This window comes from Pseudomonas sp. 65/3-MNA-CIBAN-0223 (genome assembly GCF_040310425.1).
Taxonomy (GTDB): domain Bacteria; phylum Pseudomonadota; class Gammaproteobacteria; order Pseudomonadales; family Pseudomonadaceae; genus Aquipseudomonas; species Aquipseudomonas gregormendelii.
In genome coordinates this window covers 112,134-227,476 of the sequence record NZ_JBEOPV010000005.1, presented here as the reverse complement: position 1 = coordinate 227,476, position 115,343 = coordinate 112,134, and the positions used below count along the sequence as shown (strand labels likewise).

At 60.3% G+C, this 115,343-nt stretch carries 97 protein-coding genes, 2 pseudogenes and 1 riboswitch (2 of these 100 cut by a window edge); of the genes and pseudogenes, 52 read left to right on the top strand and 47 right to left on the bottom strand.

Annotation, left to right across the window (positions count from 1 at the left end; genetic code table 11):
* Positions 1–1,892 carry the 3' portion of a malate synthase G gene (locus tag AAEZ09_RS07725; RefSeq protein WP_045059927.1) on the top strand. It extends 286 nt beyond the left edge of the window, so 1,892 of the gene's 2,178 nt are visible here — the last part of the coding sequence; the start codon falls outside the window, past its left edge; it ends in the stop codon at positions 1,890–1,892.
* 86 nt (positions 1,893–1,978) lie between these two features.
* Here AAEZ09_RS07725 and AAEZ09_RS07720 read toward each other — a convergent pair whose 3' ends face one another.
* Positions 1,979–2,425: a response regulator gene (locus AAEZ09_RS07720; protein WP_045059926.1), complete on the bottom strand. Its 447-nt coding sequence runs from the start codon at positions 2,423–2,425 to the stop codon at positions 1,979–1,981.
* A gap of 249 nt (positions 2,426–2,674) precedes the next feature.
* Between AAEZ09_RS07720 and AAEZ09_RS07715 the strand changes: the two genes are divergently transcribed.
* The 8 genes from AAEZ09_RS07715 (at position 2,675) to AAEZ09_RS07680 (ending at position 11,874) form a co-directional block, all read left to right on the top strand.
* Entirely contained in the window at positions 2,675–4,615 is a 1,941-nt protein-coding gene (locus tag AAEZ09_RS07715) for a putative nucleotidyltransferase substrate binding domain-containing protein (protein ID WP_045059925.1), read from the top strand.
* Positions 4,612–5,319 (top strand): 3'-5' exonuclease, encoded by a 708-nt coding sequence (locus AAEZ09_RS07710; RefSeq protein ID WP_045059924.1) that lies wholly within the window; start codon positions 4,612–4,614, stop codon positions 5,317–5,319. The genes AAEZ09_RS07715 and AAEZ09_RS07710 overlap by 4 nt, the downstream gene beginning before the upstream one ends.
* Before the next feature lie 112 nt (positions 5,320–5,431).
* A complete protein-coding gene (locus tag AAEZ09_RS07705) occupies positions 5,432–5,950 on the top strand; it encodes an RNA polymerase sigma factor (protein WP_350598901.1) in 519 nt (172 codons plus the stop codon).
* Positions 5,947–6,924, top strand: coding sequence for a FecR domain-containing protein (locus tag AAEZ09_RS07700; RefSeq protein WP_350598897.1), 978 nt, complete (start codon positions 5,947–5,949; stop codon positions 6,922–6,924). Before AAEZ09_RS07705 ends, AAEZ09_RS07700 begins: the two co-directional genes overlap by 4 nt.
* 269 nt (positions 6,925–7,193) lie before the next feature.
* The gene (locus tag AAEZ09_RS07695) at positions 7,194–9,623 is read left to right on the top strand and encodes a TonB-dependent siderophore receptor (RefSeq protein ID WP_350598895.1); all 2,430 of its coding nucleotides are present in this window, start codon (positions 7,194–7,196) and stop codon (positions 9,621–9,623) included.
* A 71-nt stretch (positions 9,624–9,694) separates the two neighbouring features.
* Positions 9,695–10,825 carry a PepSY-associated TM helix domain-containing protein gene (locus AAEZ09_RS07690; protein WP_350598893.1) on the top strand — a complete coding sequence of 377 codons (1,131 nt, stop codon included), beginning with the start codon at positions 9,695–9,697 and terminating at the stop codon, positions 10,823–10,825.
* Positions 10,822–11,001 (top strand): hypothetical protein, encoded by a 180-nt coding sequence (locus AAEZ09_RS07685; RefSeq protein ID WP_045059919.1) that lies wholly within the window; start codon positions 10,822–10,824, stop codon positions 10,999–11,001. Before AAEZ09_RS07690 ends, AAEZ09_RS07685 begins: the two co-directional genes overlap by 4 nt.
* A 243-nt stretch (positions 11,002–11,244) precedes the next feature.
* Entirely contained in the window at positions 11,245–11,874 is a 630-nt protein-coding gene (locus tag AAEZ09_RS07680) for a glutathione S-transferase (protein WP_045060010.1), read from the top strand.
* A gap of 83 nt (positions 11,875–11,957) precedes the next feature.
* Here AAEZ09_RS07680 and AAEZ09_RS07675 read toward each other — a convergent pair.
* Together AAEZ09_RS07675 and rloA2 are read right to left on the bottom strand one after the other, a co-directional pair.
* A pseudogene (locus AAEZ09_RS07675) lies at positions 11,958–12,088 on the bottom strand (two-component system response regulator CreB); the annotation flags it as partial.
* Positions 12,089–12,162: 74 nt separating this feature from the next.
* Positions 12,163–12,669 (bottom strand): retropepsin-like aspartic peptidase RloA2, encoded by a 507-nt coding sequence (gene rloA2 / locus AAEZ09_RS07670; RefSeq protein WP_045059918.1) that lies wholly within the window; start codon positions 12,667–12,669, stop codon positions 12,163–12,165.
* Between the two features lie 310 nt (positions 12,670–12,979).
* Between rloA2 and yihG the strand changes: the two genes are divergently transcribed.
* Entirely contained in the window at positions 12,980–13,867 is an 888-nt protein-coding gene (gene yihG, locus AAEZ09_RS07665; protein WP_045059917.1) for a 1-acylglycerol-3-phosphate O-acyltransferase, YihG family, read from the top strand.
* A gap of 1 nt (position 13,868) precedes the next feature.
* Here the strand turns inward: yihG and AAEZ09_RS07660 are convergent, their stop codons facing one another.
* The gene (locus AAEZ09_RS07660) at positions 13,869–14,426 is read right to left on the bottom strand and encodes a DUF2780 domain-containing protein (protein WP_350598889.1); all 558 of its coding nucleotides are present in this window, start codon (positions 14,424–14,426) and stop codon (positions 13,869–13,871) included.
* 328 nt (positions 14,427–14,754) lie between these two features.
* Here AAEZ09_RS07660 and AAEZ09_RS07655 point away from each other — a divergent pair, with 328 nt between their 5' ends.
* The 3 genes from AAEZ09_RS07655 to AAEZ09_RS07645 are packed head-to-tail and all read left to right on the top strand — an operon-like array spanning position 14,755 to position 16,720.
* Positions 14,755–15,348, top strand: a complete 594-nt coding sequence (locus tag AAEZ09_RS07655; protein ID WP_082069185.1) for a fasciclin domain-containing protein — start codon at positions 14,755–14,757, stop codon at positions 15,346–15,348.
* 56 nt (positions 15,349–15,404) lie between these two features.
* Positions 15,405–16,049, top strand: a complete 645-nt coding sequence (locus AAEZ09_RS07650) for a sigma-70 family RNA polymerase sigma factor (protein WP_350598885.1) — start codon at positions 15,405–15,407, stop codon at positions 16,047–16,049.
* Positions 16,046–16,720, top strand: coding sequence for an anti-sigma factor (locus AAEZ09_RS07645; protein ID WP_350598883.1), 675 nt, complete (start codon positions 16,046–16,048; stop codon positions 16,718–16,720). Before AAEZ09_RS07650 ends, AAEZ09_RS07645 begins: the two co-directional genes overlap by 4 nt.
* Positions 16,721–16,859: 139 nt before the next feature.
* Here AAEZ09_RS07645 and fdhA read toward each other — a convergent pair whose 3' ends face one another.
* The 8 genes from fdhA to AAEZ09_RS07605 form a co-directional block, all read right to left on the bottom strand.
* Positions 16,860–18,059: a formaldehyde dehydrogenase, glutathione-independent gene (gene fdhA, locus AAEZ09_RS07640; protein WP_045059914.1), complete on the bottom strand. Its 1,200-nt coding sequence runs from the start codon at positions 18,057–18,059 to the stop codon at positions 16,860–16,862.
* A gap of 209 nt (positions 18,060–18,268) precedes the next feature.
* The gene (purU, locus tag AAEZ09_RS07635; protein ID WP_122841212.1) at positions 18,269–19,126 is read right to left on the bottom strand and encodes a formyltetrahydrofolate deformylase; all 858 of its coding nucleotides are present in this window, start codon (positions 19,124–19,126) and stop codon (positions 18,269–18,271) included.
* A gap of 156 nt (positions 19,127–19,282) precedes the next feature.
* Entirely contained in the window at positions 19,283–19,915 is a 633-nt protein-coding gene (locus AAEZ09_RS07630; RefSeq protein ID WP_045059912.1) for a sarcosine oxidase subunit gamma, read from the bottom strand.
* Between the two features lie 145 nt (positions 19,916–20,060).
* The gene (locus AAEZ09_RS07625; RefSeq protein ID WP_045059911.1) at positions 20,061–23,078 is read right to left on the bottom strand and encodes a sarcosine oxidase subunit alpha; all 3,018 of its coding nucleotides are present in this window, start codon (positions 23,076–23,078) and stop codon (positions 20,061–20,063) included.
* On the bottom strand, positions 23,075–23,404 hold the full coding sequence (locus tag AAEZ09_RS07620; protein WP_045059910.1) for a sarcosine oxidase subunit delta: 330 nt from the start codon (positions 23,402–23,404) through the stop codon (positions 23,075–23,077). Before AAEZ09_RS07620 ends, AAEZ09_RS07625 begins: the two co-directional genes overlap by 4 nt.
* A gap of 14 nt (positions 23,405–23,418) precedes the next feature.
* Positions 23,419–24,669: a sarcosine oxidase subunit beta gene (locus AAEZ09_RS07615; RefSeq protein ID WP_007947735.1), complete on the bottom strand. Its 1,251-nt coding sequence runs from the start codon at positions 24,667–24,669 to the stop codon at positions 23,419–23,421.
* 23 nt (positions 24,670–24,692) lie between these two features.
* The gene (glyA, locus tag AAEZ09_RS07610; RefSeq protein ID WP_045059909.1) at positions 24,693–25,946 is read right to left on the bottom strand and encodes a serine hydroxymethyltransferase; all 1,254 of its coding nucleotides are present in this window, start codon (positions 25,944–25,946) and stop codon (positions 24,693–24,695) included.
* Between the two features lie 282 nt (positions 25,947–26,228).
* Positions 26,229–26,945: a TraX family protein gene (locus AAEZ09_RS07605; protein WP_045059908.1), complete on the bottom strand. Its 717-nt coding sequence runs from the start codon at positions 26,943–26,945 to the stop codon at positions 26,229–26,231.
* A 132-nt stretch (positions 26,946–27,077) separates the two neighbouring features.
* On the opposite strand from AAEZ09_RS07605, the gene AAEZ09_RS07600 reads away from it, so the two are divergent.
* Complete coding sequence (locus AAEZ09_RS07600; RefSeq protein WP_045059907.1) at positions 27,078–28,118, top strand: threonine aldolase family protein; 1,041 nt, start codon at positions 27,078–27,080, stop codon at positions 28,116–28,118.
* 220 nt (positions 28,119–28,338) lie between these two features.
* Here the strand turns inward: AAEZ09_RS07600 and gbcB are convergent, their stop codons facing one another.
* The gene (gbcB, locus tag AAEZ09_RS07595; protein WP_045059906.1) at positions 28,339–29,439 is read right to left on the bottom strand and encodes a glycine betaine monooxygenase reductase subunit; all 1,101 of its coding nucleotides are present in this window, start codon (positions 29,437–29,439) and stop codon (positions 28,339–28,341) included.
* Positions 29,440–29,734: 295 nt separating this feature from the next.
* On the opposite strand from gbcB, the gene gbca reads away from it, so the two are divergent.
* Positions 29,735–31,030, top strand: a complete 1,296-nt coding sequence (gbca, locus tag AAEZ09_RS07590) for a glycine betaine monooxygenase oxygenase subunit (protein WP_045059905.1) — start codon at positions 29,735–29,737, stop codon at positions 31,028–31,030.
* 695 nt (positions 31,031–31,725) lie between these two features.
* Here the strand turns inward: gbca and etfB are convergent.
* From etfB to AAEZ09_RS07560, 6 genes are all read right to left on the bottom strand, one after another.
* On the bottom strand, positions 31,726–32,496 hold the full coding sequence (gene etfB / locus AAEZ09_RS07585) for an electron transfer flavoprotein subunit beta (RefSeq protein ID WP_205892079.1): 771 nt from the start codon (positions 32,494–32,496) through the stop codon (positions 31,726–31,728).
* Between the two features lie 15 nt (positions 32,497–32,511).
* Positions 32,512–33,732, bottom strand: a complete 1,221-nt coding sequence (gene etfA / locus AAEZ09_RS07580; protein ID WP_350598876.1) for an electron transfer flavoprotein subunit alpha — start codon at positions 33,730–33,732, stop codon at positions 32,512–32,514.
* Complete coding sequence (gene dgcB / locus AAEZ09_RS07575; RefSeq protein WP_350598874.1) at positions 33,732–35,684, bottom strand: dimethylglycine demethylation protein DgcB; 1,953 nt, start codon at positions 35,682–35,684, stop codon at positions 33,732–33,734. The genes etfA and dgcB overlap by 1 nt, the downstream gene beginning before the upstream one ends.
* Positions 35,685–35,826: 142 nt before the next feature.
* Entirely contained in the window at positions 35,827–37,887 is a 2,061-nt protein-coding gene (gene dgcA / locus AAEZ09_RS07570) for a dimethylglycine demethylation protein DgcA (RefSeq protein ID WP_350598872.1), read from the bottom strand.
* Positions 37,888–37,902: 15 nt separating this feature from the next.
* Positions 37,903–38,433, bottom strand: a complete 531-nt coding sequence (locus tag AAEZ09_RS07565; RefSeq protein WP_350598870.1) for a DUF5943 domain-containing protein — start codon at positions 38,431–38,433, stop codon at positions 37,903–37,905.
* Between the two features lie 78 nt (positions 38,434–38,511).
* Positions 38,512–39,489, bottom strand: a complete 978-nt coding sequence (locus AAEZ09_RS07560) for a dipeptidase (RefSeq protein ID WP_008033250.1) — start codon at positions 39,487–39,489, stop codon at positions 38,512–38,514.
* A 247-nt stretch (positions 39,490–39,736) separates the two neighbouring features.
* Between AAEZ09_RS07560 and AAEZ09_RS07555 the strand changes: the two genes are divergently transcribed.
* From AAEZ09_RS07555 to AAEZ09_RS07545, 3 genes are all read left to right on the top strand, one after another.
* Positions 39,737–40,138: a lysozyme inhibitor LprI family protein gene (locus AAEZ09_RS07555; RefSeq protein WP_045059900.1), complete on the top strand. Its 402-nt coding sequence runs from the start codon at positions 39,737–39,739 to the stop codon at positions 40,136–40,138.
* Between the two features lie 99 nt (positions 40,139–40,237).
* Positions 40,238–40,492, top strand: a complete 255-nt coding sequence (locus tag AAEZ09_RS07550) for a type II toxin-antitoxin system RelE family toxin (protein WP_045059899.1) — start codon at positions 40,238–40,240, stop codon at positions 40,490–40,492.
* Positions 40,476–40,799 carry a helix-turn-helix domain-containing protein gene (locus AAEZ09_RS07545; RefSeq protein ID WP_045059898.1) on the top strand — a complete coding sequence of 108 codons (324 nt, stop codon included), beginning with the start codon at positions 40,476–40,478 and terminating at the stop codon, positions 40,797–40,799. Before AAEZ09_RS07550 ends, AAEZ09_RS07545 begins: the two co-directional genes overlap by 17 nt.
* 151 nt (positions 40,800–40,950) lie before the next feature.
* Here AAEZ09_RS07545 and AAEZ09_RS07540 read toward each other — a convergent pair whose 3' ends face one another.
* Both AAEZ09_RS07540 and AAEZ09_RS07535 read right to left on the bottom strand, forming a co-directional pair.
* Complete coding sequence (locus AAEZ09_RS07540; RefSeq protein WP_045059897.1) at positions 40,951–41,460, bottom strand: nucleoside deaminase; 510 nt, start codon at positions 41,458–41,460, stop codon at positions 40,951–40,953.
* 62 nt (positions 41,461–41,522) lie between these two features.
* Positions 41,523–42,857, bottom strand: coding sequence for a nucleobase:cation symporter-2 family protein (locus tag AAEZ09_RS07535; RefSeq protein WP_045059896.1), 1,335 nt, complete (start codon positions 42,855–42,857; stop codon positions 41,523–41,525).
* Positions 42,858–43,039: 182 nt separating this feature from the next.
* Between AAEZ09_RS07535 and AAEZ09_RS07530 the strand changes: the two genes are divergently transcribed.
* Together AAEZ09_RS07530 and AAEZ09_RS07525 are read left to right on the top strand one after the other, a co-directional pair.
* A complete protein-coding gene (locus AAEZ09_RS07530; RefSeq protein WP_350598867.1) occupies positions 43,040–43,954 on the top strand; it encodes a LysR family transcriptional regulator in 915 nt (304 codons plus the stop codon).
* A gap of 68 nt (positions 43,955–44,022) precedes the next feature.
* Complete coding sequence (locus AAEZ09_RS07525; protein WP_045059894.1) at positions 44,023–44,439, top strand: DUF3010 family protein; 417 nt, start codon at positions 44,023–44,025, stop codon at positions 44,437–44,439.
* Between the two features lie 30 nt (positions 44,440–44,469).
* On the opposite strand, the gene AAEZ09_RS07520 is transcribed toward AAEZ09_RS07525, so the two are convergent.
* The gene (locus AAEZ09_RS07520) at positions 44,470–45,414 is read right to left on the bottom strand and encodes a GlxA family transcriptional regulator (protein WP_205892074.1); all 945 of its coding nucleotides are present in this window, start codon (positions 45,412–45,414) and stop codon (positions 44,470–44,472) included.
* Positions 45,415–45,621: 207 nt separating this feature from the next.
* Between AAEZ09_RS07520 and choX the strand changes: the two genes are divergently transcribed.
* From choX to AAEZ09_RS07495, 5 genes are all read left to right on the top strand, one after another.
* A complete protein-coding gene (gene choX, locus AAEZ09_RS07515) occupies positions 45,622–46,566 on the top strand; it encodes a choline ABC transporter substrate-binding protein (RefSeq protein ID WP_045059892.1) in 945 nt (314 codons plus the stop codon).
* A 90-nt stretch (positions 46,567–46,656) separates the two neighbouring features.
* Positions 46,657–47,544 carry a 3-dehydrocarnitine:acetyl-CoA trimethylamine transferase CdhC gene (gene cdhC, locus AAEZ09_RS07510; RefSeq protein WP_205892073.1) on the top strand — a complete coding sequence of 296 codons (888 nt, stop codon included), beginning with the start codon at positions 46,657–46,659 and terminating at the stop codon, positions 47,542–47,544.
* A 140-nt stretch (positions 47,545–47,684) separates the two neighbouring features.
* Positions 47,685–48,650 (top strand): L-carnitine dehydrogenase, encoded by a 966-nt coding sequence (locus tag AAEZ09_RS07505; RefSeq protein ID WP_122841195.1) that lies wholly within the window; start codon positions 47,685–47,687, stop codon positions 48,648–48,650.
* A 147-nt stretch (positions 48,651–48,797) separates the two neighbouring features.
* Positions 48,798–49,292 carry a thioesterase family protein gene (locus AAEZ09_RS07500; RefSeq protein ID WP_350598863.1) on the top strand — a complete coding sequence of 165 codons (495 nt, stop codon included), beginning with the start codon at positions 48,798–48,800 and terminating at the stop codon, positions 49,290–49,292.
* A 448-nt stretch (positions 49,293–49,740) separates the two neighbouring features.
* Positions 49,741–50,004 carry a hypothetical protein gene (locus tag AAEZ09_RS07495; protein WP_045059888.1) on the top strand — a complete coding sequence of 88 codons (264 nt, stop codon included), beginning with the start codon at positions 49,741–49,743 and terminating at the stop codon, positions 50,002–50,004.
* A gap of 89 nt (positions 50,005–50,093) precedes the next feature.
* Here AAEZ09_RS07495 and gbdR read toward each other — a convergent pair whose 3' ends face one another.
* Entirely contained in the window at positions 50,094–51,197 is a 1,104-nt protein-coding gene (gene gbdR, locus AAEZ09_RS07490) for a choline metabolism transcriptional regulator GbdR (RefSeq protein WP_045059887.1), read from the bottom strand.
* Positions 51,198–51,737: 540 nt separating this feature from the next.
* Positions 51,738–53,114 (bottom strand): L-serine ammonia-lyase, encoded by a 1,377-nt coding sequence (locus AAEZ09_RS07485; RefSeq protein WP_045059886.1) that lies wholly within the window; start codon positions 53,112–53,114, stop codon positions 51,738–51,740.
* 435 nt (positions 53,115–53,549) lie between these two features.
* On the opposite strand from AAEZ09_RS07485, the gene AAEZ09_RS07480 reads away from it, so the two are divergent.
* The 3 genes from AAEZ09_RS07480 (at position 53,550) to choV (ending at position 56,597) form a co-directional block, all read left to right on the top strand.
* Entirely contained in the window at positions 53,550–54,500 is a 951-nt protein-coding gene (locus AAEZ09_RS07480) for a choline ABC transporter substrate-binding protein (protein WP_045059885.1), read from the top strand.
* Positions 54,501–54,576: 76 nt separating this feature from the next.
* A complete protein-coding gene (gene choW, locus AAEZ09_RS07475) occupies positions 54,577–55,422 on the top strand; it encodes a choline ABC transporter permease subunit (protein WP_045060006.1) in 846 nt (281 codons plus the stop codon).
* Positions 55,419–56,597, top strand: coding sequence for a choline ABC transporter ATP-binding protein (gene choV, locus AAEZ09_RS07470; RefSeq protein ID WP_122841189.1), 1,179 nt, complete (start codon positions 55,419–55,421; stop codon positions 56,595–56,597). Before choW ends, choV begins: the two co-directional genes overlap by 4 nt.
* 198 nt (positions 56,598–56,795) lie before the next feature.
* Here the strand turns inward: choV and AAEZ09_RS29390 are convergent, their stop codons facing one another.
* Both AAEZ09_RS29390 and AAEZ09_RS07465 read right to left on the bottom strand, forming a co-directional pair.
* Positions 56,796–57,155, bottom strand: a complete 360-nt coding sequence (locus AAEZ09_RS29390) for a hypothetical protein (RefSeq protein ID WP_205940125.1) — start codon at positions 57,153–57,155, stop codon at positions 56,796–56,798.
* Positions 57,156–57,199: 44 nt separating this feature from the next.
* A pseudogene (locus AAEZ09_RS07465) lies at positions 57,200–58,745 on the bottom strand (BCCT family transporter).
* 380 nt (positions 58,746–59,125) lie between these two features.
* Between AAEZ09_RS07465 and betI the strand changes: the two are divergent.
* From betI to yccS, 9 genes are all read left to right on the top strand, one after another.
* The gene (betI, locus tag AAEZ09_RS07460) at positions 59,126–59,719 is read left to right on the top strand and encodes a transcriptional regulator BetI (RefSeq protein ID WP_045059882.1); all 594 of its coding nucleotides are present in this window, start codon (positions 59,126–59,128) and stop codon (positions 59,717–59,719) included.
* Between the two features lie 118 nt (positions 59,720–59,837).
* Positions 59,838–61,310 carry a betaine-aldehyde dehydrogenase gene (gene betB / locus AAEZ09_RS07455; protein WP_045059881.1) on the top strand — a complete coding sequence of 491 codons (1,473 nt, stop codon included), beginning with the start codon at positions 59,838–59,840 and terminating at the stop codon, positions 61,308–61,310.
* 151 nt (positions 61,311–61,461) lie between these two features.
* Positions 61,462–63,165 carry a choline dehydrogenase gene (betA, locus tag AAEZ09_RS07450; protein WP_045059880.1) on the top strand — a complete coding sequence of 568 codons (1,704 nt, stop codon included), beginning with the start codon at positions 61,462–61,464 and terminating at the stop codon, positions 63,163–63,165.
* Positions 63,166–63,479: 314 nt separating this feature from the next.
* Positions 63,480–64,922: a TldD/PmbA family protein gene (locus AAEZ09_RS07445; protein WP_350598859.1), complete on the top strand. Its 1,443-nt coding sequence runs from the start codon at positions 63,480–63,482 to the stop codon at positions 64,920–64,922.
* Positions 64,922–66,259 carry a TldD/PmbA family protein gene (locus AAEZ09_RS07440; RefSeq protein WP_205892069.1) on the top strand — a complete coding sequence of 446 codons (1,338 nt, stop codon included), beginning with the start codon at positions 64,922–64,924 and terminating at the stop codon, positions 66,257–66,259. Before AAEZ09_RS07445 ends, AAEZ09_RS07440 begins: the two co-directional genes overlap by 1 nt.
* Before the next feature lie 143 nt (positions 66,260–66,402).
* The gene (mdtD, locus tag AAEZ09_RS07435; RefSeq protein WP_045059877.1) at positions 66,403–67,830 is read left to right on the top strand and encodes a multidrug transporter subunit MdtD; all 1,428 of its coding nucleotides are present in this window, start codon (positions 66,403–66,405) and stop codon (positions 67,828–67,830) included.
* Between the two features lie 156 nt (positions 67,831–67,986).
* Positions 67,987–69,324, top strand: a complete 1,338-nt coding sequence (dbpA, locus tag AAEZ09_RS07430) for an ATP-dependent RNA helicase DbpA (RefSeq protein WP_236695861.1) — start codon at positions 67,987–67,989, stop codon at positions 69,322–69,324.
* A 153-nt stretch (positions 69,325–69,477) separates the two neighbouring features.
* Positions 69,478–70,656 (top strand): BaiN/RdsA family NAD(P)/FAD-dependent oxidoreductase, encoded by a 1,179-nt coding sequence (locus AAEZ09_RS07425; RefSeq protein WP_122841183.1) that lies wholly within the window; start codon positions 69,478–69,480, stop codon positions 70,654–70,656.
* Between the two features lie 229 nt (positions 70,657–70,885).
* Positions 70,886–73,069, top strand: a complete 2,184-nt coding sequence (yccS, locus tag AAEZ09_RS07420; RefSeq protein ID WP_045059874.1) for a YccS family putative transporter — start codon at positions 70,886–70,888, stop codon at positions 73,067–73,069.
* A 21-nt stretch (positions 73,070–73,090) separates the two neighbouring features.
* Here yccS and AAEZ09_RS07415 read toward each other — a convergent pair whose 3' ends face one another.
* Positions 73,091–73,828: a substrate-binding periplasmic protein gene (locus AAEZ09_RS07415; RefSeq protein ID WP_045059873.1), complete on the bottom strand. Its 738-nt coding sequence runs from the start codon at positions 73,826–73,828 to the stop codon at positions 73,091–73,093.
* 168 nt (positions 73,829–73,996) lie between these two features.
* Between AAEZ09_RS07415 and AAEZ09_RS07410 the strand changes: the two genes are divergently transcribed.
* Positions 73,997–74,449 carry a GNAT family N-acetyltransferase gene (locus AAEZ09_RS07410; protein ID WP_045059872.1) on the top strand — a complete coding sequence of 151 codons (453 nt, stop codon included), beginning with the start codon at positions 73,997–73,999 and terminating at the stop codon, positions 74,447–74,449.
* Positions 74,450–74,568: 119 nt separating this feature from the next.
* Here the strand turns inward: AAEZ09_RS07410 and AAEZ09_RS07405 are convergent, their stop codons facing one another.
* Genes AAEZ09_RS07405 through AAEZ09_RS07395 form a run of 3 tightly spaced genes read right to left on the bottom strand, consistent with a single transcriptional unit; the run spans position 74,569 to position 77,570 of the window.
* Positions 74,569–74,859, bottom strand: coding sequence for a winged helix-turn-helix domain-containing protein (locus AAEZ09_RS07405; protein ID WP_045059871.1), 291 nt, complete (start codon positions 74,857–74,859; stop codon positions 74,569–74,571).
* A gap of 50 nt (positions 74,860–74,909) precedes the next feature.
* The gene (locus AAEZ09_RS07400) at positions 74,910–75,401 is read right to left on the bottom strand and encodes a M48 metallopeptidase family protein (RefSeq protein ID WP_045059870.1); all 492 of its coding nucleotides are present in this window, start codon (positions 75,399–75,401) and stop codon (positions 74,910–74,912) included.
* Positions 75,402–75,446: 45 nt separating this feature from the next.
* Positions 75,447–77,570, bottom strand: coding sequence for a putative bifunctional diguanylate cyclase/phosphodiesterase (locus AAEZ09_RS07395; RefSeq protein ID WP_045059869.1), 2,124 nt, complete (start codon positions 77,568–77,570; stop codon positions 75,447–75,449).
* Positions 77,571–77,891: 321 nt separating this feature from the next.
* On the opposite strand from AAEZ09_RS07395, the gene AAEZ09_RS07390 reads away from it, so the two are divergent.
* Positions 77,892–78,560 carry a polysaccharide lyase family 7 protein gene (locus AAEZ09_RS07390; RefSeq protein WP_205892064.1) on the top strand — a complete coding sequence of 223 codons (669 nt, stop codon included), beginning with the start codon at positions 77,892–77,894 and terminating at the stop codon, positions 78,558–78,560.
* A 129-nt stretch (positions 78,561–78,689) separates the two neighbouring features.
* Here AAEZ09_RS07390 and fba read toward each other — a convergent pair whose 3' ends face one another.
* The 6 genes from fba to tkt all read right to left on the bottom strand — a co-directional run bounded on the left by fba (position 78,690) and on the right by tkt (position 85,013).
* A complete protein-coding gene (gene fba, locus AAEZ09_RS07385; RefSeq protein ID WP_008151974.1) occupies positions 78,690–79,754 on the bottom strand; it encodes a class II fructose-bisphosphate aldolase in 1,065 nt (354 codons plus the stop codon).
* Between the two features lie 218 nt (positions 79,755–79,972).
* Complete coding sequence (locus tag AAEZ09_RS07380; RefSeq protein WP_045059867.1) at positions 79,973–80,302, bottom strand: MliC family protein; 330 nt, start codon at positions 80,300–80,302, stop codon at positions 79,973–79,975.
* Positions 80,303–80,358: 56 nt separating this feature from the next.
* Entirely contained in the window at positions 80,359–80,580 is a 222-nt protein-coding gene (locus AAEZ09_RS07375; RefSeq protein WP_045059866.1) for a lipoprotein, read from the bottom strand.
* 35 nt (positions 80,581–80,615) lie between these two features.
* Complete coding sequence (locus AAEZ09_RS07370; protein ID WP_045059865.1) at positions 80,616–81,779, bottom strand: phosphoglycerate kinase; 1,164 nt, start codon at positions 81,777–81,779, stop codon at positions 80,616–80,618.
* Positions 81,780–81,796: 17 nt separating this feature from the next.
* Positions 81,797–82,861: an erythrose-4-phosphate dehydrogenase gene (epd, locus tag AAEZ09_RS07365; protein WP_045059864.1), complete on the bottom strand. Its 1,065-nt coding sequence runs from the start codon at positions 82,859–82,861 to the stop codon at positions 81,797–81,799.
* Between the two features lie 154 nt (positions 82,862–83,015).
* Positions 83,016–85,013 carry a transketolase gene (gene tkt / locus AAEZ09_RS07360; protein ID WP_045059863.1) on the bottom strand — a complete coding sequence of 666 codons (1,998 nt, stop codon included), beginning with the start codon at positions 85,011–85,013 and terminating at the stop codon, positions 83,016–83,018.
* Positions 85,014–85,286: 273 nt separating this feature from the next.
* On the opposite strand from tkt, the gene AAEZ09_RS07355 reads away from it, so the two are divergent.
* The 4 genes from AAEZ09_RS07355 (at position 85,287) to AAEZ09_RS07340 (ending at position 89,862) form a co-directional block, all read left to right on the top strand.
* Entirely contained in the window at positions 85,287–86,282 is a 996-nt protein-coding gene (locus AAEZ09_RS07355; RefSeq protein WP_045059862.1) for an ArsR/SmtB family transcription factor, read from the top strand.
* A gap of 18 nt (positions 86,283–86,300) precedes the next feature.
* On the top strand, positions 86,301–87,491 hold the full coding sequence (gene metK / locus AAEZ09_RS07350; protein WP_045059861.1) for a methionine adenosyltransferase: 1,191 nt from the start codon (positions 86,301–86,303) through the stop codon (positions 87,489–87,491).
* Positions 87,492–87,699: 208 nt separating this feature from the next.
* Positions 87,700–89,367, top strand: coding sequence for an NAD-dependent DNA ligase LigB (ligB, locus tag AAEZ09_RS07345; RefSeq protein ID WP_350598851.1), 1,668 nt, complete (start codon positions 87,700–87,702; stop codon positions 89,365–89,367).
* Between the two features lie 99 nt (positions 89,368–89,466).
* Positions 89,467–89,862 carry a DUF1090 domain-containing protein gene (locus tag AAEZ09_RS07340; protein WP_045059859.1) on the top strand — a complete coding sequence of 132 codons (396 nt, stop codon included), beginning with the start codon at positions 89,467–89,469 and terminating at the stop codon, positions 89,860–89,862.
* 82 nt (positions 89,863–89,944) lie between these two features.
* Here AAEZ09_RS07340 and AAEZ09_RS07335 read toward each other — a convergent pair whose 3' ends face one another.
* Positions 89,945–90,394: a c-type cytochrome gene (locus AAEZ09_RS07335; RefSeq protein WP_205892063.1), complete on the bottom strand. Its 450-nt coding sequence runs from the start codon at positions 90,392–90,394 to the stop codon at positions 89,945–89,947.
* A gap of 127 nt (positions 90,395–90,521) precedes the next feature.
* Between AAEZ09_RS07335 and mltA the strand changes: the two genes are divergently transcribed.
* Positions 90,522–91,694, top strand: a complete 1,173-nt coding sequence (gene mltA / locus AAEZ09_RS07330) for a murein transglycosylase A (protein WP_350598849.1) — start codon at positions 90,522–90,524, stop codon at positions 91,692–91,694.
* Between the two features lie 126 nt (positions 91,695–91,820).
* On the opposite strand, the gene AAEZ09_RS07325 is transcribed toward mltA, so the two are convergent.
* Positions 91,821–92,204, bottom strand: a complete 384-nt coding sequence (locus tag AAEZ09_RS07325) for an MAPEG family protein (RefSeq protein ID WP_045059856.1) — start codon at positions 92,202–92,204, stop codon at positions 91,821–91,823.
* A 39-nt stretch (positions 92,205–92,243) separates the two neighbouring features.
* On the bottom strand, positions 92,244–93,077 hold the full coding sequence (locus AAEZ09_RS07320; protein WP_350598845.1) for an EamA family transporter: 834 nt from the start codon (positions 93,075–93,077) through the stop codon (positions 92,244–92,246).
* Positions 93,078–93,385: 308 nt separating this feature from the next.
* Between AAEZ09_RS07320 and AAEZ09_RS07315 the strand changes: the two genes are divergently transcribed.
* On the top strand, positions 93,386–94,555 hold the full coding sequence (locus tag AAEZ09_RS07315; RefSeq protein ID WP_045059854.1) for an MFS transporter: 1,170 nt from the start codon (positions 93,386–93,388) through the stop codon (positions 94,553–94,555).
* 106 nt (positions 94,556–94,661) lie between these two features.
* Entirely contained in the window at positions 94,662–95,927 is a 1,266-nt protein-coding gene (locus AAEZ09_RS07310; RefSeq protein ID WP_350598843.1) for a cation:proton antiporter, read from the top strand.
* Here AAEZ09_RS07310 and AAEZ09_RS07305 read toward each other — a convergent pair whose 3' ends face one another.
* Together AAEZ09_RS07305 and AAEZ09_RS07300 are read right to left on the bottom strand one after the other, a co-directional pair.
* Positions 95,928–96,809: a formate/nitrite transporter family protein gene (locus tag AAEZ09_RS07305; RefSeq protein ID WP_350598839.1), complete on the bottom strand. Its 882-nt coding sequence runs from the start codon at positions 96,807–96,809 to the stop codon at positions 95,928–95,930.
* Positions 96,810–97,070: 261 nt separating this feature from the next.
* Positions 97,071–97,463 carry an acyl-CoA thioesterase gene (locus AAEZ09_RS07300; protein ID WP_045059851.1) on the bottom strand — a complete coding sequence of 131 codons (393 nt, stop codon included), beginning with the start codon at positions 97,461–97,463 and terminating at the stop codon, positions 97,071–97,073.
* 198 nt (positions 97,464–97,661) lie between these two features.
* A riboswitch (S-adenosyl-L-homocysteine riboswitch) is annotated at positions 97,662–97,763 on the top strand.
* Between the two features lie 23 nt (positions 97,764–97,786).
* Here AAEZ09_RS07300 and ahcY point away from each other — a divergent pair.
* The 4 genes from ahcY (at position 97,787) to rhlE2 (ending at position 103,333) form a co-directional block, all read left to right on the top strand.
* Positions 97,787–99,196, top strand: coding sequence for an adenosylhomocysteinase (gene ahcY, locus AAEZ09_RS07295; protein ID WP_045059850.1), 1,410 nt, complete (start codon positions 97,787–97,789; stop codon positions 99,194–99,196).
* A gap of 179 nt (positions 99,197–99,375) precedes the next feature.
* On the top strand, positions 99,376–100,221 hold the full coding sequence (gene metF, locus AAEZ09_RS07290; protein ID WP_045059849.1) for a methylenetetrahydrofolate reductase [NAD(P)H]: 846 nt from the start codon (positions 99,376–99,378) through the stop codon (positions 100,219–100,221).
* Between the two features lie 189 nt (positions 100,222–100,410).
* The gene (locus AAEZ09_RS07285; RefSeq protein ID WP_045059848.1) at positions 100,411–101,226 is read left to right on the top strand and encodes a substrate-binding periplasmic protein; all 816 of its coding nucleotides are present in this window, start codon (positions 100,411–100,413) and stop codon (positions 101,224–101,226) included.
* Positions 101,227–101,449: 223 nt separating this feature from the next.
* A complete protein-coding gene (rhlE2, locus tag AAEZ09_RS07280) occupies positions 101,450–103,333 on the top strand; it encodes an RNA helicase RhlE2 (protein ID WP_350598836.1) in 1,884 nt (627 codons plus the stop codon).
* 249 nt (positions 103,334–103,582) lie between these two features.
* Here rhlE2 and AAEZ09_RS07275 read toward each other — a convergent pair whose 3' ends face one another.
* The 3 genes from AAEZ09_RS07275 to AAEZ09_RS07265 all read right to left on the bottom strand — a co-directional run bounded on the left by AAEZ09_RS07275 (position 103,583) and on the right by AAEZ09_RS07265 (position 106,855).
* Positions 103,583–104,176 (bottom strand): YceI family protein, encoded by a 594-nt coding sequence (locus AAEZ09_RS07275; protein ID WP_045059846.1) that lies wholly within the window; start codon positions 104,174–104,176, stop codon positions 103,583–103,585.
* Positions 104,177–104,208: 32 nt separating this feature from the next.
* Positions 104,209–104,760: a cytochrome b gene (locus tag AAEZ09_RS07270; RefSeq protein WP_350598834.1), complete on the bottom strand. Its 552-nt coding sequence runs from the start codon at positions 104,758–104,760 to the stop codon at positions 104,209–104,211.
* Between the two features lie 343 nt (positions 104,761–105,103).
* On the bottom strand, positions 105,104–106,855 hold the full coding sequence (locus AAEZ09_RS07265) for a flavin monoamine oxidase family protein (RefSeq protein WP_350598832.1): 1,752 nt from the start codon (positions 106,853–106,855) through the stop codon (positions 105,104–105,106).
* A 222-nt stretch (positions 106,856–107,077) separates the two neighbouring features.
* Between AAEZ09_RS07265 and AAEZ09_RS07260 the strand changes: the two genes are divergently transcribed.
* Positions 107,078–108,484, top strand: a complete 1,407-nt coding sequence (locus AAEZ09_RS07260; protein ID WP_045059843.1) for an adenosylmethionine--8-amino-7-oxononanoate transaminase — start codon at positions 107,078–107,080, stop codon at positions 108,482–108,484.
* Positions 108,485–108,639: 155 nt separating this feature from the next.
* A complete protein-coding gene (locus AAEZ09_RS07255; protein WP_045059842.1) occupies positions 108,640–109,359 on the top strand; it encodes a 16S rRNA (uracil(1498)-N(3))-methyltransferase in 720 nt (239 codons plus the stop codon).
* 138 nt (positions 109,360–109,497) lie between these two features.
* Here the strand turns inward: AAEZ09_RS07255 and trhA are convergent, their stop codons facing one another.
* The 3 genes from trhA to AAEZ09_RS07240 form a co-directional block, all read right to left on the bottom strand.
* The gene (trhA, locus tag AAEZ09_RS07250) at positions 109,498–110,115 is read right to left on the bottom strand and encodes a PAQR family membrane homeostasis protein TrhA (RefSeq protein ID WP_045059841.1); all 618 of its coding nucleotides are present in this window, start codon (positions 110,113–110,115) and stop codon (positions 109,498–109,500) included.
* 177 nt (positions 110,116–110,292) lie between these two features.
* Positions 110,293–110,748: a chemotaxis protein CheW gene (locus tag AAEZ09_RS07245; RefSeq protein ID WP_350598830.1), complete on the bottom strand. Its 456-nt coding sequence runs from the start codon at positions 110,746–110,748 to the stop codon at positions 110,293–110,295.
* Positions 110,741–115,343: the 3' portion of an Hpt domain-containing protein gene (locus AAEZ09_RS07240; RefSeq protein WP_045059839.1), read on the bottom strand. It continues 1,289 nt past the right edge of the window; 4,603 of the gene's 5,892 nt are visible here — the last part of the coding sequence; its start codon lies off the right edge, out of view — the gene reads right to left on this strand; it ends in the stop codon at positions 110,741–110,743. The genes AAEZ09_RS07245 and AAEZ09_RS07240 overlap by 8 nt, the downstream gene beginning before the upstream one ends.

Below are 115,343 nucleotides of genomic sequence, written 5' to 3'. Positions count from 1 at the left end.
CCGATTTCCAGGCAACGACGCAAAACGTCGATGACGAAATCGCCCGCATGGCCGGCCCGCAACTCGTGGTGCCGGTGATGAACGCGCGCTTCGCGCTCAACGCCTCCAATGCCCGCTGGGGTTCGCTGTACGACGCGCTTTACGGCACTGATGCCATCAGCGAAGCCGACGGTGCGGAAAAAGGCCAAGGCTACAACAAGGTCCGCGGCGACAAGGTCATTGCCTTCGCCCGCGCCTTCCTCGACGAAGCGGCCCCCCTGGCTGCCGGCTCGCACGTAGACTCCACCAGCTACAAGATTGTTGACGGCAAACTGGTGGTCGCCCTCAAAGGCGGCAGTAATTCCGGACTGCGCGACGACGCTCAGCTGATCGGCTTCCATGGCGATGCCGGGGCACCCACCGCGATCCTGCTGAAGAACAACGGCCTGCATTTCGAAATCCAGGTCGATGCCCGCACCCCCGTCGGCCAGACGGACGCGGCCGGCGTCAAAGACATCCTGATGGAAGCCGCGTTGACGACCATCATGGACTGCGAAGACTCCGTAGCGGCTGTCGATGCTGACGACAAGGTGGTGATCTACCGCAACTGGCTCGGCCTGATGAAGGGCGACCTGGCGGAAGAAGTTGCCAAAGGCGGCAAGACTTTCACCCGCACCATGAACGCCGACCGCACCTACACCGGCGTCGACGGCAAGGAACTGAGCCTGCATGGCCGCTCCCTGTTGTTCGTGCGTAACGTGGGTCACCTGATGACCATCGACGCCATCCTCGACAAGGACGGCAACGAAGTGCCGGAAGGCATTCTCGACGGCCTGGTAACGTGCCTGGCCGCGATTCACAGCCTCAACGGCAACAATTCGCGCAAGAACAGCCGCACGGGCTCGGTCTATATCGTGAAGCCGAAGATGCACGGCCCGGAAGAAGCCGCGTTCACCAACGAGCTGTTCGGTCGCATCGAAGACGTGCTGGACCTGCCGCGCAACACCCTCAAGGTCGGGATCATGGACGAGGAGCGCCGCACCACGGTCAACCTCAAGGCATGCATCCAGGCAGCCGCCGAGCGCGTGGTGTTCATCAACACCGGCTTCCTCGACCGCACTGGCGACGAAATCCACACCTCCATGGAAGCCGGCCCGATGGTGCGCAAGGCCGACATGAAGGCTGAAAAATGGATCGGCGCCTACGAGAACTGGAACGTCGATATTGGCTTGAGCACCGGCCTGCAAGGTCGTGCGCAAATCGGTAAAGGCATGTGGGCAATGCCCGACCTGATGGCGGCGATGCTTGAACAGAAAGTCGCTCACCCTCTGGCCGGTGCAAACACCGCCTGGGTACCGTCACCAACCGCAGCGGCGTTGCACGCATTGCACTACCACAAGGTCGACGTGTTCGCTCGTCAGGCCGAACTGGCCAAGCGTGCCCGCGCTTCGGTGGACGACATCCTGACCATTCCGCTTGCCGTGAACCCGAGCTGGACTGCGGAGCAGATCAGGAACGAACTGGACAACAACGCCCAGGGCATTCTCGGCTACGTGGTGCGCTGGATCGATCAGGGCGTAGGTTGCTCCAAGGTGCCGGACATCAATGACGTCGGCCTGATGGAAGACCGTGCGACCCTGCGTATCTCCAGCCAGCACATCGCCAACTGGCTGCGTCACGGCATCGTCACCGAAGAACAAGTGATGGAAAGCCTCAAGCGCATGGCGCCGGTGGTTGACCGTCAGAACGCCAACGACCCGCTGTACCGCCCACTGGCTCCGGACTTCGACAGCAACATCGCCTTCCAGGCGGCGGTCGAACTGGTGGTGGAAGGTACGAAGCAGCCGAACGGCTACACCGAGCCGGTCCTGCACCGTCGTCGCCGTGAGTTCAAGGCTGCCAATGGCCTCTGAGTAAACGCTAGCGGCGAACAAAAAAAGGCCCTGATCTTCGGATCAGGGCCTTTTTGCATATGAATGAGATAGTTTTTGGGAGTTGACTATGGCTCCAATCCCAACTCGTGCTTCACCAAACCCAGCAGCTTCACGGTATCAATGGGCTTGAGCAGAAAGTCCACCACGCTCAGGTGCATCGCTGCGATGGCGTCTTTCACATCGGCATCGCCGGACACAATGATGATCGGCATCGCCGCCCGCACCGATTCACGAACCTGGCGGATCAGGTCCAGGCCATCGACATGCCCCATCCGCAAATCGGTGATCACCAGGCCAATCGAGGGTTTCTCGTCCAGCATCTTCAGTGCGGTTTCACCGCTGGCTGCGGTCAGGCAGCGAATACCATCCAGCGCCAGGATCTCCGACAATAATTCACGTGCATCTTTGTCATCATCGACGATCAACACACGCTGGGGCGGTAGATCGGGTTCGAGCATGACCGCACTTAGCGCCTCGCGCTCGGCGTCACTCAGGATATCTTGGTCGGACATGGCTTTCTCAAAGGTTACAAATCGTTCCTGGCCCACTCGTGAGACATCGCCAGCCAGCGGTTCAATGTGCACTTCGTCGGATTTATTTCCAATAGGTGGGGAGTGAGATTTTTCCCAACGTTACGTCGGACTCTTCCGATAGTTAATCCGGTCGTTGCCTACCTAGACTTACGTCCAATGGGCACCCTGCGCCCATGGGCCGACCATGTTGAAGTCATCCGACAACAATAATTCCAAACGACTGCGGTAATGGTTATGAGTAAAGCGGACGCCTTCACCCAGGCAGGGAAAACTGCGGTGTTGCAAAACATCCAGGGCACTTTGCAGTTCCTTCAGCGCTTCCCGCCGTTCAATCACATGGAACACGCTCACCTGGCGTACCTGGTCGAGCAATGTCAGCTGCGCTTTTACGGACCCGGCGAGAGCATCATCAAGCCTGACGATGGCCCTGTTGAACACTTCTACATCGTCAAACAAGGCCGCGTCGTGGGTGAGCGCCCGCACACCGCCAAAGGCGGCACCGAAACCACCTTCGAAATCACCACCGGCGAGTGCTTTCCTCTCGCAGCGTTGCTGGGTGAGCGGGCCACTCGTACCGAGCACCTGGCGGCTGAAGACACCTTCTGCCTGCAACTGAACAAGCTGGCGTTCATCAAACTGTTCGCGCTTTCCCACACCTTTCGCGATTTCGCCCTGCGTGGCGTCAGCAGCCTGCTGGATCAGGTCAACCAGCAAGTCCAGCAAAAAGCCGTGGAAACCCTGGGCACCCAATACTCGCTCAATACCCGCCTGGGCGAGTTGGCCATGCGTCATCCAGTGACCTGCAGCCCGGTCACGCCACTGCGCGAAGCCGTGACCCTGATGCATGAACAACAGGTCGGCAGCATTGTGGTGGTCGATGGCGATAAGGCGCCGCTGGGGATTTTCACCCTGCGCGACTTGCGGCACGTGGTGGCAGGCGGCACCAACGACTTCAATGAAGCCATAGAAAGGCACATGACCCGCGCACCATTCTTTTTAACCCCGGACCACAGTGCATTTGATGCAGCGATCGCCATGACCGAGCGGCACATTGCCCACGTCTGCCTGGTCAAGGACCACCGCCTGTGCGGTGTGGTGTCGGAACGTGACCTGTTTTCCCTGCAGCGGGTCGATCTGGTGCACCTGGCGCGGACTATCCGCAGTGCCCAGCGCGTGGAAAGCCTGGTGGCGCTGCGCGGCGAGATCGGCCAACTGGTGGAGCGCATGCTGGCCCACGGCGCGTCTTCCACCCAGATCACCCATATCATCACCCTGCTTAACGATCACACGGTGTGCAGGGTGATCGAACTGACACTGGCGGAGAAAGGCGACCCGGGCGTGCCATTCAGCTGGCTATGTTTCGGCAGCGAAGGCCGTCGCGAGCAGACGCTGCACACCGACCAGGACAACGGCATTCTGTTCGAGGCGAGGGACGCCGCCCATGCGGCAGAAATTCGCGGCAAATTGCTACCCATCGCCCAACAGATCAACCAGAGCCTGGCGCTGTGCGGTTTTACCCTGTGCAAGGGCAACATCATGGCCGGCAACCCCGAGCTGTGTTTGTCCCGGGCTGAATGGGCGCGACGTTTCTCGGCGTTCATCCGCGAGGCCACGCCGGAAAACCTGCTGGGCTCGAGTATCTATTTCGACCTGCGCGTGGTCTGGGGCGATGAGCAAGGCTGTGAACAATTGCGCAGGGGCATTCTCGACCAGGTCGCCGACAATCGTTTGTTCCAGCGCATGATGGCCGACAATGCCCTGCGCAACCGCCCACCTGTAGGACGCTTCCGCGAATTCGTGCTGGCACGCAAACATGGCGAGAAAGCCACGATGGATTTGAAAGTCCAGGGCCTAACGCCCTTCGTCGACGGCGCCCGGTTGCTGGCGCTGGCCAACGGAATCGAGACCAACAACACCTTGGAACGCTTTCGCCAACTGGTTGATAAAGAGGTCATCGACCGGCTGGACGGCGCGGCCTACGAAGAGGCCTATCATTTCATCCAGCAAACCCGCATGCAGCAGCATCAGCTACAGACCCGGGAGAACCTGCCCTACTCCAACCGGGTCGACCCCGACAGCCTCAATCAGCTGGATCGGCGAATCCTGCGTGAATCCCTGCGCCAGGCCCAGCGTCTGCAAAGCAGCCTCACAGTGAGGTATCAGTTGTGAGCCTGTTTTCCTGGTTGCGCCCCGCCGGCCCCGCGCTGTCTGGCGAAATATTGCAACGTCTGGGTCGCTTGCCGCCGGCGATCGGGCTGAGCGAATGCAGCCTTCGCGAACAACGCTGGGTGGTGTTGGACCTGGAAACCACGGGGCTTAACCTGAACAAGGATCGGGTGTTGTCGATTGGTGCGGTAGTGATCGAGGACGGGGCCATCGACTTCAGTCAGCAGTTCGAACGAACCCTGCAATGCGCCGACATGAAACTGGCCCCCAGTGTGCTGATCCATGGCCTTGGCCCAAGCGCCATTGCGGCGGGCAGCGATCCGGCGCAGGCGTTGCTGGAGTTCATGGAGTTCCTGGGGGACAGCCCGGTGCTGGCTTTTCATGCCCCCTTCGATCAGCACATGCTCGGCCGGGCACTGAAGGATCATCTGGGGTACAAGTTGCAGAATACCTTTCTCGATGTGGCAGACATCGCCCCGCTATTGTGCCCCCAGGCGCCTATCCGCGAGGCCGGACTGGACGAGTGGATAGACTGGTTCAAACTCGAAGTGTTCGAGCGCCATAACGCCAGTGCCGACGCACTGGCCACCGCCGAACTGGCACTGATCCTGTTCAGCCGGGCACGGCAGCAGCAGATTCACAGCCCGTTGAATCTGCAGCAGCGGCTGAGTCAGTGGAAGCGGCGGCAGCAGTCTCCCTCCTTCTGATAGACGGCGCCTGACTAAACCACCCGACCAGCGCCAATTGCTTACCTCCCCCGCCTCTGCCACAATCGCGAACAATTCTCGTTAGTTAACTCTTCCCAATCGGTGATGCTGCGTGCCGTCAGTCCAAAGCCCCCACAGTGAGATCGTCGGTGCGCTATATCGCGACCACCGCAGCTGGCTATTGGCTTGGCTGCGCCGCAACGTTGCCTGCCCGCAACGGGCCGAAGACCTCAGTCAGGACACGTTCGTACGACTGCTGGGGCGTGGCGAACTGCACGAGCCCCGCGAACCCCGGGCGTTTCTGGTGGCAATCGCCAAGGGTCTGCTGTTCGACTACTTCCGCCGCGCCGCCCTGGAGCAAGCCTACCTGACCGAGCTGATGCTCATTCCCGAGGGCGAACACCCCTCGGTGGAAGAGCAGCAACTCATTCTCGAAGACCTGAAAAACATCGATCGCCTGCTCGGCAAACTGTCGAGCAAGGCGCGTGCGGCGTTTCTGTATAACCGTCTCGACGGCCTCAGCCACGCAGAAATCGCCCAGCGTCTCGGGGTGTCGGTACCCCGGGTCAGGCAATACCTGGCCCAAGGCATTCGCCAGTGCTACATCGCGCTGTACGGTGAGCCAGCATGAGCCCCGTGAGCTCCAAACCGGTCTCGGCCCAGGTACTGGACGCGGCGATTGCCTGGCAGCTGTCACTGGATTGCGCCAACCCGGTGGAGCGCGAAGAGTTCGCCAAATGGCACGCCGCCCACGAAGAGCACGCGCGCGCCTGGCGTCAGTTGGGCATGCTTGACCAGCGTTTCAGTGTCGCCAGTGGCCCGGCCCGCGCCGCGTTGCTGCAATCGCGTGAGGGCATCCGCCGACGCGTGCGCAAGCTGGGCAGCGGCCTGGCCAGCATCGTGGCGGTGATTGGCCTGGCATTGTTTGCGGGAGAGCGTTACTTGCCGCTCGACTATTGGCTGGCCGATCAGCGCACGGCCACTGGCGAGCAGCGCACCTTGCGCCTGAGCGACGGCACCGTGATCAACCTGAACACCCATAGCGCCGTGGACGTGCGGTTTGACGAGACGCAGCGTCGGGTGATTCTTCAGGACGGCGAAATCCTCGTTGAAACCGGCCACGGCGATGCCCGGCCGTTTATCGTCGAAACCCGCGAAGGCAGCCTGCGCGCACTGGGAACGCGGTTCCTGGTCAAGCGCGAAGAGGATGGCACACGCCTTAGCGTGTTGAAATCCGCAGTGGCCGCCCACCCGCAGGCGATTCGCGACGAACAGATTCTGCGCGAAGGCCAGCAGGTGCTGATGCGCAACAACGGCCTGGGCCCGGTCGTCGCGCTCAAGCCCGGCGCCGACGCCTGGACTCGCGGCATGCTGGTGGTGGACAACGCGCGCCTGGAAGAGCTGGTGCATGAACTGAGTCGTTACCGGCCGGGTTATCTGGGCGTAGCGCCCGAAATTGCAGACCTGCGGATCACCGGCAGTTTCCCGTTGAAGGATACCGACAAGGCCTTGCGCGCATTGCTGCCAACACTGCCAGTGCAGATTGAGCAGCACACGCAGTGGTGGGTGACGGTGGCGAAGGCTGAGGCTGAGGCCGAGCCTTGAAACCTTTGCTGGCTGGCAGGCCGCCATCGCGGGCACGCCTTGCTCCCACAGGATGTCTGGAGTCCACAGGGTCTCTGTACCCCATAGGATCCGGGTCGTTCGCTGAGTCGGGATGTACTCAAAACCTGTGGGAGCAAGGCTTGCCCGCGATGAGGCCAGTCGATTCACCGCAAACCTGAATCAACATTATTTTCACCTGGCTCTATCACTTTTGGATTCTCGTTCGGCACCTAGGCAATTGAGAAGTATTCCCTTTCAGGAGCCGCTTTATGTCCCGTACGCTAGACACCTTGTTGCGCCCCAGCCTGTTGGCCGTGGCCATTGCCCTCAGCGCCCCGCTGGCCAACGGCCCGCTATTGGCCGCCGAGCAGGCCTCCAGCGTGCGCGCCTACAACTTGCCCGCGGCTCCCCTGGCCAGCACCTTGAACCAGATCGCCAGCCAGGCGGGCCTTGCGCTGTCACTGAACCCCTCGCTTGCCGCCGGTAAAACCTCGGCACCCGTCCAGGGCCAGTTCGACGCCACCGGCGCGTTGCGCGAAGCGTTGCGTGGCACCGGCTTGCAACTGGAGCAAAGCAGCGCGGGCACGTTCAGCCTGGTGGCCGTGCCTGAGGGCGTGATGGCCCTGCCGACGACCAATGTGACAGGAGTGGAAAACACCGAGAGCGCCTGGGGCCCGGTTGACGGCTACCTCGCCACTCGCACTGCTGCCGGCACCAAGACCGACACTGCCCTGGTGGAAGCACCGCGCTCGATCTCGGTCGCCACTCGCCAGCAGATGGACGACCGCAACGTACAGAACATTGATGACGCCGTGCGCTACATGCCCGGCATCGTCGCCAGCAGCTACGGCAGCGACACCCGTGCCGACTGGTTGCGTGTACGCGGCTTCGAACCGACCCAGTTCCTCGACGGCCTGCCGCTGCCAAAAGGCGTATACGCCAACCCGAAACAGGAAACCTGGAACCTCGATCGACTCGCCCTGCTGCGCGGTCCGGCCTCCTCCGTGTATGGCCAGACCCCACCGGGCGGCATGCTGGACATGGTCAGCCGCCGCCCCAGCGCCGAGTCGAGCAGTGAAATCCAGGTGGAATATGGCAGTGACAATCATCGCCAGATCAACTTTGCCAGCACCGGCAAGATCGACGAAGACGGTCGGTTCCTCTACGGCCTAAGCGCAGTGGTCCGCGACAGTGGCACGCAGATCGACCACGTCGATAACAAGCGCTACAACATTGCGCCCAGCCTGACCTGGAACATCGACGATGACACCAAATTCACCCTGCTGACGCAGTTCACCCGCGACGATACCGGCATCACCAGCCAGTTCCTGCCGATTCAGGGCACCAAAATCCACTCGCCACTGGGTGACATTTCCCATCACAAGAACCTCGGTGATCCAGACTGGGAATACTACGACCGCACCTACTACGCCTTGGGTTATGCCTTCGAGCATCGCCTGAACGATGTCTGGCAGTTCAAGCAGAACCTGCGCTACACCAAATCGGACCTGTCGTTCCAGGCGCTCACCCCCGGCGCCTACCCGTTCACCCAGGTGGACGCCCAAGGCAACGTCGGCCGTTCGAGCACCAGCGTCGACGAGGACATCAGCCAGTTCGCCGTGGACAACAACTTCCAGGCCGATTTCGCCACGGGTGATGTAGGTCACACCTTGTTGATCGGCCTCGATCACCAGCGCACCAACACCAACTACACCTCGATTTTCGGTGATGGCCTGACCACCAACGTCAACAATCCCGTCTATGGACTGCCCATCGTGCGCCCGCCGCGTTCCGATGCGTTCTACGACTACGATCAGAAGACCTACCAGACCGGCCTGTATGTGCAGGACCAGATGTACATCGATCAATGGCGACTGACGCTGGGCGGTCGTGAAGACTGGGTGCACACCGGTACCAATTTTTTCAACAAAGGTGATGCCACCAACACCGAGCGCGACAAGAAATTCAGCGCCAATGCGGCCATCAGCTACGTGTTCGACAACGGCATCGTGCCCTACCTGTCCTACGCCGAATCGTTCCAGCCAACCAGCAACGCCACGGCCTCGCCCACCGATTCGTTCAAGCCTACCGAAGGCGAGCAATGGGAGTTGGGTATCAAGTATCAACCGCCTGGGAGCAACACCCTGCTGACCGCTGCGGTGTATACCCTGACGCAGAAGAACGTCTCCGTCACCACCACCAACTCCAATAATGTCTCGATCACCAGCCAGACCGGCGAAGTGAAAGTCAAAGGGCTGGAACTGGAAGCCGTCTCCGACGTGACCGAAAACCTCAAGGTCATCGCGGCCTACACCCTGGCCAAATCCGAGGTACAGGACGGCGCGTTCAAGGGCAATCGCCTGCAACTGATGCCCAACCAGCAGGCTTCGCTGTGGACCGACTACACCTGGCACACCGGTGTGCTCGACGGCTTTGGCGTAGGCGGCGGCGTTCGCTACACCGGTAATACCTATGGCGACCAGGCCAACACCGAGCTGGGCAAGGCGGACGCTTTCACCGTGTTCGACGCCGCTGTCCACTACGATCTCGGCCGCCTGGACAACAGCCTCAAAGGCGCGTCCCTGGCACTGAACGCCACCAACTTGTTCGACAAGGATTACATCTCCACCTGTGACAGTTTCTATTGCTACTACGGCGACCAGCGCAGTGTCGTCGCCAGTGCGACCTACAAGTGGTAAACGCTTGACCTGACACACCCAACACCGGGCCGTCCTTCGAGGACGGCTTTGGTATTTCTGAAGGGCTGCAAATGAAGAGTAAAACGATCCGCCGCTGGTCCTTCGTCCATACCTGGACCAGCCTGATTTGCACCGTGTTCCTGCTGATGCTGGCGGTAACCGGCTTGCCATTGATTTTTCACCACGAGATCGACCATCTCCTGGGCGATGCACCCGAGCTCAAGGAAATGCCCGCCGGCACTTCGCGGCTGAACTTGCAGCAACTGGTGCTGGCGGCGGAAAAACATCGGCCGGGCGAAGTCATGCAGTACTTCGGTTTCGACGAAGAAGACCCCAATGCCGCGTTCGCGATCATGGCGGCCACTGCCGGAACCGAGCCGAATTCGTCCCATACCTTCATGCTCGACGCCCGCACCGGTGAAGCACTGGAAATGCCTTCGGCGAACGGCGGTTTCATGATGATCATGCTGCGACTGCACGTGGACATGTTCGCCGGCCTGCCGGGCAAGCTGTTGCTGGCGTTCATGGGCATTCTGTTCGTGGTAGCCATCGTGTCCGGGACAGTGCTGTACCTGCCGTTCATGCGCCGGTTGAAATTCGCCACCGTGCGCCAGGATAAATCCACACGCCTGCGCTGGCTCGACCTGCATAACCTGATCGGCGTCGTGGCCCTGACCTGGATGCTGGTGGTCGGTGTCACCGGAGTGATCAGCGCCTGTGCCGACCTGCTGATCGCGGCATGGCGCAATGAGGCCTTGGGCGCGATGATCGCGCCCTATGCCGACGCACCCGTGCTGACGCAGCTCGCGCCACCGACTCGCCTGCTGGACATCGCCAGCGAGGTCGCACCGGACATGCAACCCGACTTCATCGCCTTCCCCGGCACGCGGTTCTCCAGCGAGCATCATTACGCCGTATTCATGAAAGGCAACACGCACCTGACCTCCCACCTGCTGACGCCAGTGCTGATTGACGCCAGCACCCTGCAAGTCACTGCCGTGGCGGAGCGGCCGTGGTACATGGACGTCATGGGCATGTCGCAGCCGTTGCACTTTGGTGATTACGGCGGCATGCCGATGAAAATCCTGTGGGCGACCCTGGATGTGCTGACCATCATCGTGCTCGGCAGCGGGGTGTACCTGTGGGTCGTGCGGCGCAAAGCGGCAAAGCCTGTGCTTGAAACTGCGGAGGCTCAAGCATGAGGCCGCGCCAGTCGAATTTCTGGAAAGTCTTTGCCATTCCCACGGTCATCGGCCTGTTCACCGCCGCCGGGTTGTTCGCGGCGTTGCTGGGCGATGGCGTGTGGGATGCTTTGAGCTGGCTGGGCCTGGGCATTCCCGCCGCCTTCGCCCTGCGAGGCCTCCTGCAACGCCGGTAACGCGACGTCCCCGGTAGGAGCAGCCTGCGGCAGCTCCTACGGTCCCCTCGTTGCCCGCCACCTGAAAATGCAAAACCTGTGGGAGCGGACTTGCTCGCGAAAGCGGTATATCAGTCGACATCTGTGTCGGCTGATATACCGATGGCGGTGCGTCAGTTACATCAATTTCAGATGTGCTACCGTCATCGCGGGCAAGCCTTGCTCCCACCGCTGCCTGCCACCACCACTGACCGAGACGCCGCCATGTCCACCCCGACCATGACCCTCTACCACAACTCCCTCTCGCCTTTCGTACGCAAAGTCATGGTGCTGCTGCACGAAACCGGTCAACAGGACCGAGTCGCCCTGCAAAACTGCGTGCTCTCCCCAGTCGACCCAGACCCGAGCCTGATCAACGACAACCCCCTGAGCAAAATCCCCGCCCTGCGCCTGGCCGACGGCAACGTCATCCACGACAGCCGGGTGATCCTCGATTACCTCGATCACCAGCACGTTGGCAATCCGCTGATCCCCCGCGAAGGCTCGGCCCGCTGGCGCCGCCTGACGCTCGCCTCCATGGCCGACGGCATCATGGACGCCGCCGTGCTCACACGTTACGAAGTGGCCCTGCGCGCCCCGGAAAAACACTGGGATGCCTGGCTTGACGGCCAGCGCGACAAAATCCGCCGCGCGCTCGCATTGCTTGAAGCAGAGGCCATCGCCGAGCTGACCAGTCATTTTGATGTGGCGGCGATCAGTGTGGCTTGTGCCCTTGGTTATCTGGATCTGCGCCATCCGGACCTGGCTTGGCGCGAGCCTAATCCGCAGCTGGCAGCGTGGTATTTCGAGGTGAGCCAGCGGCCTTCGATGTTGGCCACAATGCCCAAGGTTTGAATTTCAGTTCAAAGTAATGGCCTCAAAAGATGGTCCGATTGGGGGCTGAACGGTTTGACTACGTAATCGTCGGCACCGATTTACAGCCCTACCACGCGATCGATTTCCGCATCGCGGGCGCTGAGGAAAATCAGATAAAGCCCTCGCCCTGCAAGGCGAATATCAGGGTATCGGCAATGGCGGCTTCGTCTTCGACCAACAGGATATGGGGCATGGCGTGCGGGCCCGTCAGTTAAGTGGGGGGAACGGTGAACCATGGTGGATGCGACGTCAATCGGCAGCCAATGCTCAGCAATCAGGCTTATCCGCGGTAAAACGCCGAGCTGGATTCACCGCCGCACCAAACTCACGCAGCGCCTTTGCCCCAATCAACAACGGATAGTTAAAACTGCTGCGATCCGTCAAATTGACCTCGACCGTGCGCTTGACATTACCCAGGCACAGCTCCAGATCCACCACCGGACGCTTGGTCGGCGCCGCCGACTCATCATCGTCCGCATCCTCTTCCGAGCGGGTCTTGATCTTGCTGATCCGCGCAATCTTGTGCTCGTAGACCTTATTGCTCGCATCCTTGGTCGCAAGGCGGAAACGCACCCACTCATCACCGTCACGGGTGAAGGTCTCGATGTCTTTGGCCGACAGCGACGCGGTCAGGGCGCCGGTGTCCATTTTGGCCTTGAGCACTTCGCCGCCGATTTCCGGCAGCGCGATGTATTCGTAGCGACCGTACAGGGTCGGCTCGGCGGCCATCACTGGCAGGGCCACCAAGGTCAGCAGGGCGAAGAGGGATTTCACGTAGTGGGCATCCTTGAAAAGTGGGCAGCGCAATTTTAGACAGCCAGTGGGCAATTCGTTCGTTCTAACGATCGCGTCGCGGGCAAGCCCGCTCCCACAGGGTTTTGGGTGGTTCAAAAAATCTTGCACACCTCAATCTACTGGGGCGCGGGATTGCCCGCGAAGAGGTCGGATCAATCACCACAAGACCTGAGGACCGTTAATGAGGTCAAGCATACCGCCAGCCAGGTGAAACATTCGTCATCACCGATTTGGCCTCGCGCCCGAAGCTGCTTATCATGACGCGCCCAAATGATTTCAAGAGTGACTTATGCGCCGACTGCTCACCGGCTGTTTCGTTACCCTGCTGCTGTTGCTCAACACCCTGGTCCTGTTCGGGCCGCTGATGGTGTTTGCCTTGCTCAAGCTGGTGCTGCCAGGGCGCCTGCGCGACTACGCGTCGGGGGCGGTGATGTGGATCGCCGAGACCTGGGCGGAAGTCGACAAGCTGATCTTCCGGCTGTGCATCCCCACGCAATGGGACATCCGTGGCGGCGATAACTTGCGCACTGACACGTCCTATCTGGTGATCAGCAATCATCAATCCTGGGTCGATATTCCGGCGCTGATTCAGACGCTGAACCGGCGCACGCCGTTCTTCAAGTTTTTCCTCAAGAAAGAACTGATCTGGGTGCCCTTCCTGGGGCTGGCGTGGTGGGCACTGGATTACCCGTTCATGAAGCGCTACACCAAAGCCTTCCTGGCAAAGAACCCGGAGCTTGCCGGCCAGGATCTGAAAATCACCAAGGCGGCCTGCGAGCTGTTCAAGCGCCAGCCGGTGACGGTGGTCAATTACCTGGAAGGTACCCGGTTCACTGCCGCGAAAAGCGCCCATCAGCAATCACCCTTCACCCACCTGCTCAAACCCAAGGCGGGCGGTGTGGCGTTTGTGCTGGCGGCGATGGGCGAGCAGCTGGATGCGATTCTCGACGTCACCGTGGTCTATCCGCAGCAGAAAATCCCGGGCTTCCGGGACCTGATCAGCGGCAACTTGCCGAGGGTCATCATCGACATCAACACCCGCGAACTCGACCCCGCGCTGTGGCAGGGCGATTACGAAAACGATCCGGTTTTTCGCGAAAAAATCCAAAACTGGGTCAACCAGCTCTGGATCGAAAAAGATCAGCGCATCGACGCCTTGCGCGCCGGGCGCCGCTGAATCAGGTGCCGGTACCTGCGCCCCAGATGCTGCCGAGGCTTTGTAGCAGCGAACCACCAACGCCTTGTTGACCGAGGTATTGCAGGATCAAGGGGGCAAACTGGCCGATCATGCCGGTGTCCATGCCCAGGGCGCTGAACGCATTGTTCAGGTCGTTGGTGTCCTTGACGGAGCCCAAGGCATTGTCCAGCCCTGCCGCCTTGCCGTTCGAGCCGAGCAAACCGGCCAACGCGCCCAGCTCACCACCGCCCGACAACTTGTCGATCCCCGGAACGCTTTTGGCCAGTTCGGAATAGTCGGTCGAACTCAGCTGATTCTTCGCCAGGCCCAGCATCGCCGCGGCGCCACCGACGGCTTGCTCGGGTTTTACATTCAACTGCGAAGTCAGCGCGCCGAGCAGACCCGCCGTTTCCGAGGTCGGCGCCGCTTTAGTGGCCGCATCACCGCCCTGCATGCTCGACGCCGCTTTGGTCAGATCGTCCAGGGTGAACCCGGCGAACACCGGGCTGGCCGCCAGGGTCATGAGCGAAGCCAGTGCAAAACCGCGTGAAATCTTCATCGAGACAACCTCTTTAGGCATAAACCGCCCACCCATGAGCGGCGAAAAGCTGTGCGTTCGACTGGTTTCCCGGAGGATTGTTCCCGCATCTGTAAGCCTGTCGCAGCTTCTGTAGGAGCTGCCGAAGGCTGCGATCTTTTGATCTTCAGCGCATTCAAGCCCGCCCAAAATCAAGATCAAAAGATCGCAGGCTTTGCCAGCTCCTACAAGGTCCGGCGTTGTGACCCGTAAAAAGAGTTTCTTCGTGGTGCATCCAGTCTAGACCCGGCCGCGTATATCAAGCACGGACAGACATTCCTGGCCGATTCCCTCCTCAAGGATCACTACCATGAAACGCACTTCGATGAAAACGCCGTTGATTGCCAGCCTGCTGACCCTGGCCCTTGGCGGCGGATCCGTCCTGAACACCGTGCAAGCGGCAACCATGAGCCATGACGCGGTGATGGTCGGCGGCCAAAGCATGCTGCCGAGCAAAGACATCGTCGACAACGCGGTGAACTCCTCAGACCACACCACGCTGGTCGCCGCCGTGAAAGCCGCCGGCCTCGTCGACACGCTCAAAGGCAAAGGCCCATTCACCGTGTTCGCACCGGTCAATTCGGCCTTTACCGCCCTGCCCGCCGGCACCGTCGATACGCTGCTCAAACCTGAAAACAAGGCCACCCTGACCAAAATCCTCACCTACCACGTCGTCGCCGGCAAACTCGACATGATGACCCTGACCGAGAAGATCAAGGCCGGTGGCGGCAAGACCGAACTCACCACCGTCGCTGGCGGCAAGCTCTGGGCGATGATGAACGGCCCGCACAACATCACCATCAAAGATGAAAAAGGTGATGTCGCCGATATCACCACCTACGACGTGTACCAGTCAAACGGCGTGATTCAGGTCATCGACAAAGTGCTGATGCCGAAAGGTTGAGTTGTACCGCCGGCCCTGCGCATCAGGGTCGGCGGATTTTTCCGAGGTGTCTGCCCGTGAATGGAACAACTGCGCGCTGTGAACTAACCTCTGCCTGCAACCGGCACCGCACGCAGCCTCACCTCACCACCTCGACTGATTGGAGAACCGTTATTTCCATTGCCGACACCGATCAGCTCAGGCAGCTTCTGGCCCAGTGTTCGCTGGGTGACCGCCGCGCATTCGAGACGCTTTACCGCAGTGTCGGCCCGCGTTTGCACGGTATTGCCCTGCGGTTCATGGGGCGTCAAGACCTGGCCGAAGAAGTGCTGCAGGAAAGCTTCGTGCGCATCTGGAAAAACGCTTCGCGCTATGAGGCACATCTGTCGGCGCCGCTGACCTGGATGGTCAACATCACCCGCAATCAAGCCATCGACCAGCTGCGCAAACACCGCGACCGACCGTTGACCGATCTCGAAGAACAGGCGCTGGTGGATGAAAGTCCATCCGCCCACGAATTATTAAACACCGCACGCGAGGCCAATGCCTTGAACCGCTGCCTGGAAAGCCTCGACGGCATGCAGCGTCAATCGATCACCGTCGCCTACTTTCAAGGGCTGTCCTGCTCGGAACTGGCGGAACACCTGGCCGCGCCGCTGGGCTCGGTCAAATCCTGGATCCGCCGTGGTATGGAGCGCCTGCGCAGGTGCCTTGAATCATGAACTATCAAACCCCGAGCCTGCGCCGAGCCCTCGCCGCCGACTACGCCATTGGCTTGATGCCAGCAGCAGCTCGTCGGCGCTTTGAACAGTTGCTGCTGGAAGACGCGGCATTACGCGCAGAACTGGCGCACTGGCAGGACAGTCTCGCCAGCCTGACCGAAGCATTGCCCGAGCAACCGGTGCCGGAACGCGTGTGGCAAGGCATCACGGCGCGCATCGACCCACAAAAACTGTATGTGCCACAGAAGCGTTCCTTCTGGAACTGGATGCGGGTGACGGCGGCGTTGTGTTCGCTGGTGGTCGTCGTGTTCCTGAGCGTGCTCTACAACCGTGATGAAGCGCGGTACAGCGCGACATTGCTGGCGGCCGATTCGCAACCGGCGCTAAGGGTTCAGGCCCACGACAACTATCTGCAAGTGGAGCCGCTGGCGTTGGCTGCGATTGATCCGGGACGCAGCCTGGAGTTGTGGGCGATACCGGCGAATGGCAAACCGATTTCCCTCGGCGTGATTCCGGCGGGTGGCAAGGGCAAGGTTGAGCTGAGCGATGCGCAAAAGGTGCTGATAGGCAAGCCGATTGCGTTGGCGGTGAGCCTGGAGCCCAAGGGGGGCTCGCCGACCGGGCAGCCGACGGGGCCGGTGTTGTATCAAGGGTCGTTGGCGGTGTTGTGAGCAAACGAAAAGATCAAAAGATCGCAGCCTTCGGCAGCTCCTACAGGGTTACGCGTTCGGCATAGAAGCTGCCGAAGGCTGCGATCTTCTGATGTAAAAACGGCGACCCTGAGGTCGCCGTTTTGTTTTGCGTAACCGTTTACGCCGCGCTGAACAACTTGTGCGGATCAATCACAAACTTCTTCGGTACACCTGCATCAAACTCGCCGTAACCTTCCGGTGCCTGATCCAGGCTGATCACCTGCACGCCCACCACTTCGGCAATGTTGATACGGTCCCACATGATCGCCTGCATCAGCTGGCGGTTGTACTTCATCACAGGCGTCTGGCCGGTGTGGAAGCTGTGGGATTTAGCCCAGCCCAGACCAAAGCGAATGCTCAGGCTGCCCATTTTTGCTGCGGCATCCACTGCACCTGGATCTTCGGTCACGTAAAGGCCCGGGATGCCGATTTTGCCGGCAACACGAACCACGCCCATCAACGAGTTGAGCACCGTGGCCGGAGCCTCGTGTTTCGCACCATCGTGGCCATGACCGCGCGCTTCGAAGCCGACGGCGTCTACGGCGCAGTCTACTTCAGGCTCGCCCAGCAATGCGGCGATCTGTTCGTGCAGCGGGGTGTCCAGGGACAGGTCGGCAATTTCGAAGCCCTGGGCCTTGGCGTGTGCCAGGCGCACGGTGTTGACGTCGCCGATGATGACCACAGCGGCGCCCAGTAGACGAGCGGAAGCTGCAGCGGCCAGGCCGACTGGACCCGCGCCTGCAATGTACACGGTGCTGCCCGGGCCAACGCCGGCAGTGACTGCGCCGTGGTAACCGGTCGGCAGGATGTCGGAGAGGCAGGTCAGGTCACGGATTTTTTCCATCGCGCGATCGCGGTCAGGCAGTTTCAACAGGTTGAAGTCGGCGTAAGGCACCAAGGCGTATTCAGCCTGGCCGCCGGTCCAGTCGCCCATGTCGACATAACCGTAAGCACCGCCCGGACGTGCCGGGTTAACGCTGAGGCAGACACCGGTGTGCATTTCCTTGCAGGAACGGCAGCGCCCGCAAGCCACGTTGAACGGCACGGACACCAGGTCACCGATTTGCAGGTTCTCGACGTCGCTGCCCTTCTCAATCACTTCACCGGTGATTTCGTGCCCCAGCACCAGGCCGGTTTGAGCGGTGGTCCGACCGCGCACCATGTGCTGGTCGGAACCACAGATGTTAGTGGACACCACGCGCAGGATCACAGCGTGGTTGATCTTCCTGCCGCGCGGGTCCTGCATTTTCGGATAGTCAATTTTCTGTACTTCGACCTTGCCAGCGCCGAGATACACCACACCACGATTGCCAGACATGCTTTCACCTCGCTGTTGTTTTTATGTCGCACTCACGTCGCCTTGTAGCGGCGGCGCGTTGATTGCTCGGGTTATTGCCTGTGGGTCTTGTGTCTTGTGTTGTGTTTGAGGGCCTCATCGCGGGCAAGCCCGCTCCCACAATGTTAGGGTTGTGCACATTTTCTGAGCGACCTCAGCCCTGTGGGAGCTGGCTTGGCAGCGATAGCGATTTAAAGAACGACGGTGCGATTGGCGTTCAGGAACACCCGCCGCTCAATGTGATAACCCACCGCTCGCGCCAAGGTCAGCCCTTCGATATCCCGCCCCTTGGCGATCAGGTCTTCCGGGTAGTGACTGTGATCCACGGCCTCCACGCCCTGGGCAATGATCGGCCCTTCGTCCAGGTCGTTGTTGATGTAGTGCGCCGTGGCGCCCACCAGTTTCACACCCTTGTTGTAGGCCTGGTGATACGGCTTGGCGCCCTTGAAACCGGGCAACAGGGAGTGATGGATATTGATCGCCTTGCCATCGAGCTTGCGGCACAGCTCCGGTGACAGGACCTGCATGTAGCGCGCAAGAATCACCAACTCCGCACCGCACTCTTCGATCACTTGCCACACCTGACGCTCTTGCGATGGCTTGTCGTTCGGGTCGAGCGGGAAGTGGTAGTAAGGAATCTGGTGCCAGTCGGCCAGCGGCTTGAGGTCCGGGTGATTGGAGACCACTGCGGCCACGTCCATGGACAGTTGGCCAATGCGTTGGCGATAGAGCAGATCGTTGAGGCAGTGATCGGCCTTGGACACCATGATCACCACTTTTGGCCGATAGTTCGGCGCAGTCAGTTCGAAGATCATGCCGAACGCTTCACCGCGCTCCTGCAAGCCGGCGCGGAATGACTGTTCATCGAACCCGTCAGGCTGACGGAATTCCACCCGGATGAAAAACCGTCCCGAGAGCCGATCATCGAAGGAGTGGTGCTCGGTGACGTAGCAGCCCTGCTCGAAAAGAAACCGCGTCACCGCGTCCACGGTGCCGAGGACGCTAGGGCAGTCGGCGGTCAGAATCCATGTGTCTGGGGCGCGGCTCATAGTGCAGTGACTCCTGAGGTATCGGTAAACGACGCTACCTCTGTAGGAGCGAGCTTGCTCGCGATGGGCGCCAACGATAACGCGTACTGCCTGGGTTAACGCGTCGTCCTCAAGTCCATCGCGAGCAAGCTCGCTCCTACAGGTGAGCGGTTGTGATCAAGCCTGGACGCTAAGGCCGTACTCGGCTGCGGCATCCTGCAACCACAACCACCAGTAATCAGAGAAGCTGCGACGGATCAGCAGCTCCCAGGTGTCTTCGGCGGTATGGCGGATCACCAGTTGCGACTTGGCGAACACCGTGCCCACGGCCTTGCCCACCGGGAAGCTGTTGGGGTGCACGTCGTAGCTGGTCGATTTCATCAGGACCTGGCGCACATTCGGGCCGCTCAGTTCGAGGATCTGCTGGCCGCCGCTGACGTTGACGATCTGGATGTGCAAATCACCCAGCGCTTCACGCAGCTTTTGCTCGGCGGCAAATTCTTCACCGGTCGGCACGATCAGCAGCCACTCATCCGGCCCCATCCACTGCAGGCTGGTCTCGCCCTTGACGATAACGCTCAGAGCGCCCGGCAATTCAATGCCGAGGGCCTTGTGCACCCCTTCGGAAAACGCGGCATCGTGGCCATCGCCACGGATGGTCAGGTGGCCGAGGAGTTTCTTCTCACGCACGATCACGCCGGCATTCTTGCGACCCTTGCCTACCAGGCTGGCGAGGTCGGCATGATGCAACGACGACTCGGCCTTGGCGCCGGTGGTTGGGCGTTGTTGGTACACATTGGCTGCGGTCATAAAGCACCTGTTCCTGAATTCTGTTGGTTCCTGTGGTGGCTGCACTGCCGTCATCGCCAGCAGGCTAGCTCCCACATTCAACCGCGTTCCCCTGTGGGAGCTAGCCTGCTAGCGATTGGTAGCCCGCCCACAGATCTCGAGGTCATCAAATGTTCTGGCGCTCGCCCTTCGGATCAAAGAACACCGAAGAAACGATTTCCGCCTCGATCACGCTGCCATCCGCCAGCGGGGCGAACACTCGCTCGCCCATGCGGTTCAGGCCGCCCTTGACCACGCCCATGGCAAACGAATAGCCCAGGGAGTTGTGCGCGTAGCTGGAGGTCACGTGGCCGACCATGCTCATCGGGATCGCCTGCTTGGTGTTGAACACCAGCTGCGCACCCTCAGGGAGCCATTTGGTCGGATCGATCGGCTTCAGGCCAACCAGCTGTTTGCGTTGATCGCGCACACAATCCTCGCGGTTCATGCCGCGCCAGCCGATCCACGAGAACGGTTTGGTGCGACCGACACACCAGCCCATGTTCAGGTCATCCGGGGTCATCGAACCGTCGGTGTCCTGGCCGACGATAATGAAGCCCTTCTCGGCCCGCAGAACGTGCATGGTTTCAGTGCCATACGGGGTCAGGTTGTACTGCTTGCCCGCCTCGACGATTTTCTCCAGCACGCCCATCGCGTAGTCGGCTTGCACGTTGACTTCATACGACAGCTCGCCGGTAAACGAAATCCGGAACACCCGCGCCGGGACGCCACCGACCAGGCCTTCTTTCCAGGTCATGAACGGGAAGGCTTCGTTGCTCAAGTCGATGTCCGTGACCTGGCTGAGCAGCTTGCGGCTGTTCGGGCCGGACAGGGTCATGGTTGCCCAATGGTCAGTCACTGAAGTGAAGTACACCTTCAGGTCTGGCCATTCGGTCTGCTGGTAAATTTCCAGCCACTGCAGTACCCGAGCGGCGCCGCCGGTGGTGGTGGTCATCACAAAATGGTTGTCGGCCAGGCAAGCGGTCACGCCATCGTCGAAAACCATGCCGTCTTCTTTGCACATCAGGCCGTAACGCGCCTTGCCCACATCGAGCTTGGTCCAGGCGTTGGTGTAGATGCGGTTGAGGAATTCGCGGGCGTCCGGGCCCTGGATGTCGATCTTGCCCAGGGTCGAAGCATCCAGCAGACCGACGCTGTCGCGCACGGCCTTGCATTCGCGCTTGACCGCGGCATGCAGGTCTTCACCGTTTTTCGGGAAATACCATGGGCGTTTCCATTGGCCGACGTCTTCAAACTCGGCGCCGTTTTTCACGTGCCAGTGATGCAATGCAGTAAAACGCACAGGCTCGAAGATGTGCCCACAGTGACGACCGGCTACGGCACCGAAAGTCACCGGCGTGTAGTTGGGACGGAACATCGTGGTGCCCATCTGCGGGATGGTGACGTTCAGCGAGCGGGCGGCGATGGCCAGGCCGTTGACGTTACCCAGCTTGCCCTGATCGGTGCCGAAGCCCAGTGCGGTGTAGCGTTTGACGTGCTCAACCGACTCGAAACCTTCGCGGGTCGCCAGTTCGATGCCACCGGCGGTGACGTCGTTCTGGAAGTCGACAAATTGCTTGGGTGCACGGGCCGAATTCTTCTCGTGGGGCACCTGGAACAGCGCCAGGGTTGGCTCTTCGAGGCGGCTCAGGGCTTTAGGCAAAGTACCTTCGACCACCCCGAAACCGGCTTCGCTGGCGGCACGGGCGCCACCTTCAAAACCATCGGCCAGGGAATCACCCAGACCGTAGACGCCATTGATACCGCCCACGCAGACGCGCTTTTGCGGTGCCTCGCCCGGTACAAAACCGAGGATGTCTTCACGCCAGGTCGGCTTGCCTCCCAGGTGCGACGCCAGGTGCACCACCGGGCTGTAGCCGCCGGAGCTGACCACCAGGTCGCAGTCCAGCCATTCGCCGGGGCTGGTGACCTTGTGCCCTTTGACGTCAATGGCAGCAATGCGCGCGCCAGTCACGCGCTTGGTGCCGCGAGACTCGATCACGGCACTGCCGGTCAGGATGCGAATGCCTTTGGCGCGCGCCTCTTCCACCAGCGCGCCGCGCGGATTGCTGCGCGCGTCAGCGATAGCCACGACTTGCAGGCTGGCATCGAGCCAATCCAGCGCCACGCGATAGGCGTGGTCGTTGTTGGTGCTCAGGACCAGCTTTTTGCCGGGTGCGACGCCATACCGGCGAACGTAAGTCGAGACGGCACCGGCAAGCATGTTGCCCGGCACGTCGTTGTTGCCGTAGACCAGCGGACGCTCGTGAGCACCGGTCGCCAGCACCACGCGCTTGGCGCGGACGCGGTGAATGCGTTGACGCACCTGGCCGATCGGAGCGCGGTCGCCGAGGTGATCGGTGAGACGCTCGTGAATGGTCAGGAAGTTATGGTCGTGGTAACCGTTGACCGTGGCACGCGGCAACAGCAGCACGTCAGGGGTGTTCTTCAGTTCGTCGATGACGCTGGCGATCCATTCCACGGCAGGCTTGCCGTCGAGGCTTTCGCGGGAATCGAGCAGGCTGCCGCCGAACTCTTCCTGTTCATCGGCCAGGATCACCCGGGCACCGCTGCGCGCAGCCGCCAGTGCCGCGGCCAGGCCAGCAGGGCCACCGCCAACGATCAGCACGTCACAGTGCTGGTTCATGTAGTCGTAGGTGTCCGGATCGTTCTCGGTCGGCGATCGACCAAGACCTGCGGCCTTACGAATGTACTTCTCGTAGGTCATCCAGAACGATTGCGGGTACATGAAGGTTTTGTAGTAAAAGCCCGGCGGCATCAGCTTGCCGCCGACCTTGCCGAGAATGCCCATCATGTCGTTGTTCACGCTTGGCCAGCCGTTGGTGCTGGTGGCGACCAGGCCTTGATACAGGGCCTGTTGCGTGGCGCGTACGTTGGGTATCTGCGTGGCTTCGGTCGCGCCGATCTGCAGCACTGCGTTCGGCTCTTCAGCGCCTGCGGCGAAGATGCCGCGTGGGCGGGAATACTTGAAGCTGCGACCGATGATATCCACGCCGTTGGCGATCAGCGCGGCGGCCAGGGAGTCACCTTCATAGCCCTTGTAGCTCTGGCCGTTGAACGTGAAGCTCAGCACTTTGTTGCGGTCGATGCGTCCGCCGTTGGACAGGCGATTGATCTGGCTCATACCTTCTCTCCCAGAGCCGTGGCGGCCGCTTTCGGGCTGTCGGTCTTGTCGGTGAATTGTGGCTTGGTGCCGATCTTGTAGGTTTCGAGAATTTCGTAGGTCACGGTGTCGCGGGTGGCGTTGAAGTACTGACGGCAACCGGCGGCATGAATCCACAGCTCGTGGTGCAGGCCGCGAGGGTTATCGCGGAAGAACATATAGTCGCCCCACTCCTCGTCGGTGCAGGAGGTCGGGTCCAGTGGACGCGGGATGTGCGCCTGGCCGGATGCGTGAAATTCCTCTTCGGAGCGCAGCTCGCCGCAGTGAGGACAGAAGATATGCAACATGGGGATTTCTCCTGTTAGTGGGCAACCGCAGCAGCGCCGTGTTCATCGATCAACGCACCGTTGTGGAAACGGTCGATGGAGAAAGGTGCAGCCAATGGGTGCATTTCACCCTTGGCCAGGCTCGCGGCAAATACGTTGCCCGAGCCAGGTGTTGCCTTGAAGCCACCGGTGCCCCAACCGCAGTTGAAGAACATGTTCGGCACCGGGGTTTTTGAAATGATCGGGCAGGCGTCCGGCGTGGTGTCGACGATGCCACCCCACTGCCGGTTCATGCGCACGCGGGACAACACCGGGAACATCTCGACGATGGCCTGGATGGTGTGCTCGATCACCGGGTACGAACCGCGCTGGCCGTAGCCGTTGTAGCCGTCGATACCGGCGCCGATCACCAGGTCGCCCTTGTCGGACTGGCTGATGTAACCGTGTACGGCGTTGGACATGATCACGCTGTCGATAATCGGCTTGATCGGCTCGGACACCAGCGCTTGCAGCGGGTGGGATTCGATCGGCAGCCGGAAACCCGCCAGCTTTGCCATGTGCCCGGAGTTACCGGCTGTCACCACGCCGACGCGCTTGGCGCCGATGAAGCCCTTGTTGGTTTCCACGCCGATGCACACGCCGTTTTCCTTGCGGAAGCCGATCACTTCGGTCTGCTGGATCAGGTCCACACCCAGTGCATCGGCGGCACGGGCAAAGCCCCAGGCCACGGCATCGTGACGGGCCACGCCGCCGCGACGCTGGACAGTGGCGCCCATCACCGGGTAGCGAGTGTTTTTCGAGCAGTCGAGGTATGGAATCTCGTCGGCCACTTGCTTGGCATCGAGCAGTTCACCGTCCACGCCGTTGAGGCGGTTGGCGCTGACCCGACGCTCGGAATCACGGATGTCCTGCAGGGTGTGGCACAGGTTGTAGACGCCGCGCTGGGAGAACATCACGTTGTAGTTCAGGTCCTGTGACAGGCCTTCCCACAGTTTCATCGCGTGTTCGTACAGGTGCGCCGACTCGTCCCACAGGTAGTTGGAACGAACGATGGTGGTGTTGCGCGCGGTGTTACCGCCGCCCAGCCAGCCTTTCTCGACCACGGCCACATTGGTGATGCCGTGTTCCTTGGCGAGGTAGTAGGCGGTCGCGAGACCATGCCCGCCACCACCGACGATGACCACGTCATAGACCTTTTTAGGGGTCGGCGTGCGCCACATTTTCTGCCAGTTTTCGTGATGGCTGAGGGAGTGTTTGAAGAGGCCGAAGCCCGAATACCGTTGCATAGTCATTTACTCCAAAACCGCGCTCAGCGATAAACCGGGAAGTCCGCGCACAGGGCCGTCACTTGCTGGGCAACATTTGCTTCTACGTCGGCGTCGCCGAGGTTGTCGAGGATGTCGCAGATCCAGCCGGCCAGCGTGACGCACTGCGTCACCTTGAAGCCGCGAGTCGTCACCGCCGGAGTGCCGATGCGCAGGCCAGAGGTCACGAACGGCGACTGTGGATCGTTCGGGACAGCGTTCTTGTTCACGGTGATGTGAGCGCGACCGAGTGCTGCATCCGCTTCTTTGCCGGTAAGGCCCTGACGAATCAGGCTGACCAGGAACAGGTGGTTATCGGTGCCGCCGGACACTACATCGTAGCCGCGATTGATAAATACGCCGGCCATGGCCTGGGCGTTGTCGATCACTTGCTGCTGGTACGCCTTGAAACCTGGCTCCAGCGCTTCCTTGAAGCACACGGCCTTGCCGGCTATCACGTGCATCAGCGGGCCGCCCTGGCCGCCGGGGAACACGGCAGCGTTGAATTTCTTTTCCAGCTCTTCGTTGGCCTTGGCCAGGATCAAGCCACCCCGTGGACCGCGCAGGGTCTTGTGGGTGGTGGTGGTGACGACGTCGGCGTATGGCAGAGGGTTCGGGTACAGCCCGGCAGCGACCAGGCCGGCGACGTGCGCCATGTCGACGAAGAAGTAGGCACCGACTTTGTCAGCGATCTGGCGGAAGCGCGGGAAGTCCAGAGTCTTGGAGTAGGCGGAGAACCCGGCGATGATCATTTTCGGCTTGTGCTCGACCGCCAGGCGCTCGACTTCGTCATAGTCGATCAGGCCGGTGGTGGTGTCGATGCCGTACTGCACGGCGTTGTAGAGCTTGCCGGAGAAGCTGACCTTGGCGCCGTGAGTGAGGTGACCGCCGTGGGCCAGGCTCATGCCCAGCACGGTATCGCCTGCGTTCAACAAGGCCAGATAGACAGCGGCGTTAGCCTGGCTGCCGGAATGCGGCTGGACGTTGGCGTAATCGGCACCGAACAGTTGCTTGGCGCGCTCGATGGCCAGCGCTTCAACCTTGTCGACGTGCTCGCAGCCACCGTAGTAGCGCTTGCCCGGGTAACCTTCGGCGTATTTGTTGGTCAGGCCGCTGCCTTGCGCTTCCATCACGCGTTTGCTGGTGTAGTTTTCGGACGCGATCAGCTCGATATGATCTTCCTGACGTTGCTCCTCGGCATTCATCGCCGCCAGCAGTGCATCGTCGTAACCCTGGATCTGGTCTTGCTTGCTGAACATCGCGTCTCTCCCAGCGGCATCTATGCGCCATTCGTCTCGGTGAGGCACTGGTGTTGCGACAGTGCCCTTTGATGCGATGGTATGACCGGCGCAGACAGGCCAAATGCCTACGGACGCCACGCAAAGGTGCGTTTACGACATGGGCGGAAATGGCATGCCGAACACGATCCTCAAATCAACGAAAAACCCTGCGGGAGCTGGCTTGCCAGCGATGGCGGTGGGTCAGCCACCATCAATGCCGGATGTGACGCCGCTATCGCTGGCAAGCCAGCTCCCACAGGGTTAAGCGATGATTTCGCGGACGAGTAACAGCAGAAGGAAATGCAGCGGATACAACGCATACGCCCAGCGTCGCATCGGCGCAGGCTTGAGATGTTTGGCATGTCGCAACAAGACCATCCCCAGCCATGGCGCGATCAGACAAGTGACAATGCCCCAGATGGCGGCGACATTGCCAAACTGCGCCGCCGGATACAGCACCTGCCATTGATTCGCCGCCAGGCCCACCACCCCAGGCAACAGGCTGTAATACCAGGGCCGCCTGATCACCAGGAGCATCGCCAGCGGCAACAGCACGCCGAAGAACCCGAACATCAGTCGTTCCGGGAACAATGCAGCCAGTACCAATGCACCCAGCGCGAGTAGACGCGATTCCAGCGTTTGCTGCTGCCAGCCGCGCGCCACCAACAACCCTAGTACCAGCGTGGGCAGCACGTTCAGCGTGTCGGGAGCCGGCATGAAGAGCCGATACGGGATCTCGCTGATGGCGCTGAACACCACCAACCACGACAGATACCGCCACGGAGTGCCGGCGCGGGATGCGCCCATCCGCGCCAGGTTCGCAGCCATTGCCAGGCAGAACCATGGGAACGCCAATCGCCCCGGCGCAAACAGGATATCAATGGAATAGCCGACATATCGCAGGTGATCGAGCACCATGCTCAACAGCGCCAGCCACTTGAGCAGATCGAGTGCACCATCGCGCTGAGTCATGTGCATAATTGTCCGCCAACGCTGTATTTTTTCGAAAGCAACATCCCGTGTGCTCCCCGGACGATCTTCGGTAAAGTGCGCACCATCATTGACCACGAATGCTCTTCACCATAAGAGCTTCGATCACGGAAGCCGGCCATGACCGACAAGAGCCAACAATTCGCCAGCGACAACTATTCCGGTATCTGCCCTGAAGCCTGGGCTGCCATGGAGCAGGCCAACCACGGCCACCAGCGCGCTTATGGCGACGATGAATGGACCGCACGCGCGTCCGATCAATTCCGCAAACTGTTCGAAACCGACTGCGAAGTGTTCTTCGCCTTCAACGGCACCGCTGCCAACTCCCTGGCCCTGTCGTCGCTGTGCCAGAGTTACCACAGCGTGATCTGCTCGGAAACCGCCCACGTCGAGACCGACGAATGCGGCGCGCCCGAATTCTTCTCCAACGGCTCCAAGCTGCTGGTTGCGCGCACCGAAAATGGCAAGCTGACCCCGGCATCCATTCGTGAAGTCGCTCTCAAGCGCCAGGATATTCACTACCCAAAACCCCGCGTAGTGACCCTGACCCAGGCCACCGAAGTCGGCAGCATCTACACCCCTGAAGAAATCCGTGCCATCAGCGCCACCTGCAAGGAGCTCGGCCTGAACCTGCACATGGACGGCGCGCGATTCTCCAACGCCTGCGCCTTTCTAGGCTGCTCTCCAGCGGACCTGACCTGGAAGGCCGGTGTCGACGTGCTGTGCTTTGGCGGTACGAAAAACGGCATGGCGGTGGGTGAAGCGATCCTGTTTTTCAACCACAAACTGGCCGAAGACTTCGACTACCGCTGCAAGCAGGCCGGGCAGTTGGCCTCGAAAATGCGCTTCCTCTCGGCCCCCTGGGTCGGGATCCTGGAAAACGACGCCTGGCTCAAATACGCCCGCCACGCCAACCATTGCGCGCAATTGCTGGCCGAGCTGGTCAGCGATATTCCAGGAGTGGAACTGATGTTCCCGGTGCAGGCCAACGGCGTGTTCCTGCAACTGTCGGAACCGGCCATCGCCGCACTGACCGCCAAGGGCTGGCGCTTCTACACCTTCATCGGCAACGGCGGCGCGCGCTTCATGTGCTCGTGGGACACCGAGGAGGAACGGGTACGAGAATTGGCGGCGGACATTCGCGAGGTCATGTCCCGCTAAGCTTTCCCTCTGCAGGTCTGCGCAGCTACCTGCTTGTGGACCTGCGCACCTGTAGGAGCCGTAGGAGCCGTAGGAGCTGTCGAGTGCAACGAGGCTGCGATCTTTTGATTTTGATTTTAAAGTCAAGATCAAAAGATCGCAGCCTCGTTGCACTCGGCAGCTCCTACAGATTTCGTCATCCATGGTCCGCAGGGTCAATCAGCAGTCATCACCACGCCGATTAAAACTCAATGCGCACGTCCCCTTTCGGCACGCTGCAGCACGACAGGATGAACCCTTCCGCTTCGTCCTCTTCGGTAATTCCGCCGTTGTGGTCCATTTCCACCTCGCCCCCCAATTTCAACACCTTGCACGTACCGCAAATACCCATCCCGCAGGCCTTCGGAATCAGCAAACCGAGCTTGGCCGCCGCCGCATGCACGGTTTCACCGGGTGCCACACGAATGCTCTTGCCGGACGAGATAAATTCGACCTGATGCAGATCCGCCAAATCAACTTCCGGCGCGTCGGCAGCAATTTCCGCCTGCTCCACCGCATCCGCCCGGGCTTCCGGTGGCGTCGCACCGAAGGATTCTTCGTGATAACGCGACATGTCGAAGCCGACCGCTTCAAGCATGCGCTTGACCGCATTCATGTACGGCGTCGGGCCGCAGCAGAACACTTCGCGCTCCATGAAGTCGGGTGCCATCAGCTCCAGCATCTTGTGGTTCAGGTAACCGCGATACCCCGCCCAAGGCTCACCCAGACCATGCTTCTCGCATATCAGGTGCAGGCTGAAGTTGTCGATCCGCGACGCCATGTGTTCGAGCTCACGGTGGTAGATGATGTCCTTGGGTGAACGGGCGCTGTGAATGAACACCATGTCGACGTTGCCGTTGGTGTCGTAGAACCAGCGCGCCATGGACATCACTGGCGTGATGCCGACCCCACCGCTGAGGTACAAGACCTTTGGCGCGGTAAAGTCCATGGCGTTGAACAGCCCGACCGGCCCGTGCACCGCCAGCTCCTGGCCTTCGTGCAGAGTGTCGTGCAACCAGTTCGAGACCTTGCCCCCCGGCACGCGCTTGATGGTCACGGAGAAGCTGTACGGCACAGAGGGCGAGCTGGAAATGGTGTAAGAACGCATGATCGGCACGCCTTCGATTTCCAGCTCCAGGGTAACGAACTGCCCCGGCTTGAAAAAGAACAGGATCGGCTGGTCTGCCATAAAGCAGAAAGTGCGCACGTCCCAGGTTTCCTGGATGACTTTGACGCAACGGACGATGTGTCGACCATTGGCCCAGGTCTGGGTGGTTACCGGATTCAGGAAGCTGTTGGACATGCTGTTCTCCACCGCCGATGGTCGGCCTTATGTTGGCGATTCTGCGTATAGCGCGAACCACCCATTTACCTATCTGCGACATTCACATACTTATCGCGACCAGCCCTTGGTTACCGGGGGTTGCGCGTCGGGAACAGATTGGGCCATGTCGCCCATGGATAAGGTTCTGGGCAGCGCCGGCCCCACACTCGCTCCACACAAAGACAGATTCTTTACACCTTGCGTAGCAAACCCGCTAAACCGGCCACATAGCCACTTTCGCCGGCCACACAGAATGGCCTTGAGGATCAAATTGATGGACGTCACCGCAAAAATCAGCCTGGGCGATCCGCTGGAACCCGCACGCAAGGCCACCGCACAGATGCTGCAAGAGCGCGAGCGCACTTTCTCGCTGCCGCAGCCGTTTTACTCTGACGAGCGGCTGTTTGATATCGACATGCAGGAAATTTTCCAGAAGGAGTGGTTGATCGCCGGCATGACCTGCGAGATCCCGACCAAGGGCAACTACCTGACCCTGCAGATCGGCAAGAACCCGATCATCGTGATCCGCGGTGCCGAAGGTGTGGTGCATGCGTTCCACAACGTCTGCCGTCACCGGGGTTCGCGTTTGTGCACCAGCGAAAAAGGCAAGGTCGCCAAGCTGGTCTGTCACTACCACCAGTGGACCTACGAGCTGGACGGCCGCCTGCTGTTCGCGGGCACCGAAATGGGTGCCGACTTCGACATGAAGCAGTACGGCCTCAAGCCGGTGAACGTGAAGACTGCGGGCGGCTACATCTTTATCAGCCTGGCGGAAAATCCGCCGGCCATCGATGACTTCCTGTCGACGCTGAACCACTACATGGAACCCTACGACATGGAGAACACCAAGGTGGCGATTACCACCACCCTGGTTGAAAAAGCCAACTGGAAGCTGGTACTGGAAAACAATCGCGAGTGCTACCACTGCAACGCCTCGCACCCGGAACTGCTCAAAACCCTGCTGGAATGGGACGACGTCACCGACCCGCGAGCCGACCAGGGGTTCAAGGACCACGTGGCCGCCTCGGCCGCTGCCTGGGAAGCCGAGAAGATCCCTTACGCGCATGCCAGCTTCGGCCTGCGTAACCGCATCGTGCGCATGCCGCTGCTCAAGGGCACCGTCTCGATGACCCTGGACGGCAAACAGGGCTGCGCAAAACTCATGGGGCGCATCAAGAACCCCGATCTGGGCTCGATGCGCATCCTGCACCTGCCGCACTCATGGAACCACTGCATGGGCGATCACATCATTGTGTTCACCGTGTGGCCGATCAGTGCCCAGGAAACCGTGGTCACCACCAAGTGGATCGTGCACAAGGACGCCGTTGAAGGCGTGGACTACGACGTTGATCGCATGCGCCAGGTCTGGGATGCCACCAACGACCAGGACCGTCGCCTGGCGGAAGAGAACCAGCGCGGGATCAATTCCACGGCTTACCAGCCTGGGCCGTATTCCAAGACCTATGAGTTCGGTGTGGTGAACTTTGTGGACTGGTACAGCGAACGCCTGCTGAACAATCTGGGGGCTGAGCCTGCGCCGTATCTCAAAGGCGTTCCCGTTCAAGGTTGATCAAAGTCAAAAGATCGCAGCCTGCACCAGCTCCTACAGTGACGCGTGCACCGATAATTTATCGGACACAACAAACTGTAGGAGCTGCCGCAGGCTGCGATCTTTTAACGACAACACCCGATTCAAGTTATAACTGTACGAAATATGATCAATTGCGTTCAGAGCTATACAGTGCGCAGCTCGTGGCCTTCCGCCAACAAGTTATCCACATCTCCACCCACAGCAATTGGGGACAACTGTGGATAGGCGGAAATCATTTCCGTATAAACTAAATAAAATCCGTGACTTATCCGAAACATGCGTTTATCGAAGCAACTGATCATTTTTTGATCTAATGCTTCAAAGCCACGCCCTGCCTGGCTCGCAGCGGATCGCAAACACCTTATCCACAGAAGCGCCAACAGACTTCGGGGACAACTATTGGAGATCTGTGGAAAACCAGGGGAAACCACGCTAAATCAGGGATTTCGAAGGATATTCATGTAGATAATGAGAGATTGGCTATTTTTTAATCAAACTCTTGAGAAGCCCGATTTATGGGGCCTGTAGCTGACAGCAAACAACTTATCCACAAAACCGCCAACAGCGATTGTGGGCAAGTAGAAAGCCCCGGAATAACTGGATAGTTTGACGTATTGAAGCCACAGCATCCTCCGGCCCAGAGCTCACGGCTCGCGTGCAGTGGCTGCCAAGCCTTAGCGAACGACGCCTTCTTCGATCAACAACTTGAGGATCGCGTCGGCGCCGGCTTGCGCAGTCAATCCCTTCAAAACCTGCCCGCCCCCGCCACTGGCCTTGGCCGTCGCGGCCTTCATGCGATCAGCGCCACTTTTGGCCTTGATCACCTTCAAGCGTTTCGGCCGTGGCTTGGCCGGTTGCAGGGTCGCTACCGCGAGTAACTCATCGTCGAATACCTCGACTTCGTCCGCCTGCAACAAGCCGCGTCGCGCCGGGCCGTAGGCGCTCTGGCGAGGCTTGGGTGCAGCGTTATCCACAGTGGCCAGAAACGGCAGCCGTACTTTAAGGCGACGACGCTGGCCTCGCGGTAATGCCTGCAGCACCATTGCGCAATTACCGTCGATGGATTCAACCTGCGCCAGCCCCACGACCAGCGGCCAGCCGAGACTCTCCGCCAGCAGGAACGGCAGCATGCCCGACCCTTCGCCGGTTTCCGCCTGGCTGCCGGTGAGTACCACCTGGGCGCCGGCTTCACGCAAGTAGGCGGTCAATGCGGGCAATGCATCGGCGCCCTGCGGTTGTTCCAGTACATGCAGTTGCTCAAGGCCCATACCCAGATAGGCACGTAAGGCAGGCTCGGCGACGTCGCCTGCGTGCAGGACTTGCAAGTTATCCCCAGCCAGTTGCAAGCCCAGTTCTACCGCGCGCGCATCCTGCTCAGCGCGACGTGGCCGGCCGGAGGTCGGGTGGGCGCCGATGGACACCAGGCTGATGATTTTCGTGCTCATGACCTTTTCCTTCCCTTAAGCCGCATCGCGCTTGGCGTCGTTCCGGTAAGCCGCTACCGCATCGATCAAGGCTTGTAGAATCTCGGCACTCTCGCCGATCACCGACAGGTCGGCCCTTTTGATCATGTCGCAACCGGGGTCGAGATTGATCGCCACCACCTTGTCACAGGCACCGATGCCTTGCAGGTGCTGGATCGCCCCGGAAATCCCCACCGCGACATAGACCCGTGCGGTGACCCAGGTGCCGGACGCACCGACCTGACGGTCGCGCGCCATGAAGCCGTCGTCCACCGCTACCCGCGATGCGCCTTCGGTAGCGCCCAACGCTTGGGCGGTACTGTGGAAAAGTCCCCAGTCCTTGACGCCGTTACCGCCAGAGAAGATGAATTCCGCTTCGGCCATGGGAATAGCTGCCGGGTCGACTGCCACTGCGCCCAGATCTTCTATACGCGAAAGGTTGCGCGCCACGGCTGTGGATAACTCCACCGGCAAGGCTTCATGACGGCTTTCACTGACCGGTTCGGCGCATTCGACAGCCGCCAGGATCAGGCGCGCAACCGGCCGGGCAAGATCCTGCAGGCCAGCACCGGCGCGGCCGATGCACTCCTGATCCTTGACCTGCCACACCCGTGTTGCCGGGCGTTCACCCAAGGTTGCGGCAAACCGACGGCCTAGTTCGCCGCCGCCGGTACGGCTGTCAGGCAGCAACCAGTGACGCGGATTGAACTGGTTATCCACAGCCCGCAGGCCCTGCACTCGTTGTTCCGGTGCATAACCGCTGAATTCCTCGCCGTCCAGCACCAACAGGCGATCCACGCCAGCGGTGGCAAATGTGCTTTCCTTGTGTTCACCGAACACCACCGCCAACACCGCGCCGTCCGAGCCAGCCAATTGATGAGCCAGCCCCAGCAAGTCACGGTCGTGACTGCTCAGGCGGCCACCGACCATGTCCGGGACCACGCAAATATAGAACGCCGGCGCAGGCACCTGATGCAGCGGCAATTGTACTTCTACAGCGGCGGTACGCTTGGTCGCCCCACCTTGCTGGGCCCCGCTGCGGTCGATGCGCTTCAGCCCGTTGGGCCCGATAAAGCCGACGCCGTGGGGGTTCTTGCGGATGACCCCGTTAGGCCCCATCCAGCTGTGTTGCGCCGGTTGCATGGCCGCGTGCAGCGGGTGCAAGCGGTTGCGGGCGATCCATTCGGCGCGCGGATCGCGGCGGATAATGTCGCTCATCAGTGGGCCTCCGCAGGTTCTTCATGTTGCACCGGTGCATTGGGCTTGTTCGGCGCCGCCTCTTCGAGCAGCGCGTCGGCCACCAGTTCAGCGATGTCCTTGATCAGCGGTCGCGGTTCGACCACGCCCTCAAGCATCGCGGTGCACTGTGGACAACCGACTGCCACCAGCTCGGCGCCGGTTTCGCGGATGTCTTCCATGCGCATGTCGGGGATTCGTTGCTTGCCCGGGATGTCGGTGATCGGCGCACCGCCACCACCGCCGCAGCAACGGGAACGGAAACCTGAACGCTGCATCTCTTTGACTTCGATGCCAAGGGCACGCAGCACTTCACGGGGTGCCTCGTACTCGCCGTTGTAACGACCGAGGTAGCACGGGTCGTGATAGGTGACGCTGCTGCCTTTGTGCTGGCCGAGGCTGAGGGCGCCGGCACCAATGATTTCTGCCATGTAGGTGCTGTGGTGCTGCACAAGGTAGTTGCCGTCGAAGGCGCCGTACTCGTTCTTCAACACGTGGAAGCTGTGGGGGTCACAGGTGACGATGCGGTTGAAGCTGTACCTGGCCAGGGTCTGGATATTGCGTTTGGCCAACAGCTGGAAAGTCGCTTCGTCGCCCAGTCGCCGTGCCACGTCACCGCTGTCGCGTTCTTCAAGGCCCAAAACGGCGAAGTCGACCTTGGCCGCTTTCAGCACTTTGACAAACGCACGCAGAGTGCGCTGGTTGCGCATGTCGAAAGCACCGTCGCCGACCCAGAACAGCACGTCGACGGATTTTTTCTCGCTCATCAGATTGAGGTTCAAGTCCGCTGCCCAGTTCATCCGCCCTCCCGGGGCGAAGCCGCCGGGATTGTCGGTGGCGATCAGGTTTTCCAGGACTTCGGCGCCCTTGTTCGGGGTCGCGCCTTTTTCCAGGGTGAGGTGGCGGCGCATGTCAACGATGGCATCGACGTGCTCGATCATCATCGGGCACTCTTCAACGCAGGCGCGGCAAGTGGTACAGGACCATAGGGTTTCGGCGTCCACCAGACCGTTGACGATCGGCTGATGCGGATTGCCGGCGTGCTCACCGATGGGCTTGCCTGGGTATGGGCTGCCGGCAAAATTGGCATCGGTGCCACCGGCCAGGCCAACGACCATGTCCTGAATCAGTTTTTTCGGGTTCAACGGCTGGCCGGCGGCAAATGCCGGGCACGCGGCCTCGCACTTGCCACACTGTACGCAAGCGTCGAAGCCAAGCAACTGGTTCCAGGTGAAATCCTTGGGCTTTTCCACACCCAGCGGCGCAGTAGGATCGTTCAGATCCAGCGGTTTCAACCCGGTGGAGCGACCGCCGCCAAAGCGCTCGGCGCGACGGTGCCAGGCCAGGTGCAGAGCACCGGCAAAAGCGTGCTTCATGGGGCCGCCCCAGGTCATGCCGAAGAACAACTCGCAGACGCCCCACAACACGCCGACAAACAGGATTGCCGCCAGTATCCAACCGCCAAAGTTTTCCGGCAGGATGCCTGCTACTGGCAGGGTCACCAGGAAGAACGAAGCGGAGAACGCCAGGAGACTTTTCGGCAGGCGCATCCACGGGCCTTTGGACAAACGGGCCGGAGGATTGCGTCGGCGCAGGTAAACGAAAATTGCCCCCACGAACATCACGGCAGTCATCAGCAGCAGTGCATACCCGAGGAAGCGGTTATGCAGGCCGAAACCGTGAACCAGGATCGCCAGCACGGCGGAAGCCACCGCACCACCGGCGGTGGCGACGTGGGTATTGGCGATGTATTTGTCCCGCGCCACCACGTGGTGCAAGTCGACCATGTAGCGCTTTGGCATGGCAAGCAGGCCGCCGATCAGGTCAACTTTCGAAGCCCGGCCCCGACGCCACATGGCCACCCGCCGCAACGCGCCAAGGACAGCCAGGCCCAGGGCGGCAAACAACAGGATTGGAAGAAGGGTGTTCAACATGGTGAAGCTCCCACCAGTACATCTTGGAGAAACGCGTTCGGCGTAGGAGCTGCCGCAGGCTGCGATCTTTTGATCTTGATCTTGAAAACAGGATCAAAAGATCGCAGCCTCCGGCAGCTCCTACACAGGTGACGTCAAAAACTTAGAAATCCTTGCACAGCCGCAACGCGTCATAGATCGCCGCGTGCACGTTGCGCTGGGCTACGCAGTCGCCGATGCGAAACAGCAAGTAGCCGTCGCCGCTCTGTTCCAGGCAAGGCTGCGGCTTGATCGCGAACAGGGCTTCCACGTCGATCTGGCCCTTGTTGCGCGAGCCTTCTTTCATCGCGTAATAGATTTCTTCGTCCGGGCGCACGCCGTTTTCCACGACTACCTGATCCACCACCCGCTCCTCCTTGGCGCCGGTGTATTCGTTCTCCAGCACCGCCACCAGCTTGTCGCCTTCGCGGTAGACCTTCTCCAGCATCATGTCCCCGGTCATGATCACTTCTTTGGGGTACATGCTGCGGTAGTAGGTCGGGAACGATGTGCCGCCAATTGCCACGCCTGGCTTGATGTCGTCGGTAACGATCTCGACCTGGCTGCCTTTGTCCGCGAGGAAGTCGGCGGTCGACATGCCGGTAAACTCGCAAATAGTGTCGTACACCAGCACGTTCTTGCCCGGCGCAACCTTGCCATCGAGGATGTCCCAGCTACTGACCACGAGGCCTTCAGCCGCGCCCCAGTGCTCATTCTGCTCCAGGAAGGGATGACCGCCGACGGCGAGCACGACGACGTCCGGGCGCAGGTCCATAATGGTCGGCGCATCGGCCGCCACACCCAGGCGCAGGTCGACTTTCAAACGCGCCAGTTCCAGCTGATACCAGCGGGTGATACCGGCGATCTGGTCGCGCTGCGGCGCTTTCGACGCCGTGGTGATTTGCCCACCGATGAATTCCTTCTTCTCGAACAGGGTCACGTCGTGGCCACGTTCGGCGGCCACGCGCGCTGCCTCCATACCGGCAGGCCCGGCACCCACTACTACGACCTTGCGTTTGACCCCGGTAGTCTTTTCGATGATGTGCGGCACGCCCATGTATTCACGGGAAGTCGCTGCGTTCTGGATGCACAGCACATCCAGGCCCTGGTATTGCCGGTCGATGCAGTAGTTGGCACCGACGCACTGTTTGATCTGGTCGATCTGGCCCATCTTGATCTTGGCGATCAGGTGCGGGTCGGCGATGTGCGCGCGGGTCATGCCGACCATGTCGACGTAACCGCCTTCGAGAATGCGCGTCGCCTGGTTCGGATCCTTGATGTTCTGCGCGTGCAGAACCGGGGCCTTGACCACTTCCTTGATACCGGCTGCCAGGTGCAGAAACGGCTCCGGCGGATAACTCATGTTCGGGATCACGTTGGCCAGGGTGTTGTGGGTGTCGCAACCCGAGCCCACCACGCCAATGAAGTCCAGCATGCCGGTGTCGTCGTAGTACTTGGCGATCTGCTTCATGTCCTCTTGGGACAAACCATCCGGATGGAATTCATCGCCGCACAAGCGGATGCCGACGCAGAAATCGGGACCGACTTCGGCGCGCACGGCTTTTAATACTTCCAGGCCGAAACGCATGCGGTTCTCGAAGCTGCCACCCCACTCATCGGTCCGCTTGTTGACGCGCGGGCTCCAGAACTGGTCGATCATGTGCTGGTGCACGGCGGACAATTCGACGCCGTCCAGGCCACCGGCCTTGGCACGGCGTGCCGCTTGCGCGTAGTTGCCGATAACCCGCCAGATTTCTTCCGGCTCGATGGTTTTGCAAGTAGCACGGTGCACCGGCTCGCGCACCCCGGACGGCGACATCAGGGTCGGCCAGTTGAAGCCGTCCCAGCGCGAACGCCGGCCCATGTGGGTAATCTGGATCATGATCTTGGCGCCGTGCTTGTGCATGGCGTCAGCAAGATTCTGGAAATGCGGAATGATCCGGTCGGTGGACAGGTTCACCGAGCTCCACCACTCCTGCGGGCTGTCGATGGCCACCACCGAAGAACCACCGCAAATGGCCAGGCCGATCCCGCCCTTGGCTTTCTCTTCGTAATACTTGACGTACCGGTCGGTGGTCATGCCGCCGTCGGTCGCGTAGACCTCCGCGTGTGCGGTGCTGAGCACGCGGTTGCGGATGGTCAGTTTGCCGATCTGGATCGGCTGGAACATTGCTTCGAAAGCCATGGCGGGTTCCTCGACTTACAACGGCTTGACGGTGAACAAACCGTCGTCGTGGCCTTCTTCGGAGCCACCGTAGACTTGCTCGGCAACCGTGCGGATCTGGCTGCCGCGGGCTTGCAGAATCTGATCCATGGCACCGGCAAACCAGCCGGTGAACATGTAGTCGACCTTGCGCCCGACCTTGCCGTACACGTAGACGAATGCGGAGTGCTCGAGCTTGACGCTGGCGGTGCCTTTATCGAGGTCGATGTCCTGGATCTTGAACAGGCCCCAGCCGCGTTGTGACAGGCGCTTCATGTAGTGCTCGAACACCGCGACGCCTTCAATGCCGTGGCATTCGGCTTCTTTTTCGCACCAGTGCCAGGCGGACTTGTAGCCGGCCTTGTAGAGGATTTCGGCATAGGCGTCGGCGCCCAGCACTTCCTCGATGCCCATGTGGTTGTTGACGAAGAAATGACGTGGCACGTACAGCATCGGCAGGGCATCGGAGGTCCAGACACCGGTCTCGCTGTCGACTTCGATAGGCAATTGCGGGGCGATCTTGGCCATGGAAACATAACTCCAGAAAAATTGGGGTGTTGCCTGCGGCGCGGATGGCCGCAGGTAAGGATTCAGAAGTGCGGCGGCTTATTCGCCCCAGACGTCTTTGAGCACGTTGACCCAGTTCTCGCCCATGATCTTGCGCACCACGCGCTCGCTATGGCCGCGCTTGAGCAAGGTTTCGGTGAGGTTCGGGAACTCGCCGACGGTGCGGATGCCCAGCGGGTTGATGATCTTGCCGAAGCTGGTCAGGCGGCGGGCGTAACCCTTGTCATGGGTCAGGTACTCGAAGAAGTCCTGGCCGTGACCCTGGGTAAAGTCGGTGCCGATGCCGATGGCGTCTTCGCCGACGATGTTCATGGTGTATTCGATGGCTTCGGCGTAGTCGTCGATGGTCGAATCGATGCCCTTGGCGAGGAACGGCGCGAACATGGTTACGCCGACAAAGCCGCCGTGATCCGCAATGAACTTGAGTTCTTCATCGGATTTGTTGCGCGGGTGAATCTTCAGGCCCGACGGCAGGCAGTGGGAGTAGCAGACGGGTTTCTTCGATTCGAGAATCACCTCTTCAGAGGTTTTCGAACCGACGTGGGACAGGTCGCACATCACGCCAACTCGGTTCATCTCGGCGACGATTTCACGACCGAAACCGGACAGGCCACCATCGCGCTCGTAGCAACCGGTACCGACCAGGTTCTGGGTGTTGTAGCACATCTGCACAATACCGACGCCGAGCTGCTTGAACACCTCGACATAGCCGATCTGGTCTTCAAAGGCGTGGGCATTCTGGAAGCCGAAGAGGATACCGGTCTTGCCCTGCTCCTTGGCCTTGCGGATGTCGGCGGTGGTGCGAACCGGAATGACCAGGTCGCTGTTTTCACGAATCAGCTTCTGACTCGCGGCGATGTTGTTGACGGTGGCCTGGAAGCCCTCCCACACCGACACGGTGCAGTTGGCCGCCGTCAGGCCGCCTTTGCGCATGTCCTCGAACAGCTCACGGTTCCACTTGGCGATAATCAGCCCGTCGATAACGATGCTGTCGGCGTGCAGTTCGGCTGGGCTCATCAGGCTGTCCCCTATTGTCGATTCATGCGCCGAATCGTGTGCCGGCGCTTTGGAGCCAGCATATGCCTGAGCACCGGGACAGCCGGGTGCAAAAACGACAGGGGAATTGCCGAAAGCGTCAATCCGCGACAAAGGGTCGTCGCCACCCCTGCTCGCCCGCCTGTTCAAGCCCGTCAGGTTGAGCCAGAATCCGCTGCACGACTGGATGCTTCACTGAGGTTCAACTGGAATGAGGGACGGCAGCGCAATGAAAATGATCTTTCTGGTTCTGGCATTGATCGCCACGGCCGTACACGCGGAAGAAGAGTCCGAGACCACCCCCTGCGACGCTGTCGAAAACGACGTCCAGACCCTCGAATGCTCGGTCTATGGCCGAACCGCCGCCGAAGACCTGCTCAAGGACAACTACCAGACCCTGGCCGAGCGCATGCAAATACTCTACGGCAAGAACCCGACCCAGCTGGCAGACATCACCGCAAAAATCAAAGCGGCGCAGCAACAATGGCTGAAGACGCGAGACGCCGATTGCGCAGTCGAAGCGTTCCCGGCGACGAGTGGCAGCAAGGCGTTCACCATTGCGCAAAATGACTGCATTGCACGCATGAGTGATGAAAGGTCGGAGTTTTTGGAGTCGATAGGGCAGGAGTGAGTTAGAAATCCGAGCAATATTCTGACACGGTTGGTGCCTTTGCCTTCGCGAGAATATAAGTAAAGATTGATAGTCTTATAAAAGACTTATATTCTTCCAATGAACAGCATCCACTGGACACGCAAAGCCGTTAAGCAGCTGTTGAAATTGCACTCCATCCATCAGGTTAAAGTCCGTGATGCTGTCACGCTACTGACTTGCATGCCGGACGTGAACAATGTCAAAGCACTGGTGGGACATGACTACGCCTACCGACTACGAGTGGGTAGCTATCGCGTCATGTTCGACTGGGATGGCGTCATCAAAGTGGTCAGTATTCAAGAGGTCAAGAAACGCGATGAACGCACCTACTGACGTTCAAATCATCAACGATGCGGATGGCAATCCCGCTTTCGTCGTCATTCCCTATGCCCAGTACGTCGCACGCAAAATTGAACCCGATCTGATTCCTCACGAGGTAGTCAGTCGTATCGTTGACGGAGCGACGCCTATTCGCGCCTGGCGTGAACACCTTAACCTCACCCAGGACGAAGTCGCCAAACGTATGGGTATTTCTCAGCCGGCCTTCGCCCAGCAGGAGACAGTTGCCAAGCCTCGAAAGGCGACCCGGGAAAAGATTGCCGCTGCATTTGGAATAGGCGCCGATCAACTCGAACTGTAGGAAATTGCCTCCGTAGAAGCGGTGCAGGAGCTGTGTAGGAGCTGTCGAGTGCAACGAGGCTGCGATCTTTTCCACCATTAAACCCCAGCATCAAACCCCAAAGCCAAGGGAGGCAGCCCCGCCTCCACTCAGCAAAAACCGCCCTACCCAGTCACGTCCAGAACCCTTCATGCGCGCGCGCAGCCTCTGCTTCCAACATCGGCCCGAATGTCGGAATCTGTCGCTGGCCGCGCGCGAACACTTCCCGGCACGGCAACGAGAACGTCGGGTTTTCCGGGTGGCCACCCGTGAGCCCCAGCAAGGCATGCTCGGACAGCGCGTAGACCACTCGGCCAATGCCCGTCCAGTAAATCGCCCCCGCACACATGCAGCAGGGTTCGGCACTGGTGTAGAGCGTGCATTGTGCCAGGTCTGCCGGGCTTAGCAGCTTGGCCGCCTGCGCGGCTGCAGCGAGTTCGGCATGCTGGGTGGGATCGCCTTCCGGCGGCATGGAATTATTGCCCGCCGCCGCAATGATGTTACCGGCCCCATCGGCGACCAGTGCAGCAAACGGATGACGACCACGGGCCTTCGAGTCCTCTGCCAGTTCGAGAGAGCGGCGCAGCAGTTGCAGATCAAGCTCGGTGATGCCGGCAGGTACAGCGCAAGTGAAGCTTGTCATGTGAAACTCCTTATTATGTTCAACTGTGCCCCTGACCGCGTCGGCCAGGGGCTAAACACCTGTCAGTCGGCCAGCTCGGCGGCGGGTGCCACCGGCTCGCGCCTGCTCTGCGGATTGAGCAGGATATTGAGCACAATCGCGGTGATCGCACCGAGGAAGATTCCGCTTTCCAGTACCAGTTTGAGAGTGCCGCTGGCGTGTTCGAACAGCGCCGGGAACGACATCGGCAGCACACCGACGCTTATCGATACGGCAACGATGATTGCGTTGCGAGTCCCCTCGAATGTCACCCGTGAGAGCTCCTGGATACCGGCCACCGTGGTCATGCCGAACATCACCACGGCGCAACCGCCCAACACCGGCGTCGGCACCGCTGCGATCAGCGCACCCAGTTTGGGAAACAGGCCCATCAGCACCATGATTGCCCCCGCCGAAGCCACGACATACCGGCTCTTGACGTTGGAGAGCGCAATTAGGCCGGTGTTTTGGGTGAAGGCGTTGTAGGGGAAGCTGTTGAACAACCCGCCGAGCATTGTTGATAGCCCATCGGCACGGAATGCATTGCCAAGAGTTGTTTGCGTGGTGGTCTTGCCGGTCAATTTGCCGATCGCCAGGCAGTTACCGGTGGTTTCGGCCATGATCACCAACATCGCCAACGTCATGACCAGTATCGGCATCAGTGAAAACTGCGGCATGCCGAAGGCCATGGGCGGGCTCAGCTCGAACCAGGCTGCGCTGCTCACCTGCCCGAAGTGCGTCATGCCGAACGCTGCCGCGATCAGGCTGCCCACGAACAAGCCGATCAATACGCTTAGGTTGCCAATGAAGCCGGAAAACCTGGCATAGATCACCAATGTAACGATGACCGTGGCCAGCCCCAGCAGCAGGTTCGATGGCGCACCGAAATCTGCGGAATCAGGATTGCCGCCACCTAGCCAGATTGCCGCGGCAGGCATCAGGGAAATGCCGATGATGGTGATCAGGCTGCCGATCACCACGGGCGGAAAGAACCGCAGCAACCTACTGAACACGGGCGCCATGGCAATGGTGATCGCCCCCGCCGCGATCACCGCGCCGAACACTTCAGTGAGCCCGAACTCCTTGCCGATCATGATCATTGGTGCCAGCGCAATGAATGAACAGCCCTGTATCAGCGGCAGGCGCGCCCCGAACTTCCAGAAGCCGAGGGTCTGAATCATCGTGGCGATGCCCGACGTCAGCAGATTCGCATTGATCAACGTCACTATCTGCGCCGACGTCAGCCCCAGTGCGCTGCCCAGTATGAGTGGTACCGCCACCGCACCTGCATACATCACCAGTACATGCTGCAAACCGAATGTCACCAACTGGCGAACCGGCAGGATTTCGTCCACCGGATGAACCTGTGAATTGCTCATATCGAATGTCTCCTGAAGTGCTTTTTTCTTGTAGTCCTGGGAGGCGTCCACAGGCCAGGCACAGCGCAAATCGATGCAGCAGAAGAGGTCGTTTCAGGTCCGATATTCTCTGCTTGTAAACGATGGAGCAAATGAGCAACCATCGTTTTTAACGATAGATATATTCGCTTGAGGTCACGCCCATGCAGTTCTCTCTGGACCAGTTGCAAACATTCGTCCAGGCCGTGCACAGCGGGTCGTTCTCAGCGGCCGCGCGCAAGCTGGGCAAGACTCAATCAACCGTGAGCGTGGCGATTTCCAATCTGGAACAGGACCTGGGCGTGGAACTGTTCGATCGCTCGAATCGCAACCCGGTGCTGACCCAGGCCGGCCAGAAAATGTTGTTGCAGGCGCAGTCGGTGCTGGAACGTTGCCTGACCCTCCAGGCCCATGCGGATTGCCTGTCCGACGCGATCGAACCCAGCGTGTCACTGGCCATTGAAACGCCCTACAACGCCGTCATGCCGGTGCTGCTGGAGTTCGAAGAGGCTTTCCCCTATGTCGATCTGGTGATCAGGCACCCTGTATATGGGGATGTCAGCGAACTCGTAGCCCAGGGCCAGGCCGTGCTGGGGATCGCCTTCTCCCAGCCGCAGTACCCGCCGCAGCTCGAATTCCAGCAGATGGGCAAGCTGATCATGCTGCACGTCTGTCACCCCGCACATGCGCTGGCGAAATTGAGCAGCGTGACCTTCGAAGACCTGCACGTGCATCGCCGCCTGGCGTTTAGCGCACACGCCGAAAAGCTGCCCAGCAGCGAGTACCTGCGTTCCACTCGGATCTGGCAGGCCGAAAACTACCTGGCGCTGCTGGAAATGGTCCGTGCCGGCCTCGGTTGGGCCACGTTGCCGCGCCAGTTGATCCAGCGTGAACTGGCCAATGGCGAACTGGTCGAACTGCAATTGGCTGCGTATCCCCACACCGACTGGCATGTGGGTGTTGACCTGCTCTGGGCCCGTACCCGCAAGATGGGCAAAGCCGAACGCTGGCTGAAGACGCGCCTGCAACAGAACAAAGTATTTGAACTGGATCGTCGGGGGCAGTCCACCACCCTGTAACACTCATGCCGTGACTTCACCTCAAGGCTGCGCCACCATCACTCTTTACCGACTTGGAAGGGCACGAAATGAAAATCTGTGGCATTGAAATCAAAGGCAGTGAAGCCATCATCGCCGTCGCGTCCCTCGACAATCAGGCGCTCAGCCACCTGCCCCTGGCCACCAAGAAAATTGCCCTGGACGATGACGACGAAGCGGCCAACGTCAAAGTGTTTGCCGCACAGGTGGCATCGTTCATTCGGGAGAACTCAATCGACCGGATCGTGATCAAGAAGCGCAGCAAGAAAGGCGAGTTTGCCGGTGGGCCGACCACCTTCAAGATCGAAGGGGTTTTTCAGTTGCTGGACAGTTGTGAGGTGACGCTGCTGTCGCCACAGACGATCAATGCCCAGGCCAAGAAGCACAATTTTGAACTGCCGGGGACGCTGAACAAATATCAGCATGAGGCGTACAAGGCGGCGTGTTCTGCGCTGATGAAGAAGTAATAGCGCACGCAGATCCTACATTTTCTGTGTTCATGCTTTTGCGGTACGTCGGTCTTCCCGCGGGCACCGCTCAAACTTCGCCCGATAACTGCGGGTGAAATACGACGGCGATTCAAACCCGCACGCAATGCTCACTTCCAGCACACTCATGTCCGTCTGCCGCAGCAGTTGCCGGGCCTTTTCCAGTCGTAATCGCAGATAGAAATTGCTCGGCGTGTCATTCAAGTGCAAGCGAAACAGGCGCTCCAGCTGGCGCCGCGTCACTTTGATCGATTCGGCCAGGGCCAGCGTACTCAACGGCGGCTCACTGTGCTGTTCCATCTCGCCGATCACCTGCACCAGTTTCTTGTTGCGAATGCCGTACCGACTGGCTACTTCCATGCGCTGGTGATCCTTGCGCGGGCGGATGCGACCGAGTACGAATTGTTCGCTGACCTGAATCGCCAGTTCCGGACCGTGGGCCTGGCCGATGAGATCGAGCATCAGGTCAATTGACGCCGTGCCGCCCGCCGAGGTAATGCGCCTGCGGTCGATCTCGAAAAGCTCCTGGGTGACGCTGAGCAGCGGATAGGACTCCTTGAACGCGTCGATGGCTTCCCAGTGCAGGGTCAGGCGATGGCCCTCAAGCAACCCTGCCTCGGCGAGGACGAAGCTGCCGGTGTCGATGGCGCCCAGGGTCACGCCGTCGCTGTCCAGCCGGCGCAGCCAGTGCTCAAGCGCGGGCGTGGCGAATTTCAGCGGTTCGAAGCCGGCGACTACCAGCAACGTCGCCCCTTTTGCGAGCGGCTCCAGCGCGGCATCGGCGTTGACCGACATGCCGTTACTGGCCAGAACAGCACCGCCATCGGCGCTCAGCACATGCCAGCGATAAAGTTCACCGCGAAAGCGATTGGCCACCCGCAGCGGCTCGATGGCCGAGATAAACCCTATGGCCGAAAAACCCGGCATCAACAAGAAGTAGAAATCCTGGGACATGGAGCGCACTCGACTGGCAGGTAACGAGAGGGCGGGAAGCGTGTGGACGTTGATACGCCAGTTGCAAGCGGCATTCAAGGGGCAGGTCGCTCCAGTGCAAGAGCTGGTCGCCGTAGTGCGTGTTGACGGGGTCTTAGCTGCGTAACTTGGCATCACCGGTGCACATAGACATCGGAACCCACAATAACGTCTGCCGAGGAACCCGACATGAAACGACTCATCAGCAGCTGTGTTCTTGCACTGAGCGGTACCGCTTTCCTGAGCGCCAGTGTCATGGCGGCCGAACCCGCTTCTTGCCAGAACGTACGCATGGGCGTGGTGAACTGGACCGACGTGATCGCCACCAGCGCCATGACTCAGGTGCTGCTAGACGGCCTCGGCTACAACACCAAACAAACCAGCGCGTCCCAGCAAATCATCTTCGCCGGGATCCGCGACCAGCGCCTGGACTTGTTCCTGGGGTACTGGAACCCGCTGATGACCCAGACCATCACTCCTTTCGTCGACGCGAAACAGGTCAAGGTGCTTGATGCGCCAAGCCTCAAAGACGCCCGCGCGACCCTTGCCGTGCCGACCTACCTGGCAGACAAAGGCCTGAAGACTTTCGCCGACATCGCCAGGTTCGAGAAAGAACTGGGCGGCAAGATCTACGGGATCGAGCCAGGCTCGGGTGCCAATACCCAGATCAAGGCGATGATCGCCAAGAACCAGTTCGGCCTGGGCAAATTCCAGCTGGTCGAGTCCAGTGAGGCCGGTATGCTCGCGGCAGTGGATCGTGCCGTGCGGCGCAAGGAAGCCGTGGTGTTCTTCGGCTGGGCGCCGCATCCAATGAACGTTAATGTGCAGATGACCTATCTCACCGGCAGCGACGATGCGCTCGGCCCGAACGAAGGCATGGCCACCGTCTGGACCGTTACCTCGCCGAACTATGCCCAGCAATGCCCGAACATCGGCCGCCTGCTCAGTAACCTGACCTACTCCGCCGAAGACGAGAGCCGGATGATGCAGCCGCTGCTGGATCACAAGGACGCATTCGAATCGGCCAAACAGTGGCTCAATGATCACCCCCAGGACAAACAGCGCTGGCTCGAAGGCGTGACCACCTTCGACGGCAAACCGGCCGCTGAAAACCTGAAACTGACCAGTAAATAAACCCTGACTGAACGCCCAATTGCAGCCCCCAACGGGCTGCTAACGGACTCATCACGCCCGCCATTCCCCTAAAGAACAGGAACCTGCCTCATGAACCACGACGTCATCATCACCTGCGCACTTACCGGTGCTGGCGACACGACCGCCAAGAGCCCGCACATACCGGTCACCCCGAAGCAAATCGCAGCGGCGGCCGTGGAAGCCGCCAAGGCGGGCGCCACCGTGGTGCATTGCCATGTGCGCAGTCCCGAAACCGGCAAGTTCAGCCGGGATGTGGCGCTGTACCGCGAAGTGATGGAGCGCATCCGCGAAGCGGACGTCGACATCATCGTCAACCTGACCGCCGGCATGGGCGGCGACCTGGAAATCGGCGCTGGCGAAAACCCGATGGAATTCGGCCCCAACACTGACCTGGTCGGCCCCCTGACACGCCTGGCCCACGTCGAAGAGCTGCTGCCGGAAATCTGTACCCTGGATTGCGGCACGCTGAACTTCGGCGATGGCGACACCATTTACGTATCCACACCGGCGCAACTGCGCGCGGGCGCCAAGCGCATACAAGAGTTGGGCGTTAAGGCCGAGCTGGAAATCTTCGACACCGGGCACCTGTGGTTTGCCAAGCAGATGATCAAGGAAGGCTTGCTCGATGATCCGCTGTTCCAGCTGTGCCTGGGCATTCCGTGGGGCGCACCGGCCGATACCACCACCATGAAAGCCATGGTCGACAACCTTCCAGCCAACGCCGTCTGGGCCGGCTTTGGCATCGGACGCATGCAGATGCCGATGGCTGCGCAAGCGGTACTGCTCGGCGGCAACGTGCGGGTCGGCCTGGAAGACAACATCTGGCTGGACAAGGGCGTGTTGGCCACCAATGGCCAGTTGGTGGAGCGCGCCAGCGAAATCCTCAGCCGCCTCGGCGCCCGTGTCCTGACCCCAGCCGAAGGCCGGGCAAAAATGGGCCTGACCAAGCGCGGCTGAGCCGAATCACACCTCACCTGTGGGAGCGGGCTTGCCCGCGATAGCGCCGGTACTACCGATACATTTTCTTCGGCAGGAATACCGTCATCGCGGGCAAGCCCGCTCCCGCAGGGATCACCGAATTCTTTTAGGAAGTCGCCATGACGTTCATCACCGAAATCAAAACCTTCGCCGCCCTGGGCAGCGGTGTCATCGGCAGCGGCTGGGTGTCCCGCGCCCTCGCCCACGGCCTCGACGTAGTGGCCTGGGACCCCGCTCCTGGTGCTGAAGCCGCCCTGCGCAAACGCGTCGCCAACGCTTGGGGCGCCCTGGAAAAACAAGGCCTGGCCCCCGGCGCTTCGCAGGATCGCCTGCGCTTTGTCGCGACCATCGAAGAGTGTGTGCGCGATGCCGATTTCATTCAGGAAAGCGCCCCCGAGCGCCTGGACCTGAAACTCGAATTGCACAGCAAGATCAGTGCAGCAGCCAAACCCGACGCCTTGATCGGCTCCAGCACTTCGGGCCTGTTACCCAGCGAGTTCTACGAGAGTTCGACCCACCCGGAACGCTGCGTCGTTGGCCACCCGTTCAACCCGGTTTACCTGCTGCCCCTGGTGGAAGTGGTGGGCGGTAAAAACACGGCTCCGGAAGCTGTTCAAGCGGCGATGAAAGTCTACGAATCCCTGGGCATGCGTCCGCTGCATGTGCGCAAGGAAGTACCCGGCTTTATCGCCGACCGATTGCTCGAAGCGCTGTGGCGTGAGGCGCTGCACCTGGTGAACGATGGTGTGGCGACCACCGGTGAAATCGATGATGCCATTCGCTTTGGCGCGGGTCTACGCTGGTCGTTCATGGGTACTTTCCTGACCTATACCCTCGCAGGCGGCGATGCCGGCATGCGGCATTTCATGGCGCAGTTTGGCCCGGCGTTGCAGTTGCCGTGGACCTACCTGCCGGCGCCGGAACTGACCGACAAGTTGATTGACGATGTGGTCGACGGGACCAGTGATCAATTGGGTACCCACAGCATTTCAGCGCTGGAGCGCTATCGTGATGATTGCCTGCTGGCGGTGCTGGAAGCGGTGAAAACCACCAAGCAGAAGCACGGGATGGCTTTTAGCGAGTAGAGCATCAGCAGGCCTGGCCCTATCGCGAGCAGGTTCGCTTCCACACTGATTGCAGGTTGGCCAGCTATGGGAGCAACCCCTAGTGTGGGAGCGAGCCTGCTCGCGATGGGGCCAGCCCAGCCTCCCTCATCATCGGAACCAGAAACAATGCCTACCCTCACCACCTACCAAACCACAATCATCCCCGACTGGGTCGACTACAACGGCCACCTGCGCGACGCGTTCTACCTGCTGATCTTCAGCTACGCCACCGACGCCCTGATGGATCGCCTCGGCATGGACAGCAGCCACCGAGAAGCCAGCGGCAACTCGCTCTTCACCCTCGAACTGCACCTCAATTACCTGCACGAAGTGAAGCTCGACGCCGAGGTCGAAGTACACACCCGGATCATCGGCCACGACAGCAAGCGCTTGCACCTTTATCACAGCCTGCACCTAGTGGGTGACGTCAAGGAGCTGGCGGGTAATGAGCAAATGCTGCTGCACGTCGACCTCGCCGGCCCCCGATCCGCGCCCTTCGGCGAAGACACCCTGGCCAGTCTGCAAGCCCTCGTCGCCGGGCAAACCGACGTGCCGCCGCCCCAGTACATTGGCCGAGTGATCGCATTACCCGCAAAAAAACAACCAGGGGATCGCCGTTGAACGCCGCCGCTTTTGCCGACTCCCGAAATGAAGTATTGCAGCGCTGAAACCGCGTCATCGTTCATCGCGGGCAAGCCTTGCTCCGACAGGATCGCGGAGACCACGAACTTGAGGGCCGACTCTTAACCTGGGGAGCGGCGGTTCGACTTGCCCGCGAAGGCATCAGCCCAGGCACAACATCCTTCGCTGATCCACAGGCAAAAAAAACCCCGATCAAGCCGTGACAGGATCGAGGCAGAGGTGGGTACTGTTGAGGAGCCGTTGCGCGAGGGTGACCAACCTTCGTGAAGCCAGCTGTAACCAGTGTGCCCACTCCTCTCTTAACGCAATTAGCCGAAAACGACCTGTTCATAGGTATCGCGGCCATTACGAAAAATCGCCCTTGCCGCCACCGCGCCCCCCGATGAGAATCGAGATACGACACCGTTCCCTGAAGAAGGATTGCGTCATGATGCACGCCGATTTGATTGACCAGGAAGACCTGTTGGGCCAGCTGAAGTCATTGGGCTTTCAAGTACCCAGCGGCTCCACAGCCGAGCAGGCTTGCGAATGCGCGGTGCGAGGTTTGAACGATGAACGGGCGATAACGCTACGGACCATGGTCAAGCAGATGTACACCAGCAGCGCAACCATCCTGCCGGCTGTGCGCCAGGCGATCGACAGGCAATTGCTGCCAGCATTGGCGGCGTATCAGCAGAGCCGTAGCGCCTGATAGGAAGCCATCGCGGGCAAGCCTTGCTCCCACAGATAACAGCAGCAATCTGTGGGAGCAAGGCTTGCCCGCGATGAAGGCGACCCGGTTTAGAGCCTTACGCTGGCAAAAGTCGACTCATTACGCGCCTGACTCAATGCCGACAACGGCCCCGACAATGGCGACAGCACCAGTGCCTGCGGCAGCGGCATCATTGCTACCTGCTGCGTGGTGTTGGAACCCACACGCTCGTCACGCGGCGGAATACCGAAGTATTCGCGATAGCACTTGGAAAAATGCGGAGTGGACACGAAGCCACATACCGACGCCACTTCGATAATCGACATCGGTGTTTGCTTGAGCAACTGCCGGGCGCGGATCAGGCGCAGTTTCAGGTAGTAGCGCGACGGCGAACAATGCAGGTACTTCTGGAACAACCGCTCCAGCTGTCGACGCGACACCGCGACGTATACCGCCAGCTCATCCAGGTCGATCGGCTCTTCCAGATTGGCCTCCATCAGCGCGACGATTTCCTGCAACTTCGGCTGGTTGGTACCAAGCATGTGCTTGAGCGGCACACGCTGGTGATCCTGCTCATTGCGGATGCGCTCGTAGACAAACATTTCCGAGATCGCGGCCGACAGTTCGCGTCCGTGATCACGGCTGATCAGGTGCAGCATCATGTCCAGCGGCGCAGTGCCACCAGAGCTGGTGAAGCGATTACGGTCGAGGGTGAACAACCGGGTGCTCATGGCCACGCGCGGGAAAGCTTCCTGCATCGATGCCAGGCATTCCCAGTGCACGCTGCAATCAAAACCGTCCAGCAGCCCGGCGCACGCCAGGGCCCAGCTACCCGTGCACACTGCGCCGAGACGACGCGACTGGCGCGCCTGGCTCTGTAGCCATGAAACGTGTTCGCGGGTGACCGTGCGCTGGATACCAATACCACCGCAGACAATGATGGTGTCCAGCGCGGGAGCCTTGTGCATGGAGCAATCGGGGGTGATCTGCAGGCCGTCACTGGCCCAGACCTGCCCGCCATCGACGGTGAGTGTAGTCCAGCGATACAGCTCGCGACCGGACAACTGGTTGGCCATGCGCAGTGGTTCCACTGCGGACGCCAGAGAAATCAGCGTGAAATTGTCCAGCAGCAAAAAGCCGATGGATTGAGGCGCACGGTTCTGGGGTTGAGTCCCGGAGTTGAACGTCGTCATCGCAATATCTCCTCACACAAAGCGGGTGATGGCCTCAGGCGGAGGCTCTTGTTATTGCCATCATTCTCGCGTGGGAGACGGGCTTTGTAATGACAGAGCAATTGCCATGCCTAAAATTGAATGCGCGTTCAATAACTCCTGAAAACGACGTCGGAATGTGTCTGTATATGACCACGTAGAGTGGGGGGATATAAGTGCCATCAATCGCATCAAGCGCTCTGTCCCTTAGCGTGTGAGCAAATCGGTAGCACTTGTGGGAACAGCGCTGCGGCGTGTATTGAAAGAGTGTCACCACAAGCACAGGTGACAGGTGGTCAGCGACGATTGGGATCCCTGATCCTGTCGAAGTCGCTTATCTGTAAGCGACGCGCTAAAAGGTGGCGTATCAAGGATGGTGTGTTCACTTTGCGCGCGATTTTGACTGATCTGGCAACATCGCGGGCAAGCCCGCTCCCACAGGGATCTGTGGTGTGCCCCACTTCTTGGTTGCACAGCAAATCCTGTGGGAGCGGGCTTGCCCGCGATGGGTTCAACCCGATATCAGCACTCCACCGCACTGACCGCTAATCCACCGCGCGAGGTTTCCTTATATTTGTCATGCATGTCCGCCCCGGTATCACGCATAGTCCGGATCACCCGGTCCAGCGAGATAAAGTGCTGCCCGTCACCGCGCAACGCCATCTGCGCCGCATTGATCGCCTTCACCGCGGCAATTGCATTACGCTCGATGCAAGGCACCTGCACCAGTCCGCCCACGGGGTCACACGTCAGCCCCAGGTTGTGTTCAAGTCCAATCTCAGCCGCGTTGCACAGCTGCTCCGGCGTGGCACCGAGGATCTCCGCCAACCCCGCCGCCGCCATGGCGCAGGCCGAACCGACCTCACCCTGGCAGCCGACTTCAGCCCCGGAGATGGAAGCGTTCTTCTTGCACAGGATCCCCACAGCCGCCGCGCTCAGGAAATAGTCGACGACATTGGCGTCAGTCACCGCTTCGCTGAACTTCATGAAGTAATGCAGCACCGCAGGAATGATCCCCGCCGCGCCGTTGGTCGGCGCCGTGACCATGCGCCCACCCGCCGCATTCTCTTCGTTGACGGCCAGGGCGAACAGGTTGACCCATTCCATGGCACTCAGCGTCGAGCCGATCACATTCGGCTTGCCCAGCTCCTGCAAGCTGCGGTGCAACCTGGCGGCGCGACGTCGCACATTCAGGCCACCGGGCAGGATGCCTTCATGCTTGAGGCCTTGCTCGACGCACTCCTGCATGGCTCGCCAGAGCTTCATCAGGCCGGCACGAATTTCGTCTTCACTGCGCCAGACCTTTTCGTTGGCCATCATCAGTTCGGCAACTCGCAGGTTGTGCTTCTGGCACAAGCTCAACAACTCGACCGCGCTGGAAAAATCGTAAGGCAACTCGGTGCGGTCCATATCCACCACGCCGCTACTGGCCTGCGCCTGATCCACGACAAAACCGCCACCCACTGAATAGTAGGTATCGCGGTGCAGTTCGCCCGTATCACCTTCAACCACCAACGTCATGGCATTGGGATGGAACGGCAGGTTTTCATCGATCAGGCGCATGTCCCGGGCCCAGATGAACGGCACCGGCAGATGACCATCGAGCAATAACTCGTCGGTTTCGCGCAGGGTGGCGATACGAATGCCGATTTGCGACGGATCGATCGCGTCCGGCCACTCACCCATCAGGCCCATGATCACCGCATTGTCGCTACCGTGACCGATGCCGGTGGCCGACAGCGAACCATACAGCTGCACTTCGACGCGCCGGACCTGATCCAGCAGCCCCTTCTCTCGCAGGCCCTGCACGAACAGTGCGGCGGCGCGCATAGGCCCCACCGTGTGCGAACTGGAAGGGCCGATGCCGATTTTGAACAGGTCGAAAACGCTGATAGCCATTACTGCCGAACTCCTGGATATGCCCAACTCCAGACGCAAAAGCGCCCAGTGACGGAGCTGCTACGCTCAAGCTGCAATCCGCCGATGTGGCTGCATCATCAGGCTTTTACCCGGTCGTTCGACGTCTCGAACCGACGCACTCTTGTCCACCAACGCCGCGAGTCGCCAACGCTATGGTTCCGCCGTTTTTTTACGGCGCAGAGGGACAAACAGGGCAGAAAAAAGCTGTAAACGACGTCACCGACACTGGATGCGACCATCCCTGTACTGGTTACGACGCACCCTGTAGGCGTCAGATTTTCACTGGTACATGATCGTATCGACTCGATTGCAAGGCGCCGAGGTAGAGCTGTCTGAAAACGCCATCCAACCGCAACCTATAAGTGCGGTGGTCCAGTCGGAACACTGCCGAAAAAAACACCAAGGAGTCAGTCAATGAAAGGTTCCCCGTCGTTGTTGTTGGCCGCCATGCTTAGTCTGCCGGTTCTGGCGCAAGCTGCAGAACCGGCCCAGTGCAGCACCGTAAACTTCTCCGATGTCGGCTGGACCGACATCACCGTCACCACCGCTACCACCAGCGTCGTGCTCGACGCACTGGGGTACAAGACCAAAACTACAATGATCTCCGTGCCGGTGACCTACAAGTCGCTGGCAGATGGCAAGAACATGGACGTGTTCCTGGGCAACTGGATGCCGACCATGGAGAACGACATCAAGGCCTATCGTGATGCCGGTACCGTGGAGACCCTGCGCGCCAACCTGGAAAACGCGAAATACACCCTCGCCGTTCCCGAAGAGTTGTATAACAAGGGGCTGAAGGATTTCGCCGACATCGCCAAGTTCAAGAAAGAGCTCGATGGCAAGATCTACGGCATCGAACCTGGCAACGACGGCAATCGTCTGATCCAGAGCATGATCGACAAGAACGCCTTCGGCCTCAAGGAAGCCGGCTTCAAGGTCGTCGAGTCCAGCGAGGCAGGCATGCTCTCGCAAGTCGATCGCGCGCAGCGGCGCAATACCGCCGTGGTATTCCTGGGCTGGGAGCCACACCCGATGAACACGCGCTTCAAGATGAAGTACCTGACCGGCGGCGATGATTTCTTCGGCCCCAACTTCGGCCAGGCGACCATCTTCACCAACACCCGCAAGGGCTACGCCCAGGAATGCAGCAACGTTGGTCAGTTGCTCAAGAACCTGGCGTTCACCCTCGACATGGAAAGCACGCTGATGGGCAACGTCCTGGACGACAAGATGAAGCCTGACGCGGCTGCCAAGGCCTGGCTGAAAAAGAATCCACAGGTGCTCGATACCTGGCTCGCTGGCGTAACCACCATTGACGGTAAACCAGGCCTGGAGGCCGTGAAAGCCAAACTCGCGCAGCCTTGAATTCAGGAGCATCGTTTATGCCGGGTGAGCGTGCTCACCCGGGCTGTTATTTCCTTGCATGCGGACGTTCAATACCATGCTGATTGATCAGAAAATCCCTCTAGGCCAGTACATTGCGAGCTTCGTCGAATGGTTGACGCAACATGGCGCCAACACCTTCGACGCCATCGCCGTGTCTCTGGAAACGATGATCCACGGCGTGACTTTTGCGCTGACCTGGTTCAACCCGCTGGCATTGATCGGCCTTATCGCACTACTTGCGCATTTCATTCAACGAAAGTGGGGACTGACAGTTTTCGTCATCGCCTCCTTCCTGCTGATCCTCAACCTGGGATACTGGCAGGAAACCATGGAAACCCTCGCCCAGGTGTTGTTCGCCACCCTGGTCTGCGTGGTCATCGGCGTGCCGCTGGGCATCGTTGCCGCGCATAAGCCGATGTTCTACACCATGATGCGTCCGGTGCTCGATCTGATGCAGACCGTGCCGACCTTCGTCTACCTCATTCCTACCCTGACCCTCTTCGGGCTGGGCGTGGTGCCGGGGCTGATCTCCACGGTGGTGTTCGCGATCGCCGCGCCCATCCGCCTGACTTACCTGGGTATCCGGGATGTTCCACAGGAACTGATGGACGCCGGCAAAGCCTTCGGCTGCTCGCGTCGTCAATTGCTCTCACGGATTGAACTGCCCCACGCGATGCCAAGCATTGCGGCCGGTATCACCCAGTGCATCATGCTGTCGTTGTCGATGGTGGTGATTGCCGCACTGGTGGGCGCCGATGGCCTGGGCAAACCCGTGGTCAACGCACTGAACACTGCTGATATCGCCCTGGGCTTCGAAGCGGGCCTGGCGATCGTACTGCTGGCGATCATGCTCGACCGCATCTGCAAACAACCCGACGCTAAAGTAGGGGGTGACGCATGAGCATTATTCGCTTCGAAGACGTCGACGTAATCTTTTCCAAGGACCCGCGCGAGGCGCTCAAGCTGCTCGATCAGGGCATGACCCGCGACCAGATCCTGAAAAAAACCGGGCAAATCGTCGGCGTGGAAAAAGCCAGCCTGGATGTCGATAAAGGTGAAATCTGCGTACTAATGGGCCTGTCCGGTTCCGGCAAATCCAGCCTGCTGCGCTGCATCAACGGCCTCAATACCGTGAGTCGTGGCAAGCTGTTCGTCGAACACGAAGGCAAGCAGATCGACATCGCTTCCTGTACCCCGGCAGAGCTGAAGATGATGCGCACCAAGCGCATCGCCATGGTGTTCCAGAAGTTCGCCCTGATGCCTTGGCTGACGGTGCGGGAAAACATCAGCTTCGGCCTGGAAATGCAGGGGCGTCCGGAGAAGGAACGCAAGAAGCTGGTCGATGAAAAACTCGAGCTGGTCGGCCTGACCCAGTGGCGCAATAAAAAGCCCGACGAGCTATCCGGCGGCATGCAGCAACGCGTCGGCCTGGCGCGCGCGCTGGCGATGGACGCCGACATTCTGCTGATGGACGAACCGTTCTCGGCCCTCGACCCGCTGATTCGCCAGGGCCTGCAAGATGAATTGCTGGAACTGCAGAGCAAGCTCAGCAAGACCATCGTCTTCGTGAGTCATGACCTTGATGAGGCCCTGAAGCTGGGCAGTCGCATCGCGATCATGAAAGACGGCCGGATCATCCAGTACAGCAAGCCGGAAGAGATCGTGTTGAACCCTGCGGACGATTACGTGCGCACCTTCGTCGCCCACACCAACCCGTTGAACGTGCTGTGCGGCCGCAGCCTCATGCGCACCCTGGACAAGTGCAAACGCATCAACGGTTCGGTATGCCTCGACCCGGGCGGCGATTCATGGCTGGACCTGGCCGAAGGCAACACCATCAAGGGCGCCCGCCAGAACGGTGCGAGCCTGGATCTGCAGAACTGGGCACCGGGGCAGGCAGTGGACGGCCTGGGTCGTCGGCCGACCCTGGTGGACTCCAATATCGGCATGCGCGATGCGCTGCAGATTCGCTACCAGACCGGCAACAAACTGGTGCTGCATGACAACAACCAGGTGGTGGGGATTCTGGGCGACAGCGAGCTGTATCACGCGCTGCTCGGCAAGAACCTGGGGTAACACAACAGACACAAAAACGCCGCGAGAGGATCGCGGCGTTTTTGTTTATGGGATATCGGGTGATGCAGTCGTTGAAGTAGAAGCCCCCATCGCCAGCAGGCTGGCTCCCACATTGGAATGCATGCTCTTGTGGGAGCCAGCCTGCTGGCGATAAAGCCGATGCGGTGCTTCAGACAGCAACACCGCTTACTTGACTACTCAGCTATAGACCCGCCCAAGGAGCTGCCGATGGCTTTCAAACTGATCGAGCACGTCACGGGTGATCTGATCCTGAGTGAAACCCATCAGATCGTAATCCTGGCTGCCATTGTGCAGGTAAACCTCGGCGCGGTAGTAGCGTGCCCGGGGTTCATCGACACTTTCAGCCGAGACCGTCTCGCTTGCCGCCGCCAGGTAGCCATCCAGGCTCACTTCGTAGACAAACGGGTTACCCTCTTCCATCTCGATCCGCAGGCCCATGCAGCGCTTGGCCTTGCCCAGCAATGTCTGCACATCCAGGCCTTGGCCACGCAACAGAACCGCCGCCTCTTCCAGCGCCGGGGTCACCTGTTTGTCCATGAAACGTTGAACGATCGACTGGTTCGGTTGCAGGTCCAGCTGGGTCAGGCGCTCGCTGAAACCGCGCCGCCCACGGGCTGCGAGCTCCGCCTGCTCCTGTTCGATTTGCACGTCCTGGCGCATGGCCTTGTGCAAGCCGAACATGAAGAACACCAGCACCACCGAGAACGGCAGGCCAGCCAGCACCACCATGGTTTGCATGGCTTCGAAGTTACCGGCGAACAGCAGGCCGATGGTCACCAGCGTGATCACCGCAGACCAGAAGATCCGCAACCAGTGCGGCGCATCTTCATCAACGTTGCCACCCTTGCACGACAGGTTCGCCATCATCACCGCGCCGGAATCCGCCGGCGTCAGGAACAGCACGAAACCCACGAAGATCGACACGCCGATCACCACTTTCGACGCCGGGTAGTGCTCGAGAAGCTGGTAGATCGCCATGGACGGCTGTTCCAGCGCGGTCTTGCCGAGCTCCACTGCACCATGGTTCATCACCAGGTCCAGGGCCGAGTTACCGAAGATCGACAGCCACGCCAGGGTGAAGCCCAGGGGAATCAGCAACACGCCGGCCACCAGTTCACGCACCGTGCGCCCACGGGAAATACGCGCGATGAACATGCCCACGAACGGTGCCCAGGAGATCCACCAGGCCCAATAGAACAGGGTCCACAGGCCCATCCAGCGCTCGGTCTTGTCAGCGTCGCCTTCATACACATAGAGGTCGAAGGTTTTCAGCACCACGCCGTTGAGGTAGTCGCCAATGTTCTGCACAAAACCGTTGAGCAGATGCAGCGTCGGGCCGAACAGCAGGACGAAGATCAACAGGCCGCTGAACAGGATGATGTTCAGGTTGGACAGCCGACGAATGCCATTCTCCACACCCGACACGGCAGCAATGGTCGCCACGGTGCTCATCACGATGATCACAATCAGCAGGTTGGTGTTGCTGTGCTCCATGCCGAACAGGTTTTCCAGGCCCGACGACACTTGCAGAGACCCGATCCCCAGATTGGTCACCAGGCCCAGCAGGGTCACGAACATCCCGAAGCCATCCACCGCATGACCGGCCGCGCCCTTGACCCAGCGCTCGCCCACCAGTGGATACAGCGCCGAACGCAGCGCCAGCGGCTGGTTATGACGGTAGGCAAAATACGCCACGGCAAGGCCGACCAGCGCATAAATCGCCCAGCCATGCAGGCCCCAGTGCAGGAACGTCAGCTGTACCGCCTGACGTGCAGCCATGTTGCTGCCGGCCACGCCTTCCGGCGGGTTGAAGTAGTGATCCAGCGGTTCGGAAGCACCGAAGTACAACAGCGAGATGCCGATACCCGACGAGAACAGCATGCCCGCCCAGGCGCCATAGCTGAAGTCCGGGGTGTCGTCCTTGCTGCCCAGTTTGAGTTTGCCGTAGGACGAGAACGCCAGGCCGATGACAAACACCAGGTAAGCGGCAATCACCACCATGTAGTACCAGCCGAAGCTGCGGGACAACCAGGCCTGGGCGACGCCGAGCACTCTGCCGGCCTCTTGCGGGGCAATGATCAGAATGGCGGTCAACAACAGGATCAGCGCGGTAGAGGTGTAGAACACCCAACCGTTGACCGTCACCTTCTCGGGTGGGGTCTTTATAAGAGAGGCAGAACTCATGGCACAGATGCTCCGGGCAGTGCGAGAGAAGAACACAAGGCAAAGCGGTACCCGACCAATCGGTTAGTTGGCAGCCGACCAGCGGGTGATATAAAGACACCCCGAAAATGCCTGAAAGTCCGCAAGCACCGGGGCGCACAGGTTTCGAGCGATTTTGGATGTCGGTTTATCGCCATTTACACGCAGGCAAAAAACTGTAAATAGCGACGATTTGTCGCAGAGCTTATTCTTTATTGATTGAACGTTCAATCAAAACAAAATAGACTGGCCTTCAATCCGATAGACGTTCCACGTCTGCCGGAAGGCCTAAGGAGATGTGCAAGATGCCCAAGGTCGGTATGCAACCCATCCGCCGTCAGCAGTTGATCGAAGCCACTTTGCAGGCTGTCGATCAGGTTGGAATGGGGGACGCCAGCATTGCGCTGATCGCCCGTTTGGCCGGTGTCTCGAACGGCATCATCAGTCACTATTTTCAGGACAAGAATGGCCTGATCGCTGCCACGGCGCAGTATCTGATGAGTGTCCTGAGCGAGAACGTCACCGCACGCCGTCAGGCGCTGACAGATGACAGCCCGCGGGCCCATCTGCAGGTGATCATCGAAGGCAACTTCGACGCCAGCCAGGTCAATGGCCCGGCAATGAAAACCTGGCTGGCCTTCTGGGCCACCAGCATGCACCACCCGTCATTGCACAGGTTGCAGCGGATCAACGATCACCGTCTGTATTCCAACCTGTGTTGCCAGTTCCGCCGCGTACTGCCGCTGGATGACGCGCGCAGTGCAGCCCGCGGCCTGGCGGCGCTCATTGACGGTTTGTGGTTGCGCGGTGCGCTGTCCGGAGATGCTTTCGACACTGCCCAGGCGCACCAGATCGCTTACGAATACATGGATTTCCAATTGGCCAAGCAGGTGAGTTAGAGCACACATAAACGCTCAACCCCTGAACTGCTACTGATCGGTGTTGCCACAACCTTAGGGGAACTGGCTTTACCAGCAGTGGTTACCGCCAACCCACTTATGCTCTTGCGAGGACTTTATGGCCCGTTTCGAACTGCAAAAACTCTACATTGATGGCGGCTACAGCGATGCCAGCAGCGACGCTACCTTCGAAGCCATCAACCCGGCTAACGGTGAAGTCCTCGCCAACGTCCAGCGCGCGACCAAGGAAGACGTGGAACGCGCCGTGGTCAGCGCCGAAAAGGGCCAGAAAATCTGGGCCGCGATGACCGCGATGGAGCGTTCGCGCATCCTGCGTCGCGCCGTCGACATCCTGCGCGAGCGCAACGATGAACTGGCAGCCCTGGAAACCCTCGACACCGGCAAATCGTTCTCCGAAACCAAGTACGTCGACATCGTCACCGGTGCGGACGTGCTGGAATACTACGCAGGCCTGGTACCGGCCATCGAAGGCGAGCAGATCCCGCTGCGCGACACTTCCTTCGTCTACACCCGTCGCGAGCCGTTGGGCGTGGTGGCCGGTATCGGCGCCTGGAACTACCCGATCCAGATCGCCCTGTGGAAATCTGCCCCTGCCCTGGCAGCCGGCAACGCAATGATCTTCAAGCCAAGTGAAGTCACTTCCCTGACGACCCTGAAACTGGCCGAAATCTACACTGAAGCCGGCGTTCCGGCTGGCGTGTTCAACGTTCTGACCGGCAGCGGCCGTGAAGTCGGCACCTGGCTGACCGAGCACCCGCGCATCGAGAAAGTGTCCTTCACCGGCGGCACCGACACCGGCAAGAAAGTCATGGCCAGCGCTTCGAGCTCGTCGCTCAAGGAAGTGACCATGGAGCTGGGCGGCAAATCGCCTTTGATCATTTTCGACGACGCCGACCTCGATCGTGCCGCCGACACCGCGATGATGGCCAACTTCTACAGCTCCGGCCAGGTCTGCACCAACGGCACTCGCGTGTTCGTACCGACCCATCTGAAAGCTGCGTTCGAAGCCAAGATCGCCGAGCGTGTAGCGCGCATCCGCATCGGCAATCCGGAAGACGAGAACACCAACTTCGGCCCGCTGGTCAGCTTCGCCCACATGGAAAGCGTGTTGGGTTACATCGCCAAGGGCAAAGAAGAAGGTGCTCGCGTTCTGTGCGGCGGCAGCCGTCTGACCGAAGGCGAATTCGCCAAAGGCGCCTTCGTGGCACCGACCGTGTTCACCGACTGCACCGACGAGATGACCATCGTTCGCGAAGAAATCTTCGGGCCGGTGATGGCGATCCTGACCTACGACAGCGAAGAAGAAGTAATCCGTCGTGCCAACGACACCGACTTCGGCCTGGCCGCCGGCATTGTCACCAAGGACCTGAACCGCGCTCACCGTGTGATTCATCAACTGGAAGCGGGTATCTGCTGGATCAACGCCTGGGGCGAGTCCGACGCGAAGATGCCGGTGGGTGGCTACAAGCAGTCGGGTGTTGGTCGTGAGAACGGCATCAGCTCGCTGAACAACTTCACGCGCATCAAATCGGTACAGGTCGAACTGGGCGATTACGCCTCGGTTTTCTAAGGCGGCATCTGCTTCGCCTGCGAGGCCGTCATCGCCAGCAGGCCGGCTCCCACAGGAGTACGCATTCCAATGTGGGAGCCAGCCTGCTGGCGATCGAGTGCGCAGCACTCGCAACGGTCTGACCTGACCTACTTCAAAGAGGGTGCATTCAATGTCCCAAGAATTCGATTACATCATCATCGGTGCCGGCTCTGCCGGTAACACCCTGGCGACCCGTCTGACTGAAGACGAAGGCGTCACCGTTCTGCTGCTCGAAGCCGGTGGCCCGGATTACCGTCTGGACTTCCGCACGCAGATGCCAGCCGCCCTGGCGTTTCCGCTGCAAGGCCGTCGCTACAACTGGGCCTACGAAACCGATCCTGAACCACACATGGACGGTCGCCGGATGGAATGCGGTCGCGGCAAGGGCCTGGGTGGCTCTTCGCTGATCAACGGCATGTGCTACATCCGCGGCAACGCCATGGACTACGACAACTGGGCCAAGCTGCCTGGCCTGGAAGACTGGGACTACCTGAACTGCCTGCCGTATTTCCGCAAGGCGGAAACCCGTGACATCGGCCCGAACGACTACCACGGTGGCGAGGGCCCGGTCAGCGTGACCACGCCAAAAGCCGGCAACAACCCGCTGTTCCACGCGATGGTTGAAGCAGGCGTGCAAGCCGGTTACCCGCGCACCGAAGACCTGAACGGTTACCAGCAGGAAGGCTTCGGCCCGATGGACCGCACCGTCACGCCGAACGGTCGGCGCGCCAGCACCGCTCGCGGCTACCTCGACACGGCCAAGAAGCGTTCGACCCTGACCATCGTCACCCACGCCCTGACCGACAAGATCCTGTTCGAAGGCAAGCGTGCGGTCGGCGTGCGTTACCTGATCGGCGCTGCAGAAGAGCGCGTTGAAGCCCGTGCCCGCAAGGAAGTGCTGCTGTGCTCCGGCGCCATTGCCTCGCCGCAAATCCTGCAACGCTCCGGCGTCGGCCCGGCCGAACTGCTGAACAAGCTCGACATCCCGGTGGTCCACGACCTGCCAGGCGTTGGCGAAAACCTGCAGGATCACCTCGAGCTGTACTTGCAGTACGCTTGCACTCAACCGGTTTCGCTGTACCCATCGCTGCTCTGGTACAACCAGCCAGCCATCGGTGCCGAGTGGCTGTTCAACGGCACCGGCATCGGCGCCAGCAACCAGTTCGAAGCCGGCGGTTTCATTCGTACCCGCGAAGATTTCGATTGGCCGAACATCCAGTATCACTTCCTGCCGGTGGCGATTAACTACAACGGCAGCAACGGTGTGAAAGAGCACGGTTTCCAGGCACACATGGGCTCCATGCGTTCGCCGAGCCGCGGTCGCATCCAGGCCAAGTCCAAGGATCCGCGCGAGTACCCGAGCATCCTGTTCAACTACATGGCCACCGAGCAGGATTGGCAGGAATTCCGCGACGGCATTCGCCTGACCCGTGAAATCATGCAACAGCCGGCGCTGGACCAGTACCGTGGCCGTGAAATCAGCCCGGGCATCGAAGTGCAAACCGATGAGCAGCTCGACAAGTTCATCCGCGAACACGCTGAAACCGCGTTCCACCCGTCCTGCTCGTGCAAGATGGGCACCGACGAAATGGCTGTGGTCGATGGCGAAGGCCGCGTGCATGGCATGCAGGGTCTGCGAGTGGTCGATGCCTCGATCATGCCGATCATCACCACCGGTAACCTGAATGCGCCAACGATCATGATCGCCGAGAAAATCGCCGACAAGATCCGCGGCCGCCAGCCTCTGCCGCGCAGCACGGCGGATTACTATGTGGCCGGTGATGCTCCGGTACGTGGCAAGCCGATGCGGGATGTGAGCCTGACTGCTCAGTAAGACAGTCAGACTGCGGCGCGGCCATCGCGGGCAAGTCGAACGTCGCACCGCCGCTCCCACAGGGATCTCGGGTGTTCACATAATCTGTGCTCACTGAATATCCAATGTGGGAGCGGCGGTGCGCCGTTCGACTTGCTCGCGAAAGGGCCCGGCCCAACAACCACACATCTGCACCCTGATACACCCGGCAATCCCTACCCCCTCTGCCCACGCCCTTGATCTACCCCACGCCCAGGCCTAATCTAGCGCCACGCAAACGTTTCACCCCCTTCGCCACACCGCGTCACCGCCACTCCATCCAGGGAGGTTCCCGAATGTTCGATTTCCACCCCCAGCTCAAGCAGCGCTTTGCTGCCTTGCGCACGGGCGCCGAGTTCTTTTCGCTACGCTATGTGCGCGAGTCCGGCCAGTACCTGTCAGTGCGCAAGAACGTCGCCGAACCGCCGAGCCTGAGTCGCGACGAAGGGGCGATGCTGACGGTGCGGGTCAATGGCGTTGAAGCCTATGCGGCGACCAACGACCTGTCGCAACCAGGCCTGCAAGCAGCACTCGAAAAAGCCGAGCAACAAGCCCGACTATTCAAGCCCCATGCCTTGCTCGACCTTCGCGAGCAGGCCGTTTCCAGTGATCGCGCCGACTACTTTTCGCCCAATCTCGATCAGCCCTTCCCCTCTCTCAGTGATTGCTATCAGCTGCTCGGCGCCGAATCCGCCGCTGTGCCCAAGGATGAGCGGCTGGTGAACTGGCAGGTCAGCATTGGCGTCACCCACGTCGAGCAGATCTACCTCAACAGCGCCGGCGCCGAGTTGCGCCAGGCCCAGCGCTTCGTTTACCCGGGCCTCGACGTCACTGCCTACGATGGGAACGACAGCCAGACCCGCAGCCTGGGCCGCGAGAACTTTGGCCAGCAGGGCGGTGCCGACGTGATCAGCCGCTGCGGACTGATCGGCGCCGGTCCGCAAGTAGCGGATCAGGCCCTGCAGTTGCTGCTGGCACCCAACACCCCGCAAGGCCCGCGTGACCTGCTATTGATGCCCGACCAGATGATGCTGCAAATCCACGAGTCCATCGGTCACCCCCTGGAGCTGGACCGCATCCTGGGCGATGAACGCAATTACGCGGGCACCAGCTTCGTCAAGGCGCAAGACTTCGGTCAACTGCAGTACGGCTCGCACTTGCTCAACGTGACCTTCGACCCAGACATTCCCGAACAACTCGCCAGTTATGGCCATGACGACGAGGGCAGCGCCGCCAGCAAGCAGTTTCTGATCAAGCAAGGTTTGTTACTGCGGCCATTGGGTGGTGCCCTCTCGCAGTTTCGTGCGGGCATGGAGGGCGTAGCCAACAGTCGCGCCTGTGGCTGGAACCGTCCGCCGATCGATCGCATGGCCAACCTGAACATTGAGCCCGGGGATCAACCGCTGGAGCAGCTCATCGGCAATATCGAGCACGGCATCCTGATGAGCACCAACCGCTCCTGGTCGATCGACGATGCACGCAACAAATTCCAGTTCGGCTGCGAGTGGGGCCAGTTGATCGAGAATGGCGAACTCAAGGGCGTGGTGAAAAACCCTAATTACCGGGCAATCTCTGCACAGTTCTGGAAAAACCTCAGCGCCGTCGGCGACGCCAGCACCTTCAAGGTATTAGGCACACCGAACTGCGGCAAAGGTGAACCGAATCAGGTGATCCGCGTGGGCCATGCCTCGCCCGCCTGTGTATTCAGCAACGTGGATGTATTCGGGGGAGACGCCTGATGAGTATTCCAATCAATCAGGCCGAGTCGTTCAAGGCCCTGGTGACCTGGCTGCAGGGCGCCATTCGCCAGCCGGAACAGTTCACCCTGAGCTACGCCGCCGAGTCCTCGGCTTTCGTGCGGTTCAACCATGGCAAGGTGCGCCAGGCCGGACAGGTGCAGCAGGCCAGCATCGGCTTCAAGCTGATCGACCAGGGCCGCCACGCCGACCTCGACATCACCCTGTCGGATGACCTCCGGGCAGATATCCAGCGTCTGGCCGAGGGCCTGCAGCAGCTGCGCGACACCCTGCCGCTATTACCGGAAGACCCGTACCTGCTGCTCAACTTCAACGACTGGCAGAGCCAGAACGTGCAGGATCATCCGCTACCGGAGACCGCGCAGGCTGTGGCTGAAATCACCCGCGCGGCGGCAGGCCTGGACCTTGTGGGCTTTTACGCAGCGGGTCCGATCAGCCGCGGTTTCGCCAGCTCTTCGGGAGCGTTCGGCTGGCATCAGGCGAACAGTTTCAATTTCGATTTCAGCCTGTTTCACGAAAACGGCCAGGCGGTAAAAGCCAGCTATGCCGGGCATGAGTGGAACAGCGAGGGTTTTGCCAAACGCTTCGAGCAAGCCCGCGAGCAACTTGAATTTCTCGGCCGCCCGCTACGCACCCTGGCGCCGGGTCAGTACCGCGCCTACCTCGCACCTGCTGCGCTGGAAGAAATCATCGGCATGCTGTGCTGGGGCGGGTTTTCCGCGCAGTCGATTGCCAGCAAGAGCAGCCCGCTGCAGAAGCTCTATGCCGGCGACCAGGCATTCAGTGCGTTGGTGTCGCTGGATGAACACGTGAGCGGTTCGTTGAGCCCGGCGTTTTCCGGTGAAGGTTATCCGCGCAGCGACCTGAAGCTGATCGTCGAAGGCCGGGCGGGCGAGCAGTTGGTGGGCTCACGCAGCGCCGCCGAATATGGCCTGGCCGCCAACGGCGCCGGCAGCGGTGAATCGCCCAGCGCCGTGAACATGGCGGCTGGTACGTTGCCGGACGCCGACATTCTCAAGCAATTGGGGACCGGCCTGTACATCAGCAACCTGTGGTATCTGAATTACTCGGACCAGCCAGGCGCCCGCATGACCGGCATGACGCGGTTCGCTACGTTCTGGGTCGAGAACGGCGAGATACAGGCACCGGTGAGCACCATGCGCTTTGATGACACGGCCTACAGCTTGCTCGGTTCTCAGTTGGAAGCGTTGACGCAGGAGCGGGAACTCCTGCTGTCCGCCAGCACCTATAGTCAGCGGGCAACGGCCTCGGCGTTGTTGCCGGGCGCGCTGATCAGTCGGTTAACCCTGACCCTGTAAATCCACAAATCCTTGTAGGAGCGAGCTTGCTCGCGAAAAACCGGAGAGCGCTGAGGGGCATCAGATGCCCCGCGTTATCGTTGACAACCATCGCGAGCAAGCTCGCTTCTACAGGTGCGTTGTTCCAATTGACAAGAGGTCCCATGCCCAATCGCCCGCCTCTGGATCCCGTCACCGCCCGCTGGCTGCCTTGGGTGGTGGCCATCGCTTTTTTCATGCAGTCCCTCGATGGGACCATCCTCAACACCGCACTGCCGGCCATGGCCCGCGATCTGGCGGAAGATCCGTTGCGCATGCAAGGCGTGATCATTGCCTACATGCTCACCGTCGCCTTGCTGATCCCGGCTTCGGGCTGGATCGCCGATCGTTTTGGCACCCGCAAGATATTCTTCGGCGCCATCCTGCTGTTCAGCATCGGCTCGTTGCTGTGCGCACTGTCCAATAGCCTGGGCATGCTGATCGGCGCCCGGGTCATCCAGGGCCTGGGCGGCGCGCTGATGCTGCCGGTCGGTCGCCTGGTAGTGCTGCGCGCCTATCCGCGGTCAGAGCTGGTGCGGATCATGGGCTTTATCACCATCCCCGGTCTACTCGGCCCACTGCTGGGCCCCACCACTGGCGGCTGGATGGTTGAGTATTTGTCCTGGCACTGGATCTTCCTGCTCAACCTGCCGGTGGGTGTCATCGGTTGCTACGCCGTGTGGAAATTCATTCCCGACCTGCGCGGCACCGAGCGTACCCGCTTCGACAGCCTTGGCTTCCTGCTGTTTGGCGCCGCGATGGTGCTGATCACCATCGCCATGGAGGGCCTGGGCGAGCTGCACCTGCCGCACCTGCGCGTGATGTTGCTGCTGTTCGCCGGCATGGCCTGCCTGGCTGCGTATTGGCTAAGAGCGGGGCACATCGACAATCCGCTGTTTGCGCCTTCGCTGTTCAAGACCCGGACCTTTGCCGTGGGCATCCTCGGTAATCTGTTCGCCCGCCTCGGCAGCGGCGCCTTGCCGTTCCTTGTACCGCTGCTGCTGCAAGTAGCGCTGGGCTACTCGCCCTCCCAGGCCGGCATGAGCATGTTGCCACTGGCCGCCGCAGCCATGGTCGCCAAGTCGGTGGCTCGGCCGCTGATCGAACGCCTGGGTTATCGCATCGTGCTGACTGGCAACACCCTGGCCCTGGGGGTGATGCTCGCGAGCATGGGCCTGGTCAGCGAGCAGACGCCCTATTGGCTGCTGTTGGGCATGCTGGCGATCCTGGGTGCAATCAACTCGCTGCAATTCACTGCAATGAACACGGTGACCCTGATCGACCTGGACGACGCCAGCGCCAGCAGCGGCAACAGTTTGCTGTCCGTGGTTGCGCAATTGTCCCTGAGCCTGGGAGTTGCTTGCGCCGGCGCATTGCTCGGCGGCTTCACCGCCGAAGTCGGCAATGACGGCGTGGACACGGTGCTGGGCGCCTTCCAGCTGACCTTCGTGACCGTGGGAATCATGGCGATGCTGGCGGCTGCCATCTTCTCGCAGCTATCGAAGGAAGACGGACGGCGTGTCAAACGTCCAGAGGAGCACATCGAACCTTAGTTTGAGGACGACAAGTGGCTGCGCCTGGCGACTTTCCGTCCGGAAAATACAGGCCAGTAGCCACGGGACTGATACACTACGCGACATTTTGTTTTGCAGGCCAGTCCCGTGACCACCATCGCCACCGCTTTTAATACTTTGCCGCTGTCCGCCGCCATGCTGGCTAACCTCGACTCCCTCGGTTATGCCCAGATGACGCCGATCCAGGCGCAAAGCTTGCCGGTGATCCTCAAGGGGATGGACCTGATCGCCCAGGCCAAGACCGGCAGCGGCAAGACCGCAGCCTTCGGTATCGGCCTGTTGAACCCGATCAATCCGCGCTTCTTCGGTTGCCAGGCACTGGTCATTTGCCCGACTCGCGAGCTGGCCGACCAGGTGGCCAAGGAAATCCGTCGCCTGGCCCGTGCCGAAGACAACATCAAGGTCCTGACCTTGTGCGGCGGCGTGGCATTCGGCCCGCAGATCGGCTCGCTGGAGCACGGCGCGCACATCATCGTCGGCACACCGGGTCGCATCCAGCAGCACCTGCGCAAGGGCTCGCTGGTGCTGCATGGCCTGAATACGCTGATTCTCGACGAAGCCGACCGCATGCTGGACATGGGTTTCTACGATTCCATCGAAGAAATCATCATGCAGGCCCCGGAACGTCGCCAGACCCTGCTGTTCTCGGCTACCTACCCGGTCGGCATCAAGCAGCTGGCGTCCAAGTTCATGCGCAACCCTCAGCAAGTGAAGGCCGAGGCATTCCACGACGACACGCAGATCGAACAGCGCTTTTACGAAATCTCCCCGGAAGAGCGTATGGACGCGGTCGTCAAAGTCCTCGCGCATCACCGTCCGGCTTCCTGCGTAGCCTTCTGCTTCACCAAGCAGCAAGTTCAGGAAACGGTTGATCACCTGACCTCCAAAGGTATCTCCGCCGTCGGCCTGCACGGCGACCTGGAACAGCGCGATCGCGACCAGGTATTGGCGATGTTCGCCAACCGCAGCACTTCAGTACTGGTTGCCACCGATGTCGCCGCACGCGGCCTGGACATCGATGCACTGGACATGGTGATCAACGTCGAGCTGGCACGTGACTCGGAAATCCACATTCACCGCGTTGGCCGTACCGGTCGTGCTGGCGAGAAGGGTATCGCAATCAGCCTGGTCGCCCCGTCCGAAGCGCACCGCGCCCAGGCCATCGAACAACTGCAGAAATCGCCGTTGAGCTGGGATCAGCTGGACAACCTCAAATCCCAGGGCGGCGCCCCACTGCTGCCGGTGATGAGCACGCTGGTGATTGGCGCAGGCCGTAAAGACAAAGTTCGCCCTGGTGACATTCTGGGCGCACTGACAGGCGACGCCGGCATCCCCGGCGCCCAGGTCGGCAAGATCGCCATTTTCGATTTCCAGGCCTACGTGGCAGTGGAACGTGGCATTGCCAAGCAGGCTTTGCAGCGCCTGAACGACGGTAAGATCAAAGGCCGCTCGCTGCGCGTGCGTATCTTGTAAGAGATCATCTGCCCAACGAATATCCCCTGTGGGAGCGAGCTTGCTCGCGATGAGGCCAGCACATTCAGCATCAATGTTGTCTGTCAGTCGGCCATCGCGAGCAAGCTCGCTCCCACAGTTTGTTTTGTGGTGACACATCTAGAGGACACCGTTTTGCGCTCTACCGAAGTCGTGATCATTGGCGCTGGCGCCGCAGGTTTGATGTGTGCGCTGACCGCCGCCGGGCGCGGGCGCAAAGTGATGTTACTGGACCACGCGAACAAGGCCGGCAAGAAAATCCTGATGTCGGGCGGTGGTCGCTGCAATTTCACCAACATGTACACGGAACCGGGCAATTTCCTGTCCCAGAATCCCCATTTTTGCAAATCCGCACTGGCGCGTTACACCCAGTGGGATTTCATCGCTATGGTCGCCAAGCACGGCGTGCCGTACCACGAGAAAAAGCTCGGCCAGCTGTTCTGCGATAACAAATCCAGTGACATCCTCGAGATGCTGCTCAACGAGTGCGACCAGGTCGGCGTCAGCCTGCACCTGGACACCTCGATCCAGACCATCGAGAAAATCGAAAGCGGCTATCTGCTGGACACCACGCTGGGCCAGTTGAGCTGCCAATCCCTGGTCATCGCCACGGGCGGCCTGTCGATTCCGACGCTGGGTGCTACCGGTTTCGGTTATCAGGTGGCCAGGCAATTCGGCCACGAATTACTGCCTACCCGCGCCGGGCTGGTGCCCTTCACCATCACCGATCAGCTCAAGGAGTTGTGCACCGAGCTGTCCGGCACGTCGGTGGATTGCCTGGTGAGCTGCAACGAGCAAAGCTTTCGCGAGAACATTCTGTTCACCCATCGCGGCCTCAGCGGGCCGGCGATTTTGCAGATTTCCTCGTTCTGGGAGTCTGGCGACGCCGTCGAGATCAACTTGATGCCCGACCATGATGTACCGGCCTGGTTGCAGCAACAGCAAGCCGAACGCCCGAACAGTGAGCTGAAGACCTTGCTGGGGGAAATCTTCACCAAGAAGATGGCCAACCTGCTGGCCGACAACTGGTTCGTCTCCAAGCCGATGAAGCAGTACACCCACGGGGAATTGGCCGAGATTGCCGAGAAACTGGCCAGCTGGAAGGTGGTACCGGCAGGGACTGAAGGGTATCGAACGGCAGAGGTGACCCTGGGCGGCGTCGACACGCACGAGGTGTCGTCGAAGACCATGGAATCACTGAAAAGCCCTGGCCTGTATTTCATCGGTGAAGTGCTGGATGTCACCGGCCACCTGGGCGGCTTCAACTTCCAGTGGGCCTGGGCTTCAGGCTACGCCGCCGCGCAGTACGTCTGAAACACCGCGCAACGCACCCCGTAGGAGCTGTCGAGAGAAACGAGGCTGCGATCTTTTGATCTTCAAGATCAAGATCAAAATCAAAAGATCGCAGCCTTCGGCAGCTCCTACGGGACCGTGTTCTGCCGGACAAGGAACAGATTTTGCTGTCAGATGTGATCGACGCCATTGCGTCAACGTCATTACTGGCTCAATTTAGCGTCATTGCCTCGGAAGGCCTTCGCACTTCATGCCATCAAGTTCATTTCGTCAGTCTCTGCGCCGCCTCTGGGCACTGGATAAATTCAGCTACAGCGTGCGGGTGTTCATTGCCCTGACCGGCAGCATGGCGCTGTGCTGGTATCAGGATGAAATGGGCCTGCTGATTCCACTGTTCCTGGGGATCATCGCCAGCGCCCTGGCCGAGACCGACGACAGTTGGCAAGGCCGCCTCAATGCCCTGGCGGTTACGCTGGTGTGCTTCAGTGTTGCCGCACTCTCGGTCGAGCTGCTGTTCCCCTATCCCATTGTCTTTGTCATCGCCCTGGCCCTCGCCAGCTTCGGCCTGACCATGCTCGGCGCCCTGGGCGAACGCTATGGGGCGATTGCCTCGGCGACCCTGATTCTGTCGGTCTACACCATGATCGGCGTGGACCAGCGCGGGGGCGCGGTCACCGATTTCTGGCATGAACCGCTGCTGCTGGTGGCCGGTGCGGCATGGTACGGCCTGCTCTCGGTGCTGTGGCAGGCGATGTTTTCCAATCAGCCAGTGCAACAGAGCCTGGCGCGACTGTTCCGTGAACTGGGTTTCTACCTGAAGCTGAAATCTTCGCTGTTCGAACCGATACGGCAAATGGACGTGGAAGCTCGTCGCCTGGAACTGGCGCAGCAGAATGGTCGGGTGGTCGCCGCCCTCAACGCCGCCAAGGAAATCATCCTGCATCGGGTCGGCAATGGTCGCCCCGGCTCGAAAGTCAGCCGCTACCTGAAGCTGTACTTCCTCGCGCAGGACATCCACGAGCGCGCCAGCTCCTCGCATTATCCCTACAACGCCCTGGCGGACGCGTTCTTCCACAGCGACGTGCTGTTCCGTTGCCAGCGTCTGCTGCGCCAGCAAGGCAAAGCCTGCCGCGCCCTGGCGGAGTCGATCCAGATGCGCCAGCCGTTCGTCTACGACGCCAGTTTCGCCGAGGCCCTGAGCGACCTGCACGCTTCTCTCGAACACCTGCGAGTGCAGAGCAACCCGGCCTGGCGCGGCCTGCTGCGCTCGCTGCGGGCGTTGGCGGCCAATCTCGGCACCCTCGACCGCCTGCTCAGCGACGCGAGTAATCCCGACGCCCTGGCCGACGCCACCGACAGCAGCCTGCTCGACCGTTCGCCCCGCAGCCTCAAGGATGTCTGGATTCGTCTGCGCACGCAGCTGACACCCACCTCGTTGCTGTTCCGCCACGCCTTGCGATTGCCCCTGGCCTTGAGTATCGGCTACGGCATGGTGCATTTGATCCACCCGTCCCAGGGTTACTGGATCATCCTCACGACACTGTTTGTCTGTCAGCCCAACTATGGCGCCACCCGGCGCAAGCTCGGTCAGCGGATTATCGGCACTGCCATTGGCCTGACCGTGGCCTGGGCGCTGTTCGACCTGTTTCCCAACCCGCTGGTGCAGTCGTGCTTCGCGATCGCCGCAGGCGTGGTGTTCTTTATCAACCGCACCACCCGCTACACCCTGGCAACCGCCGCGATCACCCTGATGGTGTTGTTCTGCTTCAATCAGGTCGGCGACGGTTACGGTTTGTTCCTGCCCCGGCTGTTCGATACCTTGCTGGGCAGCCTGATCGCCGGCCTGGCGGTGTTCCTGTTCCTGCCGGACTGGCAGGGTCGACGCCTGAACCAAGTCCTGGCCAACACCCTCACCTGCAACAGCATCTATCTGCGTCAGATCATGCAGCAGTATGCCGCCGGCAAGAGCGATGACCTGGCCTATCGCCTGGCCCGACGCAATGCCCACAACGCCGATGCGGCCCTGTCCACGACATTGGCCAATATGCTGATGGAGCCTGGGCATTTCCGTAAGGAGGCCGATGTCGGCTTCCGCTTCCTGGTGCTCTCGCACACCTTGCTCAGTTATCTGTCCGGCCTCGGCGCCCACCGCGAGACGCTGTTGCCGGCGGAGATGCGCGAGTACTTGATCGAGGGCGCCGGCATCAAGCTGGCCGCCAGCATCGACGAAATCGCCCAGGGTCTGGCAAGCAAGACGCCCATCGCAATTCAGAGCGATGAAGAAGAAGCGCTGGCCAATGAGCTCGAACAGATGCCGGACGAGATCGATGAAGGGCAGCGCCTGGTGCAGACTCAATTGGCACTGATCTGCCGTCAGCTCGGGCCGTTACGGACCTTGGCGGCGCATTTGATCAAGGACGGCAGCGAAGTTTGAAGCCTGGAGCGGCCTCCGCCTTCACATGCCATGCTGCTTGAACAACCGCGCATAGCTTCCATCCGCCTTCATTGCCGCAATCTCCCGATCGAATCCCGCAACGATCTGCTCATGCTGGGGGTTCTTCAGGCTGACCAGGATATGCAGGCTGTTCTCGCTCAAAGGCTTGGGCAGGAACTCCACTGAGTTGCGTACCTTGGCGGATTCGCGCGACAGGTAGTAACGCGCCACGAACTCATCTTCCAGCGTGAGTTTTACCCGGTCGGCAGCGAGCATCCGCACCGCCATGGCAAAGCTGTGCACCGGGACTTTCTGCAGCGACACATCGTCGTCGAATGCCCTGGAATAGGCGTAACCCCGCACCACCGCGATCGGGTAGGTGTGCAGCTGCTGCAGGTTGTTGTATTCGATGGGGGCGTCTTTGCGCTTGATGAAGCGCACCCGGTTCAACAGATACTCACCGGAAAATTGCCCGATCCGGGTGCGTTCCTCGTTGTACCAGGCATTGACCAGCACGTCATAACGCCCCTCGCCAACCCCGAGCATGGCCCGCGCCCAAGGCACCTGCTCGAAGTCGCTGGCGTAACCGGCGCGCGCCAATGCAGTGCTGACAATGTCTGTGGCCAAGCCGCCATTGATCAGCGTGGCATCGGTAAACGGCGGCCAGGCATCCGCCACCAGCCGCAGCTTTTCCGCCTGAGCATTCTGAAACAACAACAGCAATCCGATCAGAACAAAGGCATGAGGCACTCGCGGCATGCTGGAAAATCCTTGGCGGGCGGGCTGTCATCGAAGATTACACAAAGAAGAGTGAGCCGCACGAATTGAATGATGGCATTTTGGCCTTTGTCACAGAATTCTGCGTCATCAAGACATCTTCCCTCAGGGCGCTTAGTATCAGAGCAACGTTGAACAAGGAATTTGAAGATGACAGTTGAATGGGTCTGCAAACACCATAGCGATCTGGGTAAAGAGCAGCTGTACGCCATCTTGCAACTGCGGGCGGAAGTCTTCGTGGTCGAGCAGAAGTGTGTGTACCAGGACATCGATGGCCAGGACCTGGAAGGCGACACCCGCCATCTGATGGCCTGGAGCGACGACCGGCTGGTGGCCTATCTGCGCCTGCTCGACCCGGAGCTGCAGGGCGGCGATGTAGTGATCGGGCGGGTGATCATTGCACCTCAGGTGCGCGGCACCGGGCTGGGTCATGACCTGATGGCCCAGGCGCTGAAACAGGCAGAAAAGCATTGGCCGGATATGCCGATCTATCTCTCGGCCCAGGCGCATTTGCAGGGGTATTATGGGCGGTACGGGTTTGTGGTGGCAGGTGAAGAATACCTGGAGGATGACATTCCACACATAGGCATGCGTCGTCCTTAGGATAGTCGCGAGCAAGCCCGCTCCCACAGTTTTTTGCCAGGGTTCGGGACCTGCGGCGTTGCGCACATCATTTTGGGAGCGGGCTTGCTCACGAAGAGGTCAGCACCAGCACCGCACAATCAGGGATACTCAAGCACCGCCTTGACCTGCTGCAAATTGCGCTCAATCCACCCCCGATCAATCGCCCCCCAATCGCGAATGCGATAGCGGCCGGCATGATTGCGCGCGCCCTCCTCCTGCTCGAACTCGCAGACGATATCCAGGTCGGCCAGCGCTGCGATGGTGTCCTGCGCCGTACGCCGGGGCATGCCTGTTGACTCGGTCAGCGCCGGAACGCTGCTGGCGAGTCCGCTGTCGATCAGGTAGGCCACGTACAGGCGGCGATAGAAACTGGTTTTGGTCTTGCTCACGTTCGGTCCTTGTTATTGGAAGATCAGAGAATCGCAGCCTTCGGCAGCTCCTACAGCATATCCCGCCAAGTCAGGTACACCCGCAGGTCAAACTCCACCTGGTGATACCCAGGCAACATGTGTTCACACAACTTGTAGAAAGCCTTGTTGTGATCCGATTCCTTGAAGTGCGCCAGTTCGTGCACCACGATCATCTTCAGGAACTCGGACGGAGCCTCCTTGAACAACGAAGCCACCCGGATCTCTTTCTTCGCCTTGAGCTTGCCGCCCTGCACTCGGGAAATGGTGGTGTGCAGGCCGAGGGCGCGATGGGTCAGGTCCAGACGGTTGTCGAACAGCACCTTGTCGATCGCAGGGGCGTTACGCAGGTATTCCTGCTTGAGGTCCAGCGCATAGGTGTACAGCGCCTTGTCGCTCTGCACACCATGTTTGTCCGGGTAGCGCCGGGTCAGGTACTCGCCCAGCCGCTTCTCGGCGATCAGCTGGCGAACCTGATCCTGCAGCGCGGCGGGATAGGCCTGGAGGTATTTCAACGCAGTCATGAAAAGGGCAACATCAATGACGAACAGGCCGCCAGTGTAGCGAATTCACGATGCCAGCGTGTTCCAGTCGAACGGCAGGACAAATTCGCCGACGTCCTCGGCCACCATCGGTCGCGCTACCAGGAAGCCCTGCACATATTCGCAACCGTGCGCCTGCAGCCATTCATATTGCGCGACGGTTTCCACGCCTTCGGCAATGACCAGAATCCCGTACTGGCGGCACAAATCAATCACATTGCTCACCAATGCCGCATCCCGGGACGACTGCGGCAACCGGGCGATCAGATGCCTGTCGATTTTCAAGGTGTCCAGCTCCAGGTCGCGCAGATTCGACAACGAACATGCGCCAGAGCCGAAGTCATCCAAAGCGACCCGCACCCCCAGGTTGCGCAGCAAACGCAGTTGCTTGCGAGTTTCCTCGGGGTTTTGTGCCAACGCCGCCTCGGTGACTTCGACTTCCAGATGGCGAGGCTTGAGCCCATGACGCTCCAGCACCTGGCGCAACTCAGTGGCCAGGTTCGGCATGCCGAACTGGGTACTGCTCAAACTCACTCCCAGCACCAGGTCCTCGGCAAACACGGCTTCCCACGCCTTGCGCTGTCCCGCACCGCGCTGGTAGATCCAGCTGCCCAGGCGACTGATCAGCCGCGCTTCTTCCAGCAACGGCAAAAACAGCCCGGGCGGCACGTCACCAACGCTGGGGTGCTGCCAGCGCAACAGGGCTTCGAACCCGCGAATCTGCCCACCGTTAATGGCCACCTGGGGCTGGTAGACCAGGTTGAAATCACGGTTCTCGATGGCGTCGCGCACGCTCTCCTCAAGCATCAATCGTGAGCGCGCGCGGCCGTTCATTTCATGGTCATAAAAGCGGTACTGCTGGCGACCGGCACGCTTGGCTTCGTACATGGCGATGTCCGCCGCACGCAACAAACCATCAAGGTTGGAACCGCAGTCCGGGAATGTGGCGATGCCGATACTGGCACCCAGCGCGACGTCCAGGCCATCAATCTGCTGACAGACCGAGACCCGCTCGATCAGCTTTTCGGCGATCCGCGCTGCCTGCTCGGGAAACTCCAGGTCCAGCAGCGCTGTGAACTCGTCGCCGCCCATGCGGGCGAGAATATCCAAGGGTTGCAAACAGGCCTTCAATTGCTCGGAAACCCAGCGCAGCACCCTGTCCCCGGCATCATGACCGAGCGAATCGTTCACCCGCTTGAAGCCATCAAGGTCCAGGTACAACAACACCCACGCGCTGTCGGAGCGCTCACCGCGCAGCAGCAGATTCTCAACCGTCTGATAGAAACCTCGACGATTAAGCAGCCCCGTAAGGGGGTCGGTAATGGCCTGAAACTCCAGTTGCTTATGCAGATGGCGCACCACTGACATGTCGAGCACCGTCACCACCATAGCGCGCTGTTCAGCAGGCAATGGTGCACAGGACAGCGCAACCGGCACCTGCTGATTGGGGGCCGTTCGCAGCAGCGCATCGTGCAGACGCAGGGTTTCACCGCGCCTGTAGCCGGCCAGCAGTTCGGAATCGGCCCACAGGGCAATATGCGGTTTTTGCAGGAAATCCAGAAACTCCTTGCCCTCCAGTTCCTGCACAGTAGCACTGAGCATCCGCGACATCGCCGGATTCGCAAAGCGAATCAGACCGCCCTCATCGACCACCAGAATGCCTTCGGCGGCGTTATCCAGCACCGACGCATTAAACGCGCGAGCGAGTTCCAGATCGTGGCTCAGGCGTTGCAGCGCCCGGCGATTGCGTTGATGCTCGAGCAGCGCCTGAACTTTTGGCTTGAGAATCTGCGGGTCGAAGGGTTTAAACAGGTAATCCACCGCGCCGCTGGCATAGCCCTTGAGCACGGCGTCCTGAGACTGTTCGTTGGCCGTGAGGAAGATGATCGGGGTAAGACGGGTTCGCTGACTGCCCCGCATCAACTGCGCGACCTCAAAACCGTCCATGCCTGGCATCTGCACATCCAGCAGCACCAGGTCGACATCATGCTCCAGCATCAACCCCAAGGCCTCGAAACCCGAGGTGGCGGTCATGACCTGCCAATCCTCACGTTCGAGCAAGGCCCGCATGCTAATCAGATTTTCCGGGTAATCATCGACGATTAACAGAATCGAATTGCCTTCACCTGGCGTAAGTGGCCCGCATTCCATGCTGCTTCTCTTCGTTCGGGGAGTCAGGCCGGTTTTTTTGAAAAACCGGACAAATACTAAGCCCTCACTCTAGACCTGGATCCAACAAAGCAGTAGCTGTCAGAGCGCCATCATCTAACTAAAGCGTTAATTCACCGACTAACGGTCACGGCTGTAGCCCCCTGAAACCGGGGAAGATGGCTTTTTGACAGGATTTTGACGTCACCCATCTGTCAGTTTTGCGTTAACAAGGCGGGCTTACGCGCTTATAAAGGCCCACCTCCGAGCTGCGTGCCAGAGCGTCTGGTACGTGCGTGCAAGAAAACTGTGGAAGCTTTGTCTATGATCGATCTCGCAACCTGGAACCTGAGTGTTCCTGTCGGCAATCCGCCCTACACCGTTGAAACAGCCAAATTGGTGAAGGGGTTCAAGGATCAATACTTCCACTCCGACACCGGCACATTATTTTTCTGGTCCCCGGTGACCGGTTCACGCACTGAAAATGCCAAATACCCGCGCACTGAACTTCGTGAAACCTATAGCAATGGCACGCTTCGCAACTGGTACTACCCCGACGCCGACAACTCCCTGCGCGCAACCCTGGCGGTCAATCAGGTGCCCAGTTCAGGCAAGTTGGTCATCGGTCAGATCCATGCCTACGACAGCCAGAAACCCATGGTAAAACTCGAATACCAGTACAAGACCAAGACGCAAACCGGGAATATCGTTGCCAAAGTGCGCATGCACCCGGATGACGGCGAAGGTCGGGTCATTACACTGGCGACCGGCATCAAGCTCGACCGGCAGTTTTCCTACCTCATTCACCTCAGCCCCGGCGGCGCATTGGGTATCAGTGCTGCGGGATATCAATGGGACACCAACATCAGCGCCACCTGGCGCGACAAGCCGCTGTATTTCAAGGCGGGTGTTTATGTCCAGGACAATACGGGGTACACCAGCGAAGGTGCCAAGGTGACGTTCAGCAAACTGGATATTGATCACGACAAGTAGCGCGAACACATTCTGTGTTGTGTCGGGGGCCTTGCATGCGCTGGAGCGCAGGACATCCCGGAACCTCGGAACGACAGGCAAAAAAAACCCGCATCGCTGCGGGTTTTTCAGTGCTGACTGAAGCCTGACTCAGTTGACCTTGGCGTTCAACTCGCCCTTCAGGTAACGCTGGTACATACCTTCCAAGGAGATCGGCTTGATCTTCGAAGCGTTGCCGGCAGTGCCGAAGGCTTCGTAGCGCGCAATGCACACGTCGCGCATGGCGGTGACGGTGGCGCCGAAGAATTTACGCGGGTCGAACTCGCTTGGGTTGGTAGCCATCAGGCGACGCATCGCACCAGTGGAAGCCAGGCGCAGGTCAGTGTCGATGTTGACCTTGCGCACGCCATGCTTGATGCCTTCGACGATTTCTTCAACCGGAACGCCGTAGGTTTCTTTAATGTCGCCACCGTACTGGTTGATGATCGCCAGCCAGTCCTGAGGCACCGAAGACGAGCCGTGCATCACCAGGTGAGTGTTGGGGATGCGTTTGTGGATCTCTTTGATACGATCGATCGCCAGCACGTCGCCAGTAGGCGGCTTGGTGAACTTGTAGGCGCCGTGGCTGGTGCCGATGGCAATTGCCAAGGCGTCGACCTGAGTGCGCTTGACGAAGTCAGCAGCTTCTTCCGGGTCGGTCAGCATCTGGCTGTGATCCAGTACGCCTTCGGCCCCGATGCCGTCTTCTTCACCGGCCATGCCGGTTTCCAGGGAGCCCAGGCAACCTAACTCGCCCTCAACCGAAACACCGCAGGCGTGAGCCATGGCAACGGTTTGCTGGGTGACGCGAATGTTGTAGTCGTAGTCAGTTGGGGTCTTGCCGTCTTCGCCGAGGGAGCCGTCCATCATCACCGAGCTGAAGCCCAGCTGGATCGAGCGCTGGCAGACGTCAGGGCTGGTGCCGTGGTCCTGGTGCATGCACACCGGGATGTGCGGGAATTCTTCGATAGCCGCCAGGATCAGGTGACGCAGGAACGGCGCGCCAGCGTATTTGCGAGCACCGGCCGAAGCCTGGACGATCACCGGGGAGTCAGTCTTGTCAGCGGCTTCCATGATGGCGCGCATCTGCTCAAGGTTGTTGACGTTGAAGGCTGGAACGCCGTAGCCGAACTCGGCTGCGTGGTCCAACATCTGGCGCATGCTGATAAGTGCCATTGTGTGTGTCTCTCCCGGTTTGGGTCGTTAATCGTGCCAGCCTGCCGTAGCGGCGGCGGCTATTCAAGTTATTGCAGATCGGGGGTTGGCCCTGCCTGCGAATTCGGTGTTGCATCGGCCCCCTGTAGGAGCGAGCTTGCTCGCGAAGATGGCCCAGACAGCGCGGGCACTCAGGCACCCAGCGTTATCGTTAACGACCATCGCGAGCAAGCTCGCTCCTACAGATGGCAACCGCGGCCAATCAAATCATTGGTGGCGACCCAGTACACCAGGCCTTCCTCACCTTTCATGTGAAACGCCAGCATGTCGTTGCTGTACAGCGCACCCGAGGCGCCCTGTTCCTGCTTCAGGCGATAGACCTGATCTGCCCCGCCGAGGCGCACATCCACCGCCTCACGGCTGGCATCGGTATAGCGCCACAGCACCTTGGCCTGGCTGTCACAGGTCCAGCTCGTCCAGCTGTCAGTCGGTTGGGCAGGCGTGAACAGGTTGAAATTCGAGCAACCTGCCAGCAGTGCCAATGCCGTAACGGCGATAAAACCTTTCATCCATGTTCCTCGACTGGCGGCACGCGCCGCCAGCGCTGGGTAAAGAGTCAGACCCGTCAAGGGCAACCATGTTCCTTGGCCGGCGTCCGGGTCTCATATTTCTCCAGGCCATCAGGCCCGGAACGCTTGTTGATCACCGGGTTGGTCTCGGCCTGCCAGTCAGCCTGGTAACAGCCTTTTTCCACCTCGGACGGTGCAGGCTCCGGCTTGGCCTTGGGATTACTCCCGCAGGCGGCCAGCGATGCCACGACGACCAACAGCGCCAGTGTCTTGACCATGTGAACACTCCCTTTCCTGGTCAACAGAGCAGACCTCAGGCCTTGGCCCGGCTTTCCAGGACTTCAACCGCCGGCAGCACTTTGCCTTCGACGAATTCGAGGAACGCACCGCCGCCGGTAGAAATGTAGGAGATCTGGTCGGCAACGCCATATTTATCGATAGCGGCCAGGGTATCTCCGCCACCGGCAATGGAGAAGGCCGAGCTTTCGGCGATGGCCTGGGCCAGGACCTTGGTGCCGTTGCCGAACTGGTCGAACTCGAACACGCCCACCGGGCCGTTCCACAGGATGGTTTTGGACGATTTCAGCAACTCGGCGAAATTCGCCGCGGTCTGCGGGCCGATGTCCAGAATCATGTCATCGGCGGCCACGTCGGCGATCAGCTTGACGGTGGCGGTCGCACTTTCGGCGAACTCCTTGGCCACCACCACGTCTACCGGCAGCGGCACGCTGACCTTGGCGGCGATTGCGCGAGCGGTGTCCAGCAGGTCCGGCTCGTACAGGGATTTACCAACCGGATGGCCGGCTGCGGCCAGGAACGTGTTGGCAATGCCGCCGCCGACGATCAGCTGGTTGCAGATCTGGCTCAGGCTGTTGAGTACGTCGAGCTTGGTCGACACCTTCGAGCCGGCGACGATGGCGGCCATTGGCTGGGCTGGTGCACCCAGGGCTTTGCCCAGTGCGTCCAGTTCAGCAGCGAGCAGCGGACCTGCAGCGGCGACTTTGGCGAATTTGGCCACGCCATGGGTCGAACCTTCGGCTCTGTGAGCGGTGCCGAAGGCGTCCATCACGAACACGTCGCACAGTGCGGCGTATTGCTGGGCCAGTTCGTCAGCGTTCTTTTTCTCGCCCTTGTTGAAGCGCACGTTTTCGAACAACACGATGTCGCCGGCCTTGACCTCAACGCCGCCCAGGTAATCGGCAACCAGTGGCACTTCGCGGCCCAGGGCCTTGCTCAGGTAATCGGCGACTGGCTTGAGGCTGTTCTCGGCCGAGAACTCGCCTTCGGTCGGACGGCCAAGGTGCGAGCAGACCATCACGGCTGCACCTTTCTCCAGGGCCAGCTTGATGGTCGGCAGCGAGGCCAGGATTCGCGCATCGCTGGTGACAACACCGTCCTTGACTGGGACGTTGAGGTCTTCGCGAATCAGTACGCGCTTACCTTGCAGATCGAGGTCGGTCATCTTCAACACGGTCATGGGTCGCATTTCCTGAGTTACGGCTTTTGAGAAGCAGAGAGTGGAGAAGCTGCTTGCAGATAGTGCTCTGCAACGTCCAGCATTCGGTTGGCAAAACCCCATTCGTTGTCGAACCAGGCCAGGATGTTCACCAGCTTGGGGCCGGAGACCCGAGTCTGACTGGCATCGACGATGGCAGAATGTGGGTCGTGGTTGAAATCACAGCTTGCGTGAGGCAACTCGGTATAGGCGAGCAAGCCCTTGAGCGGACCGCTGGTGGCCGCCTCGCGCAGGATCCGGTTGATCTCGGTGGCATCAGTAGCGGTAGCGGTCTGCATCGTAATGTCGAGGCAGGAGACGTTTACCGTCGGCACCCGCACGGCTTTGGCCTGAATTCTGCCGGCAAGTTCCGGCAACAGGCGTTCGATGCCACGCGCCAGACCAGTGGACACCGGAATCACCGACTGAAACGCCGAACGGGTGCGGCGCAGGTCTTCGTGGTGATAGGCGTCGATCACTGGCTGATCGTTCATCGCCGAGTGAATGGTGGTGATCGACACGTAATCCAGGCCAATCGCCTTGTCCAGCAGGCGCAACAGCGGCACGCCGCAGTTGGTGGTGCAGGACGCGTTGGACACCAGCAGCTCGGCGCCGGTCAGGCAATCCTGGTTCACACCGTAGACGATAGTGGCGTCAACGTCGGCCTCGCTGGCCATCGGCTGGGAAAACAGCACCCGCGGCGCACCGGCATTGAGGAAACGCTGGCCATCCTCGCGGGTGTGGTAGGCACCGGAGCATTCAAGCACCAGATCGACGTCCAGTGACGCCCAGTCGATGCCTTCGGGCGTAGCACTGCGCAGGACCTTCACGCAGTTGCCATTAATATGCAGACAATCGCCGTCGACTTTCACTTCGCCGGGAAAACGCCCGTGCGTGGAGTCGAAGCGTGTCAGGTATTCGATGCTGGCCATGTCGGCCAGATCGTTGATCGCGACAATCTCAAACCCGGCCTTGTCGCCTCGCTCGAACAACGCACGCAAGACGCAACGACCAATCCGGCCGTAGCCGTTGAGTGCAACTTTGTAAGGACGCGGTTGGGGCATGGGGTTCTCGATAATGTTCGCTAACAACACAACCCCTGTAGGAGCTGCCGAAGGCTGCGATCTTTTGATCTCGAGCTTAAAAACAAGATCAAAAGATCGCAGCCTCCGGCAGCTCCTACAGGGGACGCGGCAGCCTGGGCTACCGCGCACTGCTTTAGTCTTCCAGCAGCTCTTCAGCCTGACCCAGGATGTTTTCCAGGGTAAAACCGAACTCTTCGAACAAGGCAGGGGCAGGCGCCGACTCGCCGTAGGTGGTCATGCCGATGACGCGGCCTTCCAGGCCCACGTACTTGTACCAGTAGTCCGCATGCGCGGCTTCGATGGCGATACGGGCGCTGACCTGCAACGGCAATACCGATTGCTTGTAGTCGGCATCCTGGGCATCGAACACGCTGGTGCAAGGCATAGACACCACACGCACATTGCGACCTTGCGCAGTCAGCTTGTCGTACGCCTGAACAGCCAGGCCCACTTCCGAACCAGTGGAAATCAGGATCAGCTCAGGCTCGCCCACGCAGTCCTTCAACACGTAGCCGCCACGGGCGATGTCGGCGATCTGGCCGGCATCACGATCCTGATGCTGCAGGTTCTGACGCGAGAAGATCAGCGCCGAAGGGCCGTCCTTGCGCTCGATTGCCAGTTTCCAGCAAACCGCCGATTCAACGGCATCCGCTGGACGCCAGGTATCGAGGTTCGGGGTGCTGCGCAGGCTGGTCAGTTGCTCGATTGGCTGGTGAGTCGGGCCATCTTCGCCCAGGCCGATGGAGTCGTGGGTGTAGACGAACACCACGCGCTTTTTCATCAGCGAGGCCATGCGCACTGCGTTGCGTGCGTATTCCATGAACATCAGGAAGGTCGCGCCGTAAGGCACCAGACCGCCGTGCAGGGCGACGCCGTTCATGATCGCGCTCATGCCGAATTCGCGAACGCCGTAGTACATGTAGTTGCCGCTGGCGTCTTCGCCGGTGACACCTTTGCAACCTTTCCACAGGGTCAGGTTGGAACCGGCCAGGTCAGCGGAGCCGCCCAGCAGTTCAGGCAACAGCGGACCATAGGCATTCAGGGCGTTCTGGCTGGCCTTGCGGCTGGCGATGGTCTCGCCTTTGGCCGCGACTTCAGCAATGTAGGCCGAGGCTTTTTCGGCGAAGTCAGCTGGCAATTCACCGCTCAGGCGACGAACCAGTTCGTTGGCCAGGTCAGGGAAGGCAGCGGAATAGGCGGCAAAACGCTGATCCCACTCGGCTTCAGCGGCAAGACCGGCTTCCTTGGCATCCCACTCGGCGTAGATGTCAGCCGGGATTTCGAACGGACCGTGGTTCCAGTTCAGCGCGGTGCGGGTCAGAGCGATTTCCGCATCACCCAGCGGGGCACCGTGGCAGTCTTCTTTACCCTGCTTGTTCGGCGAACCGAAGCCGATCGTGGTCTTGCAGCAGATCAGCGTCGGCTGGTCGCTTTTGCGAGCGGTGTCGATGGCCGTCTTGATTTCTTCAGGGTCGTGACCATCGACGTTGCGGATAACCTGCCAGTTATAGGCTTCGAAACGCTTTGGCGTGTCGTCGGTGAACCAGCCTTCGACTTCGCCGTCGATGGAAATACCGTTGTCATCGTAGAAGGCGATCAGCTTGCCCAGGCCCAAAGTACCGGCCAGGGAGCCGACTTCGTGGGAAATGCCTTCCATCATGCAGCCATCACCCAGGAATACGTAGGTGTGGTGATCAACAACGTTGTGGCCCGGACGGTTGAATTGCGCGGCCAGAACTTTTTCTGCCAGAGCAAAACCAACGGCATTGGCCAGGCCTTGGCCCAGTGGACCGGTCGTGGTTTCAACGCCAGGGGTGTAGCCGAATTCCGGGTGGCCCGGGGTGCGGCTGTGCAGTTGGCGGAAGTTTTTCAGGTCATCGATCGACAGGTCGTAGCCGGTCAGGTGCAGCAGCGAGTAGATCAACATCGAGCCATGGCCGTTGGACAGCACGAAGCGGTCACGGTCAGCGAACGATGGATTGCTCGGGTTGTGCTTCAGGTAGTCACGCCAAAGTACTTCGGCGATATCCGCCATACCCATAGGGGCACCGGGATGGCCGCTGTTGGCTTTTTGCACGGCATCCATGCTGAGGGCACGAATGGCGTTGGCACGCTCACGACGGCTGGGCATCGCTGTTCTCCTGCGGATATTGAATCGAGAGTGAATAAAACGAATCGGAAAAAAGGCGAGCATTTTCCCTCACCGACCGGCCTCGGGGCAATGACAGATAGTCATATGAGGACGTTTTTCCCATGACAGGCGGCGGTTTCGCTTGGTGAAACCTTTCCGCTGTACGTTTGTAGAGTAAAGCAGGCGCCGGGAAGTGCCATCTATCGAGCAATATCAAAACTTTTTGATATTGCTCTTGCGGTGTTTTCGACCCGTGACTAGACTGCCGGCCTTATGAATTTACGCGTGCCATCCATTCAACATGACGATTGCGACGAGCTGGCGGCCCTTTGCAAGGCCGGCGGCGATCCTTTGCGTCTGAATGTGTTGCGCGTGCTGGCCAACGATTCGTTTGGCGTACTGGAACTGGCGCAGATTTTCGGCATGGGTCAGTCGGGCATGAGTCACCACCTCAAAGTACTGGCCCAGGCCGAACTGGTGGCGACTCGCCGTGAAGGCAATGCGATTTTCTATCGTCGCGCCCTGCCCCACACTGAACTGCTGGGCGGCAAGCTGCATGCCGCCCTGCTCGAAGAAGTGGATAACCTGACCCTGCCTGCCGATGTGCAGTCGCGGATCGGTCAGGTCCATGGGCAACGAGCAGCTGCCAGCCAGGACTTCTTCTCGCGGGTCGCGGAAAAATTTCGCGCCCAGCAGGACCTGATTGCCGGCTTGCCGCAGTACCGCGACAGCGTGGTAGCACTGCTCGACAAGCTGGGTTTCGGCGAGAGCGCCACGGCGATCGAAGTCGGCCCCGGTGACGGCGCCTTCCTGCCGGAACTGGCGCGGCGTTTCATGCACGTAACGGCACTGGATAACAGCCCGGCCATGCTTGAACTGGCACGCCAGGTCTGTGAACGCGAAGCCCTGGGCAACGTCAGCCTGCAGCTCGCCGATGCGTTGAACGGCGTCAGCCTCACGGCTGATTGCGTTGTATTGAACATGGTACTGCACCATTTTGCCGCGCCGGCTGATGCCCTAAGGCACATGGCCGTTTTGCTGAAACCAGGCGGTAGCCTGTTAGTGACAGAGTTATGTAGCCACAACCAGAGTTGGGCCAAGGAGGCCTGCGGTGATCTCTGGTTGGGGTTTGAACAGGACGATCTGGCCCGTTGGGCCACCGCTGCGGGACTCGTTCCCGGGGAAAGCCTCTATGTAGGCTTACGTAATGGTTTCCAGATTCAGGTCCGCCACTTTCAGCGGCCGGCTGGCGACACTCACCATCGGTAAATTCAGGAAAACATCGAGATGAGCGAATACTCCCTCTTCACCTCCGAGTCCGTGTCTGAAGGGCATCCGGACAAAATCGCCGACCAGATTTCTGATGCGGTGCTGGACGCAATCATTGCTGAAGACAAGTTCGCCCGCGTGGCGTGCGAGACGCTGGTGAAAACGGGCGTGGCGATCATCGCCGGCGAAGTCACCACCTCGGCCTGGGTTGACCTGGAGCAGATCGTTCGTGATGTGATCACCGACATCGGCTACACCAGCTCCGACGTTGGTTTCGACGGTGCGACCTGCGGCGTGATGAACATCATCGGCAAGCAGTCCCCTGACATCAACCAGGGTGTCGACCGTGCCAAGCCTGAAGATCAGGGCGCCGGCGACCAGGGCCTGATGTTCGGCTACGCCAGCAACGAGACCGACGTGCTGATGCCGGCACCAATCACCTTCTCTCACCAGCTGGTACAGCGTCAGGCTGAAGCGCGCAAATCCGGCCTGCTGCCGTGGCTGCGCCCGGACGCCAAGTCCCAGGTCACCTGCCGTTACGAAAATGGCAAAGTCGTGGGCATCGATGCCGTGGTCCTGTCGACCCAGCACAACCCTGAAGTGTCGTACAAAGACCTGCGCGAAGGCGTGATGGAGCTGATCGTCAAGCACGTACTGCCTGCCGAGCTGCTGCACAAGGACACCCAGTTCCACATCAACCCGACTGGCCAGTTCATCATTGGTGGCCCGGTTGGCGACTGCGGCCTGACCGGTCGCAAGATCATCGTCGACACCTACGGCGGCATGGCTCGTCACGGTGGCGGTGCGTTCTCCGGCAAGGATCCTTCCAAGGTTGACCGTTCGGCCGCCTACGCCGGTCGTTACGTGGCCAAGAACATTGTGGCTGCTGGCCTGGCCGAGCGTTGCGAGATTCAGGTTTCCTACGCAATCGGCGTGGCCCAGCCTACGTCGATCTCGCTGAACACCTTTGGCACCGGCAAGATCAGCGATGAGAAAATCATCAACCTGGTGCGTGAAGTGTTCGACCTGCGTCCTTACGCCATCACCACCATGCTCGACCTGCTGCACCCGATGTACCAGGAGACCGCCGCTTACGGCCACTTCGGCCGTACCCCGGAAACCAAGACCGTGGGCGAAGACACCTTCACCACGTTCACCTGGGAAAAAACCGACCGCGCTGACGCCCTGCGTTCCGCTGCTGGTTTGTAAGACTTCCCCGGCGGTACCCGAAGCCCCGCACGGTTCGCCGTGCGGGGCTTTTTTGTGGCTGTGTCTCAAGCTCAGCACTGTGGGAGCGAGCCTGCTCGCGTTGGGGCCGGCCCATTCACCGCGGGAAATACCAGGCAAAACACTCACCCTCCGGGCCTGGCAATACTGACTAATCTTCAACAACCCCCAATGAGCAAGGACGCTCACGATGCGCTTGTTGATCGCTATTCTCCTGACCTTCCTTTCGCTCTCCGTCCACGCAGCCCCATGCCCCGACTGGCCCCCCGGGCGAGCCCAGGAAGAGATCAGCGCCGTGCAAAAACAGATCGACCTGTGGGACGACAGCTACCATCGCCAAGGCCAGTCCATGGTCGCCGACGAACTTTACGATCAAGCCCGCGCTCAACTGACCGACTGGCAGCAATGCTTCAATCTGGACGCGCCGGCAGATCCACTGCGCACCGCAGGTGGCTCGATTCCACACCCCATCCCCCACACCGGCCTGAACAAACTCATTGATGGCGCAGCCATTGAAGACTGGCTGAAAAATCGCAACCAAGTCTGGGTTCAACCCAAGGTCGATGGCGTGGCAGTGAGCCTGGTGTATGAGAAAGGTGTACTGGTGCGCGCGATCAGTCGCGGCAACGGGGTGCAGGGCAAGGACTGGACCGCATCGGCGCGGCGGATTGGCGGCATCCCGCAACAGCTTTCGCAACCCCGGGACCTGGTGGTGCAAGGTGAACTGTATTGGCGCCTGGATGGCCACGTTCAAGCCAGTGCCGGCAGCCTCAATGCTCGGGGCAACGTCGCCGGACTGATGGCGCGCAAACAACTAAGCGCGCAGGACGCCGCAGGCATCGGCCTGTTCGTGTGGGAATGGCCAGAAGGCCCAGCCAGTCTTTCCGCGCGCATTGCCGCCCTGGACGCATTGGGATTCGATAGCACCGCGCCCTTGAGCCACCCGATCGCGGAACTGGCCGACGTCGTGCGCTGGCGTGAGCATTGGTACCGCTCACCCCTGCCTTTCGCCAGCGATGGCATTGTCCTGCGCCAGGACGAGCGCCCCTCTGCCGATCGCTGGCAAGCCAAGGCGCCCTACTGGATCGTGGCCTGGAAATACCCTTTCGCCCAGGCGCTGGCCGAAGTTCGCAAGGTCCATTTCAACATCGGACGCACTGGCCGGATCACTCCAGTGCTGGATGTAGCGCCGATATGGCTCGATGATCGCCAGATCAAGCGCGTCAGCGTCAGTTCCCTGCCACGCTGGCAAGCGCTGGATATCCGCCCTGGCGACCAGGTGTCCATCAGCCTGGCCGGCCTGACCATTCCAAGGCTGGACGGCGTCATACTGCGTAGCGTCGAGCGCGTTCACATGGAGGTTCCAGAAGCTGCGGATTTTCATCAGCTCAGTTGCTGGCAACCCACTCAGGGCTGTCAAAGCCAGTTTCTCGCGCGACTGACCTGGCTCAGCGGCAAGCAAGGGCTGGACATGCCAAACATCGGCCCGGGCACCTGGGAGAAACTTCTGGAAACAGGCCGACTGAAGGGACTGCTGGATTGGTTGACCCTCGATGCTCAAGAGCTTGCTAACATTAACGGTTTCGGCGAGCGCAGCACGGCTCAGCTTTTAAACAGCTTCAACAGCGCCCGACAACGTCCGTTCGCACGCTGGCTCAATGCGTTGGGCATGCCGCCAATCGGTCAGGCACAGCTTGCTGATTCGTGGCGGGAACTGGCGCAACGTGAAACCGAACAATGGCAGGCCCAGGCCGGTATAGGCCCGGGACGCGCGGCGCAATTAAGCGCGTTTTTCCGTGACCCGCAGGTCCTGGCCTTGAGCGAAACATTACGTATGGCGGGCGTTGACGGTTTTTAGCGGCCGGCAATACCGTGCATACGGGAACCCATAGGTGCCGATCCGGCTCAAACGGCCCGTCGTCACACCGACACGATTGCCTTTACACATGGAGCTTTTATGAAATTTCTTTCTCCACTCGCCCTGTTGACGCTTTGCAGCGTCATGGCCGCTCCACTGATGGCCGCTGAAGAGGCTCCCGGCCTGACCGGTTGCGCGGCCAAGAAACAGGGCATCATCAACCAGATCGAACTGGCCAAGTCCCACGGTAATGCTGATCAACAGGCCGGCCTGGAAAAAGCCCTGAGCGAAGTCACCACCCACTGCACCGACGCATCACTGCAGAAAGAACGGGAAAACAAGGTGCTGGACGCCAAGCATGAAGTCAGCAAGCGCCAGGCAGACCTGGACAAGGCCATGAAGAAAGGCGACCCGGAGAAGATCAACAAACGCAAAGACAAGCTCGCCGAGTCCCGCAAGGAATTGCAGGAAGCGCTGGATGAGCTGGATAAATAAATATAAAGAATGACCGAAGCTTTCGGTTGCTCTGACTGGCCTCTTCGCGAGCAAGTCGAATCGTCAGCCAGAGCGCCGCAAATCAGTGATCCCGAAATTCTTTATGGCACGCACTGCAGGCATCTTCGACTTTCTGCACCGCCGGCCCCAGATTGCTGGCCTTGTAGGGTTGAACCTTGCTGGCAACCACCAATTCACCGGTGGCGGCTTCAAGCGTGCGAGCCATTTCCTGGAAGCGTGCCTGTTTCTGCCAGACATCATCCTTGGCGCTGGTGTGATCTTCTTCGCGCACCTGCGGGAAATGTTTCCAGGGCTCATGGGACAAGGCATCGAGCTTCACGGCACCGTCAGCGAACTTCGCGCCATCGAATGGAATGCGACCCCGCAACATGCCACCCAGGTCTTCACCGGTCTTGAGCATCTGTTTGAAAATCGCCTTGCGCTGGCCCAGCGGCGAATTCGGGTCGACGCCGCCACAAGCAGTCAACGTCAGGCAGGCCAGCAATACAACGGAAAGTCTTTTAAGAGTCATGGTGGCTTCAGGTCACGGGAACGGCGGCCAGTATCCTCGCGTCATCCGTAAAGACCAATAGCCCTATTATCAATATGGGTTGTTCGAGCGCATGGAGCACTCAGGCAACCAGCAAAGGAATTACTCCATGATCAGCTGCATCAAGGCATGGCGCCCTCGCCTGTCCTGGACTCTCCCGATAGTCGCCGTGCTCGCCGGCTGCACCGGGGGCGAAAACACCCCACCCAAAACCCACGCGCTGGCGACTTACTCCAGCGCCACCTGGGAAGCGTTGCCAACGGTGTCGGACAACGACCTGATCGCCGGCTTCGGTTCGTGGCGCAGCGCCTGTAACCGACTCAAGGCCGACGCGGTCTGGGGCGCCACTTGTGCGGCCTCCGCCAACGTCCCGGCAACCGCCAACGAAATCCGCGGATTCCTCAAGCAACACCTGGACGTCTACGGCTTGCGCGCTGCCAATGACAACCCCAACGGCCTGATCACCGGTTACTACGAACCGGTCTACCCTGGCAGCCTGACTCAGACCGCGGTGGCGAATATTCCGGTGTACGGCGTGCCGGAGGACATGATCATTGTCTCGCTGGACAGCATCTATCCGGAACTCAAAGGCAAACGCCTGCGCGGAAGGCTCGAAGGTCGCGTACTCAAGCCCTACGACGATGCAGCCACCATCGAAACCAAAGGGGTGAAGGCACCCGTCGTGGCCTGGCTGACCGACCCGATGAATCTGCAATTCCTGCAGATCCAGGGTTCGGGTCGCATCCAGCTCGATGATGGCCGTCAGTTGCGCATTGCTTACGCCGATCAAAACGGCCACCCCTATCGACCGATCGGCCGCTGGCTGGTGGAACAGGGCGAGCTGAAAAAAGAAGATGTGACGATGGGCGCCATCAGTGATTGGGCCAAGGCCAATCCGGCTCGCATACCGGAACTGCTTGGCAGCAACCCGAGCTACGTGTTTTTCACCCGCAACCCGGACAGCAACGAAGGCCCTCGCGGGTCGCTCAACGTACCGCTCACAGCCGGCTACAGTGCGGCGGTTGATCGCAAGGTGATCCCGCTGGGCAGCCTGTTGTGGCTTTCCACCACCCGACCTGACGGAACGGCGCTGGTTCGACCGGTAGCGGCACAGGATACTGGCGGAGCGATTGCCGGCGAAGTACGCGCGGACCTGTTCTGGGGCACCGGTGAAGCTGCCGGGCAGTTGGCCGGGGATATGAAACAGCAGGGTCAGATCTGGATGTTATGGCCCAAGGGCGCGGCGTTGCCGCAGGTGCCTCAGGTGGCTGACAAACCCTGAGCGCGAACAAAGATAAAGATCGCAGCCTCGTTGCACTCGACAGCTCCTACACAGCTCCTTCAACACAGCTCCTGCAGGGATCTGCGTAGGAGCTGTCGAGGGCACCGAGGCTGCGATCTCTTGATCTTACGCCGACACCACAAACAAACTGATAATCAGGCCCATCCCCACAAACCACACCAACGACCGCAAGATCGCCCAATCTGCCAGGTAGCAGATGATGTAGAGCAAGCGGCTGGTGATAAACAACACCGACAGCACATTGATCGTCACCAGCTCCGCGTTGCCGGCCAGGTGCGCCACGATCACCGCAGCTGCAAACGCTGGGGCCACTTCGAAGCTGTTCAGTTGCGCCGCGTGCGCGCGTCGACCAAACCCATTCAACGATTCAAGAAAGTCCCGAGGGTCGTGGTTGTCTTTCAACCTGTACCCACCACTGATCTTGGCCACGCCGACGCAGACGTAGGGCAGAAATATCGCGATCAAGATGCACCACAGAGCAACCGTCATAAAGCAGTCCCTTTTCAAGTTCCAGAATTGTTATCAGCGTTAAAACTTCATCACCAGCATGCCGATCAGTACCAGCCCACAGGCTAAGAGCCGCGGCCGGCCGAAAGGTTCTTTCAGGTAGCGCATGCCGAACAGCACCACCAGGATCACACTGATCTCGCGCAACGCCGCCGCTTCGGCAATCGAGCCCAGCTGCATGGCCCACAGCACCAGAGCGTAGCTGAACAACACGCAGAATCCGACTGCCAATCCCAGCCGCCATTGTTCGCGCCAGAACAGCATGAACGCCGGTCGCTTGCGCACCAGTGCCAGCAATGGAAAAGGCCAGGCGCTGATCAGCGTCACCCACACCAGGTAATCCAGTGGATGTGACCAGCGCCGCAAAGCCTGGCCGTCGATGAAGGTGTAGCAGCCAATACACAGGCCGATCAACGCCACCACCGGCAACATCGACCACGGCAGCCGCGCCCCGCCTCCGCCTTGCCACAGCAGGCACAGCATGCCGAGCGGGATCAGCAAGATGCCGAAGATCTGCTGATGGGTCAGTACCTCTGCGGCGAAAAGCAGTGTCAGCGCCAGCACCACCAACGGCGACAATCCGCGCATCAGTGGATACACCAGCCCGAGGTCACCGACCCTGTAAGCCTGGATCAGCAGATAACGATAAAGCAACTCGAAGGCCGCCGACGCAAGAATCCATGGCCAGATCTCCTGCGGCGGCCACTCCACGAAAGGCAACATGACGGCCACGAACAACAGGGCCACGCTGTCCATGCAGGCAACTACCAGCAGCCGTTCGGCGCTGAATTTGATCAAGGTATTCCACGCCGCGTGCAACAGCGCCGCCACTAACACCAAAGCCGTTGCAAGCACGGCATGCTCCTTTTGTGACCCACTCCCCTGTAGGAGCTCGCTCGCGATGGACGTCAACGATAACGCGCGCCTTCTGGATTAACGCATCGCCATCACGTTTTTTTGCGAGCAAGCTCTCTCCTAAGGGAAACGGGAGAATTGATTCGCCATATGTCAGCAGCTGTTTATACTGCAAGCGACCACGCCGCACTCAGTTGCGCACAGACCAATTCCAATAATTTTTGCCCGCGACCCGCTCTGTTCCAGAGCGGTCTCTGGCATGCGTATGCCTGATTACAGCGTCAAGACTACCGACAGAGAACTTGCGCATGCCACTCGCGTTATTCGCCCTCGCTGTTGCCGCATTCGGCATCGGCACCACTGAATTCGTCATCATGGGGCTGCTGCCCGACGTCGCCCGCGACCTTGCGGTAAGCATCCCCCACGCCGGCCTGCTGATCACCGGGTACGCCCTGGGTGTGGTGTTCGGCGCGCCGATCCTCGCGATCGGCACCGCCAACATGCCGCGCAAGGCGACGCTGCTGGGCATGACGCTGATGTTCATTCTCGGCAACATTCTGTGTGCCCTGGCGCCGAACTACGCGACGCTGATGGCCGCTCGCGTGGTCACCGCCCTGTGCCACGGGGCGTTTTTCGGTATTGGTTCGGTGGTGGCCGCCGGCCTGGTAGCACCGAACAAACGTGCCCAGGCGATTGCCATGATGTTTACCGGCCTGACACTGGCCAATGTGTTGGGCGTACCACTGGGCACCGCCCTCGGACAATACGCCGGCTGGCGCTCGACGTTCTGGGCCGTCTCGGTGATTGGCGTGATTGCGGCCATCGCCCAGTGGGCGTGGCTGCCTAAGGACATCGCCATGGACAAGGCCAACCTTGCCAGCGAGTTCAAGGTGCTGGGCAAGGCCAATGTGTTGATGGCGCTGGGCATGAGCGTGCTGGCGTCGACCAGCCTGTTCAGTGTGTTCACCTACATTGCGCCGATCCTGCAGGACATCACTGGCGTCAGCCCTCATGGCGTGACCATCATGCTGCTGTTGTTTGGCGTAGGCCTCACGGCAGGTAGCATGCTCGGCGGCCGGCTGGCGGACAGCCGCCTGCTGCCGTCATTGGTGGGCATGGCACTGGCGGTAGTGGTGGTGCTTGCAGCTTTCACGCAGACCAGCCACTCGGTCATCCCGGCAGCCATCACGCTGGTGCTGTGGGGAATTTTTGCTTTCGCGCTGTGCCCAATCCTGCAACTGCTGATCATCGACCAGGCCCATGAGGCACCGAACCTGGGCTCGACCCTGAACCAGAGCGCATTCAACCTGGGCAACGCCGCCGGCGCCTGGATCGGCGGGCTGGTAGTCGCCAGCGGCGCCGACCTCGCCGACCTGCCCTGGACCGGCGCGCTGGTCAGCGGCCTGACCGTGGTGACGGCGTTGTACTTCATCTACCGGCAACGACGTGAAGCACCGCTGGCCGGCATCACCGACTGACGTATGAAGTCTCCAGGCGAACGTAGAACCCAAGCCCGCCATCCAGGCGATAATCGATCACGCTTTGCTTTTAACAGTCTTTCCACCACCTGCCAAAGGACCCCGAATGCTTGAGCTTGTCGCTGCATTTATCTGCCTTACCTCGCTGCTCACCTACGTCAATTTCCGCTTTATCGGCCTACCACCCACCATCGGCGTCATGGTCACTGCCCTGCTGTTTTCCCTGCTCCTGCAAGGACTGAGCTTCCTGGGTTATCCCGGTCTTGAAGAACGCATTCAACAACTGATCGGACAGATCGACTTCGGCGATCTGCTGATGAACTGGATGCTGTCATTCCTGCTGTTCGCCGGCGCCCTGCACGTCAATCTCAATGACCTGCGCAGCTATCGCTGGCCCATTGGCCTGCTCGCGACTTTCGGCGTCCTGATCGCCACCGCCGTGATCGGTAGCCTGGCCTATTACATCTTTGCCCTGTTCGGCTGGCACGTGAGCTTCCTGTACTGCCTGCTGTTCGGCGCGCTGATTTCGCCGACAGATCCAATCGCGGTGCTCGGCGTATTACGGACGGCCAACGCCTCCAAGCCGCTGAAAACCACAATCGTCGGCGAGTCGCTATTCAACGACGGCACGGCGGTGGTGGTGTTCACCGTACTGTTGGGTATCGCGCAACTGGGTGAGACGCCAACCGTCGGCGCAACCGCCATGCTGTTCGTGCATGAAGCTGTTGGCGGCGTGCTGTTTGGCGCGCTGATCGGTTATCTGGTGTACCTGATGATCAAGAGCATCGAGCAGCATCAGATCGAAGTAATGCTGACGTTGGCGCTGGTGATCGGTGGTTCGGCGATGGCCTCGGAGTTGCACGTGTCCGCGCCGATCGCGATGGTGGTCGCCGGCCTGATCATCGGCAACCTGGGCCGCAACCTGGCGATGAACGACATGACCCGCAAGTACCTGGACGGTTTTTGGGAGCTGCTCGACGACATGCTCAACGCCCTGCTGTTTGCCCTGATCGGCATGGAGCTATTGCTGCTGCCATTCAACTGGCTGCACGTGCTGGCAGCCAGTTTGCTGGCCGTGGCAATCTTGCTGTCACGCCTGCTGACCGTGGCGCCGGCCATCCTGCTGCTGCGTCGCTGGCGCACAGTCCCGCGCGGGACAATCAGGATTCTGACCTGGGGCGGGCTGCGTGGAGGTGTTTCGGTAGCCTTGGCGCTGGCGCTGCCGCTGGGGCCGGAGCGCGACCTGTTGCTGAGCATTACCTACATTGTGGTGCTGTCGTCGATCCTGCTGCAGGGCCTGAGCATCGGCAAACTCGTCAAGCACGTCACCCGTGATGAGCCTGCGCCAGCGGCACAGGCGGGTCATCACTGATTACTTCTTGAGCTTTTGCGGATCAGGCTGCTGATCCGCATCCTCCTTGGGCGGCCCGCTTTCGCTGCGAATCTGTGCATGGCTCAGCAGCGCAAAAATGAAGCTGCCTCCGATGATATTCCCCGCCAGCGTCGGCCCGGCAAACACCAGCCAGAAATCACTCCACGACAACTCGCCGGCAAACACCAGGTACGACACCTCGGCCGAGCCGACCACGATGTGGGTGAAATCCCCCAGCGCCATCAGGTAGGTGATCAGAATGATGATCCACATCTTCGCGCTTTCCATGGAAGGGATCATCCAGACCATAGTGGCGATCATCCAGCCCGAGACGATGCCCTTGGCGAACATCTTGCTCGCGTCGTTCTCCATCACCTTGCGCCCGATGTCGAGAAAGGCCATGTCGGTCTTGGTGTCGAAAATCGGCAGGTGGAGCATTACATAAGCCACCAGCAAGGTACCGCACAGGTTGCCCACCAGCACCACCGTCCACAGCCGCAGCAGCCGCCCGAAATTGTTAAGGGTCGGTTTGGTCATGATCGGCAGCACTGCCGTCAGGGTGTTTTCGGTAAACAGTTGCTGACGGGCAAGGATCACCGCGAGGAAGCCGGCGCAGTAACCGAAGCTGGCGATTACCTTGAACCCTTCTGCGTCCGGCAGGCGAGAGTTGAGCAAGCCCATGGCCATGAGGGACAAGCCCATGGTCAGGCCGGCCGCGAGGGCGGACCACCAAAGGGCGGCGACGCTGCGTTCCAGCTCCTGATCACCCTGGGTGCGGATGATTTCATGCAGCACGGCAGCGCGCGGCGGCTGGCTTTTGTCGACGTCGTGTTTTTCCTGGGCCGAAAGGTTCGGGGTCTTGCCGTCTTTTTGCGTGTCCATAGTGCTCCGGAACCGGTGGCGTGAGATGTACGTACGACAGGCGCGGTTCGGAGCTGTTCACTGCTCACACTAACGAAACATCAGTCCTGTGGTAGTGCGGCCTGTGGGAGCCATGTGCGGAGCCTGTGGGAGCATCAATCTGTGGGAGCAAGGCTTGCCCGCGATGGGGTCATTAGCGACACCAGACACCGAGATGAACTCGGATTTTTCCGGTGATGCTAGCGACGCCATCGCCGGCAAGCCGGCTCCCACGAACTCGTGTTACTCGTCCTGGAACTGATCTTTGACGTATTTGATTTCGGTCCGGCCGTGCGGCGCAGGCAAGCCGTCTTCGCCGAGGTTCACGAACACCATTTTCTCCACCGTCAGGATGCTCTTGCGCGTAATCTTGTTGCGCACTTCGCAGGTCAGGCTGATGGACGTGCGGCCAAACTCGGTGGCGGTAATGCCCAATTCAATGATGTCACCCTGGCGCGAGGCACTGACGAAGTTGATTTCCGAAATGTACTTGGTGACCACGCGCTGGTTGCCCAGCTGGACAATGGCGTAAATGGCCGCCTCTTCGTCGATCCAGCGCAACAGGCTGCCGCCGAACAGCGTGCCGTTGGGGTTGAGGTCTTCGGGTTTTACCCATTTGCGGGTGTGGAAATTCATATTCACTCCTGAGCGTCTTGCCGAATGATGGTTACCATCATGGCAGAGCTCGGGCTAGAGCTCTATTCGCCATCGACTATGGCATCGATTACCGTTCAGACATTGACCTGCAGAAAGGCTTTGGAAGATCAGCATAGCCCGCTATAATCGCCACCGTTTCAAAACGGTAAAGATCGTTTGCTACCGTTTTCCCGCCACCTGTCCGAGGGGCGCTGCAGCAGGTTCAACCTGTCAGGCTCGGATGGGGCGTTGCCTGGTCCCAGCGACCGGACACTAAACGCACAACGGCGCCCATTCGCATACATTACGAATGGAGGCTCTTCATGAGCGCTGTTATCACGCCTGCAGATTTTAACGATTACAAAGTTGCCGACATGTCCCTGGCCGCCTGGGGTCGTCGCGAAACCATCATCGCCGAATCGGAAATGCCGGCCCTGATGGGTCTGCGTCGCAAATACGCTGCCGAGCAGCCGCTCAAAGGCGCGAAGATCCTCGGCTGCATCCACATGACCATCCAGACTGCCGTGCTGATCGAAACCCTGGTTGCCCTGGGTGCCGAAGTGCGCTGGTCGTCCTGCAACATCTTCTCGACTCAGGATCAGGCCGCTGCTGCTATCGCCGCTGCCGGCATCGCGGTATACGCCTGGAAAGGCGAAACCGAAGAAGAGTACGAGTGGTGCCTTGAGCAAACCATCCTCAAAGATGGCGCGCCTTGGGATGCCAACATGATCCTCGACGATGGCGGCGACCTGACCGAGTTGCTGCACAAGAAATACCCGGCAATCCTGGACCGCGTCCATGGCGTCACCGAAGAGACCACCACCGGCGTTCACCGCCTGCTGGACATGCTGGCCAAGGGCGAACTGAAAATCCCGGCCATCAACGTCAACGACTCGGTCACCAAGAGCAAGAACGACAATAAGTACGGCTGCCGTCACAGCCTGAACGATGCGATCAAGCGTGGCACCGACCACCTGCTGTCGGGCAAGCAAGCACTGGTTATCGGCTACGGCGACGTCGGTAAGGGTTCGGCCCAGTCCCTGCGCCAGGAAGGCATGATCGTCAAGGTTTCCGAAGTCGATCCGATCTGCGCCATGCAAGCCTGCATGGATGGTTTCGAACTGGTTTCGCCATTCATCGACGGTATCAACAACGGTACTGAAGAGAGCATCGACAAAGCACTGCTGGGCAAGATCGACCTGATCGTGACCACCACCGGCAACGTCAACGTCTGCGACTCGAACATGCTAAAAGCCCTGAAGAAGCGCGCTGTTGTCTGCAACATCGGCCACTTCGACAACGAGATCGACACTGCTTTCATGCGCAAGAACTGGGCATGGGAAGAAGTGAAGCCGCAGGTGCACAAGATCCACCGCACCGGTCCTGGCGCATTCGATGCCCAGAACGATGACTACCTGATCCTGCTGGCTGAAGGCCGTCTGGTTAACCTGGGCAACGCCACAGGTCACCCAAGCCGCATCATGGACGGTTCGTTCGCCAACCAGGTTTTGGCACAGATCTTCCTGTTCGGCCAGAAATACGCCGACCTGTCGCCAGCCCAGAAAGCCGAGCGCCTGACCGTTGAAGTACTGCCCAAGAAACTCGACGAAGAAGTGGCTCTGGAAATGGTTCGCGGCTTCGGTGGTGTTGTGACGCAACTGACCAAGCAGCAGGCTGACTACATCGGCGTGACTGTTGAAGGTCCGTTCAAGCCGCACGCCTACCGCTACTGATCGGTCCTGCTCCGCTCCCCCATGGGGAGCGGTTTAATGCAGGCCTGTGGGAGCAAAGCTTGCTCGCGATGGCGTCGCCATGGTCTCACTGAAGACCGCAGCGTCTCTATCGCGAGCAAGCTTTGCTCCCACAGGGTGCACGGTGCCTTCCAGGCTTACGCGTTTCCAAGGATATGACCATGTCCCAAGACCGTCGCTACAGCTTCGAGTTCTTCCCTACGAAGACCGACGCTGGGCATGAAAAGCTGCTCGCCACTGCCCGCCAGCTGGCTACCTACAACCCTGATTTCTTCTCCTGCACCTACGGCGCAGGTGGCTCAACCCGTGATCGCACGATCAACACCGTGTTGCAGCTCGAAAGCGAAGTCAAAGTCCCTGCCGCCCCGCATTTGTCCTGCGTGGGTGACAGCAAGGACGATCTGCGCGGCCTGTTGACTCAGTACAAAGCGGCTGGCATTACCCGTATCGTCGCCTTGCGCGGCGACCTGCCCTCGGGAATGGGCATGGCCAGCGGCGAATTGCGTCACGCCAATGACCTGGTGGAATTCATTCGTGAAGAGACCGGCGATCATTTCCACATCGAAGTCGCCGCTTATCCGGAAATGCACCCGCAAGCGCGCAATTTCGAAGACGATCTCGCCAACTTCGTGCGCAAAGCCAACGCCGGCGCCGATAGCGCGATCACCCAGTACTTCTTCAACGCCGACAGCTACTTCTACTTCGTCGAGCGGGTGCGGGCATTGGGCGTTAACATCCCGATCGTGCCGGGCATCATGCCAATCACCAACTACAGCAAGCTGGCACGCTTCTCTGATGCCTGCGGTGCGGAAATTCCGCGCTGGATCCGCAAGCAGCTGGAAGCCTACGGCGACGACACCCGCAGCATTCAGGGCTTCGGTGAGCAAGTCATCACCGAGATGTGCGAGCGTCTGCTGCAGGGTGGCGCGCCAGGGTTGCACTTCTATACGTTGAACCAGGCCGAGCCGAGTCTGGCGGTGTGGAACAATTTGAAGTTGCCGCGCTAAGCAAAGAGCAAGATCAAAAGATCGCAGCCTTCGGCAGCTCCTACCGGGAATAAACAAACCCGGTGCAGGAGCTGCCGAAGGCTGCGATCTTTTGCTTTCAACGCCCTTTTTCTGTGCGCTAATCCACGGAGATAGAGCTTCTCCATGCAGTTTCTGGCTCTTTGCGGCTTCTCGTCGTAATCTCAGGCCATGCCTTTGATCTCACAGTTACTGACGGTGATTTTGTTCACGTGCCTGAGCTTTACAGCCCGGGGCGAGAAACTGCGCATTGTCACCGAGCCCTGGGCACCTTACGTCTATGAAGAGAACGGCAAGGCGCTGGGGCTGGACTATGAAACCACCGCCATCGTCTTCAAGCGCCTGGGCATTGAAGTGCAGTGGCAGTTCCTGCCCTGGAAGCGCTGCCTGTCGATGCTCGAACAAGGCCAGGCCGATGGTGCGCTGGACATTTTTCACAGCGACGAACGCGACGCCACCCTGCTTTACCCCAGCGAACCCCTGTCGCAAGTACAGTTCGTGATGTTCTACGCCAACGACCGCCCGCACCCGTTCACCTCCCTGAACGCCCTGCGCGGCCTGACCATCGGCACCTCGCCGGGCTACCTGTACAGCACCGACTTCAGCCAATCGACGCTGTTTACCAGGGAGCCCGCACCCAGTCATGAAGCAAACTTCGGGAAACTGCTGCGCGGGCGCGTCGACCTGTTGATCACCGACCGCCGAGTGGGCCAGCACCTCCTGGATGAATTGGGCATTCGCGACAAGATCACTGAAAATCCGCTTATCATCAGTGAACAAAGCCAATTCCTCGCGGTGCGTCGCAGTGGCGGCATGGACTTGCTGGTGCAGCGGTTCGGCGCCGAGCTCAAGCGCTTTAAGCGCGAGCCTGCCTATGCCGAGCTGAGTGCCCGATATGGCGCGGGACCTGCCGTCGAAGTACCCGCAAACGGCCTGACTACCGTACGCGGCAAAACCGTTGAGCAGCAGGAAAGCGGCGCGCAGTGATTGCTCTGTTATACTCCGGCCTTCCCGCCAGGCTCACGCCCGGACGCTCGGACTTGTTCAAGGCATCTCGACCCCGCTACAGCGCAGCTTTTCAGCCCGCGCGAGCGCTCCAGACGAGCTTTTCAGACCCAGCAGGACCGGACGGGATTGCGTTCTTCTTAAACGCCATTCGCGCCAGGCAAGACTCCCATTGGGCCAAGCCCTAACTAAAACAGGATTACTCATGTCCTTTGCTTCCCTCGGTCTCTCCGAGGCTTTAGTCCGCGCCATCGAGGCGGCGGGCTATACCGAGCCTACTCCGGTGCAACAGCGGGCCATTCCCGCCGTGTTGCAAGGTCGCGACCTCATGGTTGCGGCACAGACAGGTACTGGTAAAACCGGTGGCTTCGCCCTTCCGATTCTGGAGCGGTTGTTCCCTAACGGTCACCCGGACAAATCCCAGCGTCACGGCCCGCGCCAACCGCGCGTACTGGTCCTGACCCCTACCCGTGAACTCGCGGCCCAGGTCCATGAGAGCTTCAAGGTCTATGCCCGTGACCTGAAGTTTGTCAGCGCCTGCATTTTCGGCGGCGTCGGCATGAACCCACAGGTTCAGGCCATGTCCCGTGGCGTTGATGTGCTGGTGGCCTGCCCTGGCCGCCTGCTCGACCTCGCCGGCCAAGGCAGCGTCGATTTGTCCCACGTGGAAATCCTCGTGCTGGACGAAGCAGACCGCATGCTCGACATGGGCTTTGTGCATGACGTGAAGAAGGTGCTGGCTCGCTTGCCAAGCAAACGTCAGAACCTGCTGTTCTCGGCGACCTTCTCCAAGGACATCACCGATCTCGCCGGCAAGCTGCTGCACAACCCGGAACGCATCGAAGTCACTCCGCCGAACACCACGGTCGAGCGCATCGAGCAACGCGTGTTCCGTCTGCCAGCCAACCACAAGCGTTCGCTGCTGGCGCACCTGATCACCGCAGGCGCCTGGGAACAGGTCCTGGTCTTCACCCGCACCAAGCACGGCGCCAACCGCCTGGCCGAGTACCTGGACAAGCACGGCCTCAGCGCCGTCGCCATCCACGGCAACAAGAGCCAGAACGCCCGCACCAAAGCCCTGGCCGATTTCAAGGCCGGTGAAGTGCGCATCCTGGTTGCCACCGACATCGCGGCTCGCGGCCTCGACATCGACCAGTTGCCACACGTGGTCAACTTCGAATTGCCGAACGTCGACGAAGATTACGTTCACCGTATCGGCCGTACTGGCCGTGCCGGTCGTTCGGGCGAGGCCATTTCGCTGGTGGCTCCGGACGAAGAAAAGCTGCTCAAAAGCATCGAGCGCATGACCAGGCAGAAAATCGCCGACGGCGACCTGATGGGCTTCGACTCCAGCGCTGTAGAGGCCGAGAAGCCTGAAGTGCGCGAGCGTCCGGATGTGCGTAACCCGCGCAACCCACGTGGCCCGCGCGGCGACGGTCCAAACGGCGGCGGTGGCGGTGGCGGCGGTCGTAAAGACAAGGGCAAGGACAAGGGCGGCAAGGAAAAACCTGCAACCACTGGCCGTGGCGATCGCCCGGCCCGTGAGCACAAGCCACGTGAAGGCACGCCAGCTCGCGAGCAACAGCGCCCGGCACCTCGTGCTTCCGCTGATCGCGCACCGGACGAGTTCCTGGACGACGACATCGATAACTTCGGTAATCGCGTCGACTACGTGCCGCAAGCCAAGCCGGCTCAGGGCCGTGGCCGTCGTCCAGGTGCTCCGGCACCGGGTGCGGCAGCCGGCGCAGGTGCCGGTGCACCGCGCAACGGCGGTAAGCCACAGGGTCGCCAGAGCGGTCCGCGCAGCAGCGACGGCGCCACCACTGGCACTCCGCCGGCCAAGCGCAGTGGCCCACGCAGCGGTGCTCCACGTGACGGTCAAGCCCGTCGCGAAGAAGGTCGCAATCGCCGTCCGGCGCGTGACGATCAGCCTCGCTCGGAACCAGCGGTGCAGAACCCGCGCGGCCCGGCACCGAAGATCATTCACAAGGAGTCGAAAACCGATCGTTTCCCGACACCTGAACAGCTTGATCAATTGCCAGGCCGTCCTCGCGGCGAAAAACCAGCGCTGCTGACTCGTAATCGCTGAGTTAACGCTGCAATAAAAAATGCCCCGGATCGCGAGATTCGGGGCATTTTTTCTGGCTAAAGCAAACCCTGTGGGAGCGGGCTTGCCCGCGATGGCGTCAGTCCTGCAGACATTGATATTGACTGACACGCTGCCATCGCGGGCAAGCCCGCTCCCACACTGGATTTCACCACCTGCGTAGATTGCGCCAGGCAATAAAAACGCCCCGGATCGCGAGATCGGGGGCGTTTTTTGTGTCAGCGGCGAATGTTATTTCGCTTTCACACCTTCAAACGAAATGTACAGCTCGACTGCATCGGACTTCGGACCCAGGTCTTTCTGCTTGCCGAAATCGGAACGCTTGATGCTGGTGGTGCCTTCGAAGCCGGCACGGTAGCCGCCCCATGGGTCCTTGCCTTCACCCAGGAAAGTGGCCTTGACCACGATTGGCTTGGTCACGCCAGCCAGAGTCAGGTCGCCCGCGACATCAGCAGTTTCCTGACCAGCAGCGTTTTTGCCGGTGGATTTGACGCTGGTGGAAACAAAGGTCGCCTTGCCGAATTTGCTGGCGTTCAGGAAGTCGGCGCTGGCGATGTGCTTGTCACGTTCAGCGTGGTTGGTGAATACGCTGGCGGTGTTTACATTGAACTCGATCTTGCTGTCTTCAGGCTTGGCCGCATCGAAGCTGAACTTGCCGTCGATGTCCTTGAAGGTACCTGTGATGAAGCTATAGCCCAGGTGGCTGATCTTGAAGTCGACGAAGGCGTGCTGGCCTTCCTTGTCCACGGTGTAGTCGGCCGCCATTACGTTGGCGGACAGCAGCGCGGAACCGATTGCCAGAGCGGCGAGAGTCTTTTTCAACATGCTTTCTATTCCTTTGGAGTCGAGGTTGAACATCAGGCTTTGCGGCCGAGCATTCGCTTAAGGGTCGCATCACGATCGATAAAGTGGTGCTTCAATGCTGCCAACGCATGAAGGCCGGAAAAAATGACCAGCGCCCATGCCAGGTAGAAATGAATCAAACCGGCGGTATCTGCCTGGTCCGGTAGCCCGGAGACCAGTGCAGGCACTTCAAACAAGCCAAACACCGGAATCCCGACACCGTCTGCGGTGGAAATCAGGTAACCGGCAATCATCACAGCGAACAAACCAAGGTACAGGAACGAGTGGCCAAACTTGGCGCCAAGGCGCGTCATGCGGCTGTAGCTTTCCAGGGTAGGCGGCGGTGGGCTGACGAAACGCCAAAGCACCCGCAGCAACATCACGGCGAACAGCACCAGGCCAATGCTCTTGTGCAGCTCCGGCGCGTCTTTGCGCCAGGTGCTGTAGTAGTCCAGGTCGATCATCCACAAGCCCAGCGCAAACAATCCAAAGACTGCCAGTGCCACAGTCCAGTGCAAGAAGACGCTGATCCAACCGTAGCGCGAAGAAGAGTTACGTAGCTGCATTGCCCAAATCCTGTGAGAACTGCGACCAAGACTATCGACTTATCTATCGAATTAAAGCGGAAAATTTTGCTTTGAAATATCGAGAAATACGATCAAGAGTGTGAGACGGATGAGTTAAGGAAAGATTAAAGTCCAAAGCGTGGCGGGATGTTAGTGGCAGACCGGAAATTAAGTGGTCATCGTGAAGACGCTTTCGCGGGCAAGCCCGCTCCCACAGGAGATGCGTAAACCGAGAAATCACGTACGACACAAAACCCTGTGGGATCGGGCTTGCCCGCGACGGCGATAGTGCGGGCAAAAAAAAGCGCGGCCATTGAGCCGCGCTTCTGTTCAACAGCAAATTTTACTGAGCCTTGGTCTCAGTGGTTGCTGCCGGTTTAGCCGCAGGCTTCCTGGCCGGTTCAGCCTTTTTTGCCGGGGCTTTGGCCGGCGCTTTTTTTGTCTCGGCCTTGGCTGCCGGCTTCTTCGCCGGGGCCTTTTTAACCGGCTCGGCTTTCACCGGTGCCGCAGGCTTCGGCGCTTCAACCGGAGCAGGCGCAGGCGCTGGTACCGGCGCCGGGGTTGGGGCAACCGGAGCGACGGGGGCTGGCGCCTTTACAGGTTCCGGCTTCTTCTCATCATCCGAACCACCAAACAGGTTGGTGAAGAAGTTGCCCTTCTTCGCCGCAACCGCGCCTGCCGCCGCAGCAGCCGCCACTGGTACAACCTTCGCTGGCTCAAACGACTTGCCTGCCGCCAGGTCTTCAACCTGGCCGGCCGCGCGCTGACCGGTGCGCAATGCGCCTTCCAGCGTGCCTGGGTACAAGGTGTCGGTGTGTTCGCCAGCGAAAGCTACACGCTGCAGCGGGCGCTCCCACAGGCGCCAGTATTTGCTGATCTGGCCAGGACCAAAGGCCAGGTAAGCGCCACCCATGGAAGGGTCGGTGCTGTAGCGGCGGATTTCATAGCCGGTGAACGAGCCGCGGGCCTGGGGGTAAAAAGCGTGCAGGCGAATCAGCACCTGATCGGCCATCTGCTTGTCGCCGAAGGCCTGCATCACGCGGGCGTTGTCGCCGGACAGGTTGATCACCACATTGGCGCCGCCCTTCAGCGCCGGCTCGACCCACAACATGCCAAGGCCAGTGTTGCTGTAGATCTCGCCGGACATGCGCGCCTTGCTTTCCCACACAGGCGTCTTGAACTTCAACATGATCTGGTCGCGCCAGCCGTAGTTGGTGCCCTTGATCGCGCCCAGGTGCTGGGCATCCAGTGCGGGGGTCAGCTGGATCTTGTTCAGTGCGCGCAATGGCACAGCCACCACGACGTAGTCAGCCTGATAGCCAACGCTGCCGACCTTGACGGTCACGCCATCCTTGTCCTGGACGATCGCCGACACCGGCGAGCTGGTCTTGATGGTCTTCAGTTGCTTGACGAATGCCTGTGCCAGCACCGGGCTGCCACCGATCAGGCGCGAGGCGCGCAAGTCACGGTCGGAAACGCCCAGGTAAACGCGGCTCTGCTGCGCGAAGTACAGCAGTGACAGGCGCGACGGTTCGTCGTAGCGGGTACGAATCTGCTGGTTGATCAGCTGACGGGCCGTGGCAGGCAGTGTCAGGCGGTCGAGCCAGTTGGAGACGTTGATCTGGTCGAGGGCGTGCAGCGTGTTGTTCGCTGCCGGGTTCTGCGGGTCTTCGATCGAGCGGGCCAGGTCGTCAACGGTCTTCTCGTAGCGTTTGAGCGCTTCGGCAGTCGTCGGGTTCTTGATCGCCAGGTCGGCAGCGCTGTAATACACGCCATCGATCAGGTAGCTCGGGGTGCGCACGAACTCCGGAGCCGGCGTGGTGCCAAGCTTGAACGTCGATACGTACTTGTTCAGCACCGGCTGGGTCTTGTCGTTGCCGATCCACTCACTGGTGGCCATGCCGGAGCGACCTCCCAGGCTCGGCTTGGCTTCCAGCAGGGTGACCTGCCAGCCTTTGTTCTGCAGCTCGTAAGCCGCCGTCAGGCCGGACAGCCCGCCGCCGATCACGATCGCTGTTTTATCCTTGGCCAGCGCAGATACGCTGAACAGGCCCAACATCACCAGCGCACAGGCGCGCAGCCAACCAGCAGACATTCAGCGAACTCCGGAAATACACGAGGAAAAATCAGTTTTGCGAGTCAGACGACTCAAGGAATGGCGAAGAATACGTCAGCCATCAAATGGCCGCCAGCGACGTCTATCGCCCCATCCAATGTAGCTCAATTGACCCAATGGGTTGTTCCAGGGCCAGTCATTGCATAGGCTTGCGCGATTGCAGGTCCGCGTTTGTCACGGACTGCCTCGAGGAGACTGAATATGGGCCTGAATAATCAGTGGATGCAACGCGATCTCGCGGTGCTGTGGCATCCCTGCACCCAGATGAAAGACCACGAACAGCTGCCGCTGATCCCGATCAAGCGCGGGGAAGGCGTATGGCTTGAAGACTTCGAAGGCAAACGCTACCTCGACGCCGTCAGCTCCTGGTGGGTCAACGTGTTTGGCCACGCCAACCCGCGCATCAACCAGCGCATCAAGGATCAGGTCGACCAGCTCGAACACGTTATCCTCGCCGGTTTCAGCCACCAGCCAGTGATCGAGCTGTCCGAGCGCCTGGTGCAGATGACGCCGGAAGGCCTGACCCGGTGCTTCTATGCCGATAACGGTTCGTCTTGCATCGAAGTCGCGCTGAAAATGAGCTTTCACTACTGGCTCAACCGCGGTCAGCCGAACAAAAAACGATTTGTCACCCTCACCAACAGCTACCACGGCGAAACCATGGCGGCGATGTCGGTTGGCGATGTGCCGCTGTTCACCGAAACCTACAAGGCGCTGCTGCTCGACACCATCAAGGTGCCGAGCCCGGATTGCTACCTGCGCCCTGAAGGCATGAGCTGGGAGGAGCATTCGCGCAACATGTTCGCGGCCATGGAACAGACCCTGGCCGAACATCACGACACGGTTGCGGCAGTGATTGTCGAGCCCCTGATCCAGGGCGCCGGCGGCATGCGCATGTACCACCCGGTATACCTCAAGCTGTTGCGTGAGGCCTGTGATCGCTATGGCGTGCACCTGATCCACGACGAAATCGCCGTCGGCTTCGGCCGTACCGGCACGATGTTCGCCTGCGAACAGGCAGGCATCCGCCCAGACTTCCTGTGCCTGTCCAAGGCCCTCACCGGCGGCTATCTGCCGCTGGCGGCCTGCGTCACTACTGACGATGTCTACAGCGCCTTCTACGACGACTACCCGACCCTGCGCGCCTTCCTGCACTCCCACAGCTACACCGGCAACCCGCTGGCCTGTGCGGCGGCGCTGGCGACCCTGGATATTTTCGAAGAAGACAACGTCATCGAGAACAACAAGGCCCTGGCCCAACGCATGGCCTCCTCCACCGCGCACCTGGCCGACCATCCGAACGTCTCGGAAGTACGCCAGACCGGCATGGTACTGGCGATCGAGATGGTCAAGGACAAGGCCACCAAAGAAGCCTATCCGTGGCAGGAGCGACGCGGCCTGAAAGTGTTCCAGCATGCGCTGGAACGCGGGGCCCTGCTGCGGCCCCTGGGCAGCGTGGTGTACTTCCTGCCGCCGTACGTGATCACGCCTGATCAGATAGACTTTCTGGCTGAAGTGGCCAGCGAAGGGATCGACATTGCAACGCGCGACAGCGTCAGTGTGTCAGTGCCGGAAAACTTTCACCCGGGATTCCGCGATCCGGGTTGATTGGCCCGAAAATGAAAGCACTGTGGGAGCGAGCCTGCTCGCGATAGCAATCGGTCAGCCAGCACTCATCGCGAATGCGAGACCGAATCGCGAGCAGGCTCGCTCCCACAGAAGGCACCACCTTTTATGATTCACTCCCTTTCCAGAGAACCCGCATGAGACTGTCCCGCTTCTTTATCGACGCCCCCCTGAGCACCGGTGAGCACGAGCTGCCCGAGGCCCAGGCGCACTACATCAGCCGCGTGCTGCGCATGGCCGAAGGTGATGCGTTGCAGCTGTTCGACGGCTCGGGACAAGAGTTCCGCGCCCGGCTGGTAGAGGTCGGCAAGAAGCGCGTGGTGGTGCAGATCGATGAGAGTTTCGCCGGGCAGGTCGAATCCCCCTTGCAGATCCACCTCGGCCAGGGTTTGTCCCGTGGCGAGCGTATGGACTGGGCGATCCAGAAAGCCACTGAACTGGGCGTGAGCGAGATCACCCCGATCTTCAGCGACCGTTGTGAAGTGCGCCTCAAGGACGAACGTGCCGACAAACGCCTGATGCACTGGCGCCAGGTGGCAATCAGTGCCTGTGAGCAATGCGGACGGTCGAGGGTCCCGGTGATTCATCCGCCGCAGTTATTGGCTGATTGGCTCAAGCAGACTGAAGCGCAGCTGAAGCTGGTGCTGCATCCGGTGGCCGAGCCGTTGCTGAGTCACGCCAAGCCCGCCACGCTGGCATTTCTGATCGGGCCAGAAGGCGGGCTGTCGGATGCCGAGGTTGATCAGGCCAAGGGCGCAGGCTTTCACGCGGCACGGCTTGGCCCGCGAGTGTTGCGGACTGAGACGGCGCCGGTTGTGGCGCTGGCGGTGGCTCAGCAGCTTTGGGGGGATTTCTAGATCAAAAGATCAAAAGATCAAAAGATCAAAAGATCAAAAGATCAAAAGATCAAAAGATCAAAAGATCGCAGCCTGCGGCAGCTCCTACAGGGGATCATATTTCCCTGTAGGAGCTTCTGAGATCTGTTGATCCGTTGTTCAAAGCACGTAAAAGAAAATCGCCACAAAGTGCAGCAAGCTTCCCGCGATCACAAACAAATGCCAGATCCCATGCGCATGCCGCAGCCGGTGGTCCAGCGCAAAAAAGACGATCCCCACGGTGTACAACACCCCGCCCGATGCCAGCCAGGCAAACCCTGTCGAACCCAGCGCGGCTAACAATGGCTTGACCGCCACCAGCACGATCCAGCCCATCACCGCGTAAATCACGATAGACAGCACCCGCGCTTCCGACCGCGGTTTGATCTCCTGCAGGATGCCAATCAGCGCCAACCCCCAGACGATCCCGAACAAGGTCCAGCCCCAGGGACCGCGCAGCGTGACCAGGCAAAACGGCGTGTAGCTGCCGGCGATCAACAGATAGATCGAAAAGTGATCGACCTTCTGCATAATCGCTTTCTTGCGTCCCCGCACGCTGTGGTAAACGGTCGAGGCGCTGTACAGCACCAGCAAGGTGAAACCATAGATCGCCACACTGACGATTTTCCACGGACTGCCGTCCATACTGGCAATCACCAGCATCCATACCACGCCGACAAAGGCCGCCACCGCCCCCACCAGATGCGTCCAGGCGTTGAGTTTTTCCCCGTGATACATGTATTGCCTACCTCAAAACCCATTACGACAGTGCGCAAGGCTCCGGCTTGAAGCCTGAAAACGCAACGCTTCAGACCGCATCATTCGCATTAAAAATCCGCTGGCGGCATCACTACACATCGTTGCAGGAGCGTTCGGCGACATCCAGGAGCCTTCCCACAATGCTTCCAGGCCCCGTCAGACCAGCCCCGCCTCCACCAGCAAACCTTCCAGCGCCAGCAAGTCAGGGACCTTGGCCACTTGATCGCCCACTTGCACCGCGGCTTGCTCCAGCGCGCACAAGGGCACATCGACATAGCTCAACTGGCTGTCGAGCTTGCAGGACCGTGGAATGCCCTGCACCAACAGTGCGATGAACTTCAACTCCGGGCGCCCACCCAGGGCATTGAGGATCACGATCCGCACCCGCTCGCCCATGACGATTTTCTGACCACAGGCCGACTCGAAACTGAGCATTGGAATCTGCCGGTCCCGCCACCTTACCCGCCCCAGGTACCAGGGCGGCGTATCCAGGTCGAACGTGCCCGGCTGGTAGTCGATCAGTTCGGCGACCGCCACATTGGGCAGAATCAGGTGGCGATCGGCCAGGGGCAACAGCAGCCCGGTGAGGTTGCTGGTGCGGTGTTCAAGCATGGGGTTTGCTCCAGAAGGCGATGCTTTCGAGCAATACCGATTCCTGATACGGCTTGCCAAGGTAATCGTTGACGCCAATGGCCATGGCGCGGTCGCGGTGTTTCTGTCCGGTGCGCGAGGTGATCATGATGATCGGCAGATGCTGCGTACGCTCGTCCGCGCGCACTTGGGTGGCCACTTCGAAGCCATCCATGCGCGGCATTTCGATGTCCAGCAGCATCAGGTCGGGCAGGTGCTCTTCCAGCAGCAACATCGCGTCGACTCCATCCTTGGCGGTCAGTACGTTCATGCCGTGACGTTCCAGCAAACGACTGGTGACCTTGCGCACCGTGACCGAATCATCAACCACCAGCACCAGCAGGGGTTTGTGCGACTCTGGCTCGGCGTCTTGCATCAGGGCCTGACGCGGCAAGCGGGTCTGCATGGCGCGGATCGGCGCCAACAGGTCAAGAATGAGCACCACCCGGCCATCCCCCAGGATCGTTGCTCCGGACAAACCTTGCACGGCAGCGAACTGCGGGCCGAGGCTCTTGACCACGATCTCGCGAGTGCCGGCCATGGCGTCGACTTGCACGGCGATGTGGCGTTCGTTGCACTGCACCAGCAACACCGGCAGCGGCAGGTTTTGTCCCAGCAGCTTCGGGCGGCTGCTGGTTTTCAGCAGTTCGCCGAGGTAACACAACTCATAGTGCTGCCCGGCATATTTGTAGGTTGGCGGATCCAGGCGATAGTGGCCTTCAAGTTCATTGGGCAAGACACGAACGATGCCGTCGATGGTGTTGAGCGGGATCGCATACTGATCTTCCGCGCATTGCACCATCAGCGCCCGGTTGACCGACACGGTGAACGGCAGGCGGATGCGAAAATGCACGCCCTGCCCGGACACCGAGTCAATGCTCATGGTCCCGCCCAGCTGCCGCACCTCTTCGTGGACCACGTCCATACCCACGCCACGCCCGGAAATCTGGGTGATTTTTTCCGCCGTCGAAAATCCCGGTTGCAGGATAAATTGCAGCACATCGCGGTCGCTGATATCGCTGTCAGGCGCCAGCAGGCCACGCTTGATCGCCTTGCGGCGTACCGCGTCCAGGGGCACGCCGGCGCCGTCATCGCGGATATCGAAAATGATGTCCCCACCCTCGCGCGACAGGTCCAGGGTAATCTTTCCCTGAGCGGGTTTGCCCGCAGCGATGCGCACCTCGGAGGATTCCAGGCCGTGGTCCACGGCGTTGCGCAGCATGTGCTCCAACGGCGCGGCCATGCGCTCGAGGACGTTACGGTCCATCTCGCCTTCGGCGTTGCCGACGATGAATTGCACATCCTTGCCCAGTTCGCCGGAAACCTGACGGACGATGCGCTTGAGGCGCGGCAGCATCCGTTCGAACGGCACCATGCGTGTACGCATCAGGCCTTCCTGCAACTCGGTATTGATGCGCCCCTGTTGTTGCAGCAGGTTTTCGGCGTCCTGATTGCGCCGGTCGAGGGTTTCCTTGAGGTCAAGCAGGTCGGACGCGGACTCGAACAGCGCACGCGACAGCTGTTGCAGCTGCGAATGCCGGTCCATTTCCAGCGGATCGAATTCCTCGTACCCCAGACGTTCGGCTTCCACCTGCTGGCGGCTGAGGATCCGCCCCTGGGTTTCCGTATCGAGGCGCCGCAACTGGTCGCGCATGCGCTCAATGGTGGTTTCCATTTCGCTCAGGGCCACCCGTGCATCGCTGACCTGCTGTTCGATGCGCCCGCGGAAAATCGAGGTTTCACCGGCCAGGTTGACCAAATCATCCAGCAACTCTGCCGAGACCTTGACCATGTCGGCGCCGGCGTCAGGCTGCGGTGCAGGAGGTTCGGGCTTGATCACCGCAGGTGCCGTGACAGGATCTGCCGGCAACACTGGGTGACTGAAATTGCGGATCGAGTCGATCAACTGATCGGCAGGCGGCATGGGTTGACCGGCGCGCGCCGCGTCGAGCATTTGTGCCAGTCGGTCATGGCTGCTCTGCAACAGCGCGAACAAGGCCTGGGTCGGTTGCAGTAAGCCTGCCGACAAACCTTCATAGAGAAATTCCAGCTCGTGGGCCAGATCACCGATCGGTGTGATTTCGACCATCCGCGCGCCCCCCTTCAGGGTGTGCAGATCACGCAGCAGGTTTTCCACTTCCTGGCGATTCGCCGGGTCGGCCTGCCAGCGCACCAGCGCCGCCCCGGAGTTTTCGATGATGTCGAAACCTTCTTCCAGGAAGATCTCCAGTAGCTCCGGATCATGGCCTGGGTGATCGCTGACCGGCAGCGGTTCGGCCACTTCAGCGCTGCCGAGGTTGTTCTGGCGAAACTCGCGGATGGCCTCGATCAGCTCATCTGGCTCATCCAGGGGATGCTGGTCCTGCAACTGCTCAAGCAGCTGCCCGAGGCGATCATGGCTGCGCAGCAACAGCTGCGCCAAGGCATCGGTGTGCTGATAACGGCGATCCACCAGGCCTTCGTACAGCCCTTCCAATTCATGGGCCAGATCACCCACGGGTTCGACCTCGGCCATCCGCGCCCCGCCCTTGAGCGTGTGCAGGTCACGTTGCAACGACAGCAGCGGTGCGGCGTTATCCGGATCGCTCAACCAGCGTTGCAGGGCCTGGCCCGAGCTTTCGAGGATATCCACAGCCTCTTCCAGGAAGATCGACACGATAGCGTCGTCTGGTTCTGCCTGCGCCAGTTCGGCAGTGGCGCTGCCCAGCTCGCGAATGCTCAGGGCGCGGCTGCCGTCGCTGCGAATCAGGCCGGTGGCCGACGGGTCCAGGCTTTCATCCAGCAAATCGCGCAAGGCTCGCACCCGCGCCGGTTGCGGGCTGACTTCCTGGCCGGCTGCGAGCTCGTCGAGCATGTTGATCAGCGCTTCATGGGCACTTTGCGCTTCATGGAAAAACGCCGGGCTGACCGCCAGGCTGCTTTCCTCCACCGCACCGTACAGATCGAGCAAGGCTTCACACAGCTCATCCACCGGATGCAGATCAGCCAGGTGTGCGCCTTCACCCAAGGTCGTCAATTCGTCCAGCAGCGCGCTGAGTTCCTGGCGTTCACCGGGGTGTTGCTGCCAGCGTTGCAGCAAGCTCTCGGCGTCCAGCAGGATGTCCATGCCCTGGGCCAGAAAATTGTTGATCAATTGCGGGTCGCGCTTGATACGTGGCCGACTCTGGGGTGCGCTCAGCAGGGTTTGCAGGCGCATGGCCAGCAGTGCATGGGTTCGCTCGATCAGATGCTGCGCGCCCGTTATCTCGGCCAGCGGATCCGTCTTTAGCTGGCGCAGGCCTAGCCGGAACAGCCCTTCGGCCTCCAGTAACAGTTCCACTTCGTCCAGGTCCAGTGCGAGCAGGTGCGCCTTGTACTCGCGGGCAAGTTGATCCAGCGGCGCGGCCAGTTCGGCGATCGGCACCACGCCGGCCATTGAGGCGCTCCCCTTGAGCGTATGCAAGGCGCGCTGCAACTCGTCACTGGCCTGCAAGGGCACATGCTCGGCGGCCTGGTCGAGGAAGCGATTGACGCTGGCCAGATGGGTTTCGGCTTCGTTGCGGAAAATTTCCAGCAGCAGCGGATCGAGTGCCACGACGTCCTCTGCATCCTCATCCACCAACGGTTGCTCGCCCTTGGCCAAGGCATGCGCACGGGCCGCCACCTGGTCGACATCGTTGCGCTGGCGCTGGGCATTGCGGGCAAATTCCGCGACCAGCTCCGGCAACAGCTGCAGCACATCAGCCAGCAATTGCTGCACGCCAGGGCCCGGCTTCACGCTGTGTTCGAGCACTCGATTGAGCAGGTTTTCCACCGCCCACGCCAGCTCGCCCAGGATCAGCGCCCGAACCATCCGGCCGCTGCCTTTGAGGGTGTGGAAGGCCCGGCGCAGCTCACTCAGGGCCGAAGTGTTCTGCGGGTCGGCAGTCCAGCGGGGCAAGTACTCACGGAGGACTTGCAGTACTTCGTCAGTTTCTTCCAGGAACACTTCACGCAGTTCATCGTCCACCGGCTCTTCGCCCGCAGGCGGCGGTAGCAGGCTACCCGGGGTATGCAGCGCCGGGGGATTTACCGCAGACACAGGATTGGCGAGCACGTCCGCGAGGGTCTGCACCAACTCAGGAGCACCGTACGCCTGCAACTCCTGAATGAGATGCGCCTCAGTCGGCTCCGGCACTTGTTCGAGTTCCGGGGCATGCCGGGCGCGGGGGAAAAACCCCAGTGCGGCGAGGCCTTTCTCGGCGACGTCGAGCACCTGTTCCCCGGCTGCCTCGGGGTCGTCGCTGAGGCGCTCCAGGTAATATTCGATGCTGGTCACCACGTCGGCCAGGCTGTCGAGCTCCTGCCATCCCGGCTGGCCAGGATCCAGCAGCAGGTGTTCACGGATGAACTGGTTGCACGCTTCGACCAGGCTGGCAGCGCGACTCAACGGGATCATCGCCAGTGCGCCGCGGATCTGCGTCAACAAGGCAGGCAAGGGCTGCAGGTGCTGGCGGTCCCAGTCGGCGTCGATGTAGTCGACGATCATGTCCTTGGCCTGTTGCAGGCAGATGCGCGCTTCGCGGATGACGATCTGGTGAATCTGTGTCAGGTCGGTG

What these genes read in the sequence shown, in the direction of transcription:
- AAEZ09_RS07720 (WP_045059926.1), bottom strand. Translation starts at nt 2,425, where the DNA reads ATGTCCGACCAAGATATCCTGAGTGACGCCGAGCGCGAGGCGCTAAGT.
- AAEZ09_RS07715 (WP_045059925.1), top strand. Translation starts at nt 2,675, where the DNA reads ATGGTTATGAGTAAAGCGGACGCCTTCACCCAGGCAGGGAAAACTGCG.
- AAEZ09_RS07700 (WP_350598897.1), top strand. Translation starts at nt 5,947, where the DNA reads ATGAGCCCCGTGAGCTCCAAACCGGTCTCGGCCCAGGTACTGGACGCG.
- AAEZ09_RS07695 (WP_350598895.1), top strand. Translation starts at nt 7,194, where the DNA reads ATGTCCCGTACGCTAGACACCTTGTTGCGCCCCAGCCTGTTGGCCGTG.
- AAEZ09_RS07690 (WP_350598893.1), top strand. Translation starts at nt 9,695, where the DNA reads ATGAAGAGTAAAACGATCCGCCGCTGGTCCTTCGTCCATACCTGGACC.
- AAEZ09_RS07685 (WP_045059919.1), top strand. Translation starts at nt 10,822, where the DNA reads ATGAGGCCGCGCCAGTCGAATTTCTGGAAAGTCTTTGCCATTCCCACG.
- AAEZ09_RS07680 (WP_045060010.1), top strand. Translation starts at nt 11,245, where the DNA reads ATGTCCACCCCGACCATGACCCTCTACCACAACTCCCTCTCGCCTTTC.
- yihG (WP_045059917.1), top strand. Translation starts at nt 12,980, where the DNA reads ATGCGCCGACTGCTCACCGGCTGTTTCGTTACCCTGCTGCTGTTGCTC.
- AAEZ09_RS07660 (WP_350598889.1), bottom strand. Translation starts at nt 14,426, where the DNA reads ATGAAGATTTCACGCGGTTTTGCACTGGCTTCGCTCATGACCCTGGCG.
- AAEZ09_RS07655 (WP_082069185.1), top strand. Translation starts at nt 14,755, where the DNA reads ATGAAACGCACTTCGATGAAAACGCCGTTGATTGCCAGCCTGCTGACC.
- AAEZ09_RS07645 (WP_350598883.1), top strand. Translation starts at nt 16,046, where the DNA reads ATGAACTATCAAACCCCGAGCCTGCGCCGAGCCCTCGCCGCCGACTAC.
- fdhA (WP_045059914.1), bottom strand. Translation starts at nt 18,059, where the DNA reads ATGTCTGGCAATCGTGGTGTGGTGTATCTCGGCGCTGGCAAGGTCGAA.
- purU (WP_122841212.1), bottom strand. Translation starts at nt 19,126, where the DNA reads ATGAGCCGCGCCCCAGACACATGGATTCTGACCGCCGACTGCCCTAGC.
- AAEZ09_RS07630 (WP_045059912.1), bottom strand. Translation starts at nt 19,915, where the DNA reads ATGACCGCAGCCAATGTGTACCAACAACGCCCAACCACCGGCGCCAAG.
- AAEZ09_RS07625 (WP_045059911.1), bottom strand. Translation starts at nt 23,078, where the DNA reads ATGAGCCAGATCAATCGCCTGTCCAACGGCGGACGCATCGACCGCAAC.
- AAEZ09_RS07620 (WP_045059910.1), bottom strand. Translation starts at nt 23,404, where the DNA reads ATGTTGCATATCTTCTGTCCTCACTGCGGCGAGCTGCGCTCCGAAGAG.
- AAEZ09_RS07615 (WP_007947735.1), bottom strand. Translation starts at nt 24,669, where the DNA reads ATGCAACGGTATTCGGGCTTCGGCCTCTTCAAACACTCCCTCAGCCAT.
- glyA (WP_045059909.1), bottom strand. Translation starts at nt 25,946, where the DNA reads ATGTTCAGCAAGCAAGACCAGATCCAGGGTTACGACGATGCACTGCTG.
- AAEZ09_RS07605 (WP_045059908.1), bottom strand. Translation starts at nt 26,945, where the DNA reads ATGCACATGACTCAGCGCGATGGTGCACTCGATCTGCTCAAGTGGCTG.
- AAEZ09_RS07600 (WP_045059907.1), top strand. Translation starts at nt 27,078, where the DNA reads ATGACCGACAAGAGCCAACAATTCGCCAGCGACAACTATTCCGGTATC.
- gbcB (WP_045059906.1), bottom strand. Translation starts at nt 29,439, where the DNA reads ATGTCCAACAGCTTCCTGAATCCGGTAACCACCCAGACCTGGGCCAAT.
- gbca (WP_045059905.1), top strand. Translation starts at nt 29,735, where the DNA reads ATGGACGTCACCGCAAAAATCAGCCTGGGCGATCCGCTGGAACCCGCA.
- etfB (WP_205892079.1), bottom strand. Translation starts at nt 32,496, where the DNA reads ATGAGCACGAAAATCATCAGCCTGGTGTCCATCGGCGCCCACCCGACC.
- etfA (WP_350598876.1), bottom strand. Translation starts at nt 33,732, where the DNA reads ATGAGCGACATTATCCGCCGCGATCCGCGCGCCGAATGGATCGCCCGC.
- dgcB (WP_350598874.1), bottom strand. Translation starts at nt 35,684, where the DNA reads ATGTTGAACACCCTTCTTCCAATCCTGTTGTTTGCCGCCCTGGGCCTG.
- dgcA (WP_350598872.1), bottom strand. Translation starts at nt 37,887, where the DNA reads ATGGCTTTCGAAGCAATGTTCCAGCCGATCCAGATCGGCAAACTGACC.
- AAEZ09_RS07565 (WP_350598870.1), bottom strand. Translation starts at nt 38,433, where the DNA reads ATGGCCAAGATCGCCCCGCAATTGCCTATCGAAGTCGACAGCGAGACC.
- AAEZ09_RS07560 (WP_008033250.1), bottom strand. Translation starts at nt 39,489, where the DNA reads ATGAGCCCAGCCGAACTGCACGCCGACAGCATCGTTATCGACGGGCTG.
- AAEZ09_RS07555 (WP_045059900.1), top strand. Translation starts at nt 39,737, where the DNA reads ATGAAAATGATCTTTCTGGTTCTGGCATTGATCGCCACGGCCGTACAC.
- AAEZ09_RS07550 (WP_045059899.1), top strand. Translation starts at nt 40,238, where the DNA reads ATGAACAGCATCCACTGGACACGCAAAGCCGTTAAGCAGCTGTTGAAA.
- AAEZ09_RS07545 (WP_045059898.1), top strand. Translation starts at nt 40,476, where the DNA reads ATGAACGCACCTACTGACGTTCAAATCATCAACGATGCGGATGGCAAT.
- AAEZ09_RS07540 (WP_045059897.1), bottom strand. Translation starts at nt 41,460, where the DNA reads ATGACAAGCTTCACTTGCGCTGTACCTGCCGGCATCACCGAGCTTGAT.
- AAEZ09_RS07535 (WP_045059896.1), bottom strand. Translation starts at nt 42,857, where the DNA reads ATGAGCAATTCACAGGTTCATCCGGTGGACGAAATCCTGCCGGTTCGC.
- AAEZ09_RS07530 (WP_350598867.1), top strand. Translation starts at nt 43,040, where the DNA reads ATGCAGTTCTCTCTGGACCAGTTGCAAACATTCGTCCAGGCCGTGCAC.
- AAEZ09_RS07525 (WP_045059894.1), top strand. Translation starts at nt 44,023, where the DNA reads ATGAAAATCTGTGGCATTGAAATCAAAGGCAGTGAAGCCATCATCGCC.
- AAEZ09_RS07520 (WP_205892074.1), bottom strand. Translation starts at nt 45,414, where the DNA reads ATGTCCCAGGATTTCTACTTCTTGTTGATGCCGGGTTTTTCGGCCATA.
- choX (WP_045059892.1), top strand. Translation starts at nt 45,622, where the DNA reads ATGAAACGACTCATCAGCAGCTGTGTTCTTGCACTGAGCGGTACCGCT.
- cdhC (WP_205892073.1), top strand. Translation starts at nt 46,657, where the DNA reads ATGAACCACGACGTCATCATCACCTGCGCACTTACCGGTGCTGGCGAC.
- AAEZ09_RS07505 (WP_122841195.1), top strand. Translation starts at nt 47,685, where the DNA reads ATGACGTTCATCACCGAAATCAAAACCTTCGCCGCCCTGGGCAGCGGT.
- AAEZ09_RS07500 (WP_350598863.1), top strand. Translation starts at nt 48,798, where the DNA reads ATGCCTACCCTCACCACCTACCAAACCACAATCATCCCCGACTGGGTC.
- AAEZ09_RS07495 (WP_045059888.1), top strand. Translation starts at nt 49,741, where the DNA reads ATGATGCACGCCGATTTGATTGACCAGGAAGACCTGTTGGGCCAGCTG.
- gbdR (WP_045059887.1), bottom strand. Translation starts at nt 51,197, where the DNA reads ATGACGACGTTCAACTCCGGGACTCAACCCCAGAACCGTGCGCCTCAA.
- AAEZ09_RS07485 (WP_045059886.1), bottom strand. Translation starts at nt 53,114, where the DNA reads ATGGCTATCAGCGTTTTCGACCTGTTCAAAATCGGCATCGGCCCTTCC.
- AAEZ09_RS07480 (WP_045059885.1), top strand. Translation starts at nt 53,550, where the DNA reads ATGAAAGGTTCCCCGTCGTTGTTGTTGGCCGCCATGCTTAGTCTGCCG.
- choW (WP_045060006.1), top strand. Translation starts at nt 54,577, where the DNA reads ATGCTGATTGATCAGAAAATCCCTCTAGGCCAGTACATTGCGAGCTTC.
- choV (WP_122841189.1), top strand. Translation starts at nt 55,419, where the DNA reads ATGAGCATTATTCGCTTCGAAGACGTCGACGTAATCTTTTCCAAGGAC.
- AAEZ09_RS29390 (WP_205940125.1), bottom strand. Translation starts at nt 57,155, where the DNA reads ATGGACAAACAGGTGACCCCGGCGCTGGAAGAGGCGGCGGTTCTGTTG.
- betI (WP_045059882.1), top strand. Translation starts at nt 59,126, where the DNA reads ATGCCCAAGGTCGGTATGCAACCCATCCGCCGTCAGCAGTTGATCGAA.
- betB (WP_045059881.1), top strand. Translation starts at nt 59,838, where the DNA reads ATGGCCCGTTTCGAACTGCAAAAACTCTACATTGATGGCGGCTACAGC.
- betA (WP_045059880.1), top strand. Translation starts at nt 61,462, where the DNA reads ATGTCCCAAGAATTCGATTACATCATCATCGGTGCCGGCTCTGCCGGT.
- AAEZ09_RS07445 (WP_350598859.1), top strand. Translation starts at nt 63,480, where the DNA reads ATGTTCGATTTCCACCCCCAGCTCAAGCAGCGCTTTGCTGCCTTGCGC.
- AAEZ09_RS07440 (WP_205892069.1), top strand. Translation starts at nt 64,922, where the DNA reads ATGAGTATTCCAATCAATCAGGCCGAGTCGTTCAAGGCCCTGGTGACC.
- mdtD (WP_045059877.1), top strand. Translation starts at nt 66,403, where the DNA reads ATGCCCAATCGCCCGCCTCTGGATCCCGTCACCGCCCGCTGGCTGCCT.
- dbpA (WP_236695861.1), top strand. Translation starts at nt 67,987, where the DNA reads ATGCTGGCTAACCTCGACTCCCTCGGTTATGCCCAGATGACGCCGATC.
- yccS (WP_045059874.1), top strand. Translation starts at nt 70,886, where the DNA reads ATGCCATCAAGTTCATTTCGTCAGTCTCTGCGCCGCCTCTGGGCACTG.
- AAEZ09_RS07415 (WP_045059873.1), bottom strand. Translation starts at nt 73,828, where the DNA reads ATGCCGCGAGTGCCTCATGCCTTTGTTCTGATCGGATTGCTGTTGTTG.
- AAEZ09_RS07410 (WP_045059872.1), top strand. Translation starts at nt 73,997, where the DNA reads ATGACAGTTGAATGGGTCTGCAAACACCATAGCGATCTGGGTAAAGAG.
- AAEZ09_RS07400 (WP_045059870.1), bottom strand. Translation starts at nt 75,401, where the DNA reads ATGACTGCGTTGAAATACCTCCAGGCCTATCCCGCCGCGCTGCAGGAT.
- AAEZ09_RS07395 (WP_045059869.1), bottom strand. Translation starts at nt 77,570, where the DNA reads ATGGAATGCGGGCCACTTACGCCAGGTGAAGGCAATTCGATTCTGTTA.
- AAEZ09_RS07390 (WP_205892064.1), top strand. Translation starts at nt 77,892, where the DNA reads ATGATCGATCTCGCAACCTGGAACCTGAGTGTTCCTGTCGGCAATCCG.
- fba (WP_008151974.1), bottom strand. Translation starts at nt 79,754, where the DNA reads ATGGCACTTATCAGCATGCGCCAGATGTTGGACCACGCAGCCGAGTTC.
- AAEZ09_RS07380 (WP_045059867.1), bottom strand. Translation starts at nt 80,302, where the DNA reads ATGAAAGGTTTTATCGCCGTTACGGCATTGGCACTGCTGGCAGGTTGC.
- AAEZ09_RS07375 (WP_045059866.1), bottom strand. Translation starts at nt 80,580, where the DNA reads ATGGTCAAGACACTGGCGCTGTTGGTCGTCGTGGCATCGCTGGCCGCC.
- AAEZ09_RS07370 (WP_045059865.1), bottom strand. Translation starts at nt 81,779, where the DNA reads ATGACCGTGTTGAAGATGACCGACCTCGATCTGCAAGGTAAGCGCGTA.
- epd (WP_045059864.1), bottom strand. Translation starts at nt 82,861, where the DNA reads ATGCCCCAACCGCGTCCTTACAAAGTTGCACTCAACGGCTACGGCCGG.
- tkt (WP_045059863.1), bottom strand. Translation starts at nt 85,013, where the DNA reads ATGCCCAGCCGTCGTGAGCGTGCCAACGCCATTCGTGCCCTCAGCATG.
- AAEZ09_RS07355 (WP_045059862.1), top strand. Translation starts at nt 85,287, where the DNA reads ATGAATTTACGCGTGCCATCCATTCAACATGACGATTGCGACGAGCTG.
- metK (WP_045059861.1), top strand. Translation starts at nt 86,301, where the DNA reads ATGAGCGAATACTCCCTCTTCACCTCCGAGTCCGTGTCTGAAGGGCAT.
- ligB (WP_350598851.1), top strand. Translation starts at nt 87,700, where the DNA reads ATGCGCTTGTTGATCGCTATTCTCCTGACCTTCCTTTCGCTCTCCGTC.
- AAEZ09_RS07340 (WP_045059859.1), top strand. Translation starts at nt 89,467, where the DNA reads ATGAAATTTCTTTCTCCACTCGCCCTGTTGACGCTTTGCAGCGTCATG.
- AAEZ09_RS07335 (WP_205892063.1), bottom strand. Translation starts at nt 90,394, where the DNA reads ATGACTCTTAAAAGACTTTCCGTTGTATTGCTGGCCTGCCTGACGTTG.
- mltA (WP_350598849.1), top strand. Translation starts at nt 90,522, where the DNA reads ATGATCAGCTGCATCAAGGCATGGCGCCCTCGCCTGTCCTGGACTCTC.
- AAEZ09_RS07325 (WP_045059856.1), bottom strand. Translation starts at nt 92,204, where the DNA reads ATGACGGTTGCTCTGTGGTGCATCTTGATCGCGATATTTCTGCCCTAC.
- AAEZ09_RS07315 (WP_045059854.1), top strand. Translation starts at nt 93,386, where the DNA reads ATGCCACTCGCGTTATTCGCCCTCGCTGTTGCCGCATTCGGCATCGGC.
- AAEZ09_RS07310 (WP_350598843.1), top strand. Translation starts at nt 94,662, where the DNA reads ATGCTTGAGCTTGTCGCTGCATTTATCTGCCTTACCTCGCTGCTCACC.
- AAEZ09_RS07305 (WP_350598839.1), bottom strand. Translation starts at nt 96,809, where the DNA reads ATGGACACGCAAAAAGACGGCAAGACCCCGAACCTTTCGGCCCAGGAA.
- AAEZ09_RS07300 (WP_045059851.1), bottom strand. Translation starts at nt 97,463, where the DNA reads ATGAATTTCCACACCCGCAAATGGGTAAAACCCGAAGACCTCAACCCC.
- ahcY (WP_045059850.1), top strand. Translation starts at nt 97,787, where the DNA reads ATGAGCGCTGTTATCACGCCTGCAGATTTTAACGATTACAAAGTTGCC.
- metF (WP_045059849.1), top strand. Translation starts at nt 99,376, where the DNA reads ATGTCCCAAGACCGTCGCTACAGCTTCGAGTTCTTCCCTACGAAGACC.
- AAEZ09_RS07285 (WP_045059848.1), top strand. Translation starts at nt 100,411, where the DNA reads ATGCCTTTGATCTCACAGTTACTGACGGTGATTTTGTTCACGTGCCTG.
- rhlE2 (WP_350598836.1), top strand. Translation starts at nt 101,450, where the DNA reads ATGTCCTTTGCTTCCCTCGGTCTCTCCGAGGCTTTAGTCCGCGCCATC.
- AAEZ09_RS07275 (WP_045059846.1), bottom strand. Translation starts at nt 104,176, where the DNA reads ATGTTGAAAAAGACTCTCGCCGCTCTGGCAATCGGTTCCGCGCTGCTG.
- AAEZ09_RS07270 (WP_350598834.1), bottom strand. Translation starts at nt 104,760, where the DNA reads ATGCAGCTACGTAACTCTTCTTCGCGCTACGGTTGGATCAGCGTCTTC.
- AAEZ09_RS07265 (WP_350598832.1), bottom strand. Translation starts at nt 106,855, where the DNA reads ATGTCTGCTGGTTGGCTGCGCGCCTGTGCGCTGGTGATGTTGGGCCTG.
- AAEZ09_RS07260 (WP_045059843.1), top strand. Translation starts at nt 107,078, where the DNA reads ATGGGCCTGAATAATCAGTGGATGCAACGCGATCTCGCGGTGCTGTGG.
- AAEZ09_RS07255 (WP_045059842.1), top strand. Translation starts at nt 108,640, where the DNA reads ATGAGACTGTCCCGCTTCTTTATCGACGCCCCCCTGAGCACCGGTGAG.
- trhA (WP_045059841.1), bottom strand. Translation starts at nt 110,115, where the DNA reads ATGTATCACGGGGAAAAACTCAACGCCTGGACGCATCTGGTGGGGGCG.
- AAEZ09_RS07245 (WP_350598830.1), bottom strand. Translation starts at nt 110,748, where the DNA reads ATGCTTGAACACCGCACCAGCAACCTCACCGGGCTGCTGTTGCCCCTG.